Consider the following 112,094-nt stretch of genomic DNA (forward strand, 5'->3'; position numbering starts at 1 on the left):
GTTCTGGGCCGTGCTGGTGGCCGTCGGGCTGGCGGCGATCGTCGAACAGTCCGCGACGGCGTATCGGGTCGTGAAGATCCTCGGCGGGCTGTACCTGTTGTATCTGGGCGTGAAGGCTTTCCGGGCTCGACGGAAGAACAAGGTGGCAGGCGAGCCGCTCGTGCCCGTCGCCGCGTCCGCGTGGTCGGCGTTCGGTGCCGGAGTTCTCTCGTGCGCGCTCAATCCCAAGGTCGGACTGTTCTATCTCGCGGTGGTGCCGCAGTTCCTCACCGTGGTCACGTTCGCCGGTGCCATGACGCTCGGGCTGGTCGAAGTGGTGGTCGCGGCGCTGGTGATGGGGGTGTTCTCCGTTCTCGCCTCACGTGCGGTCGCGCTGCTGCGCAGGCCTGCGGTCACCGACTGGATCGACCGCATCAGCGCAGGAATCCTGGTCGCGCTCGGCGTCGGCACCGTCGCATCCTCGGCCTGAGTCAGGGAATCGGCAGCATCACGTTTCACGACTGACGGGCACTGGGGCGCGGCCTGGATCTCGCACACGCGCGCGCACTTGCCATAGGCACGCAGATTCGTGACGCGAAACCACTCGCGTTCAGCACACGCGCGCGCGTTTGCGAGGACCAGAGGGGCCCAGTCGATCACGGCTCGAGGTCCGGCTCGCCCACGTCCCAGCCGCCGCGTCGGATGCGCAGGATGTAGACCAGTTCGTTGCTGCCGAACGCCTCGACGGTGGTGAAGCGTTTGGGCTCCGTGTTGACTTCGGGATTGCGTGCGTGCGCTTCCTCGTAGAGCTGAGTGGCTCGGAGATCGGCCAACTCCACACGGGTCCAGAAGTCGTCGGACTGCACCGAGTAGACCAGCCTGGGCGCGCCGTCGGTGACGTGTGCGACGTCGATGTCGTCATCGTCGGAATCGGAGTCCTCGAGGTCCAGATCGAGGTCGTCCTCGGAATCGGTGTCCTGCTCGGCGTCGGTTCCGATCAGATAGACACCCGCCTGCAGGTCACCGGCGGCGACCGTCATGTACTCGGCGTAGTCGCCGGTGTCGATTCCGTCCACGTCCATGTATGTACGGTAGCCATGTGCTGCTTCGTTCACTGAACCCACTCGCCGTTGCGCGGGGAGACGACATTCCCGACGCCATCACGATCGACGGAGTCTCGCTCTCTCGTGCCGACATCCTGGGCGCGGCGACGTCCGTGGCCGAGCGCATCTCACGAGCCGACCGCCTCGCGATCTACGCGACGCCGTCGGTGAAGACGGTGCTCGCCGTCGTGGGTGCACTCATCGCCGGTGTCACCGTGGTACCCGTTCCGCCCGATGCCGGGGTGGCCGAACGTGAGCACATCCTCCGCGACTCGGGCGCGCAGGCGTGGCTCGGTGAAGCACCGCCCGCTACCTCCGGCCTCGATGTTCTGCCGGTGCGTCAGCATGCACGGTCGTGGCACAGCTACCCCGAACCGCTACCGTCCTCGGTTGCGTTCGTGCTGTACACCTCCGGTACCACCGGCCCGCCGAAAGGCGTCCTGATCTCTCGCAGCGCCATCGCGGCCGGGCTCGACGCGTTGGCGCAGGCCTGGGCATGGACGTCGAAAGACACTGTGGTGCAGGGGCTTCCGTTGTTCCACGTGCACGGCCTCATTCTCGGTGTCCTCGGCCCACTTCGGGTGGGCAGCCCGCTGATCCACACCGGTAAGCCGACGCCGGAGCTCTACGCGGCCGCACGCGGGTCCCTGTACTTCGGGGTGCCGACCGTATGGTCGCGCATCGCCGCGGACGAGGACTCGGCCCGCGCTCTTGCCGGTGCCCGTCTGCTGGTTTCCGGCAGCGCCCCGCTTCCGGTCCCGGTGTTCGAGAAGCTGCGTGAACTCACCGGCCAGGCTCCGATCGAGCGATACGGCATGAGCGAAACCCTCATCACCATCAGCACCCGCGCCGACGGGGAGCGTCGCGCAGGCTCGGTCGGACTGCCGGTCGCGGGCGTCGAGACACGGTTGCGTGGAGAGAAGGGCGAAATCCTGCCGCACGACGGCGAATCCATCGGAGCGTTGCAGATCCGCTGCCCCATGCTGTTCGACGGCTACCTGAACAACCCGGACGCGACGGCGAAGACCTTCACCGAGGACGGGTGGTTCGACACCGGAGACGTCGCTCTCGTCGAGCCCGACGGCTTCCACCGAATCGTGGGACGAGCCTCGACCGATCTGATCAAGTCCGGCGGATATCGCGTCGGCGCAGGGGAGATCGAGACGGTGTTGCTGGGGCATCCGAGCGTCGACGAGGTGGCCGTGGTCGGTGTGCCCGACGACGACCTCGGCCAGCGCATCGTGGCGTACGTCGTCGGCACCGATGTGGAGGATCGAGTGCTGATCGATCTGGTGGCCACCGAGCTCTCGATTCACAAGCGGCCCCGCGAGATTCGAGTGGTCGACTCTCTCCCACGCAACGCGATGGGCAAGGTCCAGAAGAAGTTGCTCGGCTGATGACCCCTTGACGGCATAGGTTAGGCATGCCTATTGTTTCCGGTCATGACCGCACCTGCGCCTGAATCGGCCGCCGCTTTCGCTCTCGGAGCACACCGATCGGAGGCAACCATCATCGAGGCGGCGACGCGTCGTCAGTTCCTCATCGGCAGCGTTGCCCTCGCTGCGTTGATCGCCGGCTGCGGTAGCGGTGAGGAGCAGGCCACGGGCGATGGGACGGTAGGGGACGGCTATCCCCGCACGATCGTCGACGATGCGGGTGAGTCCGTCGTGATCGACCGTCGGCCACAGCGGGTTGCCTGTGTGGCCAACCTGTGGGATCTCGATACAGTACTTGCGCTCGGGGTCGTCCCCGTGCAGTTCGGGGTGCGCGAGGGCTTCGCCGAGATGATCGGCGCACCGAACAGATCATGGGAGTGGCACGAGAACGCCCTCGCCGAACTCGGTGGGACGAGTGAGCGGATCTCCCTCGGTGAGTCGATCGACACCGAGCGCATCGCAGCCGCCGAACCCGATCTCATCATCGGCGACGACGGGGTGGCCGATTCCCGTTCTCAGCTCGAATCGCTTGCCCCGGTGGTGCAGATCGCGTCGTTCGATTGGCGGGCCAACCTCGAGATGATCGGTGACGCACTCGACCGGCGAGATCGCGCCGACGAGCTCATCGCGGACACCGACGCCAGGATGTCCGCCGCGCTCGAAGGGCTCGACGTCGGCGGTGCCACCGTCGGCTTGATCGCCGCCTACGACACGTCCATGTTCTACGGGCTCGGTCACGAGTCGATCCCCGCCGTCGATCTGTTCCGGCGAGCCGGGTTCACGACGGTCGCCGCACTGTCCGACGGAGCGACAGCCGACGCCCCGCGTCCCGAATTTTCCGCCGAGAACGCCGACGTCCTCGCCGATGCCGATGTGCTCGTCGTGTTCGACTTCGGCTCGGCCGGAATCGTCGAGACCGGACTGTTCACGTCGTTGCCGAGCGTCGCAGCGGGCCGGGTGGTGGTGCTCGAACAAGGTGAAGTGGCTCAGGGCTTCTCGACGTTGAGCCCGCTCAATCTCGACCTCTGCATCGACGTGGTTCGCCGTGCGGCCGAACTGCTGTGAGTACACGCCCCGGGCTACGTCGTTCGGCCGGTCGTCAGCGAGCGTTCGAGTAGGCGGTTAGCCTCGAAATCATGACCTCTCTCGACGGCGCACGCATTCTCGTATTCGGTGCCAGCGGCGGTCTCGGCGGACCGATCGTCGAGCAGCTCGCGAAGGCCGGGGCTCGGTTGACTCTGAGCGGCCGGAGCATCGAGTCGGACCATCACACGGTGAACGCCGATCTGACGCTGCCCGATTCGGCCCGATCGGTGGTCGCGGAGGCCGTCGAACACCACGGCGGATTGGACGGAATCGTCATCGCCGCGGGCGTTGTGGCGTTCGGACCGGTGACCGAGGTGGACGACGACACCGTCGACGAATTGCTGCTGCTGAACTATCTGGCACCGCTACGCGTGCTTCGAGAAGCACTGACCACGCTGGACCAAGGCGGGTTCGTGCTCAACATCAGTGCAGTCGTGGCCGACAAGCCGATGCCGAACATGGGTGCCTATTCGGCGAGCAAGGCAGCGGTGAGCGCGCTGCTGAAAAGTGTTCGTACAGAAGCGCGGAAGTCGAAGATCAGGATCGTCGACGTGCGTCCGCCGCACACCGAGACGGGGCTTGCGACCCGGCCGATCGCCGGGCAGGCACCGAAACTACCGCAGGGTCTGACGCCGGATGCGGTGGCAGCACGTATCGTCGCGGCGATCACCGACGACGAGACCGATGTCGGCGCGGATCAGTTCTCGTAAGCTATTGTCGGCATCGTGACCGAGACACACGTGACCGACGCAGCCAGAAGGCTCGTGCGTCGTCGCACCATCGACTTCGGTCTCGTCTGCACTTCTTCCTGTTCGTAGCTGTCGATCGAACCCATCCCCGACGAGCATTTCGCGCTCCTCGGGTAGTTCCGGCAACCCTCGAATCGAACAGGAATTCTCCATGACCACTTCTGTGTCCCACATCGGCGGCGTCATCGCTGCCTCCGACGATGCCGTGCAGGCCGACGCCAAGAACGCCCACGCGGTGTTCCGTGCCTCCGCCACCGCGCACGATGCCGTCGCCAGCACCGTCACCCTGGGCAAGTTCAGCGTCGAGGTCGACGAGCCGCCCGCCCTCGGCGGTGAGAACAAGGCCGCCAACCCGGTCGAGTACTACCTGGCTTCGCTGCTGTCCTGCCAGGTGGTCACCTACCGCGTCTGGGCCGAGAAGCTCGGTATCGTCGTCGACGACATCAAGGCCAAGGCCGAGGGTGACCTCGACGTTCGCGGATTCTTCGGTTTCGACGACAACGTTCGTCCCGGATTCGGTGAGGTGCGCGTCGTCGTGACCGTCACCGGTCCCGAAACCCGGGAGCGGTACGAGGAGCTGCAGAAGGCCGTCGACGACCACTGCCCCGTGCTGGATCTGACGCGCAATCCCACCCCGATTCACACCGTTCTCGAAACGGCCTGATGTCATGAGCGAACGGACATTCGGCCTGCGTACCAGAGCAATTCACGCCGGAGCGAGACCGGATCCTTCCACCGGTTCGCGTGCTGTGCCCATCTATCAGACGGCCAGCTACGTGTTCGAGAATTCCGCGGACGCAGGCGATCTGTTCGCTCTGCAGAAGTACGGCAACGTCTACAGCCGCATCGGCAACCCCACGGTCGCCGCCTTCGAGGAGCGCATCGCGAGCCTCGAAGGCGGCATCGGGGCGGTGGCGTTCGCCAGTGGGTTGGCGGCCGAGTTCGTAGTGTTCGCTGCGCTTGCCGGCACCGGCGACCACATCGTTGCCGCGGCCGGGCTCTACGGCGGCACGGTGACCCAGCTCGACGTCACGCTGCGTCGCTTCGGCGTCGAGACCACATTCGTTCCCGGTACCGATCCTGCGGATTACGCAGCAGCGGTGACGGATTCGACCAAGCTGATCTACGCGGAGATCATCGGCAATCCGTCGGGGGAGATCGCCGACCTCGAGGGTCTCGCCGCCGTGGCCCACGATCACGGAATTCCGTTGGTGATCGACGCGACGATGGCGACGCCGTGGCTGAGCAGGCCGATCGAATTCGGTGCCGACATCGTGATCCACTCGGCCACCAAGTTCCTCGGTGGTCACGGATCGACGCTCGGGGGAGTGGTGGTCGAATCCGGGCGATTCGATTGGGGCTCGGGCAAATTCCCGCAGATGACGGCCCCGGTGGATTCGTACGGCGGTCTGTCGTGGTGGGGGAACTTCGGCGAATACGGCTTTCTGACCAAGCTGCGCAGCGAGCAGTTGCGCGACATCGGCGGCGCACTCGCACCGCAATCGGCATTCACGTTGATCCAGGGAGTGGAGACGCTGCCGCAACGCATGGACGCGCACGTCGCCAATGCTCGGGTGGTCGCCGAGTGGCTCGAGGCAGATCCCCGGATCGAGTACGTGAGATGGGCCGGGCTGCACAGTCACCCACACCACGACCGAGCAGCGAAGTACCTCCCCACCGGTCCCGGTGCGGTGTTCGCTTTCGGAATCGACGGTGGCCGCGAGGCCGGGCAGGCGTTCGTCGAGAGCGTCCAGGTCGCCAGCCACGTCGCCAACATCGGTGACGTGCGCACGCTGGTTATCCACCCGGGCAGCACCACGCACCGACAACTGACCGACGAGCAACTGCGCGGAGCAGGTGTCGGTCCCGAGCTGATTCGTATCAGCGTCGGCCTCGAAGACGCCGAGGACATTCTGTGGGACCTGGATCAGGCCCTGACGCTGGCAACAGGAAAGGCTCGGTCATGAGCGAACGCACCTGGCAGGGCCCGTCCGCGCCGCAGCGGCAACGCATCCTGCGAGAGACGAAGACCGTCGCGATCGTCGGTGCGTCGAAGAACCCCTCGCGGGCAAGCTACTTCGTCAACCGATACCTCTCGTCGACGAGCAACTACGAGATCTTTCTGGTGAACCCGACGGTCACCGACATCGAAGGAACGACGGTATACCCCACACTCGCCGAACTACCGAAGCCGCCGGATCTGGTCGACGTGTTCCGCAAGTACGACGACCTTCCTGAAGTGCTTTCGGAAACCATTGCAGCGCAGGCGAAGACGATCTGGCTTCAGCTGGGGCTGTGGCACGAGCAGGTGGCCAACGACGGCGAGGCAGCGGGATTGAACGTCGTCATGGATCGGTGCCTCAAGATCGAACACGCCCGATTCCACGGGGGATTGCACCTGGCCGGATTCGATACGGGAGTGATCGATTCGCGTCGGACACGGGGGTAGGCGCGCGTACGCCTCACCACGTGAGGACGGTGTTGTCCTCGAAAACCAGTCCGGTGGGTCCGTCGGCGTCGAGGGTGGCGAGTCGAATCGCCACGGCCGCACCCTCGTCCGGCGATCGCGTTCCGCGGAATCCATTGAAGTCGGTGGCGACGTGCCCAGGAGCTGCTCCGTTGACCTTGATCGGGGTATCGGCAAGGTCTCGGGCGTAGTGGACGGTGAGGGCGTTCAGAGCGGTCTTCGAGCTCGAATACGCCATCGATGGCGTGCCCACCCATGCGCCGTCCTCGCCGATGGAACCGCGCTTGCTGGTGACGTTGACGATCCGACCGGCCGGGGACTCTCTCAGTAGCGGCAGGAATGCGTTGGTCACATCGACGACGGCGAAGACGTTGACGTCGTACACCTTTCGCAGATCCGACGAATTCTCCTCGATAGGGCGGTGATAGCCGACGTTGATGCCTGCGTTGTTGATCAGAGCGTCGAGGTGGCCCACTTCGGTGTCGATGTGTCGGACGGCCTCGTCGATGTCGTCGGCCGAGGTGACATCGAGCCGAATCGGGCGTACGTCTCCGTCGATCCCGGTGGCCGCGGTGACGCCCCCGGCGAGATCTCGCGAGCCCAGATAGACGACAAACCCCTGGGCGGCGAGGCCGCGGACGATGGCAAGGCCGATGCCTCGGTTGGCACCCGTGACCAAAGCAGTGTGTGTTGTCATATCAACACCATGCACCCGGTTGTGTTGTCATGTCAACAGGTCGGTGGATAGGGTGGCGCAATGACGCTGTTGAACGAATCCGAGATGGCCCTGTGGCACGCGTGGAAGCGGGCGCAGGACGCCGTATGGACTCGCGTCACCGCGGAGATCGCGGACAGAACTGGCTTGTCGGATCAGGACTTCGCGGTTCTGACCCGAGTGCACGAAATAGGGCATGGGGTGCTGCGGCAGAGCGCATTGGCGGCGTTGCTCGAGTGGCATCGCAGTCGGCTGTCGCATCATCTGACCCGAATGGCCGACCGCGGACTGATCACTCGTCGTCCGGTCGACGGGGGAGTGGAGGTAGTTCTCACCGAGGTGGGGCGCGACGCCGTCGTGCGCGCGCGGCCCGTTCACGCGGAGGCGGTCAGACGGTATCTGCTCGACGCGATTCCGGCTTCCGAGCGAGTGGTGTTCGAGCGCATCCTTGCCGGCCTCATGCTTTCAGCAGGCGACCACTGATCACGGTGGCCAGTGCACGTGGAGCAAAACGGACACTGCCGGCGCTGATCTTGTTGGACAGGCCGGACACGATACTGGCGGGGGTGCGGCGAGAGTCCAACGCGCGCAGAGCCGTCGCGACCACTTGCTCGGAGGTCTGGAAGTTGCCCACCGCGGCGTCCTCGGATCCGACGACGTCGAAGAACTCGGTGCGGGTAGGGCCGGGGGAGAGCGCGAGAATCTTCAGCAGCGAGGCGCGGTGCTCGAAGGCCAGCGCTTCGGTGAAGTTCAGGACGAATGCCTTCGTTGCGCCGTAGACGGCCATGTTGGGTGTGGGTTGGTACGCGGCGGTACTCGCGACGTTGATCAGTGCGCCGGTCAGGTTCGGCAGGAATGCGTGAGTGAGGTCGACCAGCGCACTGATGTTGAGGGCGATCTCTGCGGCCACGCGCTTCGGATCCTCGTCGGCGAACTTCCCGTTCGTGCCGAAGCCTGCGTTGTTGATCAGTGTGGTGGGTGTGATTCCCCTGTCCGCCAATGTGGTTCGAAGGGTTTCGCCGATGCCGGGGACGCCAAGATCCATGGCTACGACGGTGGCCGTCACCCCGTGATCGGCTTCGATGCGCCGTGCCAGGGCGTTCAGTCGATCGGCGCGTCGCGCCACGAGGACGACGTTCTCGCCGCGTGCGGCGAAGCGGGTGGCGAATTCCTCGCCGAGGCCCGAACTTGCTCCGGTGATGAGCGCTGTGGAAGTCATGGCTGCCAATGTAGGCAGTGTCAGCATTGTTGTCAACGCCAACATCGCCTAGGGTGAGGTCATGGCAACGCAGCGCTACCACCATGGCGACCTGCGCGCGGTGTTGCTCGACGAGGCCGAACGGAGCATCGCGCACGGCGGGGTCGACGCGTTGTCGCTTCGGCAACTGGCCAGAGATGTCGGCGTCAGTCACGGTGCTCCCGCGCGCCACTTCCGCGACAAGCAAGCGCTGTTGGATGCGCTGGCCCTGCACGGTTTCGAGGAACTGAACCGCCGGATGGTCGCCGCGGCAACTGGGCCCGGTGAGCTGATGGCTCGGTTTCGTGCAGTCGCTCGCGCCTACCTCGGATTCGCGGTCGAACATCCGGAGTTGCTGGACGTCATGTACAGCACCAAGCATCATCCCGACGCCAGCGAGAAGCTGAAAATTGTTGCGCACGAAAGCATGACCGCCACCGAGGCATTGCTCAGCGAAGCCATCGCCGCAGGTGTGATCACCGAGGCTCCACCCGAGATCCTCGCGCGGGTTGCTTTCGCGAGCGTGCACGGACTTGCGATGCTGGCCACCGGGGACCTGCTCGACGGCGTCGCGATCGAGGATCTTCTCGACGCGACCGTCGACACGCTGCTGCGTGGGTTCACCTAGGTTGAACGGCATGACCGAATACGACCTGCAACGCTTCGTCGACGCCCAGGACCCCGTCTGGACCTCGGTAACGAAGGAACTGAAGGCGGGACGCAAGCAGACACACTGGATGTGGTTCGTGTTCCCGCAGTTGGCGGGACTGGGGCGTAGCGCGACCGCTCAACACTTCGGCATCGCCGATCTGACCGAGGCGGAGCTCTACCTCTCGCACGAAGTGTTGGGCCCTCGCCTGAAGAAGGCAGCAAGGCTTGTGGCAGCTGTCGAGGGGCGGACGGTCGACGAGATCTTCGGCTATCCCGACAACCTGAAGTTGCATTCGTCCATGACGCTTTTCGCCGAAGCTACCAAGGGTCCGTCCGTATTCGGCGAAGTGTTGCAGAAGTATTTCGCCGGTGAATTCGATAGCCCGACACTCGACTTGCTCGACGAGCGATACCGCTAGCATCGCATCCATGACGACTCCACTCGCCGGATCCATTGCCTTCGTCCACGCCAGCTGGCACTTGGACATCGTCGATCGCGCGAGAGTGGGATTCGCTGCCGAGCTGAAGAATCTCGGAGAAACCGAGACGACTGTCGACGTGTTCGAGGTACCCGGGGCCTTCGAGATCCCACTGCACGCACAGCGGCTCGCCAAGACGGGCAAGTACTCCGCGATCGTCGCCGCTGCACTGGTGGTGGACGGCGGAATCTACCGACACGACTTCGTCGAAACGGCGGTCATCGACGGCCTGATGCGAGTGCAGCTGGACACCGACGTGCCGGTGTTCTCCGTGGTGCTGACGCCACACCACTTCCACGAACACGCCGACCACAACGCCTTCTTCACCGCCCACCTCGAAACCAAAGGCGCAGAAGCCGCACGGGCTGTGGTGAAAACCCTGGCGTCACTGGGGACCATCGGCTGACGCTCGGCGGGCAATCCTGTGTTCGACGAGTATGCGGTGCTCGAGGAGCTCGAACGACGAGAGCCGATTTTCCATCGCCGTGAGTTCGGCATCACGCGTGAGGATTTCGATCGCTTGACGGACGTGGGTTTCTGTGAGGTCGGTGCGTCGGGCAGGCGATACGACCGCGAGCACGTCTGGGCCGTTCTCGAAAAGCGATACGCATCCGACCCCACCGGGCAACTCGATGTCGACTGGACAGCCAGTGAATTCGAGCTCCGAGAAATTGCCTCGAATACGTATTTGCTGACCTACATTCTCGAGCAGGGCGGCCGATCCACCCGCAGGATGACGTTGTGGCAACGCCGCGCGGGTGATTGGAAAATCCTTTATCACCAAGGCACGCACGTATCCGATACCACACCCCACCGACTGGTTTTGGAAGCGCGAATAGTCAAGCAGCACAATAGTTTCCGATTGAACTAAGGTTGCCAGTCGAACGCGCGTTCGATACACTTGCTTCTATGACCACGGAGATTTGGCAACTGAGCGAGAGCGAACTCCTCGCCGACGCCGCCACGGTCTCCCACCAAATACAGCTGCTCGAAGCCCGTCGCATCGCCCTCGTCGTCGAAATCGACACCCGCGTCTCCCGCGAAAAACTCGGCTTCCCCGGACCTGCCGGCTGGCTGACCTCCACCACCCTGCTCTCACCGTCCAAGGCCACCAAGATCGTCGCCCTCGCCCGCGGACTGAAGAACTTCCCCGACATCGCCGACGCTGTGAACGCCGGCGTCATGACCATCGACCATGCCGCCCTGATCCTCACCTTCGCGGAAACCCCACCGAAGAACCTCCCGCAGAAAGGCCAAGACATCGCCCGCAAAGCGATGATCACCGCCGCCACCGGACCCGGAGCCCGCACCGGCCGCATCCGCGAAGCGATCACCAAACTCCACGACACCTACGGCGGCAAAACACCACCCGCCGAGGACACCGACCGCAACGAACTCTTCGCCTCCACAACCCTCAACGGGCGGCTGGTGTTGAAAGGGGATTTCGACGCGATCACCGGCGAGAAACTCCTCACCGCACTCTCCCCGCTGACCGAACCCCGCCCCGACCTCGACGGCACCGAGACACCCAAAACCGGAGACGATCGCAGCCCCGCGAGGCGCAGAGCCGACGCCTTCGGGTACATCCTCGACCAGTACCTCGCTTCGAGCAATCGCCCCACCGAAGGCGGCGAGAGGCCGCACCTGAACCTGCACATCACCCTGCGTGACCTCACCGACCTCCGCGACAGTGCCGACAGTGCTGACGTCGATGACATCGCCGACGACGAAACCACCCGCGCAGCAGCCGAATCCGACACAGACCGAGTCGATCCGGTCGACATCAACACCGGACACCCCATCCACCCCGATGCGGAAGACGGGACGAATCCACCTTGTGCCGCAGATCGTGGCGCGTACAGGGACCTGTTCGGTGACGGCACTTCGGTCGGGTGGCTGCCCTGGATGGGACCGCTCTCGCGCAACACTTCCCGGCAACTCGCCTGCGATTGCGTCCTCACTGCGATCGTCATGGACGAGACGGGTTCCCCGATCAACCTTGCCCGCACCGCACGCACCGTCACCGCCAAACAACGCAAAGCCCTCATCGCGAGAGACCACACCTGCGCTTTCCCCGGCTGCGGCAAACCCGCCGCCTGGACAGAGGCGCATCACATCTGGCACTGGGCCGACGGTGGCCCCACCGACATGAACAACCTCGTCCTCCTGTGCGGATTCCACCACCGACTCCTGCACCACAGTGATTGGGAAGTATTCATCGGCGTCGACAACCACCCGTGGTTCGTGCCACCGGCCACCGTCGACCCGTACCGACAACCCCGACCATCCCACGCCCGAGCAGGCCCCCACATCGCCTGAACCCGCCCAAAGACCACTCCAGCCCCGCACCGAGAACACGGTGCGGGGCTGGAAGAAATTGTCGGACAGACTGATTCGAGTGATGTGGACTCTCAGTCGTTGGCGTGCAGTGCCGCGTTCAGTTCGACGCCGGTGCCCTTCCACGGCACCACCTCGACAGCGCCCGACAGCGAGTTGCGACGGAACAGTAGGTTGGACTTGCCGGACAGTGTCGCCGCCTTCACCACTGTTCCATCCGGGCCACTCACCTTGGTTCCTGCGGTGATGTAGAGCCCGGCCTCGACGACGCAGTCGTCACCGAGTGAGATGCCGAGCCCGGAGTTCGCGCCCAGCAGGCAGCTCTTTCCGACGGAAATGACATTCTTGCCGCCGCCGGAGAGCGTGCCCATGATCGATGCGCCGCCGCCCACGTCGGAACCGTCGCCCACGACGACGCCCGCGGAGATGCGACCCTCGACCATCGAGTTGCCGAGCGTGCCGGCGTTGAAGTTGACGAAGCCCTCGTGCATGACCGTCGTTCCGCTGGCCAGGTGCGCGCCGAGACGAACGCGGTCGGCGTCGGCGATCCGAACACCGGTGGGAACGACGTAGTCGACCAGGCGCGGGAACTTGTCGACTCCGTACACGGTCACCGGACCGCGGGCACGAAGTTTCGCGCGCACCGTCTCGAAACCGTCCACCGCTGCGGGCCCGAAGTTGGTCCACACCACATTGGACAGCAGACCGAACACGCCGTCGAGGTTCTGCCCGTGCGGCTGAATCAACCGGTGCGAAAGCAGGTGCAGTCGCAGATACGCGTCATGGGCGTCGATCGGAGCGTCGTCGAGAGAGGCGATGCTGGTGCGCACTGCGACTACCTCGACGCCGCGCGCCTCGTCCGGTCCGACGAGAGCGGCCAGCTCCTCGGGGACGTCCGAACCCTCGAGCCGGACGGTGCCGGTCTCGAAGCCCGACCCGAGCTCCGGGTTCGGAAACCAGGTGTCGAGAACGACGCCCGACGTCGTGATGTTGGCAATACCTACTGCTGATGCTCCCTGTGCGCTCACGGCTCGAAGAATACGCGGTGGACCCGGAGGGCGGGTTGGCCCGTCATTGCGGGAACGTCGACTGTTCCTGGACGTCGTTCCCGACGCGGCGTCGGTTCGTTATCGGTTCGACCGTCGAGCGTGATCGCATCGGAATGCCGGCGGACGCATCGACGGCGGGGAAGCTGACAGAGTTTCCCGGTGACCACACGTCCCGACTCCCGCATCCGTGGAGTGACCTCGGTGATGGCGGACGGTGTGTCCTTCACAGGGTTGGTGACGACCCTGGCGACGACGATCGTGCTCGGGGTCGCCCTGGGTTTGCATGTCGCAGGCGCGTGGTAGACATCGTCATCGGCTGACAGGGGGTCGCCGAGGTTGGGGGAGTGTCATGGGTTCGAGCAAGTCCGCGCGTATGCGTTCGGTCGTCACGGCGATCGCTGCTGCGACGGTGGTAGCCGGGAGCGTCGTCGTCGGGTCCGGCACCGCAGTCGCTGATCCCTCCTGCGCCGCCGCAGGCGGTCCGTCGGCAGTGGTCGCACGGATCCCGGGTGCAGCTCTGGAAGGCCTGGCGGTCGACGCGTCGGGCCGGGCCTACGTCACCGACATCGTCTCCGGCCGGGTGTTTCGCATCGACGCGCCGGGGCGGGCCGCCTACCCCATCGCGACGGTTCCCAGCGGCGGCGGTGGTGCCCTGGCCTGGATGCCCGACGGCACCCTGCTGGTCGGCTACGGGGCCGACCCTCGCGTCTTCGTCGGAGACATCGTCAAGGCCGCCGGGATCGTGCGGCTCGACGTGAACACCCTGACCGTGACCCCGTTCGCCACCGGTCTGAGCGCAGCCAACGGACTCGCCGTCGCCGCTGACGGAACGGTGTACGCCACCAACGACTTCGGCTCGCTCATCGGCCGGATCGGCCCCGATGGTTCGGTCGACCCGGCGTGGGCGAGCTTCCCCAGTGCCAACGGCGCAGTGCTCGACGCCGCCGATCGGTACCTCTACGTCTCGCGCACCTTCGTGAACCCGGGCGTCAGCCGTATTCCGCTCGCCGACCCCTCGGCACCGGAAAGCGTGCTCGACCTGACGGGACTCGACTCGTTCGCTGCTCCGGACGGACTCACCCTCGACGACGCCGGACGTCCGGTGGTACCGCTGAATGCAGGCGGCTCCGTCGTCCGCATCGATGCGCCGGGGGCGACGTGCGTCATCGGCACCGGAACTCGGTTGACCAGCGTCGTCGCCTACGGTCGCTCCGACCAGGGGTTCTCGAACGGAAGATTGTTCGGGGCAGGCTTCGACGGCGTGGTCCGCGAGATTCCGGGATCCACGGCCTAGAGTTTTCACCCGTGACGCTCGAACTGAATGCAGACCCGATCGACCTCACCGCGGCGCTGGTGGACATCCCCAGTGTCAGCGAGGACGAATCGCGCATTGCGGACGAGGTGGAACGGGCGCTCCGCGACCAGACCACCGGCTTCGAGATCATCCGCAGTGGCAACGCCGTGCTGGCCCGGACCAACCTCGGGCTCGGGTCGCGCGTGATGCTCGCCGGGCACCTCGACACGGTTCCGATCGCAGACAACGTGCCGTCGAGGCGGGAGCACGACAGCGCCGAAGGTGACATCCTGCACGGCTGCGGAACCGTCGACATGAAGTCGGGCGACGCAGTGTTCCTGCATCTCGCCGCGACGATCGACAATCCTGCGCACGATCTCACTCTGGTGTTCTACGACTGCGAGGAGATCGCGGCTGCCCGCAACGGGCTGGGCCGCATCGAACGCGAACTTCCCGAATGGCTGGTCGCCGACGTCGCGATCCTCGGCGAACCGTCCGGCGGGTTCATCGAGGCCGGTTGCCAAGGGACACTGCGGGTTCGGTTGACGGCGTCGGGAACACGGGCTCACAGTGCCCGGTCCTGGTTGGGTGACAATGCAATTCACAAATTCGGAGCGGTCCTGAACCGGCTCGCAGCGTACCGCGCACGCACCGTCGACATCGACGGCTGCGTGTATCGGGAAGGGCTGCAAGCGGTCCGGATCTCCGGTGGGGTCGCGGGCAACGTCGTTCCCGACGCGGCCGAGCTCGATGTCAACTTTCGCTTCGCACCCGATCGCAGCGTCGACGACGCCGTCGAACACGTTCGTGAGGTGGTCGAGGGACTGGATCTCGGCTTCGAGGTCACCGACTCGTCGCCGGGTGCCCTTCCCGGACTGAACCAGCCTGCGGCGGCTGCGCTCATCGAAGCCGCGGGCGGACAATTCCGTGCCAAGTACGGCTGGACGGACGTCTCCCGGTTCTCGGCGCTCGGTATTCCGGCGGTCAACTACGGACCCGGCGACCCCAATCTCGCCCACAAGCGCGACGAACGCGTCCCCGTCGAGCAGATCACCCACGTCACGCAGGTTCTCCGGAGCTACCTCACTGCCGGATAGCCTGAACGCCATGAACAGCGACCAGGACCCAGGTAGTTCCGAGGAACACGGCAGTTCCGAAGAACACAGCAGTTTCGAGTGGCACAGCAGCGAGAAGCCGGCCAAGCACAAGGGATCCGTCGTACTTCGGCGTGGCCGGAACACCGAGACCTCCACCTCGGATCAGCGCCTGCTCGACGAGCGAGGACCGGGGAACTGGATTCACTCCGACACCTGGCGAGTCTTGCGCATCCAGAGCGAATTCGTCGAGGGATTCGGTGCACTCGCCGAGGTCCCCAAGGCCGTGACGGTGTTCGGTTCGGCGCGCACCCCCGTCGACCATCCCGAGTACGCCCGAGCCCGGCAGCTCGGAGCTGCTCTCGCGAAAGAGGGCTTCGCCGTCATCACCGGTGGTGGGCCGGGCGCGATGGAGGGGGCAAACCGAGGTGCGAGCGAGGCCGACGGCTACTCGATCGGGCTCGGGATCGAGCTGCCGTTCGAGCAGGGCCTCAACGAATGGGTCGATCTGGGCGTCAACTTTCGCTACTTCTTCGTTCGCAAGACCATGTTCGTGAAGTACTCGCAGGCGTTCGTGTGCCTTCCCGGCGGCTTCGGTACTCTCGACGAACTCTTCGAGGCGCTGACCCTGGTGCAGACGGCCAAGGTCACCAGGTTCCCGATCGTGTTGCTGGGCAAGGACTTCTGGTCGGGACTGCTCGATTGGATCAAGACGACTCTCGTGAAAGAAGGCAAGGTGTCCGAGAAGGACCTCGAACTGATCCACTGCACCGACAGCGTCGACGAGGCTGTCCGGATCGTCCGCGAGGCCCAGCAGTGAGCGATCGTGGCACGACCGAACGCGCGATCAGTGTCTGCGTCTACTGTGCGTCCGGTCCCGTCGACTCCTCCTTCATCGACCTCGCCGCCGAGGTCGGCACCGAGATCGGCCGACGAGGCTGGCAGCTCGTCTCGGGCGGCGGCAACGTGTCGATGATGGGCGCCGTTGCTGCGGCGACGCGAGCTGCGGGCGGCAACACGGTCGGTGTGATCCCCAAAGCACTCGTGCATCGCGAGGTCGCCGATGTCGATGCCGACGAGTTGATCGTCACCGACACCATGCGCGAGCGGAAGAAGATCATGGAGGACCGCGCCGACGCGTTCATCACCTTGCCGGGTGGCATCGGGACGTTGGAGGAGCTGTTCGAGACGTGGACCGCGGGCTATCTCGGGATGCACAGCAAGCCGATGGTGATGCTCGACCCATTCGGACATTTCGACGGCATGATGCAGTGGATCGACGGGCTGCTGGCCACGGGCTTCGTCCAGCAGCGCGCCGTGGATGCCCTGATCAGAACCGCGTCGGTCGAGGCTGCCCTGGACGCCTGTGCAACGTTGTGACAGGTCACCAACCGTGGCCGACGAGTGCGCTCCTCAAAGTTGTTACTCTCAAGTAGGGTAAGAAATCTCACATCGTCTTCAAAGGGGAGTACATGGCTGTCGATGCCCGTCAGAAAATCGGAGTGACCGACCTCGCGGTCGCGTTGCCGAAAATGGTGACGGAGGTGCCCAGTCTCCTCAAGGGCCTGGCGGGATTCACCCGCAAACCCGACCACAAGGCGTCGATCGGTCAGGTCTTCCAGGATGCCGCCGCGAAGAACAGCGACCGTCCGTTCGTGCGGTTCGAGGGTGAGTCGATCACCTACCGGGACGCGAACGAGCTCGTCAACCAGTACGCCGCGGTGTTCGCAGACCACGGAGTCAAGCGCGGCGACGTCGTCGGCATCCTCAGCAAGAACCGCCCGGAGGCGCTGTTCGCAGCACTTGCCGCCGTCAAACTCGGCGCCACCGCGGGAATGCTGAACTACAACCAGCGCGGCGATGTACTCGAACACAGCCTGGGCATTCTCGAGGCGAAGGTCCTCGTACTGGACGAGAACGCGCAGGAGGCGCTCGATTCGCTCGACGGGGAGCCGAAGGTCGGTGCCGTACTGCCGCTGAAGAAACTCGCCGAACTCGCCGCGACGGCGTCGACAGCCAACCCGAAGGTGACCGCCGAGATCCAGGCCAAGGAGAAGGCGTTCTACATCTTCACCTCGGGCACCACCGGCATGCCGAAGGCGAGCCTGATGAGCCACTTCCGCTGGCTCAAGTCCATGTCCGGTCTCGGCAACATGGGTGTCCGGCTGCGCAGCAACGACGTCATCTACTGCTGCCTGCCGCTCTACCACAACAACGCGCTGACGGTGACGCTGTCCTCGGTGCTCGCGGGCGGCGCGACGATGGCCATCGGCAAGCAGTTCTCGGTGAGCAATTTCTGGGACGACATCCGGGTCAACAAGGCCACCGCGTTCACCTACATCGGCGAGCTGTGCCGCTACCTGCTGACACAGCCGAAGAAGAGCTCCGACCGCGACAACTCGGTGAAACTGATCGTCGGCAACGGACTGCGCCCGGAGATCTGGGAGGAGTTCACCGAACGATTCGGCATCTCCCGCGTCGCCGAGTTCTACGGTGCAAGCGAGTGCAACATCGCGTTCATCAACGCCCTCAACATGAAGAAGACCGCCGGGATCTGCCCGCTCCCGTACGCCGTCGTTCAGTACGACGAGGAGTCCGGCAAGGCCAAGCGCGGTCAGGACGGCAAGCTCCGCAAGGTCGGAAACGGCGAGGTCGGACTGTTGCTGTCCAAGGTGACCGACCGGGCGCCGTTCGACGGCTACTCCGACGACAAGGCCACCGAGAAGAAGTTGGTGCGCGACGGCTTCAAGGACGGCGACGCGTGGTTCGACACCGGCGATCTGGTTCGTAAGCAGGGCTGGATGCACGTCGCATTCGTCGACCGTCTCGGCGACACCTTCCGTTGGAAGGGTGAGAACGTGGCCACCACCCAGGTCGAAGGTGCGCTCGGTGGGCATCCGTCGATCGACGGTGCCGTCGTGTACGGCGTCGACATCGAGGGAACCGACGGCAAGGCAGGCATGGCTGCGGTGACGCTGCGCGAGGGCGAGACCTTCGACGGCAAGTCCACGGCCGCGCACCTCTACGACAAGCTCCCCACGTACGCGGTGCCCCTCTTCGTCAGGGTCGTCGACAGCCTCGAGCAGACGTCGACGTTCAAGAGTCAGAAGGTGGCCCTGCGCAAGCTCGGCTACGAGGAAGACGGCGACAGCGACCTGTACGTGCTGCGCGGCAAGTCCGGTGGCTACGAGAAGGCGTACGACGGCTACGTCGCCGAGGTCGCCGCAGGCAAGGCTCCCAAGGGCTGAGCACTCGAAAGATGCGCTCGTGCCACTATTGATTTCATGAGCACCCTCTGCGGCAAACCGGTCGCCGACGATCGCGCATTGGTCATGGCCATCGTCAATCGCACCCCCGATTCGTTCTACGACGGGGGTGCGAATTTCAGCGACGACGCTGCGATGGCGTCGGTGCACCGGGCTGTCGCAGAGGGTGCCGACATGATCGACATCGGTGGTGTGAAGGCAGGTCCCGGCGACATCGTCGACGCCGAGGAGGAGATCCGCCGTGTCGTTCCGTTCGTCGAGGCCATCCGGGACGCGTATCCGGAGCTGCTGATCAGTGTGGACACCTGGCGCAGCGAGGTAGCTCGACTGGCCTGCGGTGTCGGAGCGGATCTGATCAACGACACGTGGGCCGGGGCCGACCCCGAGCTGGTGCGCGTCGCTGCCGCCGAAGGAGTCGGCATCGTCTGCTCGCACACCGGCGGTGCGGTGCCCCGTACTCGCCCGCATCGGGTTCGGTACGCCGATGTGGTGGCCGACGTGATCACCGAAGTCACCGCCGCCGCGGAGAACGCCGTCGCGGAGGGGGTGAAAAAAGATTCGATTCTGATCGATCCGACGCACGATTTCGGGAAAAACACCTATCACGGGCTCGAGTTGTTGCGTCGCGTGGACGATCTTGTAAACACCGGGTGGCCTGTGCTCATGGCGCTGAGCAACAAGGACTTCGTAGGCGAGACTCTAGGGGTAGAGCTCGCCGACCGGTTGGAGGGAACATTGGCAGCGACAGCATTGGCCGCAGCAGGCGGAGCCCGAATGTTCCGGGTGCACGAAGTTGCGTCGACCAGAAGAGTCGTCGACATGGTGGCAGCGATCCAGGGACTGAGAACCCCGGCGCGGACGGTCAGGGGTCTGGCATGACACTTGCAGATCGAACGGACGTCACCAGGGCGTGGTCCGAGACCAACAGCTGGGACACCCCGGAGTGGACCATTGCCGAGCTCGAGGCCGCCAAAGCGGGCCGAACGGTGTCGGTGGTACTCCCGGCACTGAACGAGGAACAGACGGTCGCCGCTGTCATCGACACCATCCACCCGTTGCTCGGTGGCCTCGTCGACGAGCTGATCGTGTTGGACTCCGGTTCCACCGACGAGACGGCCGTGCGCGCGACAGCGGCCGGCGCACGCGTCATCAGCCGAGAAGAAGCGGTACCCGGCGTGGACCCGGTACCGGGCAAGGGCGAGGTGCTGTGGCGATCGGTCGCCGCGTCGACCGGTGATCTCATCGCGTTCGTCGACTCCGACCTGATCAACCCCGATCCGGCGTTCGTGCCCAAGTTGCTCGGCCCCCTGCTGATGGGCGACGGCATCCACCTCGTCAAGGGCTACTACCGCCGTCCGTTACGGACCAGTGGAACCGAGGACGCCAACGGCGGTGGACGCGTCACCGAGCTCGTGGCAAGGCCGCTGCTCGCTGCCCTTCGGCCCGAGCTGACCGGGGTCATTCAGCCCCTCGGCGGTGAGTATGCCGGTACGCGTGAGCTTCTGTCCGCGGTGCCGTTCGCACCCGGCTACGGAGTGGAGATCGGGCTGCTGCTCGATACCTACGACAGGCTCGGACTGCGGGCGATCGGCCAGGTCAATCTGGGTGTGCGCAAGCACCGCAACCGCCCGCTGGTCGAACTCGGGGCCATGAGCAGACAGATTGTCGGGACGATGCTCAATCGGTGCGGGATGGTCGATTCCGGTGCCGGTCTGATGCAGTTCCGGGTCGACGGCGACTCGTTCGAGCCGTTCTCCACCGAGGTGTCGTTGCTGGACCGACCGGCGATGAACTCGCTGAAGTAGCGTGTCGGGCGGTCGTGACAAGATCGTGGCATGTTGACGCTGCTGATCTACGTCGTCGTCATTGCCGTCGTCGCCGCTGCATTGTTCTTCGTGGCGTCAGCGGTGTTCGGTCGCGGTGAGGAACTGGGCCCGCTGCCCGAGGGAACCACCGCGACCGTTCTGCCGGCCGAAGGCGTCACCGGTGCCGACGTGCACGCGCTGAAATTTCAGCAGAGCCTGCGCGGCTACAAGCCCAGCGAGGTCGACTGGGCGTTGGAGCGACTGGGCGGCGAGATCGACATGCTCCGTTCGCGACTGTCGGCTGCGCAGCAGGCACAGGAGACGGTCGCCCCGTCCCCGGATGAGCCGGACGAGCGATGAGCGTTGTCGCCGGACCGGACGGCCGACTGCGCTGTCCCTGGGGTGCCACCGACGACGACCTGTACCGGAACTACCACGATCTCGAATGGGGACAGCCGCTCCACGGCCGCAACGAGCTCTACGAGCGGCTCTGTCTCGAAGCGTTTCAATCGGGCCTGTCGTGGATCACGATCCTGCGCAAACGCGACAGCTTCCGCACGGCATTCGCCGGATTCGATCCGGAGCTGGTGGCCCGGTTCGGCGACGCCGATGTCGAACGGTTGATGAACGACGCGTCTATCGTGCGCAACAGGCTCAAGATCGACGCTGCGGTGAGCAACGCGCGTGCCATCGTCGATTTCGACGACACCGACCTCGACACCCTGCTCTGGTCGTTCGCTCCGAAACCCAGGCCGGCGCGCCTGACCGAGTTCTCCGATGTGCCCGCCTCGACTCCGGAGTCCACCGCTCTGGCCAAGGAGCTCAAGCGGCGGGGCCTACGGTTCGTCGGTCCGACAACTGCCTACGCCTTGATGCAGGCCACCGGAATGGTCGACGATCACCTGTCGGGGTGTTGGGTGCAGGTCGTCAATACCGACTCCGGTTCCCGGTATCGACGACGATAGGGAAGAATAGGGGACAACACCCGTCGCCCCGCGACGAAATTGTCTTTTTGGCCTAGGCGCCGAGCTGGTGGGCGCAGATCTGGAGGGAGCAGAGGATGGCGGCGATGAAGCCCCGGACCGGGGACGGTCCCCTCGAAGCAACCAAAGAGGGACGAGGAATCGTCATGCGCGTCCCGCTCGAGGGGGGCGGCCGATTGGTCGTCGAATTGACCCCCGACGAGGCCGCGGCGCTCGGTGACGAATTGAAGGGTGTCACCGGCTGACCGTTCTGTCGATCGATCATCGCTCAGCCCCGCTCGCCGTGACGGCAAGCGGGGCTTTGTGTTGTGTTCACGACTGTGCCGTCCGGCAGAGTCGTGACGGAGGAGGTGTCCGATGCTGACCGACGTCGTGGATGTGCTGCTGTGTCCGCAGTGCCGAGCACGCGAGGTCGACTCCGGGCTCGGTGTCGGCGACACGGATCGGGCGCTGTGGTGCGATCGAGGGCACTCGTTCGACGTCGCTCGGCAGGGGTACGTCAGTCTGCTGACCGGTGACGGCGGCAAGTTCACCGGCGACTCGGCCGAGATGATCGCCGCGCGCGATGCGTTCCTGGGGGAGGGGCACTTCGACCCGATCGCCCGAGCAGTGTCTGCGGGGGTCCCGGTGGACAGCGAGGTGGTGCTCGACGTCGGGGTGGGAACCGGTCACTATCTCGCGGCTGTTCTCGACGACCACCCCGAGGCTCGGGGGATGGGCGTCGACGTGTCGAAGTTCGCGGCCAGGCGCGCTGCCCGGTCCCATCCCCGGCTGGGGTCCGTGGTCGCCGACATCTGGAGCGGACTTCCGGTGCGGTCGGGTGCCCTGTCCGCGGTGACGTGCGTCTTCGCTCCGCGCAACGCCGGAGAACTGAATCGGGTACTCGTCGACGACGGCGTGTTGGTGGTCGTCACGCCCACGACGCGGCATCAGCGCGAGCTGCGGGGGCCGCTGGGACTCATCGGCGTCGACGAGGACAAGCCCCGCCGCCTGAGCGAATCGTTGTCCGGTCTGTTCGAACCGGTCACGGAATCTCCGCTGGAGTATCCGATGATGCTCTCGCACAACGACATCGAGGCTCTGATCGGCATGGGCCCGTCGGCGCGTCACGGTGACCCCGAGGCGCGGGCTGCGGCGCTGACGCAGCTACCGGACACCACCGAGGTCACCGCGTCGGTGACGGTGTCGACCTATCGCAAGACGAATCGCTGAGTCGTCCCGATCAGCGGCGGCGCGCCAGAGCGTCGTTGTAGACGGCGAGAGTCTGCTTCGCGATCGACGCCCAGGAGAACTCGGCGACGGCGCGCTCTCGACCCGCCTTGCCCATCGCTGCCGCGAGCGCGGGATCGAGGGCGACCTCGTTGACGGTCTCGGCCAGGTTCCGCTCGAAGGCATCGGGTTCGTAGGAGTTGTAGTGCACCAGGCGTCCGGTGCGGCCCTCGTCGACGACCTCGGGAATGCCGCCGACATCCGATGCCACCACAGCAGTTTCGCAGGCCATCGCCTCGAGGTTGACGATGCCCAGTGGCTCGTACACCGAGGGGCAGACGAAGACGGCTGCTGCAGTGAGGATCTCGCGAATCTTGTCGGTGGGCAGCATGTCCTTGACCCAGAACACACCGCCGCGCTGCTCGGCGAGCAGGGCCACGGCCCGCTCGGTTTCCGCGGCGATCTCCGGAGTGTCGGGGGCACCAGCGCACAGGACGAGCTGGATCGACGGGTCGAAGTGGTGGGCGGCAGCGATCAGGTGGCCCACACCCTTCTGCCTGGTGATGCGGCCGACGAACGCGACGATCGGCTTGCTTCGATCGACGCCGATCTCGTCCAGAGTTGCGGTGCCCCGGTCGGCGAACCACCGCTGCGTGTCGATTCCGTTGCGCACCACATGAACCCGGCTCGGATCGAGCCGCGGGTACGCGTCGAGCACGTCTTTGGCCATGCCCTCGCTGACGGCGATGACCGCGTCTGCGTATTCCACGGCATTGCGCTCGGACCACGACGAGATGCGGTAGCCGCCGCCGAGCTGCTCGGCCTTCCACGGCCGCCGTGGTTCGAGTGAGTGTGCGGTGAGGATGTGCGGAACGTCGTACAACTCGGCGGCGAGATGGCCCGCGAGGCCGGTGTACCAGGTGTGTGAGTGCACCACATCGGCGTCGGCGGCGGCGTTGGCCATCCGCAGCTCGGCCGACAGCGTCGTCAACGCGGCGTTCGCTCCGGCGAGTGCGGGATCGGGGTCGTGTACCTGCGCGGTGTCGCGCGGCGCGCCCATGCAGTGGATGTCCACGTCGCACAGCGATTTCAGCTGCGCGGTCAACTCCGTGACATGGACTCCTGCGCCACCGTAGATCTCCGGGGGATATTCCTTGGTCATCATTGCTACGCGCACGTGAACGAACCTACATTCCCCAGCAGTTGTGCGTGTACTGCTAGCAAGGTTCTCTCGGTGCGGATAGGTTGAGTGGGTGAGGACACAACCGCACGTACTAGGGATTGTGCTTGCCGGCGGTGAGGGTAAGCGCCTTTACCCGATGACCGCGGACCGAGCCAAGCCAGCCGTGCCCTTTGGGGGCGCCTACCGACTCATCGACTTCGTACTGAGCAATCTCGTCAACGCCGGCTACCTCCGGCTCTGCGTGCTCACCCAGTACAAGTCCCATTCACTGGACCGCCACATCTCGCAGACATGGCGACTGTCCGGTTTCGCCGGGGAGTACATCACTCCGGTCCCGGCACAGCAGCGTCTCGGGCCCCGGTGGTACACCGGCAGCGCCGACGCCATCTTCCAGTCGCTGAACCTGGTGTACGACGAGGACCCCGAGTACATCGTGGTCTTCGGAGCCGACCACGTGTACCGGATGGACCCGGAGCAGATGGTGCAGCAGCACATCGACTCCGGTGCCGGCGTCACCGTCGCGGGCATCCGGGTTCCGCGTAGCGAGGCATTCGCGTTCGGATGCATCGACTCGGACGAGAACGGCAAGATCACCCAGTTCCTCGAGAAGCCGGCGCAGCCGCCCGGGACCCCCGACGATCCCGACGTCACGTACGCCTCGATGGGCAACTACGTGTTCACCACCAAGGTGCTCGTCGACGCCATCAAGGCCGACTCCGAGAACGTCGACTCCGACCACGACATGGGTGGCGACATCATTCCGGCACTCGTCGAAGCGGGCGTCGCCTCGGTCTACGACTTCAACGACAACGTCGTTCCAGGTGCCACCGAACGCGACCGCGGATACTGGCGAGACGTCGGCACCATCGACGCGTTCTACGACGCCCACATGGACCTCGTGTCGGTGCATCCCATCTTCAACCTCTACAACCGTCGCTGGCCCATCCGCGGATCGGCCGAGAACCTGCCGCCCGCCAAGTTCGTCCAGGGCGGCCTGGCTCAGGAGTCGGTCGTCGGTGCCGGCTGCATCCTGTCCGCGGCCACCGTCCGCAACTCGGTGCTCAGCTCCAACGTGATGATCGACAGTGGTGCGACCGTCGAGGGCAGCGTCCTGATGCCCGGCGTCCGAATCGGCAAGGGTGCCGTCGTGCGGCACGCGATCCTGGACAAGAACGTCGTCGTCGGTGACGGCGAGATCATCGGTGTCGATCACGAACGCGACCGCGAACGCTTCAACGTCAGCGCCGGGGGAGTCGTCTCCGTCGGCAAGGGCGTCTGGATCTAGAGCCTGCGGCATGTGAGTGGTTCTTCGTAGTCTGCTACGAAGAACCACTCACATGCTTACGCTCGCGACGCGCAGATCAACCCGTCGCCCAGAGGCAGCAGCACCGTCGTCAGACGCTCGTCCTCGGCGATGGCCCGGGCGGCGGATCGAACGGCAACTGCGGTGGCGTCGCGCTGAGTCGGGTCGGCGACTCGCCCACCCAGTAACGCGTTGTGCAGCACCAGAACTCCACCGGGTCGCAGGAGTCGAACACTCTCGGCGACGAAGTGCGGATGGTCGGCCGGACTGGCATCGATGAAGACCAGATCGTAGGTGTCGTCGGCCAACCGGGGGAGCACATCGAGCGCCCAGCCGTTGATCAGCCGGGTGCGCGAGGGCGCAATTCCCCCCGCGCGGAACGCTTCTCGGGCTGCACGCTGGTGCTCCGGCTCGGTGTCGATGGTGGTGAGCACACCGTCCACGCGCATCCCGTCGAGCAACCACAGACCGCTGATTCCAGCGCCGGTACCGATTTCGACGACAGTCTTCGCACCGAGCATCTGGGTGAAGATGGACAGAATCGCTCCGACCGACGGCGGTACCGGTGCGGCACCCAGGTCGACGGCTCGCTCTCTGGCTGCGATCAGAACCTCGTCCTCCTGAGCGGAGTCTTCGGCGTAGGCGAGCATCTTCTCGGCGTTGGTCGGCACGCCCCGAGGCTATCGTGCCCAGGGCACATTCTCACGCACACATTCTCAGGTGCGCCTCAGCTGTTTCATACCGGACCCACACGCGGGTCCGTCAGGCTGTGCAGGAGTCGAAGGTCCATCTCGATTGCGAAGTGTGAGCTGGAACATCCGAGGGTAGTCGTCGGTTGAATCAGAAGGACGTACGCAGTCCTGAGCAGGAGGATCCAACTATTTACAAGATCAACGGCGATCGCGACAGCGCGCGTCTACCCGAGTCCGTACCCGCACCCGACGATCTCAGCGGCACCGCAGTGTTCGATGCGACCGGCGAGAACTCCACCATGCCGTCCTGGGACGAACTGGTTCGCGAACACGGCGACCGCGTCTACCGACTGGCCTACCGCCTGTCCGGCAACGCCCAGGACGCCGAGGACCTGACGCAGGACACCTTCATTCGCGTGTTCCGCTCCCTGTCGAATTACCAGCCGGGCACCTTCGAGGGGTGGCTGCACCGCATCACCACCAACCTGTTCCTGGACATGGTTCGTCGTCGCAGCCGCATCCGTATGGAGGCGCTCCCCGAGGACTACGACCGCGTTCCCTCGGACCGACCCAACCCCGAGCAGATCTACCACGATGCTCGCCTCGACCCCGATCTGCAGTCCGCGCTCGACTCGCTGGCACCGGAGTTCCGTGCCGCAATCGTGCTGTGCGACATCGAAGGACTGTCGTACGAGGAGATCGGTGCGACACTGGGCGTCAAGCTCGGAACTGTTCGCAGTCGCATTCACCGTGGACGCCAGGCGCTACGCGAGTACCTTCGAGTGCACGGGAAGGTCGACTCCGGTCACGCAAGTGTCCACTAGCTACGAGGAGGGTTGGATGACGCAGGCGCGCAAGCCGAAGCGATTCAGCTCCACCGAACATCTGGCCAGTGAGGCCATCGCGGCGTACGTCGATGGCGAATTGCGAATGCCCGCCTATCTCCGCGCAGCAGACCACCTGTCCGAGTGCCCCGAGTGCGCCGCCGAGGTCGAGGCCCAGCAGCAGGCGCGCAAGGCACTGCGTGGAGCAGGGGAGATGTCGATGCCACACTCCTTGCTCGGCCTGCTCAGCCAGATACCGTCCTGCGCGGGCGAGGATCGGCCGACCCACACCAAGAGAACGTTCATGTCCGCCGTCGCCGACGTCCGCCGTCGCCGACGCTGATCGCATCGACATCTGCCCCACGACTTCTCACCTGCATCGAGCCGCGCCGACCGCTCGAGTGATACTGAACTCTCACACCGACGTATGCGAGGGGTAACCGGACGCGTGACATCGAATTCGACCAGCACCGAGGCCGCAGGCACCGACCCATCGGAGATCGAGCCCGACGGCATCGGCTCGGCGGGACCGGAAGGTCCGCGGTTGCCACCTCGTCCGGTGTATCGACCTTCCGTCGATCCGGTGTCGGCTTCGGTGTTCGGACGTCCCGACGACGTGGACGGTTCGTTCTCTCCTCGTAGGCCCGGTGAGGAACTTCCCTCACGTGTGTCGGTGCGTCCACCCGATCCCATCCTCGCCGAGGCGTTCGGACGCCCGGACGATGCCACAGAATCGCTGCAGCGCGACCCGAACGCCGAGGACGACAACGACGCCGCTCCGTCGGCTCCGGCAGATCCGTGGCGCGACCCCACCGCTCGGGTGTCCCTCGGCAGCGCGGCGCTCGACACCCCGCCCCCTCCTGTGCTGCCGCCGGGAACCAAACTCGGTGTGCGCGACGTGCTGTTCGGGCGGTCGGTATCGGCCCGAGCTCTGGTGGTGCTCGGTGTTCTGGCACTCGTCATCGGATTGGTCGGCGGGTTGTTCGGTCGCCTCACCGCCGAGGTGACCGGCGCGTTGACCAGCCAGAAAGTGACTCTGACCCAATCCAGCGGCGACGACATCCCGCGCGGACAGATCAGCAAGGTCGCCGACGCGGTCCTGCCCTCGGTGGTGTCGATCCAGGTGACGCTCGGCGACACCGGCGGTACCGGCTCGGGCGTCGTCATCGCAGGTGAGGGCTACATCGTGACGAACAATCACGTGATCTCACTGGCCGCATCCGACCCGGAGAACTCGACCCTCGAAGTGACCTTCTCCGACGGCACCAAGGTGCCAGCGGACATCGTCGGACGAGACACCAAGACCGACCTCGCCGTCCTCAAGACCGACGTCGGCAACCTCACCGTGGCCGAGCTCGGTCGTTCCGCCGACGTTCGCGTCGGGCAGGACGTGATCGCCGTCGGCTCACCGCTGGGATTGAACAAGACCGTCACCTCCGGCATCGTCAGCGCGCTCGACCGACCCGTTGCCCTGTCGGGTGAAGGCACCGACACCAATGCCGTCATCGATGCCGTGCAGACCGACGCCGCCATCAACCCCGGCAACTCCGGTGGCCCGCTCATCGACTTCGAAGGCCGCGTGATCGGCATCAACTCCGCCATCCGCAGCGAGAGCGGCGGATCGGTCGGCCTCGGCTTCGCGATTCCGGTCGACGAGGTGTTCGAGGTGACACAGGCGCTGATCCGGGACGGCGTGATGCGGCACCCCGACATCGGAATCAATGCCCGCTCGGTCATCAACGACACCTCGGCCGGCGCGGAAGTGGCGAATGTCCGCTCGGGCGGTCCTGCCCAGCAGGCCGGAATCGTCGAAGGAGATGTCATCACCAAGGTCGGTGACCGAGCAGTGGGCGACGCCGACGAACTGGTCGTCGCCGTGCAGGCCACGACGATCGGGGAGCCCGTTCCCGTGCAACTCGTTCGGTCCGGGCGGCTGGTGGACCTGTCCGTCACGCCGGTTTCGGACTGACGACGTAGGCTGGCAGACGTGTTCGGCAACATCGGTTGGGGAGAGCTCGTCATTCTCCTCGTAGCAGCTCTCGTCATCCTCGGCCCCGATCGCCTCCCCGGCGCGATCAGCTGGGTGTCCAAGTCGATCCGCCAGGTCAAGGACTACGCCAACGGCGCGAGCCAGCAGCTCAAGGACGAACTCGGCACCGACTTCGAGGACCTCCGCAAGCCGCTGGCGGATCTCAACCAACTTCGCGGCATGACCCCTCGGGCAGTGATCACCAAACATCTGCTCGACGGAGACGACTCGGTCTTCAAGAACCCACTCGAGGACACCTTCAAGGGCAAGCCCTTCGACGCCAAGCCGAAAAGCTCGGGCGGCCCGACGCCCCAGATCAACACATCACAGGGTGGGGTGTCGATGAGCAAGAACGAGCCGAAGCTGTCCGCAGGCGACACCCCACCCATCGACGCCGACGCCACCTGACGCTGCTTCGCGCATGCCGACCCCGCTGCTGCGTGAATGGACCATTGCACACGTCTGAGCGCGGCAGTGGTCCATTGACGCAACCGGGGAGCGGGGCTAGAGGACCTTGTTCAGGAAGTCCTGGGTGCGAGGGTTCTGCGGGTTACCGAACAATTCGTCGGGGGTTCCCTCCTCGACGATGACGCCCTCGGCCATGAAGATCACGCGATCCGCGACCTCGCGTGCGAAGCCCATTTCGTGGGTCACGACGACCATCGTCATGCCGCCCTGCGCGAGGTCTCGCAACACCTGCAGGACTTCGCCCACCATTTCTGGGTCGAGAGCACTGGTGGCCTCGTCGAACAGCATGATCGACGGGCTCATGGCCAACGCTCGGGCGATGGCGACGCGCTGCTTCTGCCCGCCGGAGAGGTTGGCGGGTTTGTAGTCCGCGCGCTCGGACAGGCCTACTTGTTCGAGCAACTTCGCAGCCGACTCCTTCGCCTGCGACTTCGACATCTTCTTCGTCTCGACGGGCGCGAGCATGACGTTCTCGAGTGCGGTCATGTGTGGGAAGAGGTTGAAGTGCTGGAACACCATGCCGATGTTCTGGCGCACCTTGTCCAGGTCGACGTTCTTCGCGGTCAGGTCGGTGCCGTCGACGACGACCGATCCGGCAGTGATGTCTTCGAGCTTGTTGAGGCAACGCAGGAACGTGCTCTTGCCCGAGCCGGATGGCCCGATCACGCACACCACTTCACCGTTGGCGATCTCGGCGTCGATGCCCTTGAGGACCGTGTTGTCGCCGAACGCCTTCTGCAGGCCCTTGATGGAGATCTTGGTTCCGGAACCGCTGTCGACCGGCAGGTCCTTGGTCAGGTGGGTGCTCATTTGTTGATCCTCTTCTCGAGCCGGTTCGACAGCTTGGTGAGAGCCATGATGATGATGAAGTACAGAACGCCGACGATGAGCCACATGTTGAACGACTCGAAGTTGCGGGCGATGATCAGACGACCGGTCTGTGTCAGTTCGGCGAGACCGATGACCGAGAGCAGTGACGTGTCCTTGAGCGTGATGACGAACTGATTGATGTACGACGGGATCATCGTGCGAATTGCCTGTGGCATCACCACTTTTCGCATCGACTTGAGGTAACTGATGCCGAGACTGCGCGATGCTTCCATCTGGCCCTTGTCGACGGCGAGAATGCCACCGCGGACGATCTCGGCCATGTACGCACCGGCGTTGAGCGAGAGCGTGATGATGCCCGCGGTGAACGCCGACATCTGGAAGTTCAGCGCCGCGGGGACACCGAAGTAGATGAAGAATGCCTGCACCAGAAGCGGTGTGCCACGGAAGATGTCGACGTAGGTGGTGCCGATGCCGCGGAGCACGATGTTGGTCGAGACGCGGAACAGGCCGAAGATCGCGCCGAGTACCAGCGCGATGGCGATGGAGATGACGGTCAGCACGATGGTCAGCCACAGGCCCTTGAGCAGCAACTGCCAGCTGCTGGCGATCAGACCGGGGATGGACGTGTCGGCGGTGGAGGCATCGGCGTTGAGGTAGGTGTCGAGAATCTGGTCGTACTGGCCGTTGGCGCGCAGGTTCTCGAGGCCGGTGTTGAACTGTTCGAGCAGCTGGGCGTTGGTGCCCTTGGCGACGGCGAATCCGTAACTGGCACCGGCTTCTTTCTCGGTGACGGTCTTGAATCCGTTGCCCTGGGTGATGCCGTAGGCGAGCACCGGGTAGTCCTCGAAGGCGGCCGCGGAGTTACCGGTGCGCACTTCCTCGAACATCGTTGCCGAGTCGTCGAAGCTCCGGATGGTGAAGCCGTACTGATCTGCGATCGACGCGGCGAAGGTCGCGCCCTCGGTGCCGTTCTTGACTGCGACGGACTTGCCGCGCAGATCCTCGTAGCCCTTGATCTCGTCGTTGGAATCCAGAATCGCCATCTGGACACCGGAATCGAAGTACGGCTCGGAGAAGTCGAAGGTGGCCTTGCGTTCGTCGGTGATCGACATGCCGGCGATCATTCCGTTGAACTGGCCGCTGGTGACGCCCTGGAGTGCGGTATCGAAACCGACCTGCTCGACGGTGTAGTCGAAGCCCTGATCCACCGAGATCGCGGCGAGTAGGTCCATGTCGATTCCGACGAGTTTGCCGCTCTCGTCCTGGAATTCGAACGGTGCGAACGTGGTGTCGGTCGCGATCGAATAGTTCTGTGCAGGCGGGGCGGGTTGTGCGGATGCCATAGCGGGACCGAGCAGCGATCCCAGCAGGGTGATCAGCAGTGCGATCAGAACCGGAACGACGACCGGCCTGACCCGATGCGGCTTCTTCATGAAGGCCACTCTCTATCGACAATAGGATTGAAGGCAAATCCTAAGGCCCCAACCCTGTTTCCCGCGTCGTTTGTCGGGTATAAGCGCGACTTACAGTTTGCGCGCCGAATCGATGCCGAGTGACATTCCCACCAGACCGCGCTCGCGTACGGCGAGTTTCGCTGCGACGGCCTCGAGTGCCTGTGCCGCAGGCGATTCCGGGTTACTCAGCACGATCGGCGTGCCTGCGTCACCGCCCTCTCGGACGGCGGTGTCGAGCGGAATCTGGCCGAGAAGTGGAACGCTGGCACCCACTGCCTTGGTGAGTCTGTCCGATACGTCCTGTCCGCCACCGGATCCGAAGATGTCCATCCGGGTGCCGTCGGGGAGCTCGAGCCACGACATGTTCTCCACGACGCCTGCCACGCGCTGCCGAGTCTGTAGTGCAATTGCACCCGCGCGCTCGGCGACCTCGGCCGCGGCCTGCTGCGGGGTGGTAACCACGAGGATTTCCGCGCTCGGGATGAGCTGAGCGACAGAGATTGCCACGTCTCCGGTACCGGGAGGAAGGTCGAGCAGCAGTACGTCCAGGTCGCCCCAGAAGACGTCGGCGAGGAACTGCTGCAGCGCACGGTGCAGCATCGGTCCGCGCCAGACGACCGGGGTGTTGCCCTGGGTGAATTGCGCGATCGAGATGAACTTTACGCCGTGCGCCTGCGGCGGCATGATCATCTTCTCGACCTGGGTCGGTCGTGCGTCGTTCCCGAGCATCCGGGGCACGGAGTGGCCGTAGATGTCGGCGTCGAGCACACCCACCGACAGCCCACGAGCGGTCAGCGATGCAGCGAGGTTGACCGTCACACTCGATTTGCCGACGCCACCCTTGCCCGACGCCACCGCGTACACGCGCGTCAGGGATCCGGGTTGCGCGAAGGGAATGATCGGCTCTGCGGAATCGCCGCGCAGTGACTTGCGGAGTTCGGTGCGCTGCTCGTCGTTCATCACGTCGAGTTCGACCGAGACGGTGCCGACGCCTGCGACGTCGGCGACTGCGTTCTTGACGCGGTCGCTGATCTCGGTCTTCATCGGGCACCCGGAGGTGGTGAGGTAGATGCCGACGCCGACGGCTCCGTCGTCGGAGATGTCGATGCTCTTGACCATCCCCAGATCGGTGATGGGTTTGCGGATCTCGGGGTCGATCACCTTCGAGAGCGCGGTCCGAACGTCGGATTCGGTCAGTACAGCCATTGCCTCATGCTAGGCGGTGGGCTGTGCGCCGATGGACAGCAGGGCAGGCGCGGACGGCCGATCAGTGGATGCGCGGGAGCTGGTCCGAGGTCGGGACGATGCCGGTGGCGTATCCGGCCGACCACGCGAGCACGTTCGCCACGTAGGCCATCGAGTTGTTGTAACGCAGGATCGCTTTGGTGGTCGATCCCAGGTCACGCATGTTGGTGCCGTCGTCGCACAGGTACATGCCGGTGGCCAGGGCCGCGTCGAACAGATTCTGTGGGTCGGAGACTCCGTCGCCGTTGCCGTCGGCGTGATAGAGGTTCCACGTCGAGGGTAGGAACTGCATGGGTCCGACGGCACGGTCGTATTCGGTGTCACCGTCGAGCGCGCCGCCGTCGGTGTCACGAATCACCTGATTGCCCGCGAGGGTGCCGTTCAGTCGTGGCCCGAGGATGGGCTCGTGCAGCTCGCCCGAGTCGTCGACCTTGCCGTTGTTGGCATGGGTGGATTCGACACGGCCGATGCCGGCGATGACGGTCCAGCTGATGCCGCAGCCGGGTTGCTGCTGGGCGAGGATGCGCTCGGCATTCTTGTACGCCGAGACGTTGACGACCGGAATCGCGATGGGACTGACCGCGAGGTTGGTGGGCAGCTCAGGTGTGGGCGGGATCTCGGGAACCGGCGCGGGTGCGGGGACCGCAGCGGGCACGGGAAGCTCGGCCTGGGCGACCGGCTGCGCCTGTCCGTCCTGGGCGATCGGCTGCGGAGTTTCGACGACGGAGTTCGATTCCTGCGCGGCGGGGGACGTCTTCGCGCTGACGAACGGGATGTATTCCGTGGCTCCGGCGCTGGTGGCGGCGGTGACGAGTCCTGCGGGGACGAGACCTGCCAGAGCAATCACCGAATTCCGTCTGACCTTGGAATTCGATGCTTTTCTGTGACGACCCACGCGTGCTGTACCTCCTGATTTCCCCGGATGACAACCGGGGCCCGACCTGATGACCGGGATCGAGGGTACCTGATTCGAGACTGTTCCGTTATCGGGCTGTTACAGAGCGGACCTAGTGCGTATCGGGGTCCGACGCGTCCGGCATGCCCATGTCGTCGTGCACCCGCGCGGCCGCCTTCTTTCGTGCCTTCTTGGGAGAGACCGTCGGTTGACCCGTCGCCTGCTCGAGGAGTGCCTTGATCTCGTCCAGTTCGCGGCGCAGGTAGTCGCGGGTGGCGACCTCGCCGACGGCGATGCGCAGCGCAGCGAGTTCACGAGCGAGGAACTCGGTGTCGGCCTTGGTCTGTTGGGCGCGAGAACGGTCCTCCTCGAGGGAGACGCGGTCGCGGTCGTCCTGCCGATTCTGGGCCAGAAGAATCAACGGAGCTGCGTACGCGGCCTGGGTCGAGAACGCGAGGTTGAGCAGGATGAAGGGGTAGGGGTCCCACTGGAGGTTGACCGCCACGACGTTGAGGAAGATCCAGACGATCACGATTCCGGTCTGGATGGCCAGGTAGCGGCCGGTGCCGAGGAATCGTGCGGCCTTCTCGCCCGACTTGCCGAGGTCGAAGTCGAGGTTCACATTGAACATCCGCGACCCGCGCGGCGTGTCCATTCTCTGGCGTGCTGTTTCTTTCACTGTCCCGCCACTTCCTGATCTCGCCAGTCCTCGGGCAGCAGGTGATCGAGGACGTCGTCCACGGTCACGGCCCCGACCAGGTGGTCCTCGTCGTCGACCACCGGGCCGCAGACGAGGTTGTACGTCGCGAAGTACCGCGTCACGGCGGTGAGACTGTCCTCGGGGGACAATCGCGGCAGAGCGCTGTCCACCACACCGCCGACCAGGCTCGCCGGGGGTTCTCGAAGCAATTGCTGCAGATGCACGCAGCCGAGATACGGGCCGGTCGGTGTCGCGGTCGGGGGCCGCACGACGAACACCAGGGAGGCCAGCGCAGGCGTCAGGTCGGGATTACGTACCCGGGCGAGCGCCTCGGCCACCGTCGTCGACGCGGTGAGAACCACCGGCTCGGGGGTCATCAGACCACCGGCGGTATCGGGGGAGTGTTCGAGCAGACGACGGACAGGCGCGGAGTCCTCTGGATCCATCAGGCGCAGAAGCGATTCCGCCTCTGTCTCGGGCAGCTCGCCCAGCAGGTCGGCGGCGTCGTCCGGGTCCATGGCCTCGAGCACGTCGGCACCACGGTCGACACCGAGGTAGTGCATCAACTCCACCTGATCGTCGTCGGGCAGTTCCTGGACGACGTCCGCGAGCCGCTCGTCGTCGAGAGCGCGCGCCACCTCCATCCGGCGCTTGACGGGCAGCTCGCGCATCGCGTTCGCCACGTCGGCCGCGCGAAGATCCTCGAACTGCATCAGCAGCTGCGCCACACCCTGATCGGGCATGGACAGCTCGTTCTGTGTCAGCCCCTGCACGTGCTGCCAATCGACGACGTGGATGGCACCACGCCGCGCGAGCCGTTGCCGTTGCTTGCGGACCGCCACCCGCGCGACCACCCAGTCGCGAGTTCGGGTGAGTTCGATGCCGAGGTCGACGACGATGGAATCGACGTCGTGCAGCTCGTCGAGCTCGGGGTCGTCGACGCGCACCTTGGAGTCGAGGATCTGCGCGAAGACCAGGATCTCGTTGGCGCGCTGGGTGAATCGACGAAGACTGACGTTTCCGGTCGTGAGTTGAACGGAATTGGGCTCGATGCTCGTCACTCGTAGCATCGGCACGAAAATTCTTCGGCGAGTTGCCAATTCGACCACAAGGCCGAGGACTCTCGGCTGCGCTCTGCCGACACGCATCGAGACGACCACGTCACGAACCCGGCCGATCGATTCGCCGTCGGGGCCCAGGACACCCAGGCCGGCGAGCCTGGCCGCGAATACCTTGCTCAGTGCTGCCATGATGGCAAGGTTAGAGGCTCGGCAGTACAGAGGGTGAATCAGACAGGGGTTGTGCTTTCGTGAGAGCTTCGGGCATGCGGCGGTCGGTACTGGCCGTTCCGGGCAGTTCGGACAAGATGATCGACAAGGCGAAGGGACTGCCCGCCGACGCGGTCTTTCTCGATCTCGAGGACGCCGTCGCGCCGCTGGCGAAAGTGGCGGCCCGAGCGCGCATCGTGGACGCACTCAACTCCGACGGTTGGGGCGATCAGATCAAGGTCGTGCGCGTCAACGACTGGACGACGCAGTGGACGTACGGCGACGTCATCGACGTCGTGTCGGGTGCCGGACGCAATCTCGACGCCATCCTGCTGCCGAAGGTGGAATGCGCCGCGCACGTGCAGGCGCTGGATCTGCTGCTCACTCAGCTCGAGAAGGAGCACGGTCTCGAGGTCGGTGCCATCGGGATCGAGCCGCAGATCGAGAGCGCACGCAGTCTGCGCAACATCGACGAGATCGCGACGGCGAGCCCGCGCGTGCAGACCCTGGTGTTCGGCCCTGCGGATCTGATGGCGAGCGTCAACATGCGCACTCTGGTCGTCGGCGAGCAACCGGTCGGATACGACACGGGCGACGCCTATCACCACATTCTGATGACCATTCTGCTCGCTGCCCGGACCCACGGTCTGCAGGCGATCGATGGCCCCTACCTGCAGATTCGAGATCTCGACGCCTTTCGTCGGGCGGCCGGGCGCACGGCCGGCCTCGGTTTCGACGGCAAGTGGGTGCTGCATCCGACGCAGATCGAGGCCGCCAACGAGATCTTCGCGCCGCGTCAGGCCGATTACGACAAGGCCGAGATGATTCTCGACGCCTACGAGTTCCACACGTCCGCGGCGGGTGGCGGTCGCGGTGCGGTGATGTTGGGCGACGAGATGATCGACGAGGCGAGCCGCAAGATGGCGCTCGTCGTCTCGGCGAAGGGCCGCGCCGCAGGAATGACGCGCACGACCGCTTTCGTGCCGCCCACAACCTGACCGACCACGTCCTGACCAACCGTCAACCTGCTGTGAACCGCTACAACGGGTGTGCCGGGTGTCCGTTTCGGGGCACAATGGAGTCATGACTAATCCCCTCTCGCAGTCGGGCCGCCCAGGGCAGGGACTGCCGACGCCGCCTTCCGGTTGGCCGATCGGTTCCTACCCCACCTACGCCGAGGCGCAGCGCGCCGTCGACTACCTGTCCGACGAGGAGTTCTCGGTACAGGACGTGACGATCGTCGGCGTCGACCTGATGCAGGTCGAGCGCGTCCTGGGCCGGCTCACGTGGCCCAAAGTGATTGGTGGAGGCATTGTTTCGGGTGCATGGCTGGGCGTCTTCCTCGGCTTGGTCCTCGGTATCTTCAGCGAGAACATCCTCGGAGCTCTGCTCATCGGCGTCGGCGGCGGCATCATCTTCGGCCTGATCTCGGCGTCCATTCCGTACGCGGCCACCAAGGGGCAGCGAGATTTCGCGTCGAGCATGCAGTTGGTCGCCGGTCGTTACGACGTCCTCTGCGAACCCCGTACCGCGGAGAAAGCGCGCGACCTGCTCGCGAAACTGTCGATCTGATCACACCTGGTGGACGACCAGGCAACCGACAGGTAACGGAATAGCCCCAATCTCCCCTCAATGCCAGTGAGTTCGGTTACGTTTCTTTCGTGCACGGCAGTCCCACACAGTGTGCTGCGCGAGTAACTGAACGTACGGAGGCGGAAAGTGCCGAGACATCGTGGTCGTAGGCGTGGAAAAGCAACGAGGATAGGGGTGTTGGCGGCAGCGGCTCTGGTGACGAGTCCGTTGCTCGCAGCGTGTGGTTCGTCCGACAGTTCGGTTCCGGTTCTGAGTTTCTACACTGCCGCAGACGGCGCAGAGCAGTACGCCGCTGCGGCACAGGTGTGTTCGGACGCCTCGAACGGTCGCTACCGCGTGGAGCAGCGAACGCTGCCCAAGAGCGCAAATGATCAGCGTCTCCAGCTCGCGCGGCGCCTCGCAGGCAACGACCGGACGCTCGATCTGATGACACTCGACGTGGTGTGGACGGCCGAATTCGCCGAAGCCGGATGGGCATTGCCCGTCCCCGACGACCTGTCCGAAAAGCTACGCGACGGCTCCACCCTCGAAGGTCCGCTCGCCACGGCCGAATGGCAGGACCAGCTCTACGCGGTTCCGCTGAACTCCAACACCCAGTTGCTCTGGTACCGGCCCGACGAGGTGCCGGATGGGGTGCCGCCGCAGACGTGGGATCAGCTGATCGACGTGGCCGAGGCCAATGCGGCCGCCGGTAGGCCCTCGGAGATCGGCGTCCAGGCCAAGCAGTACGAGGGCTTCATGGTCTGGTTCAACTCGCTGCTCGAGAGCGCAGGAGGATCGGTCGTCGGCGAAGACGGAACGACGGTGACACTGAACGACACTCCCGAGCACCGCGCCGCCACCGAGAAGGCCCTCGAGATCATCAAGCGGGTCGCCACCGCCGATGGCCGCGACCCGTCGGTCTCGCAGAGCGACGAGGGAACCTCCCGGCTCGGGATGGAAGCAGGACGGATGGCCTTCCAGGTCAACTACCCGTTCGTGCTGCCCGGTCTGAAGGAGAACGCCGTCGCCGGTGCCGTCTCGTTCCTCGACCTGTCGAACGTGCCTGCCGACCAGCAGGACGCGCGGATCGCCGAGGTCTTCCGCAGCGCCCCGTATCCGGAGGTCGATGCGGGCGAGCCCGCCAAGGTCACCATCGGTGGGTTCAACATCGGCGTCGCCAAGACCACCCAGCACGAGGACCTCGCGTGGGAGGCCGTCGAGTGCCTCACCAACGAGGAGAACCAGCGCAACAACGCCGTCAACGGTGGTGTGCCGCCGGTGCTTGCACGCCTGTACGACGATCCGGAGTTCCAGGCCGTCTATCCCGCATGGGAAGGGGTGCTCGGTTCCATCGAGTCGGCGGCCGTCCGGCCCGTTTCGCCTGCGTACCAGAGCATCTCGATTCTGTTGACCGATGCGCTCAACCCGCCGCAGAACATCGATCCGGTGGCCGACGTGGACAAGCTCGCTGATCTGGTCACCAAGGCCGTCAATTCCGAAGGGTTGATTCCATGAGCGCCACCACCGAGTCACAGCCCGCATCGCAGCCTGTCGACAAGCAGGCGGCTCTGAAGAACGTCTCCGACGGCAAGAAGGCCGAACGACGGTTGGGTCTGCTGCTCATCGCACCCGCAGCCCTGCTGATGATCGCGGTCACCGGGTACCCGATCATCTACGCGTTCTGGCTCAGCCTGCAGAAGTACAACCTCGCATTTCCCGAAGATCGTGAATTCGTCGGCATCTCCAACTACGTGACCGTGCTCTCCGACGGCTACTGGTGGACGGCGTTCGGCGTGACAGCGGGCATCACGATCATCTCGGTGATCATCGAGTTCATCCTCGGCCTGGCGGTGGCTCTGGTCATGCACCGCACCATCTTCGGCCGTGGACTGGTGCGCACCGTGGTGCTCATTCCGTACGGCATCGTGACCGTCGCCGCCGCGTACAGCTGGTACTACGCGTGGACCCCCGGCACGGGCTACCTCGCCAATCTGCTGCCCGACGGCAGTGCCCCGCTCACCGAGCAGTTCCCGTCCCTGGCGATCGTCGTGTTGGCCGAAGTGTGGAAGACGACGCCGTTCATGGCGCTGCTGCTGCTCGCAGGCCTGGCGCTGGTCCCCGACGACCTGCTCAAGGCCGCCGAGGTCGACGGGGCGGGTGGCTGGACCAGGCTGATGCGGATCACCATCCCGTTGATGAAGCCGGCGATCCTCGTCGCGGTGCTCTTCCGCACCCTCGACGCGTTCCGCATCTTCGACAACATCTACGTCCTGACCCGAGGCAGCAACGAAACCGGATCGGTCTCGATTCTGGGTTACAACAACCTCTTCGGTGCGTTCAACCTCGGACTCGGGTCGGCGATCAGCATCCTGATCTTCTTCTGCGTCGCGATCATCGCGTTCGTGTTCATCAAGTTGTTCGGTGCATCGGCACCGGGATCCGACGACGGAGGCCGCAAGTAATGACCACTGTTACGCCTCGCAAGAAGGTCGGTTGGACGGTCGTCAACGTCCTCGTCCTGCTCTACGCACTCGTTCCGCTGCTGTGGATCATCAGCCTGTCGTTCAAGTCGACGGCGACCATCGCGGACGGCAGGTTCATTCCGCAGTCGTTCACCCTGGAGAACTACAAGGGCATCTTCCAGACGAACCAGTTCACCTCGGCATTGGTGAACTCGATCGGCATCGGATTGATCACCACGGTGATCGCCGTGGTGATCGGCACGATGGCCGCGTATGCGGTTGCTCGCCTTGACTTTCCGGGCAAGAAGGCGCTCGTGGGTGCGGCACTGCTGATCGCGATGTTCCCGCAGATCTCGCTGGTGACACCGCTGTTCGACATCTCCCGCTCGCTGGGACTGTTCGACACCTGGCCGGGACTGATCATCCCGTACATCACCTTCGCGTTGCCGTTGGCGATCTACACCCTGTCGGCGTTCTTCCGCGAGATTCCGTGGGAGCTCGAAAAGGCAGCGAAGATGGACGGCGCGACGCCCGCACAGGCATTCCGCAAGGTCATCGCTCCGCTGGCCGCCCCCGGCATCGTCACCGCCGCAATTCTGGTGTTCATCTTCGCCTGGAACGACCTTCTGCTCGCCATCTCGTTGACGGCGACGGAACGTTCGGTCACCGTCCCGGCGGCCATCTCGCAGTTCACCGGTAGCTCTCAGTTCGAGGAGCCCACGGGTTCGATCGCGGCGGCAGCAGTCGTCATCACGATCCCGATCATCATTTTCGTGCTCTTCTTCCAACGACGTATCGTGGCGGGCTTGACGTCCGGCGCAGTGAAGGGATAACCGTCATGGCCGAAATCGTTCTCGACAAAGTCACCAAGCTCTACCCCGACGGCGCCGCCGCGGTCAGCGACGTCGACATCACCATCGCCGACGGCGAATTCATCATTCTCGTCGGACCGTCCGGGTGCGGAAAGTCCACCACACTCAACATGATCGCCGGTCTGGAGGACATCTCGTCCGGCGAGCTGCGCATCGCGGGGGAGCGCGTCAACGAGAAGGCACCGAAGGATCGCGACATCGCGATGGTGTTCCAGTCGTACGCGCTGTACCCGCACATGACGGTGCGTCAGAACATCGCCTTCCCGCTGACGCTCGCGAAGCTGTCGAAGTCGGAGATCAACACCAAGGTCGAGGAGGCAGCCAAGATCCTCGACCTCAGTCAGCACCTCGACCGCAAGCCGGCGAACCTCTCCGGTGGTCAGCGTCAGCGAGTTGCCATGGGCCGCGCCATCGTTCGTACCCCCAAGGCCTTCCTGATGGACGAGCCGCTGTCCAACCTCGACGCGAAGCTGCGCGTGCAGACGCGCGCCGAGATCTCGCGCCTGCAGAAGCGGCTCGGCACCACCACGGTGTACGTCACGCACGACCAGACCGAGGCCATGACCCTCGGCGATCGCGTCGTGGTGCTGCGCGGCGGGTTGGTGCAGCAGATCGGTTCTCCGCAGGAGCTCTACGACAAGCCGCGAAACCTGTTCGTGGGCGGCTTCATCGGATCGCCCTCGATGAACTTCGTTCCCGGACAGCTCACCTCGAACGGCGTGTCCACCGCGCTCGGTGAGATCGACATCCCACTCGAGCGGATGGATGCGATCAAGGCCAAGAACCCGGGCCGCGAGGTGGTCGTCGGCATCCGTCCCGAGCACTTCGAGGACGCAGCCCTGATCGATGGCTACCAGAAGATGAGCGGCGCGACGTTCACCGCCACCGTCGACGTGCTCGAGTCCATGGGCAGCGACAAGTACGTCTACTTCACGCTGAAGGGTGCCAAGGTCGAGTCCAGCGAGCTGCAGGAGCTCGCCGCCGATGCGGGCATCGCCGATCTCGGTGGCGCACAGGTGGTTGCGCGTCTGGCCGCCGAATCCAAGGCCGCCGAGGGTGGTCAGGTGGAACTGTGGTTCGACCCGGGCAAGATCTCGGTGTTCGACCAGGCCTCGGGTGCCAACCTGACGCTGTAGAGCGCTGCGCGCATGTGCACGGAACTTCGTAGTGGGCTACGAAGTTCCGCGCACATGGGTCAGAAGGCAGAGCCCGTGCTCGGCAGCTGGTAGCCCTGGAAGAAGTCGAACGGCACCACGTTCGGTGCCGGGTTCTGCAGCTGCGGCGCCGGTGCCTGTGGGAACAGTTCGGGTAGGCGGAACTGATCGGGCTGCTGGTTCTGCTGATACTGCGGCGCGCTGTGGTCACGATCGTCGCGGTCGGACCACAGCGGATCGGCCGACGCGGTGCCGGTGACCGCCACCAGAGGGATGGCCACCAATGCTCCGGTGACTGCTGCGCGGGTGAGAATCTTTCGGGTGTTCATGTGTTCCCTTTCGTCGTGGTTCGTACTTCCACGACACTAGGTATTCGTGAGTTCGCCCGAAAGGCAGATTCGTTGACTCCCAGTAGATTACGAGTTTCCTGCCAGGGTTCCCCACCAGCGAACGGACGGTCTTCGTCCTGGTCGGACGAGGGTGTCGGCTGTCAGGTCGCTGTGAAGCGGTCGGCAGTGCGTCACGCCGCCATGTTCGACGTGCTGGTCGGTTCGGACCCCGCCACTCGCACCGATTCCCGCGCGGCGGGGGTACTCCTGATGGCCAGGGCCGCGAGTACGACGACGAGGCAGGCCACCGCACCTGCGACGAACGCTGCGGTGTACACGCTCTCGCGCGCGACGGCTGTCCCGTCGATGGTGAACATGGCGAGGACGGTGGACAGCGTGGCACTGGCGATCGAGGTGCCGACTGTCCGGACGATCGAATTGACGCTGTTCGCCACCCCGGTGTCCGCTGCGCTGACCTCGGCCATGAGCAGGTTCGGCAGGGCAGCGAACGCAAGACTGACGAACATGTTGATGACGATGCCTGCGGTGATCAGCTGCCAGGTGTGATCGTGGGCGAGTGCGACGAAGACGAATCCGACCATCCCGATCACGGCTCCTGCGATCAGTACTCGGCGCGGCCCGAACGACCGGATGAGGCGGCCACTGACGACGGCCGCGACCACTCCGACCGCTGCGCCGGGCAGCAGATAGACGACACTCGCCTCGAGAACGTTCGCGGTGAAACCGTAGCCGGCCACAGCTCGTGGTGTCTGCACGAAGTACGAGCAGGCGAGGAAATTGACGAACATCCCGATACCGACGAAGAGGGTGGCGACGTTGGTGGCGAGCAACGGTCCGTGGGTGAGCATTCGGGGTGCGACCAATGGCTCGTCGGCGCGCTTCTCGAAGGTCCACCAGATGGCCCCCGCGACCACACCGCCGACCGCGCAGCCGATGGTGGCAAGCGAACCCCACCCCCAGGTGCGGCCCTGGGTCAGGGCGAGGAACAGCAGCAGCAGAGTCACCGCGAGCAGTGCAGCTCCCCACCAGTCGACGGTGCCGCGGCTGGATCTCGGGCGCGCCGGTACGCCGAACCAGGCGATTGCGAGCGCGAGCACCACGAACGCAACAGTGAGCCAGAACACGCGGTGGTAGTCGGCACCGTTGGCCGTCAGTAGCCCGGTCAACACCAGTCCGAAGCCGCCGCCCACGCCGAGTGTGCCGGACAGGACGGCCATCGAGCCGACGAGCTTACGAGGAGGCATCTCGTCACGGAGGACGGCAAGGGCGATGGGGAACAGTGCGTAGGACACTCCCTGCAGGACGCGGCCGACGATCAGCCACAGCAACGAGTGGGTCAGGGCAGCGAGGAGAGATCCGGCGAGGACGACGGTGAGCACACCGATCAGCACCGGACGCTTGCCGTGCAGGTCGGCGAGCCTACCGATGACCGGGGTGGCGATCACCGCCGCGAGGAGGTTGGCCGTCAGTACCCATCCGGCGGCGGTGGTGCCGACCCCGAGTTGGGTGCCGATGGTCAAGACGATGGGGACCACCATCGTTTGCAGAACGGCGAGAGTCATGACGATGAAACAGAGTCCGGGCAGCAGTATGCGGCGGGAGGACATGAAGGAACTACCTCGTTACGTATCGACCAAGCGATGGAACCGAAAAAATTAGAATGATGAACGCATCTAAGTAACTATCAGAGATCGGTGCACCAGGGAAGTGAGCCGGGGCCGTTACCACGGCCGAGCATCGACGCAGGCCTACTGATGCTTCCCCAGAGCTTTCTGACGCAGTTCGCTGACGATCTCGTCGTTCCAGACGTGTTCGCGCACCAGGCGGTAGCGCTCCCGGCTCATCCAGAGGTACGCCTCGGCGTCGGTGCGGTCCTCGAGGATCTCCGCTGCGCGCACCATGCGCACCACCGGTAGGTACTCCTCACCGAACCAACGCCGCGCGACGGTACCGCGGTCGACGAATTCACCGACCTCCTGCATCAACCGGAATCCCCACGCTTCCACCGATTCGCTCAGCTGCGCGTAGTCGAAGGGATCGGTGACCTGGACGGCCTCGCGGGCCCGGCCCACCAACGGAACTCGACTGAGGAAGATGCGTCGGTGATCCTTGATCAGCAGGTCGCCGCGTCGGGTGATGCCCTCGGGGGAGATGCGCGTGATGATCTCGGTGACCACGGCGTCGATCGTCGTTCGGTGCATGGCGAAGGCGATCGACACTCGATGATGGCCGTCGACGACGAAGTGCATGCCACCGATGCGGTACACCTGGATCGGGGGCATCGCCTCGCCGCGGCGTTGGGCGGCTGCAAGTCGCTGCCAGCGTTCGCGGATGCGCGCCGACGTCGGGCGGAAGAAGCGGTCGAAATCGCGAGTGCGGTCGACGCTTCCGACGATGGTCTCGACGCGGATGACCTGCAGACCCAGGTGTCGCTCGCCCACCTTGCCGAGGGCGGCGACCACCTCGTCGAACGGCAGGATGGTGTTGACGTCGTCGGGTTGGCGACGCAGCCACCCGACCAGACGTGCGACGTCGGCGCGTCGGCGCTGGCGGGTGAAGTCGTTCTCCGCGTCGGCGGCCGGGAATCCGGTGTCACGTGCCATGTCTGCGCCTCACGATCTTCGGTGTCTCGAAATCCGTTCTCTCGCTGCCCGGTTCGATCTCGAGAAGGGTGTATCCGACGGTGTTGATCACCGTCGCGCCGTGCAGGGTCAGGTCATCCGGGGTGTGACCGTGTGGATGAATATGCCCGTGCAACAACAACTGTGGCGACAGTCGACGCGTCACCTCGTCCAGGCAGTCGAAGCCGATGTGCGCGGGGTCGGTGTCGTCACCGACGCCGAGCGGGGGACTGTGGGTGAGCAGAATGTCGACGGGGCGAGGATCCTTGCGCACGTTGCGATGCCACGCGAACGTTCGAGTCAGGGTGCGCGATCGCCGTCGTTGCTGCCGTTGGGTCCACTGATTGGGGCCACCGTTGTAGCGGATGGACCCACCGAGGCCGGCTATCCGTAGGCCTGCGGCGGAGACTATTCGACGGTCGACGTTGACGGCACCGACCGGTCCGGGCCAGGTGGCGGGCAACCCGGCGCGCATCCACCCTGCGCGTCCGGCCGAGTATCCGGTGAGGTCCGCGTCGTGATTGCCTGGAACGAACACACACGGAGCGTTCAACGCGTCGGTGAGGTACTCGAGGTAGTCGAACGGGAGGTCGCCCGCGCCGAGAATCAGGTCGACTCCGAGCGTCTTCACCTGCGGACTCCACAGGGATTCGATCGTTTCGTCGGCAACTGCGAGAACGGAGACCACGGGTACGACGGTACCCACCTCCGGTGCGGTGATACCTCCGAACGGACTTCTCGGGCATCGGTGGTGTTGGATGGGTCAGGTGAGCGACAGTGTCATTGCAGCGGTACGCGCACATCTGGTGACCGAGATCGGCGACGAGAATCCGTCGTCGGCGTCGGTGACGTTCCTCGGCCTCGAGTCGCTGGACGTGCTGAGATTCGGCGCGGACTCCGACGTGGTCCGGTACGTCAGTCTCGGCTGTTCTCGTCACCCCATGGCCGATCCCAACGAACTCGTCGCCGATCCCTCGCGCGGCCCCCGAGCAGAACTGGTGCTGACTCTTCGCGGTGGGGCAGGCGTGGCGTCGGGCGTGCACAAGTCACTGGCCGTGCTCGCTGCCTCGCCCGCGGTGGAGGGGGTCGTGCTCGTCGAGGACGCGCTGCTCGATCTGGGCGAGCCGCTCTGGACCAACGCGCCGTTCACCGCGGTGCTGCTCGGCGACAGCGACATCGCCGATCTGACGCTGCCCGAGCCCTACGATCCGGTTCGCTTTCTCGCTGCCGTGCCGTTGACCGGTACCGAGGCCGCCTGGGTGCGTCTGCGCGGTGCCGCGGCCCTGCGTGAGGCCTGGGCCGAGGCCGGGATCGACGTGCGCGATCCGAATCGGTCCGCGGCCAGTCTCTGACCCGGAGTCACCGAGCGTAGGACGCCAATTCCGGTTCTGCGGTGACGGAGTCGTCGATCAGGTGCCGAGGTACCTGGGCCAGGTACTTCAGGCCGGTGATCGCGGCATGCGCGTCGTAGCGCAGGTTCGGCATGCTGGTGGTGAAACACAGATGGTCCGGAATCCGCTCGCGGACAGCAGGTCCGTCGTGTTCGAGTGCATCGAGGACGATACGGAAGGCGACGTTGTCGCCGATGATGTTGAAGTGTTCGACGGGCCGCAGCGGGCAGACGTCCTGAACGGCGATGTTCGCGGCTCCGGCAAGAGTGCTGGCGTGCGGTTGCGGATAGATCAGCTCGTCGAAATTGGTGTAGATCGAGGTGTAACCGGGTCCCTCCGGCAACGGACGCGCCGCCAGCGCGGTGAGGAACTTCGATCCGGTGGCGATCTGCCAGTTCGCAGGCGGGCACTCCTGCGAGTCGTCGCATCCCGAACGCGCCGAGTCGGTGCCGTTGTACGGGGTGGCGAGCGAGATGAGATCCGACACCAGAGCAGGCAGATCCGGCCAGAACGTCAACGCCCACAGCTCGTCGAGCGGGCCGTGCTGGTGGCCCATCATGACGACCTGGCGACCGCTGTCGGCGGCCATCGTCCGAACCGCGTGCACCACGTACTGGGCGGCGATCTGCAGGTCGCCGTACCCCTCGTCCGGCAGGGAGAGGCTGCACACCGGTATTCCGGCGGCGGGCAGCGACTGCAGATAGTTCCACCCGAACGACTGCTGGTCGGTGGCGAAAGCCGGGGTGAGCAGGACCGGATCGCGGGTGGCGTCGTGCAGATCGGGGGTGCACGTCAGAGCGTGGTCGAGGGCGGCCGGATCGACGGTCAGTGCGGGACCCGGATCGAGGTTCGACCCTGCCGTTGCGGTTCCCGGTACCACCGTGGACAGCAACGCGACGGTCGACGCCAGTACGAGTGAGCGGATTCTCATCGATCCCTTCCGGACGACAATGCAGGGCTTCTGCAGTCTCATCCGGCCCGAACCGGTGGGCTCGTCACCGGTCGGCAGTCGGGGCAATCACCAACGATCGGACGATTCGGTTGGGCATCGTCCAATCGAATCGTCGGCCCCTAGAGCCAGTTGTTCTTGTGGAACGTCCTCCACAGTCCGATGCACACGCACAACACCACTGCGACCATCAGGTGGTAGCCGTACGTCCAGTGCAACTCGGGCATGTTGTCGAAATTCATCCCGTAGATCCCCGCGACCATCGTCGGCACGGCGGCGATCGCCACCCACGACGAGATCTTGCGCATGTCCAGGTTCTGCTGCATCGTCACTCGCGCCAGCGCAGCGTCGACGAGTGAGCTGAGCACCTCGTCGTACTCGGAGATGCGTTCGGCGACCGTCGTGTGATGGTCCTGCACGTCGCGCAGGTAGCGTCGCACCGCTTTGGGGACGCTCGGCTCCTGCACCAGACGCGCCAACGGCGTCGACAGTGGTGTCACCGACCGCCGAAGTTCGACGACCTCCCGCTTGAGGAGATAGATGTTCTCGATGGGTACGTGGTGGTGCGGCGAGAACACTTCCTCCTCCATACCGTCGACGTCCCGCTCGATCGAGTCGGTCACCGCGAGATACTCGTCGACCACGTGGTCGGCCACCGCATGGAGAACTGCCGACGGGCCGAGCGCGAGCTGTTCGGGGTTGCCCTCGAGGCGTTGACGCACGCCGGCCAGTCCCGAATGCTCCCCGTGCCGGACGGTGATGACGAAGTCACGGCCGACCATCACCATGATCTCGCCGCTCTCGACGATCTCGTTGGCGGTCGTCACCGACTCGTGCTCGACGTACTTCACCGTGCGCAGTACCAGGAACGCGACGTCGTCGTAGCGCTCGAGTTTGGGTCTCTGGTGGGCGTGCACGGTGTCCTCGACCATCAGCTCGTGCAGGCCGTAACACTGGGCGATGGCGTTCATCTGTTGGTCGTCGGGTGCGTGCAGACCCACCCACACGAATCCTTCGCCGCGTGCACGCACCTCCGCGATGGCCGAGGTGTGAGTGAATCTGCCGGGCAGTCGAGCGCCCTCGACGTAGACCGCGCAGTCGACGATTGCGCGAGCCGTGGGCACCGGAATTCGCGGTGCGTGCACGGGACCGGCCTTGGCCGATCGTCGGTGCAGGGACGGCAGCGACGGGCGTGGTGGAAGGGACGGCATGGCGGGCAATCGTACGCCAGCAAAACGACGAGAGAGTGGGCCTGGAACACTGTGCAGGTGCTCATCGACCTCCACACCCACTCGACGGCGTCCGACGGCACCGACAGCCCGGCCGAGCTGGTCCGGGCCGCAGCCGAGGCGGGACTGTCGGTGGTGGCTCTGACCGACCACGACACCACCTCGGGATGGGACGAGGCGGCCTCCGCACTGCCGTCCGGTCTCACGCTCGTGCGCGGCATGGAACTTTCCTGCACCGGGCGAGGCGAGGACGGCCGGCCGGTTCCCGTGCACCTACTGGCGTACCTGTTCGACCCCGCGAACGAGGTATTCGCAACCGAGCGCGCGCGGTTGCGCAGCGAGCGGGTCACGAGATTGCGTGCCATCGCCGAGAAGATGGCGGCGGACGGTCTGCCCATCGACCCCGACGCGGTGCTGGCCTCGGCCGGTGCGGCGGCCGGGCGACCCCATCTGGGTCGCGCCCTGATCGACGCCGGGTACGTCCCGGACATGAACGCCGCGTTCGCCGGTCCGTTGGCGACCGACGGCAAGTACTACGTCGAGAAGGTCGACACTCCCCTCGAAGTAGCGGTGGACATGATCGCTGCGGCAGGCGGTGTCAGTGTGCTCGCGCACGCCAGAGCTCGTACCCGCGGCCGCATCCTCGACCTCGATCACATTCGCGAACTCGCAGCGCGCGGTCTCGGTGGTGTGGAGGTTGATCACATGGATCACTCGCCGGCGGACACCGCGGTGATGGCCGACCTCGCCGCGGAACTGGACCTGATCGTCACGGGATCCTCGGATTACCACGGCACCAACAAGACGGTGAAGCTGGGCGAATACTCCACTGCCCCAGAGCAGTACGACCGTCTGGTTGCGGCGGCGCGGCCATGACATTCGATGTGACGCTCTACTTGACGGTGTTGATCACCCTGTTCGTCATCATGGACCCGCCGGGCGCGATCCCGGTGTTCCTGTCTCTGGTCGGGCGCAAGAGCAAAGAAGCCCGCAACAAGGCCGCATGGCAGGCCCCCGCGGTTTCGCTGACCGTCATCTCGGTGTTCGCGATCGGCGGCCAGGCGATCCTGAGTTACCTGCACATCGGCATTCCGGCATTGCAGGGTGCGGGCGGGTTGCTGTTGCTGCTCATCGCGTTGTCGCTGCTCACCGGAAAGGGTGCGGGCGGGGACACCGCCGCGGAGGACGTCAACGTGGCACTCGTGCCGCTCGGGACTCCGCTTATGGCGGGCCCCGGTGCCATTGCCGCGGTGATCGTCTACGTCAGCCAGGCGGACGGTGACGCCGGTTCGTTCTTGGCAATTGCGTTGGGCATCATCACCATTCACATTCTGTTCTTCCTGGTGCTTCGATTCTCGACCGCGCTGATCCGGCTCCTCGGGGAGGGCGGTATCTCGCTGTTGGCACGCATCGCCGGTCTGTTGCTGGCCGCTATCGCGGTGCAGTTGATCGCGGACTCGGTTCGCGGATTCGTGGCAGGCGGATGACCGGGGCAGGTGCCGGGCTCCGATTCCTGCGCGGGCTCAGCGGTATCGTCACCGGGGGACTGGTGGTGCTGGCCCTCGGCGTCGCCGTCACGCAGTATCTGGGCCACTCCCGCGGCTTTCCCGGTCCTGGCGCTCTCTCGGTTGCCGCCCATATCGTCGCCGCGATCGTTGCCGTGGTCGCGCAGCGCATCACCGATCACCGTCGCGGATTCTCGGCCGTTCTCGGCGCTCTCGTGGTCTTCGTCGCCGCAGGACTCGTCCTGTGGACACAATGGTGGCAGTGAGAACCGGTGCCGGTGGTTCCTGACGCTGTGGTCAGGTGGGGCGGCGATGTGGCACACTGGGGCACCGACAGGGCTACAGCCCATCGCTGATCGTGCAGGCGTACCCGCCTCACATGCGAGACACGCTCTCGGCAGTTTGCAGCCAGCACTGGCGCACTCCGACGGGCCCTCATTTCCACCACTCACTTCGTTGACACTTCGTCGCCTTGCTGGTCGAGGTCGACAGTGCGAGGAGCTTTCACCGTGACGGCAGTCGAAGACACCGCAGCAACACACACCGCACCGGCAGGACCGGCGGCGATCACCGACGAGGAGATCTTCGCCGGGCATCTCGGCGGCAAGCTGTCGGTCGAGTTGGCAGCGCCGCTCGACACGCAGCGCGATCTCTCGATCGCCTACACCCCCGGAGTGGCGCAGGTCAGCCGCGCCATCGCCGCCGACGCCTCGCTGGCCAAGCGATACACCTGGACCGATCGCCTCGTGGCCGTCATCTCCGACGGTTCCGCAGTGCTCGGCCTGGGCGACATCGGTCCGCGCGCGTCGTTGCCGGTGATGGAGGGCAAGGCCGCGCTGTTCAAGAAGTTCGCGGGCCTCGACTCCATTCCGATCGTGCTCGACACCAACGACGTCGACGAGATCGTCGAGACCATCGTGCGGATGCGGCACAGCTTCGGTGCCGTCAACCTCGAAGACATCTCGGCACCGCGCTGTTTCGAGATCGAGAAGCGCGTCATCGAGGCGCTCGAATGCCCCGTCATGCACGACGACCAACACGGCACCGCCATCGTCGTACTCGCTGCTCTCAACGGGGCTGCGAAGGTTCAGGGCCGCAGTACGTCCGAGCTGAAGGTCGTCGTATCCGGAGCCGGGGCAGCGGGAGTCGCGTGCGCGAACATGCTGCTTCTGGCCGGCATCGGGGACGTGGTGGTGCTGGACTCGAAGGGCATCGTGTCCGCCGACCGCTCGGACCTCAACGGCGTCAAGACCGATCTCGCCGCGCGTACCAACCCCCGTGCACTGTCGGGCGGTGTGGTCGACGCCCTCGCCGGAGCCGACGTGTTCCTCGGTCTGTCCGCAGGCAAGGTCGACGAGAGCTACATCGCGTCGATGGCCCCGGACTCCATCGTGTTCGCACTGTCCAATCCGGATCCGGAGATCCATCCGGAGGTGGCGAGGAAGTACGCCGCCATCGTCGCCACCGGACGAAGCGACTTCCCGAACCAGATCAACAACGTTCTCGCCTTTCCCGGTGTGTTCAAGGGCGCACTCGACGCCGGTGCCCGCCGTATCACCGAAGGCATGAAGCTCGCCGCTGCCGAGGCAATCCTCTCGGTTCTCGGCGACGAGTTGGCTGCGGACAAGATCGTGCCCAGCCCACTCGATCCTCGTGTCGCCCCGGCCGTTGCGGACGCAGTTGCGGCAGCAGCGCGAGCCGAGGGCGTCGCGTAGGAAAACGGAAGAAACACCGGCGAACCCGGCCCCACCCGGGCCAGCGGTTCGCCGGTGTCTTTCGTCTGTGTCTTTCGTCGTGGGACGAGTCAGACTTTCGCGAGTCCGGTCGGCATCCGCCGCAGGCGACCGGTTCCCGGAACGGACGTCCACACCGCGAGGGCGAGAAGGCCGTCGACGATCAGGGTCAGCAGAGCCACCAGGATCGCGCCGACGAGAACGCGGCCGTAGTCGTAGAGCGCGAGCCCGTCGAAGATGTAGCGGCCGAGCCCACCGAGGTTGACGTAGGCCGCGATGGTCGCGGTGGCGATGATCTGCAGTGTGGTGTTACGCAATCCACCGAGGATCAGAGGCAGCGCGTTGGGGATCTCGACCCGAAACAGCACTTGCGTTTCGGTCATCCCCATCGCGCGGGCGGCGTCGACCACGTTGGCGTCCACGTTGGCGATGCCGGAGTACGTGCCTGCCAACAGCGGAGGAATACCGAGCAGCACCAACGCGATGATCGGCGGAACCAGTCCGAGTCCGATCACCAGAACCAGAAACACGAGAATGCCGAGGGTCGGCAGCGACCGCAGCGCGTTGACGAGGCCGACGACGACGGCCTCACCGCGGCGCAGGTGACCGATGAGCAGACCCACCGGAACCGCGACGGCGGCCGAGAGCAACACTGCCAGCAGGCTGTACCACATGTGCTCGATCAGTCGTGCGCCGATTCCCGTCGGCCCGGCCCAGTTTCCGCCGTCGAGAATGTACGAGAACGCCTCGGAGAAGAGATTCATGCGCGTGCCTTCTTCTTCGACGAGCCCGTGTTCAGTCGCGTCCACGGAGTGAGTCGACGCCCCAGCAGGAACAGGGCCGCGTCGAAGATCAACGCCAGGAACACGATCGAGATGATGCCTGCGAAGATCTGGTCGGGATAGTCGCGCTGGTAGCCCTGGGTGAAGAGCTGGCCGAGACCGCCGATGCCGATCACCGAGCCCACCGAGACCAGTGAGATGTTGGTGACCGCAACGACTCTGATGTTCGCGATCAGCACCGGAAGCGCCAGGGGCAGTTCGACGGTCACCGCTCGCCGCAGCGACGAGTAGCCCATCGCCTCGGCAGAATCGACCACGGCGAACGGCACCGAGTCGAGGGCCTCGGGCACCGCGCGCACCAGCAGTGCGGTCGAGTACACCGACAGGGCGATCACCACGTTCAGTGGATCGAGTACCGGTAGGCCGACCACCGCGGGGATGGTGACGAACAGGGCGAGCGAGGGCAGGGTGAACGCGATACTGGCCACCGTCAACGTGATTCGACGAACCCAGCGAGTGTTGCGAATGACGGTGCCCAGCGGGATGGCGATGAGCAACCCGACGAACAGCGGGACGAGCGAGAGGTACAGGTGCGTCTTCGTGTAGCCGAGGACCACACCGAAGTTGTCCAGCAGCCAGGTCACTGTTCGGTGTCCCCGCTGGCGAGGAAGTGATGCCGGTTGCGTTCCGAGTCCTCCGACTTACGTTGCGCAGCAAGGTGTTCGAGGATCTCCGCACCGTCGACGCTGCCCACGGCAGCCCCGGCACCATCGACCGCGACGCCGATTCCCGACGGCGAGGAGATCGCGGCGTCGAGTGCCTGACGCAGATCGCCGCCCTCGAGGAACAGCGAGCCGCCCGCTGCCGTGCTCTCGTCGATGCTGCTGCCGCCCCGCACCTTCTCGACCCCGGTCGCGTCGATCCACCCGAGCGGTCGGCGCTCTTCGTCGACGACGAGCACCCACTGCCCCTGGTCCAGTCGGAGGCCCTCGATCTCGTCCTGCGTCGCCGTGTGGATCGGGTGCATGGTCACAGCCTGCGCCGATCTGAACGACAGCCCGCGGTAGCCGCGATCGCGGCCGACGAACGACGCCACGAAAGACGTTGCCGGTGCGGCGAGTACGGTCTCGGGCTTGTCGTACTGCTGCAGTCGGCCCTGCGGCCCGAAGACCGCGATGCGATCGCCGAGCCGGACGGCCTCGTCGATGTCGTGGGTGACGAAGACGATCGTCTTCTTCAGGTCGGCCTGCAGGCGCAGCATCTCGATCTGCAGTTCTTCACGAACCACGGGATCCACCGCGCTGAAGGGCTCGTCCATCAGCAGGATCGGTGGGTCGGCGGCCAGCGCCCGGGCCACGCCCACCCGCTGTTGCTGCCCGCCGGACAGTTGCGCCGGGTAGCGCGAGGCGAACGCCGGGTCCAGGCCGACGCGCTCGAGGACGTCGAGTGCAGCCTTGCGTGCGGCGCGACGCGATTCGCCGTTCAGTACCGGCACCGTGGCGACGTTGTCGACGACGGTACGGTGCGGCAACAAGCCGGCACTCTGAATCACGTAACCGATGCCGCGGCGCAGCTTGACCGCGTCGATGTCGGCGATGTTGCGACCGTCGACCGTGATCACACCCGAGGTGGGAGTGATCATGCGATTGATCATTCGCATCGAGGTGGTCTTGCCGCAGCCGGACGGCCCCACGAACACGGTGAACGAGTGTGGCTCGATCACCAGGTCCAAGGAGTCGACCGCTGTGGTGCCATCCGGATAGGTCTTGTTGACGCGCTCGAAGGTGATCATCAGCTGACCGGCTGGTCCAGGCCCTTGTCCTTGACCCACGCCGCTGCTGCTGCCGCCGGCTCGACCTTTTCGTCACCGGAGACCGAGGTGTTCAGTGCGATCAGCTCTTCGGTGGTGATCTGCGCCGACACGGCGTCGAGCACCTGAGTGAGCTTGTCGGACTGCTTGGCCGTACGCAGCACCGGAATGATGTTCTGGGCCGCGAAATTGTTCTCCGGGTCTTCGAGGACCACGAGATCGTTCTGTGCGATCGAGGGCGCGGTGGTGAAGATGTCCGCCGCGACGACCTGCCCGGAGACGAGTGCCTCGACCGTGGCCGGGCCGCCGCCGTCGGAGATCGGGATGTAGTTGCCGGGCGAGATGTCCAGGCCGTACTTGTCTCGCAGACCGGGCAGGCCGCCGACGCGCTCCTGGAACTCCGGGGTACCGGCGAAGGTCACCTCGGAGGAGAACGGTGCGAGGTCGCCGATGGTGGTGAGGTTGCGTTCGGTGGCGGTCTGGCGAGTGACGACGACGGCGTCCTTGTCCTCGCCCGGTGCCTGCGCCGTCACGGTGAGATCGTCGCCCAGGGCGGCAGGAAGTGCGGCCAGGACGTCCTCGGACGAGGTGGCGGTCGCGGATTCGTCCAAGTACTGCAGCAGGTTTCCGGTGTAGTCGGGGATCAGGTCGATCGACCCGTCTCGCACTGCGGGAATGTAGGCCTCACGGCTGCCGATGTTGAGCTTGGTGCTCACCTCGAAACCATTGGCGCGCAACGCCTCGGCGTAGATGTTCGCCACGGTCTCGGACTCGGGGAAGTTGGCGGAGCCGATGATGATGGAGTTCGTGTCGCTGTTGGTCTCGCCGCCACCGCTCGAGAGTGGATCCGAATTGCCGCCGCAGGCGGTCAGAGCGGTGACCGAGAGAGCGAGTGCGGCAACAGCTGCCACTGCCCTCGGAGCGGAGAACGCACGCGTGATGCGGGAGGTGGTCATGGTGTCCTTCCATCGGTTCGGGCACAGTCCTACCCATTTCCGCCGATCTGCCCCCCGGGGGGCAACGGAAGAACCAGGACTCGGGCTGCTCGGGATGGTAGTCGAATTCGGCGTGCCCATAAGGTTGGTTCGACTACCGTCTCGTTCGCACTAGTGCCCCGCGGTCGGGATCGGTAAACCACATGGGCAGTGAACAGGAGAAAATGACAGTGCGATCGTCGGTTCTGGCAGCAGCCCTGGTGATGTCGATCGCCGGTCTGGTCGGCGGTTGCAGCGCGAGTGCATCGACCGACCCTGCTGCGGTGCCCGTCGTCGTCGGAGCGGGCAATTCGGATCTGTCGCGTCTGCTCGCGCAGATCTACGCCGGGGGACTGCGGTCGACAGGAGCGGAGGTCGAGGTGAAGGAGGAGCTGGGCGATCGGGCCGACTACCTCGCGGCGCTGGACCGCGGTGAGGTGACGATGGTTCCCGACCTCACGGGCGAGCTTCTGCGCACCTTCGACGGTCTTTCCGAGGCAACCGAGGCCGAGGACGTGTACACGGAACTGAACCGATCACTGCCGGCCGGATTGTCGGTGGGGGATTACGCCACCGCCGAGGATCGACTGGCCATCGCGGTGGCGTCGGGCAGTGAATCGGGCGACGAGACGGTGACGGATTTCCTGGGTCGTGAGGAAAGATCGGTGGGAATCGTCGACGGCCAGGTCGATCCGATGGACGTCCTTGCGCAGGGTACGAGGAGTCCCACGTTCACGGGGGCGTCGCTCACCGATGTCACCCCGTATGCCGATGCGCAGTCCGCCGTCGACGGCTTGAACGCCGGAGAAGTCGACGTGCTGGCGATTCGCACCGCGTCGTTCGGCCCGCTGGCGAAGGACCTGACAACGCTGCCCGACGACGACCACGTGTATCCGGCGCAGAACGTGGTGCCGCTCTATGCCGACGGAGTGCTCGACGAGAGTGCTGTGAGGTCGTTCTCGGTGGTGGCGGGTGAGCTGACGACTGCGGACCTCGCCGAGATGATCGGCGAGGTCCGCAACGGAGTTCCGTCAGGCGATGTCGCCGGCCGTTGGCTCGGCGAGCGCAACCTCTGACGGTCCGGTCGGCTGCGCGGCTCGGAGCTTGCGGCCGAGGTACGAGCCCATGTGCTGGACGGCCTGGGCCGCCTCACGCAGAATCGACGCCTGCAGATGGGCCACGTGCCAGAGCTTCTTGTACTCCACGTGTTCGAGCTCGACACCCGACAGGCGCAGCTTGTCCGCGAACGCAGTGATCTGCGCGTACAGCACCTCGTCGGTACCGACGTGCATGACGATCGGCGGCAAACCGTCCAGGTTGCCCAGCAGTGGGGCGAAACCCTGGTCCAGCGGATCGCCCGCACCCAGATACGCATCGGCCGAGCTGTAGGACCACCCGGTGTTGACCACCATGTCGCGGTCCTTGGCGGCGTCGCGAGCTCCGGGATCGACCCAGGGCGAGATCAGGCCGAGGGCAGCCGGGCTGGTGCCGTCGTCCACCAGGCGCCGGGCAGCGGCGACCGAGAGACCGCCACCGGCCGAATCGCCGGCAATCGCGATGCGGTCCGCAGTGAATCCGTGGACACGAACCAGCTCGCGGAACGCCGCCACGGCGTCGTCCAGACCTGCCGGGTACGGGTTCTCCGGTGCCAACCGGTAATCGAGCACGTAGACAGCACTGGCCGATTCCCGGGCCAGATGTGCGGCCAGTGACCGGTGCGTATTGATGGATCCGATCGTGTACGCGCCGCCGTGCAGGTACAGGATCGCGGTGTCGCGTTCGGTTGCCCCGACGGTGACGCGCTCGGCTCGACGGCCCGCGAGTGTCATCTTCTGCGAGACCGTTCCGTGCGGAAGCGTTTGCACGGGAGCTGCGGCCTCGAGGATCAGCCGCTGCGTCCGAAACGAGAATCGCGCATTCAGCGCGAGGCGATAGAACGGCTTCAGCGCAGCCGCGACGATCGGCAGGGGAACGTAGAAGGACTTCACGACGCGACCCGCCTACTTCTTCGTGCGCGGCAGCGCGCGCTTGGACACTGCGGCGATCAGGCCCTGGTAACGCGATCCGGTGATGCGCTGGAGCAGGTCGAGTGCAATGGCGTCGGAACCGATGAGGACGCGTCCCTTGCCCTTCTCGACACCCTTCAGGATGGTCTTGGCCGCGTCGATCGGGGTGGTCTTGGCGAGCTTGGTGTCGAAGAACTTCGCGAAGTCGGCCTGGTCGTAGTTCTCGGCCACGGTGGCGTTGCGAGCGATGGCGGTCTTGATGCCACCGGGGTGAACCACGGTCACCTTCACCGGAGCCTTCGAGATCAACATCTCGATGCGGAGCGATTCGCTGAACCCGCGTACGGCGAACTTGGCCGCGTTGTACGCGGACTGCGACGGAATCGCCAACAGTCCGAAGAGGCTGGAGATGTTGATGATGTGGCCGTCACCGGAGGCCTGGATGTGCGGCAGAAAAGCCTTGGTGCCGTTGACGACTCCCCAGAAATCAACGTCGACGATGCGCTCGATGTCCTTGAACGAGGACTTGTCGACGTCACCGTGGTAGGCGATGCCTGCGTTGTTGTAGATCTGGTTGACCTTGCCGAAATGCGCGACGACGGCCTCGGCGTAATCCAGGACGGTCTCGCGCTGGGAGACGTCGAGGAAATCCGACTTCACCTCAGCACCGAGTGCTTCGACTCTTCGGACCGTCTCGTCGAGTCCGGCGGTGTCGACGTCGGACAACGCCAGTTTCGCTCCACGGCCGGCCAGCTCGAGGGCCAGTGCGCGGCCGATTCCCGAACCCGCGCCGGTGACGACGGCCACCTTGCCTGTGAATGTGCTCATCGTGCGGACACCTTGTCTGTGTTGTTGCCGGCGGAGTTGTTCGCCGACGATCCGGAGGGCAGGTCTGCGGTAGCGACGCTACGGTACGCATCGAGATCGAACTGCTTGGTGATTCTGCGGAACTCGAACGTGAAGCCCGGCCACAGCGTGGTGTTGTTGCCGTGCTTGTCGAGGTACCAGCTGGCGCATCCGCCGTTCATCCACACGCTCTTGGCGAGCTGATCCTGCAACGTCACGTTGTACTCGTCCTGCACGTCCTTGCGCACCTCGATGGTGCCGATGTCGTGCTTGTCGATGGTGTCCAACGCGTCGACGAGGTAGTTGATCTGCGATTCGATCATGAAGACCATCGAGGTGTGGCCGAGGCCCGTATTGGGTCCCACCAGGAAGAACATGTTGGGGAAGTTCGCGACCGCTGCCCCCTTGTAGCCCTGCTGGCCGCCGTCGTCGAAGGTTTCGGCCAACGTGCGGCCGTCCTTGCCGATGATGCCCTGGTAGGCGGGGGAGTCGGTGACGTGGAAGCCGGTGGCGACGACGAGCGCATCGATCGGGCGCTCGGTGCCGTCCTTGGTGACGATCGATCCTTTGCGGATCTCGGCGATGCCGTCGGTCACGAGGTCGACGTTGCTCTGTGCGAGAGCCGGGTAGTACGCGTTGGAGATCAACATGCGCTTGCAGCCGATGCGGAAGTTCGGCGTCACCTTGGCGCGCAGTGCCTTGTCCTTGATCTGGGTGCGCAGGTGGTTCTCCGACGCCCACTGCAGCGGCTTCATGAAGGCCGGAGCCTTGGCCAGACCGACGACCTGGGTCTCGCGCATCGCGTAGATGCCGGCCCGCGACAGGCGCTGGAACCCGGGAACGTGCTTGAAGGCGAAGCGCTCGAGCTTGGTGTATGGGCGATCGGCGCGGGGAAGGATCCACGGCGCGGTGCGCTGGTACACGTCCAGATGTTCCACCTGGCCTGCGATGGCGGGCACGATCTGGATGGCGGAGGCACCGGTGCCGATGACGGCGACGCGCTTGCCCGCCAACGAGACGTCGTGGTTCCACTGAGCGGAGTGGAAGACGTCGCCCTCGAAGTCGTGAATGCCCTTGATGTCGGGCAGATTCGGCTCACACAGTGCACCGACGGCCGAGACGACGATCTTCGCGGTGTAGTTGCCGGAGGTGGTCTGGACATCCCAGCGGTTGGTCTCGGCGTTCCAGCGGGCCGAGGTCACATCCGTGCCGAACACGTGCTTGTCCATGACGCCGTACTTGCGCGCCACCCCGGCGATGTACTTCTGGATCTCCGGCTGTGTGGAGAACGACCGAGTCCAGTTCGGGTTCAGGGCGAACGAGTACGAGTACAGGTGCGACGGCACGTCGCAGGCAGCACCGGGGTAGGTGTTGTCGCGCCAGGTGCCGCCGACGTCGTGGCCACGTTCGATGACGACGAAGTCCTTCTTGCCTGCCTTCGTCAGCTTGATCGCGGCACCGAGGCCGGCGAACCCGCTGCCGATGATCAGCGTATCGACGTGACGCGGCGTCGTTGCACGGTCCGAAGTATCTGTTACGGGAAGACTCATGTAGGGGAGCGTAGAAGCTTATTGAGTGTGAGTCAATAGTTATTGACTAACATTCAGTAGGGTGGTTGCATGGCGTTCGTGAACAGTCCCGGCGCACCGACCACGAAGAGGACAAGACTCAGTCCGCAACAACGACGAGCCCAACTGATCGAGCTCGGTACCGAAATGCTCGCCGACCGCCCCCTCGAGCAGATCTCAGTCGAGGACATCGCCGATCAAGCCGGCGTCTCCCGAGGTCTGCTGTTCCACTACTTCGCCTCCAAGCAGGACTTCCACCTCGAAATCGTGCGTGAATCCTCGCGCGTCATGCTCGAGCGCACCGCACCCGATCCGTCGCTGCCACCGTACGAGATTCTGCGCGACTCCATCGCCAACTACGTCGATTACGTCACCGACAAGCGACAGATGTACGTCTCACTCCTGCGCGGCACCCCCAGTGGCGATCCGCAGATGCGCGCGGTGTTCGAGGAGACTCGCTCCGCCATGGCCGAGCGAACCCTCGCGCAACTCGGGGGACTCGACATCGAGGTGACCCCCACCATCGTGCTGGCCGTTCGCGGCTGGATCGCATTCGTCGAGGAAACGACCATCAACTGGCTCACCGCACCGGAGCTCGGCCGAGACGAACTGATCGACCTCAACGTCAATGCTCTGCCTGCCGTCGCGCTGGCACCGGACATGATCTCCGCACTCCTGGGTGCCGACCGAGACGCCGCCGCAGACGCCTGATCCCGCCGCGCCGCCCGCCCCCGCACGCGTCAATGGACCCTTGCACTCCTCAGACGTATGCAGGGGTCCATTCACTCGTGTCCGGGGGTCGCGTGAATGGACCGTCGTACTGCGCAGACGTATGTAGTGGTCCATTGACGCCGAACGGGGGAGCCCAGAAACGACGACAGCGGCCCACCCCCGAAGGAGTGGGCCGCTGTCGCGAGTGTTTCTAGTCTTCGCCGACTGCCTTGAAGGCCTCGTCGATGATTTCGAGTTGCTCGACGGCGTGCACCTTGCTCGATCCCGACGACGGAGCGGACATGGCGCGACGGGAGATGCGCTTGATGCCGACCAGCTTCTCGGGCATGAGCTCGGGCAGTGCGAGACCGAAGAAAGGCCACGCACCCTGGTTCGCAGGCTCTTCCTGAACCCAACGGAATTCCGTTGCATTCGGGTAGCTTTCGAGAGCTTCCCTGATGCGGCGAACCGGCACGGGGTAGAGCTGCTCGACGCGAACGATCGCGACGTCGTCGCGGTTGTCCTTCTGCTTACGGGCGAGGAGCTCGTAGTAGAGCTTGCCGCTGACCATCAGCACTCGCTTGACCGCGCTGCGGTCGCCGGTGCCGGTGTCGTAGGTGGGCTCATCGAACACCGAGTGGAACTTGCCGTCGGTGAAGTCCTCGATGTTGCTCACCGCTGCCTTGTTGCGCAGCATCGACTTCGGGGTGAAGACGATCAGCGGGCGACGAATGCCGTCCCGCGCGTGCCTGCGCAGCAGATGGAAGTAGTTCGCGGGGGTCGAGGGGAGTGCGACGGTCATCGAGCCCTCGGCGCACAGTGTCAGGAAGCGCTCGATGCGTCCGGACGTGTGGTCGGGTCCCTGACCTTCGTGGCCGTGCGGCAGCAGCAGCACGACGTCGGAGAGCTGACCCCACTTTGCTTCACCGGACGAGATGAACTCGTCGATGATGGACTGTGCGCCGTTGACGAAGTCGCCGAACTGCGCTTCCCACATCACCAGTGCGTCCGGGTTGCCCACGGAGTAGCCGTACTCGAAGCCTACGGCTGCGAACTCGCTCAAAGCGGAGTCGTAGACCATGAACTTGCCAGGGTTGTCGCTGCCGATGTTCTGCAGCGGCGTGTACTCGGCACCGGTCTTGCGGTCGATGATCACCGAGTGGCGCTGGGTGAACGTGCCGCGGCGGGTGTCCTGGCCGGAGAAGCGGATGTTGCGTCCCTCGTCCACCAGCGATCCGAGTGCCAGCAGCTCGCCGAAGGCCCAGTCGACCTTGCCCTCGTACGCCATTTCCCGGCGCTTCTCGAGAACCGGCTTGACGCGCGGGTGCACGTTGAAGCCGTCGGGAACGGCGAGGTGCGCGTCACCGATACGGTGCAGCACGGCCTTGTCGACCGCGGTGGTCAGCTTGGCGGGCAGCTGCTGATCGAGCTCGACCGACTCACTGGGCTCAGGGGTGTACTTCTCGAGTTCGCGTACCTCGTTGAAGACGCGTTCGAGCTGGCCCTGGTAGTCGCGGAGTGCGTCCTCGGCTTCCTTGAGCGAGATGTCTCCACGACCGATGAGCGATTCGGTGTAGCTCTTGCGGACGCTGCGCTTGGTGTCGATCACGTCGTACATCGCCGGCTGCGTCATCGAGGGGTCGTCGCCCTCGTTGTGACCGCGACGGCGGTAGCAGATCATGTCGATGACGACGTCCTTGTGGAACTTCTGACGGAAGTCCACTGCCAGCTGAGCGACCCAGGCACAGGCCTCGGGATCGTCGCCGTTGACGTGGAAGATCGGCGCGGCGATCATCTTCGCCACATCGGTGCAGTACTCGGACGAACGCGAGAACTCCGGCGAGGTGGTGAAGCCGACCTGGTTGTTGACGACGATGTGCACGGTGCCGCCGGTGCGGTAGCCCCGCAGATCGGACAGGTTCAACGTCTCGGCGACGACGCCCTGGCCTGCGAATGCCGCGTCTCCGTGCAGCATCAGCGGCAGAACGGAGTAACCGCCCTGGCCGGTGCCCTTGTCCAGCAGGTCCTGCTTGGCGCGAACGAGGCCTTCGAGAACCGGGTCGACGGCTTCGAGGTGCGACGGGTTCGCGGTGAGCGAGACCTTGATGTCGTTGTCACCGAACATCTGGATGTACGTGCCCTCGGCACCGAGGTGGTACTTCACGTCGCCGGAGCCGTGCGCAGCGGCCGGGTTCATGTTGCCCTCGAACTCGGTGAAGATCTTCGAGTAGGGCTTGCCGACGATGTTGGCGAGCACGTTCAGGCGGCCGCGGTGCGGCATACCGATGACGACCTCGTCGAGGGCGTACTCGGCGCTCTGGTCGATGACGGAGTCCATCATCGGGATGACCGACTCGGCACCTTCGAGCGAGAACCGCTTCTGCCCGACGTACTTGGTCTGCAGGAACGTCTCGAACGCCTCGGCGGCGTTGAGCTTGCTCAGGATGTACTTCTGTTGCGCCACAGTCGGTTTGACGTGCTTGGCCTCGACGCGTTCCTGCAGCCAGGAGACCTGCTCGGTCTCGAGGATGTGGGTGTACTCGACGCCGACGTGGCGGCAGTACGAGTCGCGCAGAACGCTGAGCACGTCCCGCAGCTTCATCTTGTCCTTGCCGTGGAATCCGCCGACCTTGAACTCGCGGTCGAGGTCCCACAGCGTGAGGTCGTGGCTGATCACGTCGAGGTCCGGGTGCATCCGGAACTTGTCCTTGGTGAACTGCAACGGATCGGTGTCGGCCATCAGGTGACCGCGGTTGCGGTACGCAGCGATGAGCTCGAGCACGCGGGTGTTCTTGTCGACCGTGCCCTCGGGCAGATCCTTGCGCCAGCGAATGGGCTCGTAGGGGATCTTCAGCGAGTGGAACAGCTCGTCGTAGAACTCGTCGCTGATCAGCAGGTTGTGGATCGTCTTGAGGAAATCGCCCGACTCCGCACCCTGAATGATGCGGTGGTCGTACGTCGAGGTCAGCGTCATGAGCTTGCCGACGCCGAACTCGGCGAGACGCTCGTCGCTGGCTCCCTGGAACTCTGCCGGGTACTCCATCGCACCTGCGCCGATGATCGCTCCCTGGCCGTTCATCAGACGCGGCACCGAGTGCACGGTTCCGATTCCGCCGGGGTTGGTCAGCGAGATGGTGACGCCTTGGAAGTCCTCACCGGTGAGCTTGCCGTCGCGCGCACGACGCACGATGTCCTCGTACGCGTTGTAGAACTGCGTGAACGTGAAGTCCTGCGTGTTCTTGATGGCGGCGACGACGAGGGAACGGTTGCCGTCCTTGCCGGGCAGGTCGATCGCGAGACCGAGGTTGATCGCTGCCGGAGTCACTGCGTTCGGCTTGCCGTCGACCTCGGCGAAGTGGCGGTTCATGTTCGGGAACGCCTTGACGGCCTGCACGATGGCGTAGCCGAGCAGGTGCGTGAACGAGATCTTGCCGCCGCGGGTGCGAGCGAGATGGTTGTTGATCACGAGACGGTTGTCGACCATGAGCTTGGCCGGGATCGCACGGACGCTGGTCGCGGTCGGAATCTGCAACGAGGCGGACATGTTCTTCGCCACCGCTGCAGCAGCGCCGCGCAGAACCTTGCTCGACTCCTCGCCGAACTCGGCTGCGGCGGGCTTTGCGGGAGCGGACTTCGCCGGTGCTGCCTTCTTCTCGGCAGGCTTGGCGGCGGCAGGCTTCGAGGCTTCGGCCTTGGGAGCGGCGGTTTTCGGAGCTGCCTTGGGTGCTGCGGCCTTCGGCGCGTCGGTCTTGTCGGAAGCAGAAGCGGCCGTCTGGGCTGGTGGCGCGGGCGCTGCGGGAGGCGCGGACTTGGTCGAGCTGCCGTTCGAGGATGCGCCGTTACCGGCAGCACCGTTGGATCCGGCGGTCTCGTCGGTCGCTGCATCGGGGTCGTAACCGGTCAGAAACTCGTGCCAGCTCGCGTCGACGGATGAAGGGTCCTTCTTGAATCGCTGGTACATCTCGTCGACCAGCCATTGATTTTGTCCGAATTGGGTAGTAGAGCTGCTGCTCACGGCAGTAGTTCGCCTCGTTTCTGTCTTCGTTCCCGTTCAGCGCGCGTACGTGTCCAGGCTAGACCTTTGGTCCAGCTCACGTGCGTCCGGGACGTAGCTGTGATATGTACTCACCGGTAACCATCGGCCTCGTTGTCGATGACACCTTGGACTATCGAATTATTCCCTCGGTTCGTTTCGGCTGCAGTCCACAACTGCGCGTAGAACCCGCCCTGCGTGCGCAGCTCCGAATGTCGACCCACTTCCACGATACGGCCGCCGTCGACGACCACGATCAGATCCGCTCGTGCGGCGGTCGCCAAGCGGTGCGCGACGACCACCGCGGTGCGGGTGCGTGCGACGGCACTGCTGGCTGCGAGCACGGTGCGCTCGGTCGCGGGATCGAGCGTGGCGGTGGCCTCGTCGAGCAGGAGAAGGTCGGGGTCGACCAGCTCGGCCCTGGCCAGTGCGATCAGCTGTCGTTGACCCGCGGACAGCCCTTGACCGCGCTCGCCGACAGGTTGGTGCATACCGCCGCGAAGTGCGGCGATGGTGCTCAGAGCTCCCACGGATCGGGCCGCGTTCTCGATGTCGGCACGGGTGGCGTCGGGCCTGCCGTAGGCGATGTTCGACGCGACGGTCCCGGTGAACAGGTGCGCTTCCTGCGGTACTACGCCGAGTCGGTGCCGGTAGTCCGAGAGGCGATAGTCGCGTAGATCGTGGCCGCCGACGCGCACCGATCCGGAGGTGGGATCGTAGAAGCGGGCCAGCAGTTTCACGACCGTGGATTTGCCCGCGCCGGTGCGCCCGACCAACGCGACGGTGGTGCCGGCGGGGATGGTGAGATTTACCTCACTCAGGGCGTCGGACTGTGCTCCGGCATACCGAAAACCGACGTCGACGAGTTGTATGTCGGCGTGCAGGCGTCCGCCGGGGAGTGCGGTGGTGTCTGATTTGGTGGACGTTTCAATCGAACTCGTGGTGCGGAGGAGATCACCGATGCGGCCGACACCGACACGTGCTTGCTGGTAACCGTCGAACACCTGCGATAGCTGCTGGATCGGACCGAAGAGCAGCCCGAGATATAGCACGAACGCCACGAGAGTGCCCGCAGTGGTGGTGCCGGTGGCGATCTGATGCGCGCCGACGAAAACGACGACGGCGAGGGCGATGTCGGAGAGCAACGTGATGAGGGGGAAGAACACCGAGATCGCGGTCTGCGACCGCATCCGACTCACCCGGTAGCGGTCGGAGCGTTCGGCGAACCGGGATGCGGCGTACTCCTCGCGTCGGTACGCCTGCGCGGCGCGCAGTCCCGTGACGTTCTCCTGGAAGTCGGCGTTGACGATCGAGATGCGCTCGCGAGATGTCGAGTACGCCGCCGACGAGATGCGCCGGAAGATCACGGTGGCCACGGCGAGGGGCGGCACCACCGCCAGCGCCACCAGTCCCAGTGCCGGGTCGGTGACGAGCAGTGCGGCGGCGATGCCGACGACGGTCAGCACGCTGACCACTGCGGTTGAGGCTCCGGTCTGGATGAAGGAAGACAGCGCATCGACGTCGGTGGTCATTCGCGTCATGATGCGACCCGACAGTTCGCGTTCGTAGTAGTCCAGGCCGAGCCGTTGGATGTGCGCGTAGCTGCGCACCCGGAGTCCGAAGAGCACTCGCTCGCCTGCTCGCGCCGTGATGACCGTCGTCCAGCAGACGACGAACCAACTCGCCGCAGCCAACACGACACCGATCGAGGTGGCGATCCACAGGGTGTTCGAGTCTCCGCCGGCCACTCCGCTGTCCACCGCGTAGCGAACGAGCGAAGGGAACGCGATCGAGGCCAGTGAGTCCAGCGCGAGGAGCACCACCACCGCTGCCAGCAACAACCGCACCGGGCTCAGCAGTCTCGACAGCCGGAACTCCGGGTCGGGTCGACGAAGTTCGACTCCCGATGCAGCCGGATCCTCCGTCGCGGGCGGCAGCGCCGCGACCGCCCGGGAGATCGCCGGAGTCGGCGCGAGTGAGCCGAAGGCCCCCGCCATCGCAGTTCCGTGACCACCTCCGCCTCCGGGCGCGGGCGTTGACACCGCGCCGGGCTCGACGGTCGCCTCCGCCGCGGACTCGGGCCAGAGCGTGTCGGCGGACGGTTCCGCTGTCGGTTCCCGGTCGGTGTCGTCGTTCGCGTCGCCGTCCCCTCCTGCGAGGAGGGCCCGGAACAACGGACAGCGCCGATCCAGTTCGTCGACCGTTCCGGTGTCGATGATGCGGCCGTTGTCGAGGACGGCGACGCGATCGGCCAGTGTCAGGGTCGAACGGCGATGTGCGAGAACGAGAGTCGCGCGAGTACGGACGCCGCGCAACGCGTCGAAGACGGCGGCCTCGGTCTCGGCGTCCACGGCGGAGGTGGCGTCGTCGAGGATGAGAATTCGCGGTTCGACCAGAAGAGCGCGGGCCAGTGCGATGCGTTGGCGCTGACCGCCCGAGAGAGTGAGGCCGCGTTCGCCGACGAGGCTGTCGTATCCCTCGGGAAGCGCCTCGACGAACGTCGAGGCCTGCGCGAGCCGCGCCGCATGCCTGATGTCCTCCGCGGTGGCGTCGGGCCTGCCGAGGGCGATGTTGGCGGCGATGGTGTCGGAGAAGAGGAACGGCTCGTCGAACACCAGCGAGACCGCCTCGCGGAGCGACGTCGAGTCGAGGTCGTCGATGTCGATCGACGTTCCGTCGGACGTCAGCGCAATCTGCCCCCGAGTCGGGCGGTAGAAGCGGGGGAGCAGGAGTGCGAGTGCGGTCTTTCCCGAGCCCGCGTGACCGACGACGGCCACCGTCTCACCGGGCGAGATGGTCAGGTCCAGGCCGGTGAGCACGTCGCGTTCGGGTTCGAATCCGAAGGTCACCTCGGAGATATGGACTCCGAGCGGGCCGTCGGGCAACGCGACGGGTTCGGCCGGTTCCGGGTCGGACGGCTCGGTGTCGACCACCTCGTAGACGCGCTCGACGGCCGCGCGGGAGAGTTGGGCCATGATCACCACCGACGAGACGGTGCGGGTCACGGCGGACAGAGTCGCGACATAGGTGGCGAAGGCCAGGAAGGTGCCGATCGTGATGTGGCCTTCCAGGGCCAGATAGCCGCCGAGGGCGATGACTCCGACCAGTCCGAGTTGAGGAATGGTGGCCATCGACGGTGCGAACCGTGAGTTGATCTTCGCCGACCGCATGCGCTCGGCGAACAACCTGCGACCCAGTGTCTCGATGCGATCGACCGCGCGGGCTTCCTGCCCGAAGCCCTTGACCACCCGAACGCCGGTGACCGTCTCCTCGACGTGCTGTGCCAGATCGGCGGCGCGTTGCTGCGCCGACCAGGTGGCCGCGAAGAGAGTGGGCCGAATTCGGTAGACCACGATGCCGACCGCAGGAACGATGAGTACCGCGACAACGGTGAGCAGCGGCGACAGATACGCCATCACAGCCAGCGCCAGCACGAACTGCAGGACGGCTCCCGCCGACAACGGCACCATGGCCAGCAGCCCCTGCACCAGTTGGAGGTCGGTGATCGATCTCGAGACGACCTGCCCGGTACGGATCTCGTCCTGCTTGCGCCCGTCGAGCCGCTGCAGTGACGCGAGCAGGTCGAGGCGTAGATCGTGCTGGACGTCGATCGAGAGCCGGCCGGCGAGCATGCGTCGACCGAATTGGCACGCGAAACGCACCAGGCCCAACAGTGCGATGGCGGCGGCGACGGCGGCGATCTTCTCGCCTCTGCCGGCCGTCGCGTCGTCGATGGCGACCCTGGTGAGGAGCGGGAACGAGATGTCGATGACCGCGGCGATCATCGTCACGCCCAGTGCTCCGAGTGCGGTGCGTCGATGCAGCATGCACTGCGCGATCAGACGTCTGATCCACCCACGCCGGGGCCTCGACGCGGGTTCTGCGCTGTCGAGTGTCGACGAGCTGCGTCCGGGTGCCGCTGCACGGTCTTTCACCGCATTACTGTGTGCCATCGCCTCACCACGGTAGACCCGAGTACCGACAGGGTCGGCCCGCGAACGAAGCGACGTCAGTCGATGTCGCGGGTGCGGGCCAGGAACCAGCCGACGCCGGTGAGGACCGCGGCCCACAGCGCGAGTCCGAGCGGTGCCCACGGCCACGACGCCAGGTCGCCGGCGTCGTCGAGTTGAGTCGCCGCCATGGTCGGCAGAGTCAGGTTCGACGGCAGCGCTACGGCGACCGATCCGAGCCCGAGTCCGAACAGGATCAGCGAGAGCAGACCCTCGCCGAACGGCAGCCAGGCGACGAGCACGATCGCGGCCCACGTCGGAGATTTGAGCAGCAGACCCAGGCCGGCACCGATCATCGACCACAGCACGACTGCGAGGAGGCACGACAACACCACGCCGACGAACGCGCCGTCCAGCAGCACGGTCCGCTCGTTGAATATCAGCAGGCAGATCAAGCTGGCCAGCAGCACCACCAGGCCGTATCCGAGGCCGAACAGCGCAGTGACGACGAGTTTGGCGGCAATCACCCCGTCGCGGCCGCGAGCGGTCAGGAAGCTGGTGGTGATGGTCTTGTGGCGAAATTCGGTTCCGGCGTTGACGGCACCGAATATCCCGGCGAACAGAATCGCGGCACCGGCGGCGACGTACAGGCCGATCGAGGCGACGCCACCCGAGATGTCCAGGTCCTCCTCGAATTCACCCAGCTGATTCGCGATCACCGACGTGATGACGGACGCGAACACTCCGACGACGATCGGGGCGATCGCCAGCGCCCACCAGAATTTCAGTGTGGTGACCTTACGGATCTCCGACGTCAGCAGTGCGTTCATCGCTGACCCCCGTTCCAGTTCTGTGGCGGACCGTAGTTCTGCGGCGGAGCGCCGTACCCCGGCGGTGGGCCGTAACCCTGCGCAGGACCCGGCGGGCCGTAACCGTGGGGACTCTGCTGAACGGGTGCGGCGTTGTACTGACCCGTGGTCATCGACAGGAACACCTGCTCGAGGTCGACGTGTTCGCCGGTGGTCCCGAAGATCGTCACCTGGGCGGCGGCCGCGATGCGGGCGATCGTCGCCGCGTCGGGACCGGCGACACCGATGCGTCCGTCGGGAAGCAGTTGGCTGTCGTTGAACCCATTCGAGGCCAACGCCAAGGCCAAAGCTGCGGGGTCCGATGCGGCCACCAGTACGCGGCTCGGACGTGTCGATCGCAAATGCGCGATGGAACCCTGGTACACGAGTGCGCCGGCGCTGACGATCACCAGATTGTCGACGGTCTGCTCGATCTCGCGCAGGATGTGGCTCGATACGAGCACGGTGCGACCCGACGCGGCGAATGCCTTGAAGAAGTCGCGCAGCCAGGCGATTCCTTCGGGGTCGAGACCGTTCGCGGGTTCGTCGAGCACGAGGATTTCCGGATCCCCCAGCAGGGCTGTCGCCAACGTCAGGCGCTGACGCATGCCGAGCGAGAAACCGCCTGCGGCGCGGTCGGCGACGTCACCGAGCCCCACGAGGTGCAGGACGTCGAGCGCGCGGCTGTCGGGTATGCCGATCGCAGCGGTGTAGATCTTCAGGTGGTGTGCGGCGCTGCGCTTGGGGTGCAGGCTCAGCGAGTCGAGGACGGCACCCACCGTGCGGGCGGGGTGGGCCGCCGCGCGGAACGGCATGCCGTTGACGAGGCCGACACCCGAGGTGGGAGCGACGAGTCCGAGGAGCATGCGCAGCGTCGTCGTCTTGCCCGATCCGTTGGGGCCGAGGAATCCGGTGACCGTTCCGCGCGGAACGACGAAGCTCAGGTCCGAGACCGCGCGAACTGTGCCGAATTGCTTGGTCAGTGCTTGCGCTTCGAGCGCCGCTCCCGGATAGCTGGACATCTGTGCGCAATCCCCCTGGCCGTAGGTCACCTCGAGTACCGGCTGCGCGCGGCAACCGGTACTCGAGGCTACGGGGTGCGACCGACATCCGGTGCGGCCCCACGTGCGCGAGCCGTCCCGCTTCAGTGATGCAGCGCGGCGGCGATCTCTCGGTAGGTCTCGAGCGGATCGGCCATGTCGGGCAGCGAGTGCAGTGTCACGTGCGAAGCACCTGCATCGATGTGCTCGTTCAACCGTGCTGCGATCGCGTCGGCGGTACCGTGCGCCACCAACGCGTCGATCAGTCGGTCGCTGCCGCCGTCGCCGATCTCCTCGTCGGAGTAGCCGAGTCGGTTCAGATTGTTGGTGTAGTTGCGCAGGTGCAGGTACGGGTTGTTGACCGGTGGTCGGCCGATCGAGCGTGCCTGCTCCGGATCCGACTCGAGGACCACCTTGTGTTCGGGTGCCAGAATCTTGTTCGGTCCGAGCGCCTGGCGTGCTTCACGGGTGTGCTCGGGGGTGGTCAGGTACGGATGCGCACCTGCGGTGCGGTCGGCCGCAAGCGCGAGCACCTTCGGTCCGAGCGCAGCGAGGACGCGTCGCTCCACCGGGACTCCGGCCTCGTCGAGAGCGTCGAGGTAGGCGACAAGAGCGTCGTACGGCTTGGTGTATTCCTGCGTCGCCTCCGGATGGCCTGCGCCGATTCCGAGGACGAATCGGCCCGGGTGCTTGCTCTCCAACCGGTGATACGACGCGGCGACGTCGGCCGCTGCGTCCGACCAGATGTTGACGATGCCGGTGGCGACGACGACCGTCTCGGTGGCGTCGAGGATCTCCTCGCTGGTGGTCAGGTCCGCGGGCGGCGAGCCGCCGAGCCAGATCGTCCCGTAGCCGAAGGATTCGATCGCCCGGGACAGTTCGGGTGTGAACGCCGAGTGCAGTCGCCAGACGCCGTACTTGCCGAGTTCAGGTGTGGAAGTCATGTTCGAAGTCAACGCGGCAGAGTCACGAAGATTCCGCTGCCGGTCACTCGTCCGGTTCGATGATCCGATTCTCCGGGAACCGAGCAGGCGGCGGGCCGAAGGCATCGCGGGCATTCTTGATGACACCTTTGCCGACTGCGCGGTTGCCTGCGCCGCCGATCGCCGCACCGATGCCTGCGGGAAGCATCTTGCCGACCAGAAGCGCGCTGCGCTTGGCCAGGTATTTGGTGATGAACTTCTTCACCAGCGACTTGTTCATGCTGGTCATCGAGCCGCCCGGGATGCGGGAGGTGATCAGCGGCCCCCAGTTCTTCGCCGTCTTGCCGACCGTCCGTTGCACGATCTGCATACCCGACTCGCCCAGCGCAACCGAGAGCACCAGGGCGCGTCGTTGCTGGTGGTTCTCGACGGGGATGCCGTGTACGGCGGCCACCGACAGTGTCAGCAGTGCGGAGGACTCGATGAAGAAGGCAGTTTCGGCACCCACCGCTGCGAGCGAGGCGACGGTCCCGACGCCGGGGATCGCCGCGGCACCGCCCACCGCGGAACCACTGCCGGTGACCGCGAGCAGAAACCGCTTCTCCAGCCGTTCGATGATCTGCGCGGGGGTGTCGTACGGGTGTGCTCGACGCACGTGCGCGACGTACTTGTCGACGGCGGGTCCCTGGAGGCGGCTGGCGTTGTCGAGGATGTTGACCAGCGCGCGTTCGAGCTTGCCTCCACCCCCGACCTCGACCTGTGCGTCGTCCTTCTTACCTGCCATGGGTCCTCTTCTCGCCGTCCGCGGTGGTGCCCACCCGGAGACCACTGTAGATATCGACTTCTGTTACCCCGCTTCGCGCTGTTCTACGCTGAGCCGTATGACGGTGGGCGCAGTCTCCGAGGGTTTGCGCTGGTTGCCTTCTGCGCGGCTGCGTTCGTCGGTGCGTCCGTACGACGGGTATTGCCTGCGGGGACACGCCCCCGGGGAGCACGTCGGGATGCCCAGTCCGTATCTGACTCTGATCGTGGCAATCGAGCCCGAGGTGGTAGTTCGCGGTGTGCCGCATCGCGGTGACGGCTCGTTCGAAACCCTCGTCGGTGGGATCTCCTCGACGCCGGTGACGATCGTGCACGACGGCAATCAGTACGGGATTCAGCTTTCGCTCACCCCGCAGGGATCTCGGACGTTGCTCGGTGTTCCGTCCGCCGACTTGGGTGACTGGATCGTACGGCTGGACGACCTGCTGGGGTCCGACGCTGTCGAGATGCGTGAGCGGGTCTGCGCCGCGGCGACGTGGTCCGCACGCTTCGATGTCGTCGATGAGATCCTGGTGCGTAGGTTGATCGGCCAAGAGATCGATCCGCGGTTGGGCTGGGCGTGGGATACGCTCACGGGCGAACCCGCCTCGCGGGTTGCCGACGTCGCACGCGAAATCGGCTGGAGCACAAGACACTTGATCTCGAAATTCACTGCGGAGTATGGCGTGTCGCCGAAAGTGGCCGCCAGAATCGCCAGGTTTCATCGCTCCCATCAGCTACTACGCCGGCCGATCGTGCAGAGTATGGCGGTCGTCGCCGCCGACTGCGGGTACTACGACCAATCGCACATGAACCGCGACTGGCGCGCGATGGCAGGTATGGCACCTTCGGTGTGGCGCGAGAGAGAAGTGTTCGCATTCGTACAAGACCACGTCATCGAGCGCGGGCACGATGACAGTCATGACTGAAACGCGAACTACCGTGTGGCCGTGCCTGCGTTACGACGATGCTCGTACCGCCATTCGCTTCCTCGTCGATGTTGTCGGGTTCACCGAAGCTGCCGTCCACGGCGAAGGTGACCGTGTCGATCATGCAGAACTGCGCTGGCCGGAAGGCGGGGGCGTCATGCTCGGCAGTGTCCGTGCCGACGGTGCGCTCACCGGTCTGCCGGCCGGCGTCGGTTGTGCCTACGTCGTCACCGATCGCCCCGACGAGATCCATGCACGTGTCGTGGCGGCCGGCGTCACGATTACGCAGCCCTTGCGGGACGAGGACTACGGGAGTCGCGGCTTCACGTGTCGCGACGCCGAAGGCGTCCACTGGTCGTTCGGAACCTACGCGGGGACCCAGTGATCGGCCGGAACGAGCTCGTCAGGCTTGGGCGGCGGGGGAGCGGTTCCGTCGCCGAACGGTGATCCTCCCAGGGATTCGCGGCCGTGGGGTTCGAGCCACCCTGCCAGGTCCGGGCCCTTGGGCACGATCCCCGTCGGGTTGATGTCGGTGTGCACCTCGTAGTAGTGCCGCTTGATGTGGTCGAAGTCGACCGTGTCGCCGAATCCGGGCGTCTGGAACAGATCGCGTGCGTAGTTCCACAGCACCGGCATTTCGCTGAGCTTGCTGCGATTGCACTTGAAGTGGCCGTGGTAGACGGGATCGAAGCGTACGAGGGTGGTGAACAGGCGCACGTCGGCTTCGGTGATGTGCTCGCCGACGAGGTAGCGCTGGGTGGACAGGCGTTCGACGAGCCAGTCGAGGCGCGTGAACAAGCGGTCGTAGGCCTTTTCGTACGCCTCCTGCGAGCCGGCGAATCCACAGCGGTAGACGCCGTTGTTGACGTCTCGGAACACCAGATCGGCGACCTCGTCGATCTCGGCGCGCAGCGCTTCCGGGTACAGATCGGGGGCACCGTCGCGGTGGTACTGCGTCCATTCGGTCGACAGGTCCAGGGTGATCTGCGGGTAGTCGTTGGTGACGACCTCGCCGGTGGGAACGTCGACGATGGCGGGGACGGTGATGCCGCGCTCGTAGTCCGGGAAGCGAGCGAAGTAGGCGTCCTGCAACCTCGGGATCTGCAGAACGGAGTCGACGCCGCCTGGCTCTTCCTGGAAGTTCCAGCTGCGCGGGTCGTGGGTCGGCCCCGGAATGCCAAGGGACAGCACGTCTTCCAGCCCGAGGAGGCGACGCACGATGATGGACCGATGCGCCCACGGGCAGGCGCGTGCGGCGATCAGTCGATACCGACCGGGTTCCACCGGATAGCCGTCTCGGCCGTCCGCGGTGATTCGCGTCGGAATGTAATTGGTGTCGCGCGTGAATTCCTTGCCCGGTTCCACGTAGGCGGCATCGTCTGCCATTGTGTTCACTCCTCGCATCGATCGGTCCCCGACGACGCTACCCAGTCCGGAGGTACCTCAACCGTGATCGCCGCGAAGCACCGCGGTGTGACGGACGCCGATCTCCACGTAGCCCAGCCGCGCGGCGAGGCGTCGAGCACTGGCGTTCTCCGGTCGCGATCGCCATTGCGGAATCAGGCCGTCGTCGATGGCGTCGTTGGTCGCCAGCCTGCCGACCACCTGGGCGTGGCCTCGTCGGCGATGGTTCGCGTCCGTCAGGACACGCATGTCGGCCAGGATCAGCTGCTGCTCCGAGTAGCCGGCCGACGCGAGGGAGTGCGCCGAGTCCGCAGGCCTGTCGTCGCCGAGCAGAGTGAACCAGTGCCGTGAGACCGGCTCGTCGAACGCCTCGGCGACGTCGGCTTCACTGCAGTGCGCAGCCAGGTTGCGCGCATGCTCCGCTTCGTGGGAGATCAGCGGGTCGTGTACGTCGATGGTGTGGCCGATGTCCGACCCGTAGGCCACGGTGTGTGTGCCGATGTCATAGCGCTCGGATCGGTCACCCAACAGCGCCGAGATCCAGGTGCGGTCGGTACCGGCATGGCCGGTGAGTGTGCGCGAGGCGTCCACCGCCCAGGACGGACCGGAGATCAGGGTGGTCTCGGCCAGTCGCAGGACGGTGATGTCCTCGGTGGCACCGACATGTTCGACGCGGTCGGAGTCGGTGTCGAGGGCTCGATCGTCCATCTGCAGCTGTCGACACCACGCCAACCGGACGATGTCGAGTCGGTGGCGATCGAACGGACCCGCGTCGGGCAGAGGGGAATTCACGCTCGAAACATTAGCCACAGGGCCGCAGGGCTCCATTTCGGTTTCACCGTCCCAAAGCAATCTTTCGAACTTTTTCGCCCCCGGTGTTTCGCTCAGCGCCGATAGATGGCAGACTCGGATTTGAGATTAGAGCTTCGACGTGAAGATCTAGCTCGCTTACAGAAGGTTTACAGAATGACGCAGGGCAGTGTGAAGTGGTTCAACGGCGAAAAGGGCTTCGGCTTCATCGAGCAGGATGGTGGCGGACCGGACGTTTTCGTTCATTACTCGGAGATTCAGGGTAGCGGCTTCAAGTCGCTCGACGAGGGCCAGCGCGTGGAGTTCGAGGTGGGCCAGGGTCAGAAGGGCCCCCAGGCTACCGGCGTCCGCGCCATCTGATTCAAGCTTCGTAACCCGACTTCTCCTGGTGGAGTGAGCTTCTCGAAGTAAATCCCACCAGAAATTCGGTGACAAGGCCGGATACACGGAAGAGATTCCGAGTATCCGGCCTTCGTCTGTCGAAAGGGACATCGACCTCGGTCGATGTCCCTTCTGCATTTCCAGGACATCAAGTGCCGTATGTCCGATTGATCCCCAGGTCGGAGCATTGTCCTGGTTGCAGTCGGCCTTCCCGCGAGCTTATATTCCAGTTGGAATAATTCGACTGGGGTATCGGGAGGGAGTGCGATGCGAGGGGCGGCAGTGAACCCGCTGGGCGTATCGGTCCTGGCACTGCTCTCGGAAGGTGCCATGCATCCCTACGAGATGTACCAACTGCTGCTGGAGCGTAAGGAAGATCGAATCGTCAAGGTTCGACCGGGGTCGCTGTACCACGCCGTTGCGCGACTCCACGGGCAGGAACTGGTCGCCGAGGTCGGAACGGACCGCGGCGGCAACCGACCCGAGCGCACCACCTACGAGATCACGCCCGCCGGCCGACGCGTTCTCCTGGACAGGCTCACCGAGATCCTCCGCACCCCGGTGCGTGAGTATCCGCAGTTCACCCTCGGTCTGTCCGAGATGCACAACCTACCGGCGTCCCAGGCGATCGCCCTGCTCCGTGCACGAATCGAAGACCTGTCGCTCGAGATCGAGGAACTGTCCGGTTACCAGCGCCTGGCAGCAGAACGCAAGGTGTCCGAAATCTACTGGGCCGGAATCGATTACACGTACCACATGTTGTCCGCCGAAGTGAATTGGTTGACGAGCTACATCGATCGCGTCGACAGCGGCGCGTTGCCGTGGCCGCACGAGATTTCCGCACACCACACGACCCTGACGGATCGGGACTAGGAGAACAGTATGAACGCCGTCGAGACCGCTCCGCCGCAGAAGGCGATCGAACCCTGGCCCGCCCTGTGGGCACTGTGCCTCGGCTTCTTCATGATTCTGGTCGACACCACCATCGTGGCAGTCGCTCAGCCGGCCATCCTCGCGGGCCTGAACACCGACATCAACAACGTCATCTGGGTCACCAGCGCGTATCTGCTGGCCTACGCCGTGCCGTTGCTCGTCACCGGACGACTCGGTGACAAGTTCGGTCCCAGAAACCTCTACATCGCCGGTCTGGTCGTGTTCACCCTCGCGTCGGCGTGGTGCGGGCTGTCCGGATCTATCGAGATGCTCATCGCTGCGCGTGCCGTGCAGGGTCTCGGCGCTGCGATGATCACCCCGCAGACGATGGCCGTGATCACCCGGGTGTTCCCCGCCGAGAAGCGCGGAACGGCCATGGGAGCGTGGGGTGCCGTCGCGGGGGTGGCGACACTCGTCGGTCCGATCCTCGGCGGCGTCCTGGTCGACTCACTCGGCTGGGAGTGGATCTTCTTCATCAATCTGCCGGTCGGTGTAGTTGCAATTGCGTTGGCGCTCAAGTTCGTTCCGGTGTTGCCCACCAACGACCACAAGTTCGATCTGCTCGGTGTCGCACTCAGTGCCGTCGGACTGTTCTGCATCGTCTTCGGTATTCAGGAAGGGCAGAAGTACGACTGGGGGACAGGTATCTGGATCCTGATCGGTGTCGGATTACTCGTCTTCGCCGGGTTCGTCTACTGGCAGTCGGTGAACAAGAGCGAACCGCTGGTCCCGTTGGCGCTCTTCCGTGATCGTAACTTCTCGCTCTCCAATATCGGCATCGCCGCAATGGGTTTCGCGATGTCCGGCATGATGTTGCCGATCATGTTCTACGCACAGAGCGTCACCGGGCTCACCCCGACCCGATCGGCACTACTGTTCGTGCCGATGGCACTGCTGACCGGCATTCTGGCACCCAACGTCGGCAAGCTCGTCGACAGGACACATCCGCGCTACATCGCCGGTTCGGGATTGTTCATCCTGGCCGCATCACTGCTGTGGTTCGCGTACGAGATGACACCCACCACGGCGATCTGGAAGCTGCTGCTCCCCGTCGCCGCAATGGGCGTGGCCAACGCGTTGATCTGGTCTCCGCTGGCGGCCACGGCAACTCGTAATCTTCCGATGAGTCAGGCCGGCGCAGGCTCGGGCATCTACAACACCACCCGCATGATCGGCTCCGTGCTCGGTAGTGCGGGCATCGGCGCGCTCATCCAGTCTCGCCTGGCCGCCGAACTGCCCACCGGTGGATCTGCCTCGGGGGCGAACGAATTCGCCGGCCGAGTGCCCGAGATGCTGCGTGACGGTTTCACGACCGCCATGGCCCAGTCTCTGATCCTGCCCGCCGCGGTGTTGATCGTCGGCATGATCGCGGTCTGCTTCTACGCTCGGCCGGCGTTCAAGTAAGTGCTTGCGGCAGTGGTGCGTTTGGGTCCCCCATGCGGCACTTATCCGCACCGCTGCGCGAAGCGCACTACAGGCCCAGATCGCGGCCGATCAGTTCCTTCATGATTTCGTTCGATCCGGCCCAGATCTTCGTCACGCGAGCGTCTTTCCATGCGCGGGCGGCGCGGTACTCGTTCATGAAGCCGTAGCCACCGTGCAACTGGACGCAGTGGTCGAGAATCTCGTTCTGTACCTGCGAGCTCCACCACTTCGCCTTGGCGGCGTCGATCGCCGTCAGCTCACCGATGCCGTGCGCGGCGATGCAGTTGTCGATATAGGCCTGTGCCACATCCAGTTTGGTGACGAGCTCGGCGAGCAGGAACTTGTTCCACTGGAGCGAACCTATCTGCTGGCCGAAGGCCTTGCGGTCCTTGGCGTACTGCAGCGTCTCCTCGAGGATCGGGCGCACGTGTCCGAGGTTGGCGACCGAGCAGCTGATGCGTTCCTGGGGGAGCAGCTGCATCATGTGGATGAAGCCGCCGTCGAACTCGCCGATCATGTTCGAGCTCGGGACCCGAACGTTCTCGAAGAACAGCTCGGCCGTATCGGACTCGGGCTGACCGACCTTGTCGAGCTTGCGGCCACGGGAGAATCCTTCGGTGCCGTTCTCGACGGCGAAGAGCGTGATGCCCTTGGCCTTCTTCTCCGGCGTGGTGCGGGTGGCGACGATGACGAGGTCCGCGGAGTTGCCGTTGGTGATGAAGGTCTTCGAACCGTTGATGATGAAGTCGTCGCCGTCCTTGACGGCGGTGGTCTTGAGCGCAGCGAGATCCGAGCCGCCGGACGGCTCGGTCATCGCGATCGCGGTGAGGATCTCGCCGCTGCAGAAGCCGGGCAGCCAGCGCTTCTTCTGCTCCTCGGTGGTGAGCTTGACCAGGTAGGGAGCGACGATGTCCACGTGAATTCCGAAGCACGACGCCACCGCGGCACTCGAGCGGGCGAGTTCCTCGGCGAGGACGGCGTTGAATCGGTAGTCCTCGGCTCCGCTGCCGCCGTATTCCTCGGGCACTTCGAGGCCCAGGAATCCGTTGCGACCTGCTTCGAGCCAGATCTCGCGGTCGATGTATCGCTGTTCGACGAGCTTTTCCTCGACCGGTGTGATGGTGCGGGTGACGAACTCGCGCACCGACGCACGGAAGTCCTCGTGATCGGCCTCGAACAGGCTGCGCTTCATCTATCTGTTCCTCTCGGTAACGGTGAGTTACCTGCGCACAATACTCGTTGGTAACAACCGTCCGAGACCGGTGTGGCACTATGCGAACCATGGCTGACGCACCCACTTCGCTCGTTCGATCCACCACCGCGGCAGGCGCCGAGGTCGCCGTCCTCACCTTCGACCACGGCCCGCTCAATCTGTTCGATCAGGCCATGTTCGACGCGGTGGCAGCGAACGTTGCCGACCTCGTCGCGCGGCCCCCTCGTGCGGTGCTGCTTCGCGCCGAGGGCAAGGTCAACTCCGCAGGTGTCGACGTCCATGTGTTCGAGGGCCTGTCCGCCGCACAGGGTGCCGATCTGTGGCGGGGTCTGTTCGCACAGATTGCTCATCCGCTCGAGGCGCTGCCCTGCCCGGTGATCTACGCCGCGCACGGTTTGACGCTCACCGCCGCGTTCGAGATCTCGCTGGCCTGCGACATCATTCTCGCCGGTCCCAAGGCCAAGTTCGGTCTGGTCGAGACCGTCGTCGGGTTGACGCCGTCGATGGGTGGCCCGCAGCGCCTCGCCGAGCGGGCCGGTTCGGGTCGGGCTCGTGAGCTCGTCATGACCGGTGACCTGTACGACGCGCAGACGCTGAAGGAGTGGGGCGTGGTCAATCAGGTTCACGACGACGTCGATGCCGCGGCGCTCGCGCTGACGCATCGACTGGCGGACGGCCCCACGGTCGCCCATGCGGCGACGAAACAGATTGTGGCAGCGTGGCGTTCGGGCGGTGTGGCCCATGCGGACGAGGTCACCTCGGAGGTCTCCGGTGCCCTGTTCGAAACAGAGGATCTGCGGGGTGCGGTGAAGAGCTTCCTCGAGGTCGGTCCGGGTAAGGCGACGTACACGGGCAAGTAGCATCGGGTGAGTGAGTACTGATCAGCTGGCCGAACTGCACCTGCACATCGAGGGGTCACTCGAACCTCCGTTGATATTCGAGCTGGCGGAGCGTAACGGATTGTCGTTGCCGTACAGCGACATCGACGAACTGCGGGCGAAGTACGAGTTCACCGACCTGCAGTCGTTCCTGGATCTGTACTACGCCAACATGGCCGTGTTGCGCACTGCCGAGGATTTTGCCGATCTGGCTCGGGCCTACTTTCGCCGCACGGCGCAGGCCGGGGTGACACACGCGGAGATCTTCTTCGATCCGCAGGCGCACACCGAGCGCGGCGTCCCCCTCGAGGCCGTCGTCGACGGATTGGCGGACGCGTGCGCCTCCAGCGAGCGCGAGTTCGGCGTCACCAGTGGGCTGATTGCGTCGATCCTGCGGGACAAGCCGGTGCTGCACGCCAACCAGCTACTCGACGATCTGTTGGCGATGCAGGCCCCCATCATCGGGCTCGGTCTCGATTCCGCCGAGGTGGGCTATCCGCCGTCACTGTTCGTCGACGTGTTCGCCAAGGCGCGCGCCGAGGGACTGCACGTCGTCGCGCATGCGGGCGAAGAAGGGCCGCCGGATTACATCTGGCAGGCACTGGATCTGCTGAAGGTCGAGCGCATCGACCACGGAGTGCGATGCCTCGAAGACGAAGCACTGGTCGATCGTCTTGTCGAGGAACAGATTCCGCTCACCGTCTGCCCGCTCTCCAACGTTCGGCTCAAGGTGATCGACACCGTCGACCAGCTGCCGTTGCGGCAGATGCTCGAGCGCGGCCTGTCGGTGTCGATCAACTCCGACGACCCCGCCTACTTCGGCGGCTACGTCGACGACAACTTCGCAGCCCTCGAAGCGGGAATGGGTCTCACCACGGCCGAGCGAAAGCAGCTGGCCGAGAACTCGATTCGCGCGAGCTTCGCGACTGTCTAGATCAGCGCGACTGTCCGGATCAGGTCGCCGTCACCGAGATCCGCGGGTAGCCGGTGGCACCATCGGGAACGGTGTCGGCGGTCTGGTTGGTCTGCAGCTCGCCCGCGGAGTTGGTGGCGCGGGCTCGGATCGCGTGTTGGCCCGAGGGCAGGTCCAGCTCGACGGTCCATTGCCGCCAGGTGTCCTTGGAGTACTCCTCGGACAACGTGGCCGGCACCCAGTTGCCCTCGTCCACTTGCACTTCGACGGCGTCGATACCGGTGTGCTGATCCCAGGCGACGCCGGCGATGACCGTCTTCCCCGTGGGCACGGAACTGCCCGATCGCGGGGTGTCGATCCGGGAGGCGGTCTTGATCGGCCCGAGCGCGCCCCAACCGCGGTCGGTCCAGTATGCCGTCGCGCGGTCGAAGCGGGTGATCTCGATGTCGGTGACCCACTTGGTCGCCGAGACGTAGCCGTACAGACCGGGTACGACGAGCCTCGCCGGGTAGCCGTGTTCGACGGGCAGCGGTGCGCCGTTCATTCCGACGGCCAGCAGCGCGTCGCGGCCGTCGAGCAGCACTTCGAGGGGAGTGCCCGCGGTGAAGGCGTCACTGCTCGACGACAGTGCCATGTCGGCGTCGGGGGAGATGCCTGCTTCTTCGAGAATGTCCTTGAGCGGGTAGCCGATCCACGTCGCGTTGCCCACGAGGTCGCCGCCGACGATGTTGGAGACACAGGTCAGGGTGACCGTCTTCTCCACGGCCTGACGCTGCGCCAGGTCGGCGAACGTCAGCTCGATCTCGCGGTCCACCATGCCGTGGATCCGCAACGACCACGTATCCGACGCCACCCGCGGCACGACCAGCGCGGTGTCGATGCGGTAGAAGTCGTCGTTCGGGGTGATGTACGACGCGAGGCCGTCGATCTTCAGGTCCGCCCCGGCCGGGATCGGTGGTTGCGGAGTGGGCGTGGGCAGCATGAAGCCGAGTCGATCCGCGGTGACGGCGCGGGCGGAGGTCAGCATCCGGCCGGCTGTCCCGGCAACGACGCCGAGTACCGCGGCACCGGCGGCGAGGGTCAGGAAACTACGTCGGTTCATGCCTTCGGTCGCAGGGGCGGCGGCACCGATGAGGGCGTGCAGCACGACGATGCCCACGATGACGCCGCCGATGGTCGGGACTGCGTAGAGCGCGGTGGCGTCGGGTCGAGTCACTGCCGCGAGTACGCCCACAACGCCCAGTGCGGCGAACACCACGGCACCGATCGGCTTGCGGGCGATTCCTGCCGCCGCGGCGATCGCGCCGATCACCACGGCCATGCCGACGAACAGGGCGAGCTTGTCGGAGGTGCCGAAGGTGTCGATGGCCCATTCACGGATCGGGGCCGGACTGTTGTCGACGGCCGAGGACCCGACGGCGGTCAGTGGTGACGAGTTGGGTCCGATGGGCACGGCGATCAATTCGCCGACACCGAGGACGACTCCGGCGGCGACGATGCCGGACAGCGCGCGTTTTCCTGTGCTCACTCGCTCCAATGTAAGCGAATTCGTGGTGAGCGGTACTTCGTAGCCTGCTACGAATTACCGCTCACGACAGCAGACGCTCGAGGTACTCGCTGCCGAACAACTTCTTCGGGTCCATCGAATCGCGAACACGCAGGAAATCGTCGAAGTGTTCGTAGCAATCGCGCAGCTCGTCGCTACCGAGGGAGTGCAGTTTGCCCCAGTGCGGCCTGCCACCGACGCTGCGGCAGATGGCTTCGACGGCGTCGAAGTACTCGCGGTGATCGCGGCGGTGGTACTGGTGGACGGCGATGTAGGCCGTCGGGCGTCCGGATGCGGTGGAGAGCCAGATGTCGTCGCCCGCGGCGAAGCGCACTTCGACCGGGAACGCGATGGACACCGACGACCGTTCGAGCCATCGATCCACCTCGCGCAGCACCCAACCGATCTCGGATGCGGGTACCGCATATTCCATCTCGACGAACTTGACGGTCCGCGACGACGCGAACACCCGGTAAGAGCGGTCGATGTACTCGCGAGCCGACAGTGCCCGAGCCGAGACCGCATTGACCCGAGGAATCAGTGCGGGTACGCGGGTCACCACCCGGTTGAGGCCCTCGAAGACCTTGTTGGACAGCAATTCGTCGTCGATGTAGGAGCGCACCTTCCCCAGCGGCTTCAACACCGCGTCACCGGGCAGGCGGGTGTTGCGTTTGGTCAGCACGCGGTCGGTGTGCGGAAACCAGTAGAACTCGAAGTGGTCGACGGCGGCGACGGTCGCGTCGAGTTCGGCGAGCGTTGCCCGCAACGTCGACGGCTCCTCGACGGCCCGCAGGGCGAAGGCCGGAACGCACTCGAGCGTGACTCGGGTGATGACGCCGAGCGCACCGAGCCCGACGCGGGCCGCGTCGAACAGTTCCGCGTTCTCCTCGCGAGAGCACTGCACGAGTTCGCCGTCCGCGGTCATCAGTTCCACCGCGCACACCTGGGTGGCGATGCCGCCGAAGCGTCCTCCCGTTCCGTGGGTACCCGTGGAGATGGCTCCCGCGATGGACTGTTCGTCGATGTCGCCGAGGTTGGTCATGGCCAGCCCGAGATCCCACAACCGCGCGGTCAGCTCGCGCAGCCGGGTGCCTGCGAGCACTGTCACCCGGGCCGACCCGTCGTCGTCGTGCACCACGGATTCGATGCCGCGCAGCGAATCGAGGCCGATCTGGACGCCGTCGGTCACCGCGATCGGAGTGAAGGAATGGCCGGCCCCGACGCATCGCACCGTGCGAGATCGTTCGACGGCACCGGCCAGCACGATGCGCAACTCGTCCACCGACGTGGGCTCGGCGCGGTCCGACGGGAACGCGTGTTGATTGCCTGCCCAGTTCTGCCACGACCCCGCGTTCATTCGATCACTATTGCATTGCTCGTACCGCGCGGAGGCGCGCCTGGATCAATCCGAGGCACAGAACTCGGCCGCGCCCTAGGATCGGGTCATGCAATCGAGGCTGCCCGCTGATGTGCGACGCGCGCAACTGGTGCAGTCTGCGATCGAGGTCGCCGAGCGCGTGGGAATCGAGTCCCTGACCGTACGTGCTCTGTCGGAGCATGCCGAGGTCACCAAGGGCATCGTGCAGTACCACTTCGAGACCAAGCAGGATCTGGTGATCGCGATGGGCGAGCACCTCATCGTCGACGTCACCGAGATTCTGCACGCCGCGTTGGACAGTGCCGTGGGTACGCGCGAACTCCCGGGCGTCCGCGGTCTGCGAGAGCTGGTGCACGGCGGTCTGAGCGCGGTGTGGTTGCTGATCGAGAAGTCCCCGGATCGGCAGTTGCTCGCCTACGAGATCAAGACCTATCTGTTGCGTCATCGCGCGCTCGGGTCCGCAACGGCCGCCGAGATCGCCACTGGGCAGTACCGAATCCGAGACTCCGAGGCCCGGTTGTTCTTCGAGAAGTGTTCCGCTCACACCGGTACGCGATGGCTCGAGCCGGTGGCGTCGATCGCGCGTTTCGGAATGGCCACCCTCGACGGGCTGGTGCTGCGGTGGTTGGTCGACGGCGACGATCTCGAGGTGCTGGCGCAGATCGACGACCTGTCGGGGCTGATCGCGGGCAAGGCCGTGGACTGCTGAGACTCGGCGTGGTCGATGCTCGCTGGGACTTCTGGGCTGCGGAGTGTTTGACTGTGTAGGCCTGGCAACGACGACGAAGGAATACGCCGCATGAGCTCGATCGCCGGTGTCGCAACCACCGACACGACACCACTGTCCCGTATCGCCGCTGCCACCGAGGGGATCGAATCACCTTTGGCTGCAGTCGATTCGGCTGCCCTCGATGCCAATGCTGCGGCCCTGCGAGCGCGGGCGAATTCGGTGCCGATCAGGATCGCGAGCAAGTCGGTCAGGTGCCGGGCGGTACTGGATCGGGTGCTCGCGGCCGACGGTGTGAACGGGGTCATGGCCTACTCCCTGCGTGAGGCGATCTGGTTGGCACGCCACGGCGTGGAGGACATCCTGATGGGGTACCCGTCGGTCGATCGCACCGCCCTCGCCGAGGTCGTCAACGATCGTGTGCTGTCGGGACGCATCACGCTGATGGTCGACGACGTCGCACAGCTCGACATCGTGCGCGACGCCACCGACAGCGATCTTCTCAAGCCGCGGATCTGTATCGACGTCGATGCCTCGCTGCGCATCGGGCCGCTGCACATCGGTGTCCGACGTTCGCCGCTGCGCGAACCCGAGCAGGTCGCCGCCTTCGCGCGGGCGGCGCAGGCGCGTGGGTTCCGGGTGGTCGGTCTGATGTTCTACGAGGCGCAGATCGCCGGTGTGCCCGATGCCAATCGTGCGGTGGAATGGATGAAGTCGCTCTCGTCCCGTGAGATCTCCACGCGCAGAACGGCGGTCGTCGAGGCCGTGACTGCGGCAGTCGGTCGGATCGAGATCGTCAACAGTGGCGGTACCGGGTCGATCGACTTCTCGGCGGCCGATCCGGTCGTCACCGAGGTGACCGCCGGGTCGGGCTTGTTCGCGCCGACGCTCTTCGATCGGTATCGCGCGTTCTCGGCCGAGCCCTCGCTGTTCTTCGCACTGCCCGCGGTGCGCAAGCCGACTCCGCAGATCGCGACGCTGTTCGGTGGTGGCTACATCGCGTCGGGTCCGGCGTCGGCGTCGAGGTCGCCGCGGCCGGTCGCGTGGTCGAGAAGGGCCAGAGGAGTGGTGACGTCCGGTCTGAGGTTGCTGCGCAACGAGGGTGCCGGCGAGGTGCAGACTCCCGTGAGCGGAGCAGGGGAGATCCGGATCGGTGATCGCGTCTGGTTCCGCCATGCCAAGGCGGGCGAGCTGTGCGAGCGGTTCGACACCCTGCATCTGGTGCACGCCGACGGGTCCGTCGAGGTAGTCCCCACTTATCGTGGTGAGGGTATGGCGTTCGGCTGAATCCCGTTCTCGCACAGGCCCATGAACGTTCCGAGAGTGACCAGTCCGGCCGGGGTCGACGGCAGGTACCGGGTCAGTGCCCGCGATCGGATCAGTATCGCGGCCCATTGGCCCCGCGAGACCGCGACGTTGAGTCTGTTGCGCGACAACAGGAATCCCATGCCTCGCGGAACGTCCTCGATCGCCGACGCGGCCATCGAGATCAGCACCACCGGTGCCTGGCGTCCCTGGAACTTGTCGACGGTGCCCACCGCGACCTCGTCGAGTCCGGCGGCCGCGAGTCTCTCGATGATGACGGCTACCTGCGCGTTGTAGGCCGCGACGACCAGGAAGTCGCCCTGGTGCATGGGCCGCGCACCCTCGAAGGACTGCGGGTCGCGCCATTGCCGGCCGAGCAGAGTCTGCACACGGGTGACGATCTCGTCGGCTTCCTCCACCGAATCGGTGGAATTGCCGTGGTGGTCGAGGTACACGGTGTGCAGTCCAGGTGCAAGCGACTCCAGCGAACGGGCCTGTGTCACAGCACTGTTGGACTCCAGTTTGCCCTCGTAGGACAGCGCCGACACCGGGGCACACAGATCGGGATGCATCCGCCATGTCGTGGCCAGGAAGTAACCGCGGTCGACGGGCAGCGTCGGGTGACCGCTGGTGATCCAACCCAGAGCCGACTCGTCGACGGGTTCGGGGTGGGTGCCCTGGCTGACCTGTGGCAGTTGCGCCGGGTCGCCGAGCAGCAGAAGATTACGTGCAGACACCGAGACGGCGATGGTGTTGGCCAGCGAGAACTGCCCGGCCTCGTCGATGACCAGGAGGTCGAGCGATTCGGGCGGGATGCGGCCGGGGTTGGAGAAGTCCCAGGCGGTACCGCCGATCACGCAGCCGTCCTCGGCGTCGGTGACGAAGCGGGAGTACTCCGCCGGGTCGACGACGGTGTGGGCTGTCGGTGCCTTCTTGCCCACCCGGCCCGGGTCGACGCCGGCCGCCACGATGGTGTCCAGCACATTGTTGACCACGTGATGCGACTGGCCCACCACGCCGATGCGCCAGCGATGGACGTCGACCAATTCGGCGATCACCCGGGCAGCGGTGTACGTCTTCCCGGTCCCGGGTGGCCCCTGCACGGCAACGTAGGAGTGATCGAGATCGAGCAGGGCCGCCGTGACCGCCGTCGCGTAATCCCCGGCGCGGACCTCGGGAAGGCCTGTGCCGGAGCGGGTTCGGGGTGGGGACAGGGTCAGCAGATCGGCGACGGCCGTGCGCGGAAGGTGCGGCAGTGCCGCACCGACCTCGGCGGCGGCGGCAACGATCGCCTGCTCCAGATACTTGGTCGCCGGAGGCGGCTCGGGTGCGGTGGCGATGGGGAAGTCGGGGTACTCGTCCACTCCCTTGCGGAGGTTCTCCTGCACCACCACCATGTCGAGGGTGCCCTCGTAGCCTGCCTGCACGATCTCGACCGTCGTGGTCGCGCGATGGGTCGGCTGCTGCTTCGGCAGCCCCTCCGGCGCCGGGTCGTCGTAGAGCAGCTTGACCTTCGAGCTCGACAGGACTCCGTTGCTCAGGTGCCCCAGTAGCTTGAGCTGCCGTCGCAGGACGCGTTGATTCGGTGCGGTTTTCATCCAGTCGTGCACCAGTTCGGCGCGCTCGACCTTCAGCACGTCGGCGGCGTCGGCCCACTCGTCCAACGGGTGCGTCAGGCGGTCGAAGTGCGCCCACCAGAACGGCTTTCGTTCGCGTCGGTGATACCCGATGGAACCGGCGAACAGTGCGACGGCCTGTTGCGTCGAGGTGCGCTCCCACGGCAGACCGGCGTACTCGGCGAGTTCGAGCTCGAGCGGGCTGGCGGTGTCCACGGCAGCGTCTTCGAGCTCGAGGTGTTGCGTCGTCCGCGGGTGCACCCCGGCATCCGACGCGCGCGCCAGCAACCAATCCCGCAGTCGCTGTGTCGATTCGCAGTCGGTGCGGTTGTACTCGGCGATCTCGGAGAGCAGTGCCGCGGCCTCGGCGTCCTTGCCCTGATCTCGCAGATCGCACCAGTTCGCGTATTCGACGATCGACGCGGCCGCGTCGGTGACGTCTCCGTCGCGGGCGGCGGGCATGTACAGGGGTTCGAGCTTCTTGATGCTGTAGGACCTGGCTCCGATGCGTACCGCAGATCGCACGATCGGATAGAGGTCGACCAGAACATCGTCCCGCAATAGGTCGTCGACCGCGTCCTCACCGACGCCGTAGCGTCCGGCGAGGCGCAGCAGCGCGGTCTTCTCGTACGGCGCGTAGTGGTAGACGTGCATGTTCGGGAAGGCCGCGCGACGGGTGGTCACGTAGTCGAGGAAGTCGATCAGGGCGCGTCGTTCCTGCGCGCGATCGTGCGCCCAGAACGGCAGGAAGTCGCCGTCGGCGGTGTGGACACCGAACAGGTACTCGAGTCCCCACTCGGAACTGCCTGCCTCTGCCCACAGGGGATCGCCCTCGAAGTCGAAGAAGATGTCGCCCGGATCGGGCTCGGGAATCACACCGAGGGCGTCGGCGTCGAAGATCTCGAACTCGGCGTCGCCGCTGTGCTCCTGGCGCACCTGGAGCTCGGCTTGAGCTCGCAGGTTGGTCAGTGTGCGCGACGACATGCCCTCTACGGTCCCGGTCGACGCAGCCAGCTCGTCCACCGTGGCGATTCCCGCGTCGAGCAGTCTCTCCCGGGTACTCGCGCGCATCCCGGCGACGAGAACCAGGTCGCGGTGCTGTTCCACCTCGATCGTGCAGGCCTCGCACTGCCCGCAGCCGGAGTAGCGCGGGTCGAACCAGTCGACGACGGTGCCCTCGGCGTGGTGTTCGTCGAGGATGTGTTGCAGGTGTTCCCTGGACTGCCGGTAGACCGGAAGGATCTCGGCGAGCGAGTGGACGGAGTCGCTGCCGTCGCCGAGCATCAGGTGCACCTCGTCGCTCGGAGTGATCCCGCCGGACCGCAGCGCGTCCGCGTAGGCCGCCAACTGCAGCAGTGCCGGAACCTTGGCGTGCCGCGAGAGCTTCGTGTCGGACACCGCGTACCGATCGCCCTCGGCCACCAGAAAGTCGCAGAAACCGAGGAATCGTCCGTCGAAGAAGGTCGCCTGGTAGACCACCGGTGTGCGCGCAGTCAGAGCGGTGAAGGTTGCCCACGCGGCGTCGGCAAGTTCCTGGTCGGTACGCCCCGGTCGATCCATCGTCAGGACGCCGCCGGGGAACCGCCGCTGGAATGTCTCGAGCTGGCGGCGTTCGTGCTCGAATCCGAGTGCGGAGGTGCGGTCGAGCATCGGATCGGGGGTGGCCGTTGCCCGCGGGATCAGTCCGCTCAGCCCGTCGAGTCGGCGCAGCAGTCCGAATTCGCACGACGCTGCCGTGGCGAGGTCGCTGGCGCTGTAGATGACGCGATCGCCGATGAGGAACACGCGCCCACCCTAGTCACCGCCGGGAGCGGCACCGGTCACGTTGCGCGCGGATGCCGTCGCGAGGAGGCAAAATGATCGAATGCCTTTTTTCGACGGAGCCACCGGTGCTGTCCATTACCGAAACTGGACTGTTCCCGATGCTCGTTTCGGTCTCGTTTTTCTGCACGGTCTCGGCCAGAACAGCGGCCACTATCACCGCTTCGCTCGGGTCCTCAACGGACGCGGGGTCGACGTGTGGGCGGTCGATCACGTGGGCCACGGCCTCACCGAAGGTGAGTTGACCGACGCCGCTCAGATTCCCGGCCTCGCGCAGAATGCGCTGCAGTTGCTCGACATCGCCGAAGCCGAGCACCCCGAGTTGTCGTTCGCCCTGATGGGTCATTCCCTCGGCGCGGCCACGGCCATCGCGGCCCTCGGAGCGCATCCCGAGGCGGTTCGGTGCGCGGTGCTGTGCGGCACCCCCAAGTCCGTGACCGGCTCGGCCAACGATCTCGCCGACAACGTGATTCCGATCCTCGCGGTACACGGAGTCGACGATCGCCTGGCTCCGATCGATGCGGTGCGCGAGTGGATCGGCAGTGTTCCCGACTCGGCACTGCGTGAATTCGAGGACGGGGGCCACGACCTGCTGCACGAGAAGATCCATCTGCAGGTGACCTCGGTGGTGGCGGAGTTCCTCGACGATCACATGTCCTGACCCGACGACGAGGGCCCGGTGCGCATCGCACCGGGCCCTCGTCGTCGGATGGTCGATCTACGAGTAGATCGCCTCGATGTCGCTGCCGCGCTCGGCGTGGATGATGTTGCGCTTGAGCTTCATCGTGGGGGTGAGCTCACCGGTTTCGACGGTGAAATCGTTCTCGAGGATCGTGTACTTCTTGATCTGCTCGGGGTTGGAGACCTTCTTGTTGGCCTCGGCGACGGCCTTGTCGATCTCGGCGACGAGGTCGGCGTTCTTCGACAGCTCCGAGAACGGGATGTCGGCCGAGAGGCCGTGTCGCTCGAGCCAGCCCGGCAATGCCTCGGGGTCGAGGGTGATGAGCGCACCGATGAACGGCTTCGCGTCGCCGACGACGAGGCACTGGCTGATGATCGCGTTCGCGCGGAGGGCGTCCTCGAGCACTGCGGGGGCGACGTTCTTGCCGCCCGCGGTCACGATGATCTCCTTCTTGCGGCCGGTGATCGAGACGTAGCCTTCCTGGTCGATGGTGCCGAGGTCGCCGGTGTGGAACCAGCCGTCGACGATGGCCTCTGCCGTCGCCTTCTCGTTGTGCCAGTAGCCGCTGAACACGACCGGTCCCTTGAGCAGCAGTTCGCCGTCCTCGGCGACCTTCACCGAGTGGCCGTCGATGGGCTTGCCGACGGTGCCGACGCGCTGGTCCTTGGTGGTGTTGACGGTGATCGCCGCGCTTGTCTCGGTCAGTCCGTAGCCCTCGTAGACCGGAACGCCTGCACCGCGGAAGAAGTGGCCGAGGCGGGCACCGAGAGGTCCGCCGCCGGACACCGCGCGGGTGCAGTTGCCGCCGAGTGCGGCGCGCAGCTTGGAGTACACGAGCTTGTCGAACACCGTGTGCTTGAGGTTCAGGACGAGCCCGGCTCCGCCCTTCTCCTGGGCCTCGCTCCACTCGATGGCCGTCGCGGCGGCCTTGTCGAAGATGGAACCCTTGCCGCCGTCGTGCGCCTTCTGCTTGGCAGAGTTGTAGACCTTCTCGAACACGCGCGGCACCGACAGGATGAAGTCCGGCTTGAACACCGCGAACTGATCCACCAGCGTCGTCACGTCCGAGGTGTGCCCGACGGTCACCTTGGACTCGAACGAGCCGAACGACACGGCGCGGGCGAACACGTGCGCCATCGGGAGGAACATCAGTGTGCGATTGCCCTCCTTCATCGAGTCGTGCAGCGCGATCTGGGTGGCCTGAACCTCGGCGTAGAAGTTGGCGTGTGTGAGCTGAACGCCCTTGGGGCGACCGGTGGTGCCCGAGGTGTAGATCAGGGTGGCGGGCGATGCCGCGCTGACCTGATGGCGTCGCGCGTGCAGATCCTCGTCGCTGACCCCGGCACCACGGGTGGTCAGTTCCTCGATGGCTCCGGCGTCGATCTGCAGAACCTCACGCAGATCCTTGGCGCCCTCGGTGACCTCTTTGAGGTTCGAGGCGTGCGCTGCGGTCTCGACGACGAGCAGCTTCGTGGCGGAGTCCTCGAGGATCCATTGCGCCTGATCGGCGGAGGATGTCTCGTAGATCGCGACGGTGCAGCCGCCTGCCGACCAGATGGCGTAGTCGAGGACGACCCACTCGTAACGCGTCGCGCTGAGGATGGCGACTCGGTCGCCGAGTTCGATTCCGGACGCGATCAGTCCCTTGGCCGCTGCGGCGACCTCTTTCGCGAATCGAGCTGCGGTGACGTCGGTCCAGTTGCCGTTCTCCAGTCGCTGGAAGGGTACGAAGTTCGGCGATTCCTTCTCGTACCTGTAGACGGTGTCGGCCATGGATGCGTCGTCAGGAATGGTGAACGACGCCGGCACAGAATATTCGCGCACTGCTGGACCCCTTACGGAAAAATAGCGTGGTAGTTGTGCATTTCATCACATTCGAGGCCGTGGCGCACCATCCGGGGTGTCCGGTTTGTCGACTTTGCCGCGAGTCCGAGGGAGTTGAGTGTGACTCGGGGTACAACTTAACTGCCTGCAGTCGGGTCCGGGCGTCGGGTTGCCGGTGTGAGGCCGCTCGCACCGCATGCCGTCGTGACCGGTTTCATCACCTGATCAGCGTAGAAGGGGTCGCGGTGCCCGAGCAGGTACTAAACTCGTGCAACATATGAGCACTTCAGAAACTGAACAGGATGCCGCCGTGACGTCGGACGAGACGAATTCGCCCCCTCAGGAGTCCGCCTCCGATCCGGTCCGCGCGAGCGAGTCGTCCTCGGCGACGGGTGACGACATCACTTTTGCCGATCTCGGCATCGACGAGCGGGTCCTGAAGGCCCTGCGTGACGTGGGGTACGAGACGCCGTCGCCCATCCAGGCGGCCACCATTCCGCCGCTGATGGCCGGCAACGATGTCGTCGGCCTCGCTCAGACCGGAACCGGCAAGACCGCCGCGTTCGCAGTGCCGATCCTGTCGCGGCTCGACGTCTCGCGTCGAGTACCGCAGGCCCTGGTGCTGGCCCCGACCCGGGAGCTCGCGCTCCAGGTCGCCGAGGCGTTCGGCAAGTACGCCACGCACATTCCGGGTCTGCACATCCTGCCGATCTACGGCGGTCAGGCGTACGGCATACAGCTCTCGGGCCTGCGTAAGGGCGCGCAGATCATCGTAGGTACCCCCGGTCGCGTCATCGACCACCTCGAGAAGGGCACACTCGACCTGTCCGGCCTCGAGTACCTGGTGCTCGACGAGGCCGACGAGATGCTCAAGATGGGCTTCCAGGAGGACGTCGAGCGCATCCTCTCCGATACCCCGGAGTACAAGCAGGTCGCGTTGTTCTCGGCCACCATGCCTGCCGCGATTCGCAAGATCTCCAAGCAGTATCTGCACGACCCGGTGGAGATCACCGTCAAGACCAAGACGTCGACGGCACCGAACATCACCCAGCGCTACGTGCAGGTGGCCCATCAGCGCAAGCTCGAGGCACTGACTCGAATCTTCGAGGTAGAAGAGTTCGAGGCCATGATCATGTTCGTCCGCACCAAGCAGGCCACCGAGGAGCTCGCCGAGAAGCTGCGCGCACGGGGCTTCTCGGCCGCGGCGATCAACGGCGACATCGTGCAGGCCCAGCGTGAGCGCACCATCGGTCAACTGAAGAACGGTCAGGTCGACATCCTGGTGGCCACCGATGTCGCGGCTCGCGGTCTCGACGTCGACCGCATCTCGCACGTCATCAACTACGACATCCCGCACGACACCGAGTCCTACGTGCACCGCATCGGTCGTACCGGTCGCGCGGGCCGGGCCGGTCAGGCTCTGTTGTTCGTCGCACCGCGCGAGCGGCACCTGCTCAAGGCCATCGAGCGTGCGACGCGTCAGCCGATCACCGAGATGCAGCTCCCCAGCGTCGACGACGTCAATGCGCAGCGCGTGACGAAGTTCAAGGACTCCATCACCGACAGCCTCGGCAACGAGAATCTGGCCTTGTTCCGCCGGCTCATCGAGGACTACGAGCGCGAGCACGATGTGCCGTTGGTCGACATCGCCGCCGCGCTGGCGATCCAGTCGCGCGACGGCGAAGCGTTCCTGTTGAAGCCGGAGCCGCCTGCCCCACCGCGGGCACCCCGTGAGCCGCGTGAGCCGCGGCCGCCGCGCACGTTCGACGAGGATGCCGCCAGCTCGCATCACCGCAAGACGGGCCAGGAGATGGCGACGTACCGCATCAGCGTCGGCAAGCGTCATCATGTCGCTCCCGGTGCCATCGTCGGTGCCATCGCCAACGAGGGCGGGCTGCGTCGAAGCGACTTCGGGCACATCAGTATTCGTCCCGACCACTCGCTGGTGGAGCTGCCCGCAGATCTTGCCGACGAGACGGTCGAGGCGTTGCGCCGCACCCGTATCAGTGGCGTGCTGATTCAGCTGCAACCCGATTCCGGCCCTCCCGGACGTAGCGGTGGGCCACGCGGTGGCGGAAAGTTCAAGGGGAAGCGCTAGCGCGCACGCACGACCCCAGCGCGAGCGTTTGGTGGATCCGGCCTCGGGTATCCGCCCGTGCATGACCAACGTCACCCTCCGTGTCAACGGCATCGATCGCGAGATCGACTGCGACACCCGATCCACCCTGCTCGACGCTCTTCGGGAGAACCTCGATCTGATCGGTGCCAAGAAGGGGTGTGACCACGGGCAGTGCGGTGCCTGCACGGTGTTGGTCGACGGACGGCGGATCAACAGCTGCCTGACGTTCGCGGTTGCACAACAGAATCGCGACATCACGACGATCGAGGGATTGTCCGACGGCGACACACTGCATCCCGTGCAGCAGGCGTTCGTCGATCGCGACGCGTTCCAGTGCGGGTACTGCACCTCCGGGCAGATCTGTTCGGCGGTCGCGGTGATCGAAGAGGCGAAGCAGGGTTGGCCGAGCGCGGTCACCGAGGACATCGAGGCCGCCGACATCGAACTCGACTCCGATGAAGTGCGAGAACGTATGAGCGGCAACCTCTGTCGTTGTGGTGCCTACTGCAATATCGTCTCGGCCGTACGGGACGCATCGTGAAGACCTTCGAGTACGACGCAGCCACCGCGGTCGACGACGCGGTGGCCCGCCTCGCCGAGAACGAGAACGCGATGGTGCTCGGCGGGGGAACCAACCTCGTCGACCTGATGAAGCTCGGTGTCGTGGGTCCGACGACGCTGATCGACGTCACGCGACTTCCGTTGCACGACATAGACGTATCCGACGACGGATCGCTTCGTGTCGGTTCGGGTGTGACCAACAGTGATCTCGCGGTGCATCCGGTGGTGCGTCAGCGTTATCCGGTGCTCTCACGGGCCGTGCTCTCCGGTGCGTCGGGCCAGTTGCGCAACATGGCGACCACGGGCGGAAACCTGTTCCAGCGCACCCGGTGTGTGTACTTCATGGATGCATCGAAGCCGTGCAACAAACGCGAACCCGGTTCGGGCTGCCCGGCCCGGACGGGTGAACACCGAAACCTGGCCATTCTCGGAGCTTCGCAGGCCTGCGTGGCGACGCATCCCTCCGACATGGCGGTCGCGCTGACCGCCCTCGACGCACGCATCGTCGTCCAGGGGGTCGACGGTGAGCGTGTGGTCGATATCGACGACTTCTACCGGTTGCCCGGTGACGCGCCCGAGCGCGACAACACCGTCGCCCGAGACGAAATCGTCACGGCCATCGAGATTCCGGCACCGGCGGCCGGTACCGTCTCGACCTACCGCAAGGTGCGCGACCGGCAGTCCTATGCCTTCGCGATCGCCTCGGTCGCCGCCACTCTCGACGTCGAGGACGGGATCGTGCGCGGGTTGTCGATCGCGCTGGGCGGTGTCGCGCACAAACCGTGGCGGGCCCGCACGGCCGAGCACGCGCTGCTCGGCGCGGCCGCCGACGAGGCGTCGTTCCGGCGCGCGATCGCACTGGAACTCGACGCGGCAGAGCCGTTGCGTGACAACGCATTCAAGGTCCCGCTCGTGACCAACCTGGTCGCTCGCACGTTGGTCGAACTCACGGAGTCGGGAGATCGGTCATGACCGCATCGATCGGACAACCGATCCAGCGCACCGAATCGATCGCGAAGGTCACCGGTCGAGCCCGTTATGCCGCCGAGCAGCCGCCGGCCGTCGGGCAGCTGTACGCCTGGTACGTGCCCGCGACTGTTCCTGCCGGCACGGTCGAACGTGTCGAACTGGACGCCGACGCTACGGTTCACGCAGTTCTGTGGCACGACAACGCCGAGCAACTGGGTGATATCGAGGACGCCGAACTGCATGTGCTTCAGTCGAACACCGTCGCCTATCGAGGTCAGATCGTGGCCGTCGTCGTGGCAGACACCCTCCAGGATGCCCGCGCCGCCGCAGCCCGAGTGCACGTGCGCTACGCCGACGTGCGTTCTCCCGACAACACTCTGACCGCAGACCACGGTTCGCTGTATGCGCCGGAATCGGTCAACGCGGGGTTTCCCACCGACGTCACCGTCGGCGATCCCGATGCGGCGCTCGCATCGGCCGAGCATCTGATCGACAACTGGTACTCCACCGCGCCGATGCACAACAGTCCGATGGAGCCGCACGCCACCACGTCGCAGTGGTCCGACGGCGTGCTGACGGTCTGGGATTCGACGCAGGCACCGTCGGGTGTTCAGGGCGACCTCGCCACGGCCTTCGACCTCGAGCCCGAGAACGTTCGAGTGATCGCTGAGAACGTCGGCGGCGGTTTCGGAGCCAAGGGCAGTACGCGGCCCAACGTGATCCTCGCGGCGATGGCCGCACGAGCCACCGGCCGCACCGTCAAGTTGGTGTTGCCGAGGCAAGCTCTTTTCGACGTCGTCGGCTATCGCACCCCGACGCTCAATCGCGTCCGGCTGGGCGCTGATTCGACAGGAACCCTGCAGGCCATCACGCACGACTCGTTTCAGCAGACCAGCACGATCTTCGAGTTCTGCGAGCAGACGTCGGAATCGACTCGGCACATCTACGCGGCGCCCAATCGTCGCACCACTCACCGACTCGCGCAGCTGGACGTCGGAACGCCGCGGTGGATGCGGGCTCCCGGTGAAGCGCCCGGCATGTTCGCCGTCGAGACGGCCATCGACGAACTGGCTGTGGCCACCGGCATCGATCCGATCGAGTTGCGCATTCGCAACGAGCCCGACGTCGACCCCGCGAGTGGGAACCCGTTCAGCTCACGCAGCGTGGTCCAGTGCCTGCGCGAGGGTGCCGAGAAGTTCGGCTGGGACCGCCGCGAGTCCGCGCCCGGTCGCCGCCGAGAAGGCAACACCCTGATCGGCATGGGAGTCGCGACGGCCAGCTACCCGGTGTTGATCTCACCGAGTACCGCGTCGGCGCGCGTGGAGCAGGACGGCACGATCACGGTGTCCGTCGCTGCGTCGGACATCGGGACCGGAGCGCGCACCGTGCTGCGCCAAATCGCAGCCGATGCCCTCGAGGTGGACGCAGATGCCGTCGTACTCGAACTCGGCGACAGCGCTCTGCCGAAAGCTCCCGGAGCCGGTGGGTCCTCGGGTACCTCGTCCTGGGGGTGGGCCGTCACCAAGGTCTGCCACTCGCTGAAGGCACAGGGTTCGTACGAGCCGGGCAACTCTGCCGATGCCGACACCACCGACGACGTCGAGGGCCAGAAGGAGTTGGCGCGCATGGCGTTCGGCGCTCAGTTCGCCGAGGTCGCGGTCGACATCGACACCGGCGAGGTGCGGGTGCGACGGATGCTCGGGGTGTTCGGCATCGGCGCGGTGATGAATCCGCGGCTGGCCAGGTCTCAGCTCATCGGCGGCATGACGTTCGGACTCGGAATGGCACTGATGGAGAACGGCATCACCGATCACGAGTTCGGAGGGTTCGCCAATCACGATCTCGCCGAGTATCACATCCCGGCGTGTGCGGACGTCACCGACCTCGAGGCGGTGTGGATCGAGGAGGTCGATACCGAACTCGCGCCGATGGGCGGCAAGGGAATCGGCGAGATCGGCGCAGTCGGATCCTCGGCGGCCATCGGCAACGCGGTCTACAACGCCACCGGCGTTCGCGTCCGCGACCTGCCGATCACCCTGGACAAGGTGCTGACGCAGTGGAGTGGTCAAGTGCCCCAGGCGGCACTTGACCACCCCACTGGCAGCTAGGCCAATATCCGCTGCAGGAATTGGCGGGTGCGGGGCTCGGTGGGGTTCACCAGCACCTGCTCCGGGGTGCCGCGTTCGAGGACGACGCCGTTCTCGATGAACAGCACCTGATCGGCGACTTGCTGCGCGAAGCGGATTTCGTGGGTGACGATCACCATGGTCCAGCCCTGCGCGGCAAGGCCTTTGATGACGGCCAGAACCTCGCCGACGAGCTCGGGATCGAGGGCCGAGGTGGGCTCGTCGAACAGCATCAGCTTGGGTCGAAGGGCGAGAGCTCGCGCAATTCCGACGCGTTGTTGCTGGCCTCCGGAGAGCTGGAACGGGTACTGGTCGGACTTGGCGTCGAGACCGATCTGATCGAGGATGGCGTGCGCGTCGTGGATGGCGTCGTCCTTGGCGCGCTTCTGCACGATCACCGGTCCCTCGATGATGTTCTGTAGCACCGTCTTGTGCGGAAACAGGTTGTGGCTCTGGAACACCATGCCGCTCTGGGCGCGGAAATGTCGGAGCTGCGGCGCTCCGACGGGCTCGGAGAAATCCACCGACACGTCCCCGATACGGATGATGCCTGCGTCGGCCTGATCGAGTGCGTTCAGTGTGCGCAGCACCGTGGTCTTGCCGGATCCGGACGGTCCGATGATGACGGTGACGGTGCCGGACGGCACGCCGAACGAGATGTCCTTCAACACCTCGAGTGGTCCGAACGATTTCTTCAGTGCGGATACTTCCAGCAGGTCTGTCATTTGGCCACGTACCTGTCGAGTCGGACTTCGAGTTTGCCTTGGAAGAACGAGAGAACGATGCAGATCGCCCAGTAGTACAGCGCCGCAACGGAGTACAGGGTGAAGAAGTCGAAGGTCGGTGCCGCCGCGAGTTGCGCGACGCGCAGCAGCTCCGTCACCAGGATGGTCGAGGCGAGCGAGGTGTCCTTGACGAGCGAGATCAGCGTGTTCGACAACGGTGGCACCGCGGTGCGCAGTGCCTGTGGAAGCACGATGCGCTGCAACGTGGTTCGGTAGCCCATCCCGATGGTCTGCGCCGCCTCCCACTGGCCCTTGGGCACGCTCAGTATCGCGGCACGGATGACCTCGGCCGCGTAGCCACCGACATTCAACGAGAATGCGACCACCGCGGCCGGGAACGGCGAGATCACGATGCCGAACTGCGGCAGCCCGTAGAAGATGATGAACAGCTGCAGCAGCAGGGGAGTGCCGCGGATGATCGAGACGTAGAACCGGGCGACGGCGGCGAGCGGCTTGTTCGACGAGATGCGTGCCAGCGCCACGGCGAGGGCGATGACGAGTCCGACGACGAAGCTGATGGCGGTCAGCGGAATCGTCATGGTCACAGTGGCTTTGAGCATCGGCCACAGGTTGTCGAACACCAACTGCATTTTCGACGGTGCAGTGGTTCCCGCGTCCTCGCTCTCCGGAGCCACGGTGTCCGCGGTCGGTGCGGCGACGTCGCTGCCGAAGTACTTGTTCGAGATCTCGGCGATGGTGCCGTTCTCACGCAGTGTGTCGATGGCCGTGTCGACCTCGTCCATCAACCCACTGTCCTTGCGGGCCACGAAGGATTGCAGGGTCGTGTCTCCGGTCTCGCCTGCGATCTTCACGCCGGTGTCGCCGGTCTGCTGCAGGTACTCGGCGATGGCGAGGGAGTCGTTGACGGTGGCGTCGACGCGGCCGTCCTTGACGAGTGTTACCGCCTGGACGAATCCCTCGACGGCTTCGACGTTCGCGCCTGCGTTCGCCGCGACCTCCGCCCAGTTGCTCGTCGAGGATTGGGCGGTGGTCTTGCCGGCCAGGTCGGCGAGAGAGGTGATGGTGGAGTCGTCTGCGGCGGTGAGGATCTGGCCTTCCGACACCGTGTAGGGCGTGGACAGGTCGTAGGCCGACTGGCGCGCAGGAGTGATCGAGACCTGGTTGGCGATGAGGTCGAACCGTTGGGACTGCAGGCCGGCGAAGATCGAGTCGAACGGGGTCTGCACGAAGTCGACGCGTACGCCCAGTTCGGCACCGACCGCGTTGATGACGTCGATGTCGTAACCGGTGAGTTGTCCGTCGTCGCCCTGATAGCTGAACGGACTGTAGGTGCCCTCGGTACCGACGACCAGTACGCCCTCGTCCTTCACCCGGTCCAGTAGCGACTGCGAGGACGAGCTGCAGCCGGACAACCCCAGGATGGCGATCAGAATCGCGACCAGAGCAAGAATCGATCTGCGCACCATCTGCGCCCGCTTTCGCCGTATGTACGAGTGGAGCAAACCTACCCGTCGATCTCCAGTTCCGCTGACACCACGACGGTGTTGTTCATCGGCAAAGCGGCCACCCCGAGTGCGGTGCGGGCATGGGCACCGATCTCGGGACCGAAGATGGCGAGAACCAGATCGGAGAAGCCGTTGACGACCGTGGTGGTCTGAGTGAAACCGTGGTCGGCGTTGACCGATCCGGTGACGGTCAGCCACGCGCTGATTCGATCGAGGTCGCCGATCGCACGGGCGAGGCTGCCCAGCACGGCGAGAGCCGCATCGCGCGCGGCATCGGTGGCGGCGTCGAGACTCACCTGCGATGGCACCGCGCCGAACGGGCCTGCCAGGGCACCGTCCTGCTCGAGCGGCGAATGGCCCGAGGCGAAGACTCGGTTGCCGCGCACGCGAACCCACTCGAACGAGTACTCGAAACCGGGTGGGGCGGTCGGTTCGCCGGGCAGGGTGAAGCCCAGTTCGGTGATGCGACGTTCGATCTCCATGAAGGAAAACTCTGTCAGACCGGGATGCCGTTGATGGTGCGAACGGTCCAGCGAGAACCGTCGTGTTCGAGGGTCGAGACGCCCGCGTTGAGGATGCGTGGGGAGTGGCGTCGCCGGATCGCGTCGAAGATCGCCCGGATGACGCCGCCGTGCGCCACGGCGATCACCGCGGAGTCCGGATAGCGCGAGGCGATCTCGTCCACGCCGCGCACGCCACGCACGATCAGGTTCGAGCGTGGCTCCAGGCCCGGATACCGGCCGTCCGGCCAGTGCGAGTACGCGTCCCAGTCGGTGAATCCTTCGGCGTCACCGAAATGCCGTTCGGCCAGGTCGGGGAACTCGGCGGTGCGGGTAAGGCCCAGGTGCGCGCCGATGATGTCCGCGGTTTCCGCTGCTCTGATCAGCGGGGAGCTGACCAGGTGGTCCCACGTTCGGTACTCGAGTTCGTGGCCGGCCTCGCGGGCCTGGGCACGGCCGGTGTCGTTGAGAGGAATGTCCGATGAGCCCTGCAGACGCCCGTGCAGATTCCAGTTCGTTTCACCGTGCCGAACCAGTGCCAGAAGAGTCATAGTGAGCGGAGAATATCCCAGAGTTACCAGGGAGTACGGTCGATACGAAGATACGCGAACGAGCTTGGAGGATTGTCGATGAATCTTGCCCTCACAGAAGAAGAGGCCGCGTTCCGTGACGAGATGCGGACGTTCTTCACCACGAAGGTCCCGGCCGAGATTCGCGAGAAGAGCGCGACGGGTCAGGAGTTGAGCAAGGACGAGGTGGTCACGACCATGCGAATCCTCAACGAGAACGGCTTGGCCGTGCCGCATTGGCCGGCCGAGTTCGGTGGCCGCGACTGGACCGCTGTGCAGCGCCACATCTGGCTCGACGAGATGCAGTTGGCGTCGGTGCCCGAGCCGCTGGCGTTCAACGCCTCGATGGTCGGCCCGGTCATCGCGACGTTCGGCTCTCAGGAGCTCAAGGAGAAGTTCCTGCCCAAGACGGCGAACCTCGACATCTGGTGGTGCCAGGGCTTCTCCGAGCCCGAGGCCGGATCGGACCTGGCGTCGTTGCGCACCACCGCGATCCGCGACGGTGACGACTACATCGTCAACGGACAGAAGACGTGGACCACGCTCGGCCAGTACGCCGACTGGATCTTCGCGCTCGTGCGCACCAACCCGGACGCGCCGAAGAAGCAGGCAGGAATCTCGTTCCTGCTCATCGATCTGAACACTCCCGGCATCGAGATGCGCCCCATCAAGCTGATCGACGGCAGCGTCGAGGTCAACGAGGTCTTCTTCGACAACGTCCGCGTTCCGGCGGAGAATCTCGTCGGCGAGGAGAACCAGGGCTGGAGCTACGCCAAGTTCCTGCTCGGCAACGAGCGCACCGGCGTCGCCCGGGCCGGACACACCAAAGTGCATCTGGGACAGGCGAAGAAGCACGCAGCGCAGACGAAGGTCGGCAGCGGCACATTGCTCGACGACCCCTTGTTCGCGGCCAAGATGGCCGAGGTCGAGAACGAACTGCTCGCCCTGGAGCTGACTCAGCTGCGCCTGGTGTCGAGCTCGGACGACGGTAAGCCGAATCCGGCGTCGTCCATCCTCAAGCTGCGGGGATCGGAATTGCAGCAAGCGACGACCGAACTGCTGATGGACGTCGCCGGGCCGGACTCACTGCCCTACGAGGCGGGCGAGGACATCGAGAGCGAGGGCTGGGCGCAGCGCTCGGTACCGGGGTACCTCAACTACCGCAAGGTGTCCATCTACGGCGGCTCGAACGAGGTTCAGCGCACCATCATCGCCTCTGCGATTCTCGGACTGTAAGGGAGCATCTGAAAGACATGGATTTCGAACTCAACGAAGAGCAGAAGCTGCTGCGCGACACCACTCGTGAGGTGCTCACGCGGGCCTACGACACCGAGAAGCGCAACAAGATCGTTTCCGGTGAACTGGGCTGGAGCACCGACGTCTGGAAGCAGCTGGCCGAGGTCGGGCTGCTGGGTCTGACGTTCGGCGAGGAAGACGGCGGCATGGACGCCGGTCCCGTGGAGATCATGGCCGTGATGACCGAGGTCGGTCGACGCCTCGCGCCGGAGCCGATTCTCGACGCCGTCCTCGTCCCCGGCGGGTTGATCTCCGAGCTCGGCAGCGCCGAGCAGCGCGCGCGGCTCCTGCCGCCGGTGGCCGAGGGGTCGTCGATGTTGGCGTTCGCGCACAACGAGTCCGGCAGCCGCTGGCCCGACATCGAGGTCGCCACCACCGCCACCGAGGACGGTGGATCGTGGGCGATCAACGGCGTCAAGAACCCGGTTCCGCACGGCGGTAGCGCAGACGTCATCGTTGTCAGTGCCGCGCTGCCCACCGGTGGCACGGGACTGTTCGTCGTCGATGCCGATGCGACCGGCCTCACGCGCAAGTCCTACGCCACCCACGACGGTCAGCGCGCCGCGCAGATCGAATTCGTCGATGTCGCAGCAGAACCGCTCGGTACCGCCGAGAACGCGGCAGCGGCCATCACCGGCGCCGAGGTGCGGGCTCAGGCTGCGCTGTGCGCCGAGGCTATCGGTGCCATGGAGGAGGCGCTGCGACTGACCACCGATTACTTGAAGGCGCGCAAGCAGTTCGGGGTTCCGCTGGCCAAGTTCCAGGCACTCACCTTCCGTGCGGCGGACATGTACGTGCTGCTCGAACTCGCCCGCAGCATGAGTCTGTACGCCACGATGTCGTTGGCGGATGGCAACGTCGACCCGACCATCGCCTCGCGCGCCAAGCTGCAGATCTCCCGCTCCGGTCGCAAGATCGGCCAGGAGGCCATTCAGTTGCACGGCGGAATCGGCGTCACCGCCGAATATCCGGTCGGGCACTACACCAGTCGGCTCGTGGCCATCGAGCACACTCTCGGTGGTGCCGACGAGCACCTGCGCATCCTGGCGTCGAAGGTAGCCGATCACGATCTCATCGGGATCTGACTCTCGTCGTAAGACGCCTCGGGCCCGGCCACCTGTCGAAGGTGGCCGGGCCCGAGGTCGTTTCGGGAGGTGTCAGCTGCCCGCATCCGCCGCGGCGACGAGGTCGGCCACGGCCGTGGGGTTCGAGACCAGGATCGCGTGCGAACCCGGCACCTCGGTCACCTGAGCGCCCGCCCGCTGCGCCATGAACCGCTCGGCGGAGGTCGGGATGATCTGATCCTGCTGGGGGATCAGAGCCCACGACGGCGTGTGCGCCCAGGACGGTGGGCCGCTCGGCTCGAGCAGGGCGCCTGCGGCGATCGTCTTCTGGTGTGCGGCCATGCGAGCGGCCTGCTCCTCGCTGACATCCGGGGCGAAGAACGGACGGAACAGGGCGGGAGTGATGTACGAGTCGACGTTGCGGCCGATGATGTTCGACGCGTCGTCGACGACCGTCAGCCCGATCACCGGCGGTACCAGCGCGGTCACCGGAAATCGGATGGGATCGAGTTCGAGGGCGACGGGTTCGCCTTCGACGGGCATGAACGCGGCGACGTAGACCAGAGCCTCCACGTTGTCGGCGTGCACGTTGCTGATCACCGTGCCGCCGTACGAATGGCCTACCAGGATCACCGGCCCGTCGATGCTCTCGACCACGTCGGTGACCGAGGCCGCGTCGATCGCGGGCCCGCGCAGCGAGTTGTCCGCCGCCACCACGGGGTAGCCGCGGCCGCGTAGATCCTCGGCGACGCCGTCCCAGCTGGTGTTGTCCGCGAAGGCTCCGTGCACCAGCACCACGGTCGGCAGCTCCTGCGCGGAAGCGGGGGCGACGCCGATGCCGACCATCGCTCCCACCGTCAGTCCTGCAGTTTCCAGAAGAGTCGTCAGCGTCGGTTTCGTCATGCCCACAACCTGTCACACGCCGGAAGTTCGTGCGGTGTTCACCGCCGAGATCCGACCAGCTTCCTCTCAGCGAACGCTCGTATGCTTGGCTTGCAGCAGTGGCGTTCGTCCGACCCGGGCGATCGCAAAACCGTAGGTGATGATCGTGAGCGAGAGTTCGATGAAGTCTCGGATGGCCGAGTACCCACGTCCCCATCACAGCTTGTTGCATATCAGCGACACGCATCTCGTCGACGGTGGCGGTCGGTTGTACGGCGGCGTGGACAGTGAGTTGCGGCTCGAACAGGTGATGGCCGACGTACGCAACTCGGGTGTGCGCCCCGACGCATTGGTGTTCACCGGAGACCTGACGGACAAGGGTGAGGCCGGTGCCTACGAGAAGCTGCGGGCGTTGGTCGAGCCCGTGGCCGAGGAACTCGGTGCGCAGATCGTCTGGGCGATGGGCAATCACGACGACCGTGCGATGTTCCGCCAGAAGCTTCTCGACGCCGAACCGACCGTGCAGTCCATCGATCGCGTCCACGACGTCGACGGTCTGCGTGTCGTCACGCTCGACACGACGGTTCCCGGTCGCCATCACGGAGAGCTCGGCGACGAGCAATTGGCCTGGCTGACAGATACTCTCGCCACGCCCGCCGAGTTCGGCACGATCCTGGCGATGCATCATCCGCCGGTGCCGACCGTGCTCGATCTCGCGGTTCTGGTCGAGCTGATCGATCAGCCGCGCCTGGCCGATGTGTTGCGCGGAACCGACGTGCGATCCATTCTCGCTGGGCACCTGCACTATTCGACGACGGCCACGTTCGCGGGTATTCCCGTCTCGGTGGCGTCGGCCACGTGTTACACCCAGGATCTGAACGTGCCCGCCGGTGGATTGCGCGGTCGCGACGGTGCCCAGGGCTACAACCTGGTCCACGTCTACGAGGACACCGTTGTGCATTCGGTGGTGCCGACGGGCTCGTACGACACTGTGGGAGAACCGGTCTCGGCTCAGGAGACCGCACGCAGGCTGAGCGCAGCGGGAGTCACCATCGCGGACAGTGCGAGGCGGAAGACGTTCAGCGACGCCTAGCGCTGCTCTCGTTCCCACGGCGCGACGATGGGGAAGTACTTGTCCAGGAACTGCGTCACCGTCCGGGTGCGCAGGTCGAGGTCGACCTCCGGGAAGCTGCCGTCGTTGAGGCAGAAGAAGTCCACCGACCGTTTGGGGAGCAACTTCTCCATGGCGTCGAGGCCCGCGACCGTCGTGGTATCGATGTACCGAACCTTGGCGTCCTTCTGGACCACGGCGCGTCCACTCATCAGCGCGTAGTAGTGGTACAGCGAGTTCGTCACCGAGATGTTGGTGCTGGCGCGGAACGCGCTCGCGGCGGTGGACGCGAACTCGTCCGGAAACTCGTTCTCCATTTCCTGCATCACACTGCGCCGCAACGGTGTTGCCGCGTGTTCGAGATGCCGGGTCGTGGTCATACCGAATCTGTCCTGCAGGATTCGACGGTTCACCCGTGCCGCATTCTCGAACCCGCTGCGGTCGGCGTCGCTGTAACCCAACCCGATTCGCGTCGTCGCCTCGATGAACATGCTGATCCCGCCGGGGGAGAAGAACATCGACGGGCTGACCGGTCGGCCGAAGAACATGTCGTCGTTCGAGTACAGGAAGTGCTCGGACAAGCCGGGTATGTGGTGCAGCTGGCTTTCGACGGCCTGCGAATTGTGGGTCGGCAGCACGGAGGTGTCGACGAAGAACGCCTCGCTCGGCACGAACGTCACCTTGGGATGGTCGGCGAGCCACGCCGGCCTCGGGGAGTCGGTGGCCACGAAGATCCGCCTGATCCACGGCGCGTACATGTGCACCGACCGCAGGGCGTACTTCAATTCGTCGATCTGCCGGTAACGGGCCGCCGAGTCGTCGCCCTCACCGACGACGTAATTCGCCATCCGCCGCGCCCGCTGGGCCTGGAATTCGGCCGAGGAGCCATCGACCCAGGAGAAGACGATGTCGATCTCGAAATTGATGTCCGACGCGTGGTCGGCGAACATGTTCTCGATGGTCGGCCAGGTTCTGCCGAAGCGTTCGACGGTACCGCGGACGGCCTCGTCGGGCCGGATGTTGCGCCTGGTCAGCGAATTCTCGATCGGCAGCACGATCTCGGACGGGGAGAACGACCACAGTTCGATCTGCACGGCCGTCGACGCGCCGTAGTACAACCCACTGAACGGCTCGACGCGCGGCCGGTACAGGCGGACGATGCGTGCGTTCGCGGACGGCGAGAGTGTGCCGTCGGCCACCAGCACTGCTTTCCCGCGGGCATCGACGGTCTTGGAGTAGAACGGCTCGGCGCGGCAGGCGTGCACCAGTGCCGTGGTCAACGCTTCGCGTGCGGCCAGCTCGATGGCGATGACGGGCCGTTCGTCGTTGCCGCGAACGAGCAGGTACTTGATGTGTGCGGCGTCGAGTACGGCGCGCACGAACAGCAGATCCTCGACCATCGCCTGGTGCGGGGTGGTGGAGGTGATGGTCAATGCGTAGCGGCCGTCGTGGCTGACGACGTCGGATCGTTCGCTCAGTCGCGCTGCGGATGCGGCAGATTCTCGGGTGACGGCATCGTTGGTCTCGTGCTCCGGTGGAACGAGGTAGATATCGTGCGGGGCAGAAGACGAGGTGATGACGTTCCTTCCGGAGTCGCGCGCTGGCCGAGGGACCCCGGTGCAGGGTCAGTCTAGTGCAGGTCCGGGGCGCGTTCGACGCGCTGCGGTAGAACCCGACTCGCTGCGAGCAGGCCCACAGCAACTCCGGCGGCGTCGGCGAGGGCGTCGGCGAGCGATCCGGAGCGTCCCAGAGGCAGGATCGCTTGCAGGACCTCCGAGATCGCCGCGAACGTCAGTACCCACAGTGCGGTTCGGATCCAGTCGATTCCGGCCAGGCGTGAGGTGTACGCCAGCGCAGCGAACAGTACGAAGTGGATGATCTTGTCGCTGTGCTGAAATCCCGAGGGAACCCCGGATGCGGGGGTGAAGAGCACGATCAGCGCGACGACGAAGGTGACGACCAGGGGAATTCGTAACGTCGACTGCGTGAACACCGCCCGAGCCTACCGACGTTGCAGCACCACGACCGTGTCGATTCGCTCGTCGCCGTCCGGCGTCGTGCGGGTGCGGTGTTCGGCGTGGATCACCTCGAACCCGTCGCCTGCCGCAGCGACGACCGGTTCCGGTGCGAAGAGTCTGTGCTTGGCCGGATGCTGCGAGGCGTGGCTGTCGCTGGGACTGTGGCCGACGATCAGCAGACGTCCCTTCGGCGAGACCGCTGCGGCGAACCTGCGGGTGGTCAATTCGAGCTCGTCCGGTGGCACCTGGAGGAAGTGCACCGACACGAGATCGAATGCCTCTGTCGGAGGAGTCCAGTCCAGAACGTCGTGCTGCTGCCAGTTCACCGCGAGTGTGTGCGGCTCGAGTGCCTGTTGTGCCGCACGGGCGCGGCCGAGGGCGACATCGGAGATGTCGACGCCGGTCACGTGCCAGCCTTCACCGGCCAACCACAGGGAGTCGGCGCCTTCCCCGCAGCCGATGTCCAGGGCGCGGCCCGGAGTCAGCTCGGACGCTTCCTGTACCAACACCGCATTGGGATGTCCGCTCCAGATGGTGGTGCGCTGGTTGTAGAGGTCGTCCCAGAATGCTTCATCGAAGGCACCGTTCTCGAAGTCAGGCTCTGCGGGGGTCCGGTCGGCGGCATGAGTGTGAGCGTGCGTGTGGTCGGCCATGGTTCGAGAATGCCCGCTTACAACCATGGGCGCAAACAAAATTGCTCGATTGGCAAAACGCGGTCTGGGTAGAGTGATCGTTCATGACCGAACAGGAACGTGAAGTACTGACGTGGGCGACGTTCGGGGACGCCTCGCGTGAACTCACCGAGTAGATCGTCGACGACGGGTTCGTCCCGGACATCGTCATCGCGATCGCTCGAGGCGGTCTCATTCCTGCGGGTGCGATTGCCTACGCCATGGGCGTCAAGGCAGCGGGCACCCTCAACGTCGAGTTCTACTCCGACATCGAGGAGACCCTGCCCGATCCGGTTGTCCTCGAGCCCCTTCTGGACACCGACGCGATCGTCGGTAAGAAGTTGCTCGTCGTCGACGACGTCGCCGATTCCGGCCGCACGCTGGCGCTGGTGATCGACCTGTTGAAGGCGCACACGCCCGAGGTGCGGTCGGCCGTGATCTACACCAAGCCGAGAACCATTGTGCAGCCGGACTATTCGTGGCGTGAAACCGACAAGTGGATCAATTTTCCATGGTCAACGTTGCCGGTCATCACCTGAATCAGTCGCTGGAGACGTCGATCAGCACCTTGCCGACGGTTCCGTTCTCGACGGCGTCGTGAGCCGCAGCGGTTTCGCTCAGCGGGAAGCGGTGCAGTGGTAGGCCGGTGGCTTCGCCCACCTCGAGAACACCGGCTGCCGCCGCCGCGCTGACGTCCGCCTCGGCGTTCCGCAAAGCCTCGTCGCCCACGGTGTAGAGGAGTACGAACTGGTAGCGGGTGTTGAGCACCATGTTCGGCCGGACGTCGAGGGTCACGGTGTCGCCGCCGTTGTTGGCGTAGACGGCAACCGATGCGCGGTTGGCTCCCACGGCAGCGTTGAGCGCGGCATTCTGGGCGGGAGCCACCTCGACGACGAGATCGATTCCGGCGGGGATCAATTCGCGGATCTCGGCGGCGGCGTCGCCGGTCTTGTAGTTCACCACGTGGTGCGCGCCCGCGGCGGTCGCCAGTGCGCCCTTCTCCGGTCCGCTGACCGTTGTCACCACGGTCGCGCCCGCCCAGCGAGCCAATTGGATCGCGGCATGGCCGACGGCACCGGCACCACCGGCGACGAGTACCGACTTACCGTCCAGTGCGCCCGGGTGCAGCCGGGTGGGTCCGTCCTCGGAGACGGTCAGTGCGCGGTGTGCCGTCATCGCAGGCACTCCGAGGCTCGCGCCCACGTCGAATCCGACGCCGTCGGGTAGAGGAACCACCCGGGAGGCGGGTAGGACTGCGAAAGACTGCGCTGTTCCGGTCGGACGCTGATGCTGGGCGAGGTAGACCCAGACGCGATCGCCGACGGCCACGCCGTCGACCTCGGGTCCGACGGCGTCGATCACTCCGGCACCGTCCTGGTTGGGTACCACCTCGTCGAACGCGAGTTCCTCGCCCGGTCCGGAGCCGGTTCGGTTCTTCCAGTCCGTCGGGTTGACGCCCGAGACCACGATGCGGACACGCACTTCGCCTGCGGCGGGCTCGGACACCTCGCGATCCTTCAGCTCGAGGACGGACGAATCGCCGGTGCGGGTGTACACAATTGCTGGAGCAGTCATATTCGGTCCAACGCGCTCGGACCGCACCGATGTTCCCTGCGAGCACATCGGGGTATGCACGAGTGGTCAGCAGTCCCGTCAGAGGAGAAACGAATTTTCATGAATCACAACGAAGTGCTCACCGACGCGTTCGGTCGAATCAAGGAGCTCGTCCACTCCGTCCTGGACGACATCCCCGCGGCTGCGTTGACGTATCGTCCGGACGCCGATGCCAACAGCATCGCCTGGTTGTTGTGGCACCTGACGCGGGTGCAGGACGACCACATTGCGGACGTGGCCGGGAGCGAACAGGTCTGGACGTCGGACTCGTGGTTCGAGCGTTTCGGGCTGCCGTTCGACAAGTCCGACATCGGGTACGGCCAGTCATCCGCCGACGTCGCTCAGGTCACCTCGAGCGCCGAGTTGCTGCGTGAATACCACGATGCCGTGCACTCGAAAACCGTTGCCTACGTAAGCAGCGTTTCGACCGACGATCTCGATCGGATCGTCGACGAGAACTGGGATCCGCCGGTCACCCTGGGTGCGCGGCTGGTGTCGGTGGTCTCCGACGACCTGCAGCATGCCGGGCAGGCCTCGTACGTTCTCGGCCTCTACACCCGGCAGGCATAGCAATCAGGCGTAGAGCTTCTGCAGGTTCTCCAGCGTCTCACGGATGTTGCGACGCTGGAACTGCGGGAACGTCTTGCCGCTGGTGACGATCTTGTCGAACACGAGGGCCAGCGCGTCGGGCCACTTCGTCCGGTCGTCGGTCCAGGTCTCGGTGACTTTCGTGCCGCCCTCGACCGGCTCGAAGTCGTAACGCCAGGTTGCGTTCGCGCCCTTGATCTTCGGAGCGCTCTTGCCGATGGCATGGACGCGGAACTCGAAGGTCTTCCCCGGGTCGGCCGCCGTGACGGTGCAGCGAGTGACCCATTTCGCTCGGCCGCGCTTGTTGGTTCCGTCGAACACCATTCCCACGTAGGCACTCTCGCGGGGTTCGTGGACGGTGGCACCGGTGTTCTCGGGGCTCCACCGACCCATCTCGGTGGGGTCGCTGATCGCGGCGTAGAGCGTAGCGGCGTCGGCATTAACGACGATGCTGTCGGAAACGGTGAGTTCGCGCTTCACGACGATGCACCCTTCTTCAGGCCGGGATGGACACGAGTGAGCATCGGGACCAACAGTGTTCGCGGGGTGATCTGCGCGAATATCGATCCGATGCGGTTGGCGGGCCCGGGGATCGACACCATGCGTCCCTTGGTCATGTCGTCGACGGCAGTCCTGGCCACTGTCTCGGCAGAGACCCACATGATCGACGGAAGTGCCTTCTCTGCATCGTCTTTGGCGAAGCCTGCGGCTTCGCCGAACCCGGTCTGGACCGGTCCGGGGCACAGTGCGGTTGCGGTCACGCCGGTTCCGCGCAGTTCGCCGGTCAGAGACTGGGTGTAGGAGAGTACGAACGCCTTGCACGCACCGTATCCGGCCTGTCCGGGCAGAGGCTGGAACGCAGCGGTCGAGGCCACGTTGAGCAGCGCGCCGCGTCCTCGTTCGATCATGCCGGGGAGGAACCGGGTGCACAGGTCTGCGACAGCGACGACATCCACCTCGATCATGTGCATCTCGGCGTCGGGATCGGATTCTGCGACCGGTCCGAGTGTGGAAAGGCCGGCGTTGTTGATCAAGATGTCGGGGATCAGGCCGAGTTCGGTGATGCGGCCGATCAATTCGGCTCGCGCCGTGCGGTCGGAGAGGTCCGCTGCGAGCACTTCGGCTCGGACTCCCCGTGCCCGAATCTCCTGTGCCAACTCTTCGAGCTTGTCGGCGCGCCGGGCGACGAGGGTGACGCCATGGCCACGGGATGCGAGCACGCGGGCGATCGCGGCTCCGATTCCCGAGGACGCTCCGGTCACGACGGCTGTCCGATCAGGGGCGGGACGAGGAAGGCTCATGGCTCCCACCGTAGCGAATATGCGCTGCGCAGCGCATTTGAATCCTCATTGAAGGTTAGCCTACTCTTACTTCAATGCTTCTTTGCTTGTCGAAAGGGTAACCATGTTCTCTGCTTCGTCGGCCGGTCGTCGGACTGCCCGCCGTGTGTCCCTGCTGTCTGCACTCGCTGTGTCGGCCCTGGTGGTCGGTGCGTGCTCGTCTTCCGACACTGCGGGGCCCGAGCAGTCGGGAGGCGGTGATTTCGCGGCCGTCACCATCGATTCGGCACTGGGGCAGGCGGTCATCACCGAGAAGCCGGAGCGCATCGTGACTCTCGGTCAGGGTTCGGCGGAGACGGCGATCGCGCTGGGTACCGTCCCGGTCGGCGTCGAGGAGTATTCGTGGGGTGCCGACGACACCGGTTACCTGCCGTGGGTACACGACGCGGTCACCGAATTGGGGGCCGAGCTTCCCGAACAATTCACCGGCGGAACCGAACTGAACATCGAGGCCATTGCCGCCCTCGAGCCGGATCTCGTTCTGGCTCCGTGGTCCGGCATCACCCAGGACCAGTTCGACAAGCTCAGTGCCTTCGCTCCGGTGGTCGCCTACGAGGAGCAGCCGTGGACGATCACCTGGGAAGATCAGATCACCGTGATCGGCAAGGCCATGGGTGAGGAACAGAAGGCAGCCGAGGAGATCGACAAGATCAAGGCGCGCTTCGC

General features: G+C 65.3%; 112 protein-coding genes (2 of these 112 cut by a window edge). 62 read left to right on the top strand and 50 right to left on the bottom strand.

Translation table 11 applies throughout. The features are described 5' to 3' along the window. Positions 1-469, top strand: partial view of a LysE family translocator gene (locus tag CH306_RS14960; protein WP_032394073.1) — the 3' portion only. Its footprint begins 149 nt before the window's first position; the window shows 469 of its 618 coding nt (coding positions 150-618); the start codon falls outside the window, past its left edge; its stop codon occupies positions 467-469. Positions 470-635: 166 nt separating this feature from the next. Here CH306_RS14960 and CH306_RS14965 read toward each other — a convergent pair whose 3' ends face one another. Continuing rightward, on the bottom strand, positions 636-1,061 hold the full coding sequence (locus tag CH306_RS14965) for a hypothetical protein (RefSeq protein ID WP_045199197.1): 426 nt from the start codon (positions 1,059-1,061) through the stop codon (positions 636-638). A gap of 2 nt (positions 1,062-1,063) precedes the next feature. Between CH306_RS14965 and CH306_RS14970 the strand changes: the two genes are divergently transcribed. From CH306_RS14970 to CH306_RS14995, 6 genes are all read left to right on the top strand, one after another. Beyond that, entirely contained in the window at positions 1,064-2,479 is a 1,416-nt protein-coding gene (locus CH306_RS14970) for an acyl-CoA synthetase (protein ID WP_094646993.1), read from the top strand. Positions 2,480-2,524: 45 nt separating this feature from the next. Next, on the top strand, positions 2,525-3,583 hold the full coding sequence (locus CH306_RS14975; protein WP_094646994.1) for an ABC transporter substrate-binding protein: 1,059 nt from the start codon (positions 2,525-2,527) through the stop codon (positions 3,581-3,583). Between the two features lie 71 nt (positions 3,584-3,654). Continuing rightward, the gene (locus tag CH306_RS14980; RefSeq protein WP_094646995.1) at positions 3,655-4,314 is read left to right on the top strand and encodes an SDR family NAD(P)-dependent oxidoreductase; all 660 of its coding nucleotides are present in this window, start codon (positions 3,655-3,657) and stop codon (positions 4,312-4,314) included. 190 nt (positions 4,315-4,504) lie between these two features. Further along, positions 4,505-5,017 (top strand): OsmC family protein, encoded by a 513-nt coding sequence (locus CH306_RS14985; RefSeq protein WP_068053031.1) that lies wholly within the window; start codon positions 4,505-4,507, stop codon positions 5,015-5,017. Between the two features lie 4 nt (positions 5,018-5,021). Beyond that, the gene (locus tag CH306_RS14990) at positions 5,022-6,320 is read left to right on the top strand and encodes an O-acetylhomoserine aminocarboxypropyltransferase/cysteine synthase family protein (protein ID WP_094646996.1); all 1,299 of its coding nucleotides are present in this window, start codon (positions 5,022-5,024) and stop codon (positions 6,318-6,320) included. Then, on the top strand, positions 6,317-6,802 hold the full coding sequence (locus CH306_RS14995; protein WP_094629585.1) for a CoA-binding protein: 486 nt from the start codon (positions 6,317-6,319) through the stop codon (positions 6,800-6,802). The genes CH306_RS14990 and CH306_RS14995 overlap by 4 nt, the downstream gene beginning before the upstream one ends. A 13-nt stretch (positions 6,803-6,815) precedes the next feature. Here CH306_RS14995 and CH306_RS15000 read toward each other — a convergent pair whose 3' ends face one another. Further along, positions 6,816-7,517, bottom strand: coding sequence for an SDR family oxidoreductase (locus tag CH306_RS15000; RefSeq protein WP_068053041.1), 702 nt, complete (start codon positions 7,515-7,517; stop codon positions 6,816-6,818). Positions 7,518-7,577: 60 nt separating this feature from the next. Here CH306_RS15000 and CH306_RS15005 point away from each other — a divergent pair, with 60 nt between their 5' ends. After that, positions 7,578-8,018, top strand: coding sequence for a MarR family winged helix-turn-helix transcriptional regulator (locus CH306_RS15005; RefSeq protein ID WP_094629587.1), 441 nt, complete (start codon positions 7,578-7,580; stop codon positions 8,016-8,018). On the opposite strand, the gene CH306_RS15010 is transcribed toward CH306_RS15005, so the two are convergent. Further along, complete coding sequence (locus CH306_RS15010; protein ID WP_256981173.1) at positions 7,993-8,754, bottom strand: SDR family NAD(P)-dependent oxidoreductase; 762 nt, start codon at positions 8,752-8,754, stop codon at positions 7,993-7,995. The genes CH306_RS15005 and CH306_RS15010 overlap by 26 nt on opposite strands. 61 nt (positions 8,755-8,815) lie before the next feature. Here CH306_RS15010 and CH306_RS15015 point away from each other — a divergent pair, with 61 nt between their 5' ends. The 3 genes from CH306_RS15015 to CH306_RS15025 are packed head-to-tail and all read left to right on the top strand — an operon-like array spanning position 8,816 to position 10,308. Then, complete coding sequence (locus CH306_RS15015) at positions 8,816-9,400, top strand: TetR/AcrR family transcriptional regulator (RefSeq protein ID WP_094646998.1); 585 nt, start codon at positions 8,816-8,818, stop codon at positions 9,398-9,400. Positions 9,401-9,410: 10 nt separating this feature from the next. After that, complete coding sequence (locus CH306_RS15020; protein ID WP_094647054.1) at positions 9,411-9,842, top strand: DUF1810 domain-containing protein; 432 nt, start codon at positions 9,411-9,413, stop codon at positions 9,840-9,842. A gap of 10 nt (positions 9,843-9,852) precedes the next feature. Beyond that, entirely contained in the window at positions 9,853-10,308 is a 456-nt protein-coding gene (locus CH306_RS15025; protein WP_094646999.1) for a 6,7-dimethyl-8-ribityllumazine synthase, read from the top strand. On the opposite strand, the gene CH306_RS29100 is transcribed toward CH306_RS15025, so the two are convergent. Next, on the bottom strand, positions 10,288-10,752 hold the full coding sequence (locus tag CH306_RS29100; RefSeq protein ID WP_179272884.1) for a hypothetical protein: 465 nt from the start codon (positions 10,750-10,752) through the stop codon (positions 10,288-10,290). The genes CH306_RS15025 and CH306_RS29100 overlap by 21 nt on opposite strands. A gap of 59 nt (positions 10,753-10,811) precedes the next feature. Here CH306_RS29100 and CH306_RS15035 point away from each other — a divergent pair, with 59 nt between their 5' ends. Beyond that, positions 10,812-12,221 carry an HNH endonuclease signature motif containing protein gene (locus tag CH306_RS15035; protein ID WP_094647001.1) on the top strand — a complete coding sequence of 470 codons (1,410 nt, stop codon included), beginning with the start codon at positions 10,812-10,814 and terminating at the stop codon, positions 12,219-12,221. A 92-nt stretch (positions 12,222-12,313) separates the two neighbouring features. Here CH306_RS15035 and dapD read toward each other — a convergent pair whose 3' ends face one another. After that, positions 12,314-13,267, bottom strand: coding sequence for a 2,3,4,5-tetrahydropyridine-2,6-dicarboxylate N-succinyltransferase (dapD, locus tag CH306_RS15040; RefSeq protein ID WP_032394083.1), 954 nt, complete (start codon positions 13,265-13,267; stop codon positions 12,314-12,316). A 180-nt stretch (positions 13,268-13,447) separates the two neighbouring features. On the opposite strand from dapD, the gene CH306_RS29105 reads away from it, so the two are divergent. The 12 genes from CH306_RS29105 to CH306_RS15095 all read left to right on the top strand — a co-directional run bounded on the left by CH306_RS29105 (position 13,448) and on the right by CH306_RS15095 (position 22,942). Then, positions 13,448-13,591: a hypothetical protein gene (locus CH306_RS29105; protein ID WP_158462611.1), complete on the top strand. Its 144-nt coding sequence runs from the start codon at positions 13,448-13,450 to the stop codon at positions 13,589-13,591. Positions 13,592-13,637: 46 nt separating this feature from the next. Further along, positions 13,638-14,582: an SMP-30/gluconolactonase/LRE family protein gene (locus tag CH306_RS15045; protein ID WP_094647002.1), complete on the top strand. Its 945-nt coding sequence runs from the start codon at positions 13,638-13,640 to the stop codon at positions 14,580-14,582. 11 nt (positions 14,583-14,593) lie between these two features. Beyond that, the gene (gene dapE, locus CH306_RS15050; protein WP_094629592.1) at positions 14,594-15,679 is read left to right on the top strand and encodes a succinyl-diaminopimelate desuccinylase; all 1,086 of its coding nucleotides are present in this window, start codon (positions 14,594-14,596) and stop codon (positions 15,677-15,679) included. A 10-nt stretch (positions 15,680-15,689) separates the two neighbouring features. Next, complete coding sequence (locus CH306_RS15055; RefSeq protein ID WP_032394086.1) at positions 15,690-16,496, top strand: TIGR00730 family Rossman fold protein; 807 nt, start codon at positions 15,690-15,692, stop codon at positions 16,494-16,496. Next, complete coding sequence (locus CH306_RS15060) at positions 16,493-17,056, top strand: TIGR00730 family Rossman fold protein (RefSeq protein ID WP_032394087.1); 564 nt, start codon at positions 16,493-16,495, stop codon at positions 17,054-17,056. The genes CH306_RS15055 and CH306_RS15060 overlap by 4 nt, the downstream gene beginning before the upstream one ends. Before the next feature lie 92 nt (positions 17,057-17,148). Further along, the gene (locus CH306_RS15065; protein ID WP_032394088.1) at positions 17,149-18,924 is read left to right on the top strand and encodes a long-chain-acyl-CoA synthetase; all 1,776 of its coding nucleotides are present in this window, start codon (positions 17,149-17,151) and stop codon (positions 18,922-18,924) included. Positions 18,925-18,960: 36 nt separating this feature from the next. Continuing rightward, positions 18,961-19,821 (top strand): dihydropteroate synthase, encoded by an 861-nt coding sequence (folP, locus tag CH306_RS15070; protein WP_032394089.1) that lies wholly within the window; start codon positions 18,961-18,963, stop codon positions 19,819-19,821. Beyond that, entirely contained in the window at positions 19,818-20,747 is a 930-nt protein-coding gene (locus tag CH306_RS15075) for a glucosyl-3-phosphoglycerate synthase (RefSeq protein ID WP_032394090.1), read from the top strand. Before folP ends, CH306_RS15075 begins: the two co-directional genes overlap by 4 nt. Positions 20,748-20,777: 30 nt before the next feature. After that, complete coding sequence (locus CH306_RS15080) at positions 20,778-21,107, top strand: DivIVA domain-containing protein (RefSeq protein ID WP_032394091.1); 330 nt, start codon at positions 20,778-20,780, stop codon at positions 21,105-21,107. Continuing rightward, positions 21,104-21,712: a DNA-3-methyladenine glycosylase I gene (locus tag CH306_RS15085; protein WP_094647003.1), complete on the top strand. Its 609-nt coding sequence runs from the start codon at positions 21,104-21,106 to the stop codon at positions 21,710-21,712. The genes CH306_RS15080 and CH306_RS15085 overlap by 4 nt, the downstream gene beginning before the upstream one ends. 95 nt (positions 21,713-21,807) lie before the next feature. Then, positions 21,808-21,975, top strand: a complete 168-nt coding sequence (locus CH306_RS15090; protein WP_008714277.1) for a DUF3117 domain-containing protein — start codon at positions 21,808-21,810, stop codon at positions 21,973-21,975. A 112-nt stretch (positions 21,976-22,087) separates the two neighbouring features. Further along, positions 22,088-22,942, top strand: coding sequence for a methyltransferase domain-containing protein (locus CH306_RS15095; protein WP_094647004.1), 855 nt, complete (start codon positions 22,088-22,090; stop codon positions 22,940-22,942). Between the two features lie 10 nt (positions 22,943-22,952). On the opposite strand, the gene glgA is transcribed toward CH306_RS15095, so the two are convergent. Next, positions 22,953-24,116, bottom strand: coding sequence for a glycogen synthase (gene glgA, locus CH306_RS15100; RefSeq protein ID WP_094647005.1), 1,164 nt, complete (start codon positions 24,114-24,116; stop codon positions 22,953-22,955). Between the two features lie 76 nt (positions 24,117-24,192). On the opposite strand from glgA, the gene glgC reads away from it, so the two are divergent. Beyond that, positions 24,193-25,407 carry a glucose-1-phosphate adenylyltransferase gene (gene glgC, locus CH306_RS15105; protein WP_032394095.1) on the top strand — a complete coding sequence of 405 codons (1,215 nt, stop codon included), beginning with the start codon at positions 24,193-24,195 and terminating at the stop codon, positions 25,405-25,407. 56 nt (positions 25,408-25,463) lie between these two features. Here glgC and CH306_RS15110 read toward each other — a convergent pair whose 3' ends face one another. Continuing rightward, on the bottom strand, positions 25,464-26,075 hold the full coding sequence (locus CH306_RS15110; protein WP_032394230.1) for an O-methyltransferase: 612 nt from the start codon (positions 26,073-26,075) through the stop codon (positions 25,464-25,466). A gap of 239 nt (positions 26,076-26,314) precedes the next feature. Here CH306_RS15110 and sigE point away from each other — a divergent pair, with 239 nt between their 5' ends. From sigE to tatB, 4 genes are all read left to right on the top strand, one after another. Further along, on the top strand, positions 26,315-26,941 hold the full coding sequence (sigE, locus tag CH306_RS15115) for an RNA polymerase sigma factor SigE (RefSeq protein ID WP_045201066.1): 627 nt from the start codon (positions 26,315-26,317) through the stop codon (positions 26,939-26,941). 16 nt (positions 26,942-26,957) lie between these two features. After that, a complete protein-coding gene (locus tag CH306_RS15120; RefSeq protein ID WP_032394231.1) occupies positions 26,958-27,284 on the top strand; it encodes an anti-sigma factor family protein in 327 nt (108 codons plus the stop codon). Between the two features lie 84 nt (positions 27,285-27,368). Next, positions 27,369-28,910: a S1C family serine protease gene (locus CH306_RS15125; protein WP_373453973.1), complete on the top strand. Its 1,542-nt coding sequence runs from the start codon at positions 27,369-27,371 to the stop codon at positions 28,908-28,910. A gap of 18 nt (positions 28,911-28,928) precedes the next feature. Continuing rightward, positions 28,929-29,378 (top strand): Sec-independent protein translocase protein TatB, encoded by a 450-nt coding sequence (gene tatB, locus CH306_RS15130; protein ID WP_032394097.1) that lies wholly within the window; start codon positions 28,929-28,931, stop codon positions 29,376-29,378. Positions 29,379-29,474: 96 nt separating this feature from the next. Here the strand turns inward: tatB and CH306_RS15135 are convergent, their stop codons facing one another. The 6 genes from CH306_RS15135 to CH306_RS15160 all read right to left on the bottom strand — a co-directional run bounded on the left by CH306_RS15135 (position 29,475) and on the right by CH306_RS15160 (position 35,813). Then, positions 29,475-30,248: an amino acid ABC transporter ATP-binding protein gene (locus CH306_RS15135; protein WP_094647006.1), complete on the bottom strand. Its 774-nt coding sequence runs from the start codon at positions 30,246-30,248 to the stop codon at positions 29,475-29,477. Then, positions 30,245-31,702: an amino acid ABC transporter substrate-binding protein/permease gene (locus CH306_RS15140; protein ID WP_032394098.1), complete on the bottom strand. Its 1,458-nt coding sequence runs from the start codon at positions 31,700-31,702 to the stop codon at positions 30,245-30,247. The genes CH306_RS15135 and CH306_RS15140 overlap by 4 nt, the downstream gene beginning before the upstream one ends. 90 nt (positions 31,703-31,792) lie before the next feature. Then, positions 31,793-32,929 (bottom strand): Mrp/NBP35 family ATP-binding protein, encoded by a 1,137-nt coding sequence (locus tag CH306_RS15145; RefSeq protein WP_032394099.1) that lies wholly within the window; start codon positions 32,927-32,929, stop codon positions 31,793-31,795. A 61-nt stretch (positions 32,930-32,990) separates the two neighbouring features. After that, complete coding sequence (locus CH306_RS15150) at positions 32,991-33,863, bottom strand: lytic transglycosylase domain-containing protein (protein WP_032394100.1); 873 nt, start codon at positions 33,861-33,863, stop codon at positions 32,991-32,993. Between the two features lie 112 nt (positions 33,864-33,975). Next, positions 33,976-34,518: a DUF1003 domain-containing protein gene (locus CH306_RS15155; RefSeq protein WP_045199222.1), complete on the bottom strand. Its 543-nt coding sequence runs from the start codon at positions 34,516-34,518 to the stop codon at positions 33,976-33,978. Between the two features lie 20 nt (positions 34,519-34,538). Then, complete coding sequence (locus tag CH306_RS15160) at positions 34,539-35,813, bottom strand: magnesium transporter MgtE N-terminal domain-containing protein (RefSeq protein WP_032394102.1); 1,275 nt, start codon at positions 35,811-35,813, stop codon at positions 34,539-34,541. Positions 35,814-35,887: 74 nt separating this feature from the next. Between CH306_RS15160 and CH306_RS15165 the strand changes: the two genes are divergently transcribed. The 6 genes from CH306_RS15165 (at position 35,888) to CH306_RS15190 (ending at position 41,876) form a co-directional block, all read left to right on the top strand. Next, positions 35,888-36,829 (top strand): HpcH/HpaI aldolase/citrate lyase family protein, encoded by a 942-nt coding sequence (locus CH306_RS15165; RefSeq protein WP_045199224.1) that lies wholly within the window; start codon positions 35,888-35,890, stop codon positions 36,827-36,829. Between the two features lie 85 nt (positions 36,830-36,914). After that, on the top strand, positions 36,915-37,403 hold the full coding sequence (locus tag CH306_RS15170) for a general stress protein (protein WP_032394104.1): 489 nt from the start codon (positions 36,915-36,917) through the stop codon (positions 37,401-37,403). Between the two features lie 195 nt (positions 37,404-37,598). After that, on the top strand, positions 37,599-38,921 hold the full coding sequence (locus tag CH306_RS15175; RefSeq protein WP_032394105.1) for an ABC transporter substrate-binding protein: 1,323 nt from the start codon (positions 37,599-37,601) through the stop codon (positions 38,919-38,921). Beyond that, the gene (locus CH306_RS15180) at positions 38,918-39,868 is read left to right on the top strand and encodes a carbohydrate ABC transporter permease (RefSeq protein ID WP_032394106.1); all 951 of its coding nucleotides are present in this window, start codon (positions 38,918-38,920) and stop codon (positions 39,866-39,868) included. Before CH306_RS15175 ends, CH306_RS15180 begins: the two co-directional genes overlap by 4 nt. After that, a complete protein-coding gene (locus tag CH306_RS15185; RefSeq protein WP_032394107.1) occupies positions 39,868-40,701 on the top strand; it encodes a carbohydrate ABC transporter permease in 834 nt (277 codons plus the stop codon). The genes CH306_RS15180 and CH306_RS15185 overlap by 1 nt, the downstream gene beginning before the upstream one ends. 5 nt (positions 40,702-40,706) lie before the next feature. Next, positions 40,707-41,876 carry an ABC transporter ATP-binding protein gene (locus tag CH306_RS15190; RefSeq protein ID WP_094647007.1) on the top strand — a complete coding sequence of 390 codons (1,170 nt, stop codon included), beginning with the start codon at positions 40,707-40,709 and terminating at the stop codon, positions 41,874-41,876. Between the two features lie 59 nt (positions 41,877-41,935). Here CH306_RS15190 and CH306_RS15195 read toward each other — a convergent pair whose 3' ends face one another. From CH306_RS15195 to CH306_RS15210, 4 genes are all read right to left on the bottom strand, one after another. Further along, positions 41,936-42,223 carry a hypothetical protein gene (locus tag CH306_RS15195; RefSeq protein WP_045199227.1) on the bottom strand — a complete coding sequence of 96 codons (288 nt, stop codon included), beginning with the start codon at positions 42,221-42,223 and terminating at the stop codon, positions 41,936-41,938. 191 nt (positions 42,224-42,414) lie between these two features. Then, positions 42,415-43,851: an MFS transporter gene (locus CH306_RS15200; protein WP_094647008.1), complete on the bottom strand. Its 1,437-nt coding sequence runs from the start codon at positions 43,849-43,851 to the stop codon at positions 42,415-42,417. Positions 43,852-43,992: 141 nt separating this feature from the next. Next, complete coding sequence (locus tag CH306_RS15205) at positions 43,993-44,847, bottom strand: chromosome partitioning protein ParB (RefSeq protein ID WP_094647009.1); 855 nt, start codon at positions 44,845-44,847, stop codon at positions 43,993-43,995. Further along, on the bottom strand, positions 44,837-45,553 hold the full coding sequence (locus CH306_RS15210) for a metallophosphoesterase family protein (RefSeq protein ID WP_094647056.1): 717 nt from the start codon (positions 45,551-45,553) through the stop codon (positions 44,837-44,839). The genes CH306_RS15205 and CH306_RS15210 overlap by 11 nt, the downstream gene beginning before the upstream one ends. Positions 45,554-45,623: 70 nt before the next feature. Between CH306_RS15210 and CH306_RS15215 the strand changes: the two genes are divergently transcribed. Further along, positions 45,624-46,217, top strand: a complete 594-nt coding sequence (locus tag CH306_RS15215; protein ID WP_082073932.1) for a suppressor of fused domain protein — start codon at positions 45,624-45,626, stop codon at positions 46,215-46,217. Positions 46,218-46,224: 7 nt separating this feature from the next. On the opposite strand, the gene CH306_RS15220 is transcribed toward CH306_RS15215, so the two are convergent. Together CH306_RS15220 and CH306_RS15225 are read right to left on the bottom strand one after the other, a co-directional pair. Then, entirely contained in the window at positions 46,225-47,187 is a 963-nt protein-coding gene (locus CH306_RS15220; RefSeq protein WP_094647057.1) for a lipase, read from the bottom strand. A 140-nt stretch (positions 47,188-47,327) separates the two neighbouring features. Next, positions 47,328-48,416, bottom strand: coding sequence for a magnesium and cobalt transport protein CorA (locus CH306_RS15225; RefSeq protein ID WP_032394111.1), 1,089 nt, complete (start codon positions 48,414-48,416; stop codon positions 47,328-47,330). Positions 48,417-48,473: 57 nt separating this feature from the next. Here CH306_RS15225 and CH306_RS15230 point away from each other — a divergent pair, with 57 nt between their 5' ends. The 4 genes from CH306_RS15230 to CH306_RS15245 all read left to right on the top strand — a co-directional run bounded on the left by CH306_RS15230 (position 48,474) and on the right by CH306_RS15245 (position 51,654). Beyond that, positions 48,474-49,310 carry a PHP domain-containing protein gene (locus CH306_RS15230; RefSeq protein ID WP_094647058.1) on the top strand — a complete coding sequence of 279 codons (837 nt, stop codon included), beginning with the start codon at positions 48,474-48,476 and terminating at the stop codon, positions 49,308-49,310. Next, positions 49,307-49,921, top strand: coding sequence for a MarC family protein (locus CH306_RS15235; RefSeq protein ID WP_032394112.1), 615 nt, complete (start codon positions 49,307-49,309; stop codon positions 49,919-49,921). Before CH306_RS15230 ends, CH306_RS15235 begins: the two co-directional genes overlap by 4 nt. Further along, positions 49,918-50,205, top strand: coding sequence for a hypothetical protein (locus CH306_RS15240; RefSeq protein WP_094629606.1), 288 nt, complete (start codon positions 49,918-49,920; stop codon positions 50,203-50,205). Before CH306_RS15235 ends, CH306_RS15240 begins: the two co-directional genes overlap by 4 nt. A gap of 243 nt (positions 50,206-50,448) precedes the next feature. Continuing rightward, entirely contained in the window at positions 50,449-51,654 is a 1,206-nt protein-coding gene (locus CH306_RS15245; protein ID WP_094647059.1) for an NAD(P)-dependent malic enzyme, read from the top strand. Between the two features lie 89 nt (positions 51,655-51,743). Here the strand turns inward: CH306_RS15245 and CH306_RS15250 are convergent, their stop codons facing one another. From CH306_RS15250 to CH306_RS15265, 4 genes are read right to left on the bottom strand one after another with little or no spacing between them, the layout of a single operon-like run. Continuing rightward, positions 51,744-52,436 carry an ABC transporter permease gene (locus CH306_RS15250; RefSeq protein WP_032394114.1) on the bottom strand — a complete coding sequence of 231 codons (693 nt, stop codon included), beginning with the start codon at positions 52,434-52,436 and terminating at the stop codon, positions 51,744-51,746. Beyond that, positions 52,433-53,098, bottom strand: coding sequence for an ABC transporter permease (locus tag CH306_RS15255; protein ID WP_032394115.1), 666 nt, complete (start codon positions 53,096-53,098; stop codon positions 52,433-52,435). Before CH306_RS15255 ends, CH306_RS15250 begins: the two co-directional genes overlap by 4 nt. Next, positions 53,095-54,246: an ABC transporter ATP-binding protein gene (locus CH306_RS15260; RefSeq protein WP_094647010.1), complete on the bottom strand. Its 1,152-nt coding sequence runs from the start codon at positions 54,244-54,246 to the stop codon at positions 53,095-53,097. Before CH306_RS15260 ends, CH306_RS15255 begins: the two co-directional genes overlap by 4 nt. After that, positions 54,246-55,220 carry an ABC transporter substrate-binding protein gene (locus CH306_RS15265; RefSeq protein WP_045199238.1) on the bottom strand — a complete coding sequence of 325 codons (975 nt, stop codon included), beginning with the start codon at positions 55,218-55,220 and terminating at the stop codon, positions 54,246-54,248. The genes CH306_RS15260 and CH306_RS15265 overlap by 1 nt, the downstream gene beginning before the upstream one ends. A gap of 203 nt (positions 55,221-55,423) precedes the next feature. On the opposite strand from CH306_RS15265, the gene CH306_RS15270 reads away from it, so the two are divergent. Beyond that, positions 55,424-56,314 carry a glycine betaine ABC transporter substrate-binding protein gene (locus tag CH306_RS15270; protein WP_094647060.1) on the top strand — a complete coding sequence of 297 codons (891 nt, stop codon included), beginning with the start codon at positions 55,424-55,426 and terminating at the stop codon, positions 56,312-56,314. On the opposite strand, the gene CH306_RS15275 is transcribed toward CH306_RS15270, so the two are convergent. Genes CH306_RS15275 through CH306_RS15285 form a run of 3 tightly spaced genes read right to left on the bottom strand, consistent with a single transcriptional unit; the run spans position 56,270 to position 59,640 of the window. Further along, the gene (locus tag CH306_RS15275; protein WP_032394118.1) at positions 56,270-57,226 is read right to left on the bottom strand and encodes an alpha/beta hydrolase; all 957 of its coding nucleotides are present in this window, start codon (positions 57,224-57,226) and stop codon (positions 56,270-56,272) included. The two genes, CH306_RS15270 and CH306_RS15275, sit on opposite strands and share 45 nt — an antisense overlap. A 12-nt stretch (positions 57,227-57,238) precedes the next feature. Then, entirely contained in the window at positions 57,239-58,072 is an 834-nt protein-coding gene (locus CH306_RS15280) for an SDR family NAD(P)-dependent oxidoreductase (RefSeq protein ID WP_032394119.1), read from the bottom strand. After that, entirely contained in the window at positions 58,069-59,640 is a 1,572-nt protein-coding gene (locus CH306_RS15285; protein WP_045199242.1) for a flavin-containing monooxygenase, read from the bottom strand. Before CH306_RS15285 ends, CH306_RS15280 begins: the two co-directional genes overlap by 4 nt. A 69-nt stretch (positions 59,641-59,709) precedes the next feature. Between CH306_RS15285 and CH306_RS15290 the strand changes: the two genes are divergently transcribed. After that, on the top strand, positions 59,710-60,369 hold the full coding sequence (locus CH306_RS15290) for a TetR/AcrR family transcriptional regulator (RefSeq protein ID WP_094629608.1): 660 nt from the start codon (positions 59,710-59,712) through the stop codon (positions 60,367-60,369). A gap of 211 nt (positions 60,370-60,580) precedes the next feature. Here CH306_RS15290 and CH306_RS15295 read toward each other — a convergent pair whose 3' ends face one another. From CH306_RS15295 to CH306_RS15320, 6 genes are all read right to left on the bottom strand, one after another. Further along, the gene (locus CH306_RS15295) at positions 60,581-64,384 is read right to left on the bottom strand and encodes a multifunctional oxoglutarate decarboxylase/oxoglutarate dehydrogenase thiamine pyrophosphate-binding subunit/dihydrolipoyllysine-residue succinyltransferase subunit (protein ID WP_094629609.1); all 3,804 of its coding nucleotides are present in this window, start codon (positions 64,382-64,384) and stop codon (positions 60,581-60,583) included. Positions 64,385-64,494: 110 nt separating this feature from the next. After that, positions 64,495-68,229 carry an ABC transporter ATP-binding protein gene (locus tag CH306_RS15300; protein WP_094629704.1) on the bottom strand — a complete coding sequence of 1,245 codons (3,735 nt, stop codon included), beginning with the start codon at positions 68,227-68,229 and terminating at the stop codon, positions 64,495-64,497. Positions 68,230-68,411: 182 nt separating this feature from the next. Further along, positions 68,412-69,182, bottom strand: a complete 771-nt coding sequence (locus CH306_RS15305) for an ABC transporter permease (RefSeq protein WP_094629610.1) — start codon at positions 69,180-69,182, stop codon at positions 68,412-68,414. Next, the gene (locus CH306_RS15310; RefSeq protein WP_094647011.1) at positions 69,179-70,222 is read right to left on the bottom strand and encodes an ABC transporter ATP-binding protein; all 1,044 of its coding nucleotides are present in this window, start codon (positions 70,220-70,222) and stop codon (positions 69,179-69,181) included. The genes CH306_RS15305 and CH306_RS15310 overlap by 4 nt, the downstream gene beginning before the upstream one ends. 122 nt (positions 70,223-70,344) lie before the next feature. Continuing rightward, on the bottom strand, positions 70,345-71,184 hold the full coding sequence (locus tag CH306_RS15315) for an LLM class F420-dependent oxidoreductase (protein ID WP_094647012.1): 840 nt from the start codon (positions 71,182-71,184) through the stop codon (positions 70,345-70,347). Between the two features lie 43 nt (positions 71,185-71,227). After that, a complete protein-coding gene (locus CH306_RS15320; protein ID WP_094629613.1) occupies positions 71,228-71,947 on the bottom strand; it encodes a hypothetical protein in 720 nt (239 codons plus the stop codon). A gap of 97 nt (positions 71,948-72,044) precedes the next feature. Between CH306_RS15320 and CH306_RS15325 the strand changes: the two genes are divergently transcribed. Next, positions 72,045-72,893 carry a helix-turn-helix domain-containing protein gene (locus CH306_RS15325; protein ID WP_176459376.1) on the top strand — a complete coding sequence of 283 codons (849 nt, stop codon included), beginning with the start codon at positions 72,045-72,047 and terminating at the stop codon, positions 72,891-72,893. Further along, the gene (locus tag CH306_RS15330) at positions 72,877-73,278 is read left to right on the top strand and encodes a VOC family protein (protein ID WP_176459377.1); all 402 of its coding nucleotides are present in this window, start codon (positions 72,877-72,879) and stop codon (positions 73,276-73,278) included. The genes CH306_RS15325 and CH306_RS15330 overlap by 17 nt, the downstream gene beginning before the upstream one ends. Here the strand turns inward: CH306_RS15330 and CH306_RS15335 are convergent. Continuing rightward, positions 73,260-74,279 (bottom strand): glutathione S-transferase family protein, encoded by a 1,020-nt coding sequence (locus CH306_RS15335; RefSeq protein WP_094629616.1) that lies wholly within the window; start codon positions 74,277-74,279, stop codon positions 73,260-73,262. The two genes, CH306_RS15330 and CH306_RS15335, sit on opposite strands and share 19 nt — an antisense overlap. Positions 74,280-74,336: 57 nt before the next feature. Next, positions 74,337-75,089, bottom strand: coding sequence for a GNAT family N-acetyltransferase (locus CH306_RS15340; protein WP_094629617.1), 753 nt, complete (start codon positions 75,087-75,089; stop codon positions 74,337-74,339). A 174-nt stretch (positions 75,090-75,263) separates the two neighbouring features. On the opposite strand from CH306_RS15340, the gene CH306_RS15345 reads away from it, so the two are divergent. From CH306_RS15345 to CH306_RS15355, 3 genes are all read left to right on the top strand, one after another. Continuing rightward, positions 75,264-75,467: a cold-shock protein gene (locus CH306_RS15345; RefSeq protein WP_008714360.1), complete on the top strand. Its 204-nt coding sequence runs from the start codon at positions 75,264-75,266 to the stop codon at positions 75,465-75,467. A gap of 288 nt (positions 75,468-75,755) precedes the next feature. Then, complete coding sequence (locus CH306_RS15350; RefSeq protein ID WP_032396495.1) at positions 75,756-76,361, top strand: PadR family transcriptional regulator; 606 nt, start codon at positions 75,756-75,758, stop codon at positions 76,359-76,361. Positions 76,362-76,370: 9 nt separating this feature from the next. After that, positions 76,371-77,825: a DHA2 family efflux MFS transporter permease subunit gene (locus tag CH306_RS15355; protein WP_094629618.1), complete on the top strand. Its 1,455-nt coding sequence runs from the start codon at positions 76,371-76,373 to the stop codon at positions 77,823-77,825. 67 nt (positions 77,826-77,892) lie between these two features. Here the strand turns inward: CH306_RS15355 and CH306_RS15360 are convergent, their stop codons facing one another. Further along, positions 77,893-79,038 (bottom strand): acyl-CoA dehydrogenase family protein, encoded by a 1,146-nt coding sequence (locus CH306_RS15360; protein WP_032396497.1) that lies wholly within the window; start codon positions 79,036-79,038, stop codon positions 77,893-77,895. A gap of 89 nt (positions 79,039-79,127) precedes the next feature. On the opposite strand from CH306_RS15360, the gene CH306_RS15365 reads away from it, so the two are divergent. Further along, positions 79,128-79,919 (top strand): enoyl-CoA hydratase/isomerase family protein, encoded by a 792-nt coding sequence (locus CH306_RS15365; RefSeq protein WP_045201077.1) that lies wholly within the window; start codon positions 79,128-79,130, stop codon positions 79,917-79,919. Positions 79,920-79,929: 10 nt separating this feature from the next. Beyond that, on the top strand, positions 79,930-80,871 hold the full coding sequence (locus tag CH306_RS15370) for an adenosine deaminase (RefSeq protein WP_094629619.1): 942 nt from the start codon (positions 79,930-79,932) through the stop codon (positions 80,869-80,871). A 19-nt stretch (positions 80,872-80,890) separates the two neighbouring features. On the opposite strand, the gene CH306_RS15375 is transcribed toward CH306_RS15370, so the two are convergent. After that, a complete protein-coding gene (locus CH306_RS15375; RefSeq protein ID WP_094647013.1) occupies positions 80,891-82,378 on the bottom strand; it encodes a molybdopterin-dependent oxidoreductase in 1,488 nt (495 codons plus the stop codon). 61 nt (positions 82,379-82,439) lie between these two features. Further along, positions 82,440-83,753 (bottom strand): D-arabinono-1,4-lactone oxidase, encoded by a 1,314-nt coding sequence (locus tag CH306_RS15380; protein WP_094647014.1) that lies wholly within the window; start codon positions 83,751-83,753, stop codon positions 82,440-82,442. A gap of 88 nt (positions 83,754-83,841) precedes the next feature. On the opposite strand from CH306_RS15380, the gene CH306_RS15385 reads away from it, so the two are divergent. Together CH306_RS15385 and CH306_RS15390 are read left to right on the top strand one after the other, a co-directional pair. After that, a complete protein-coding gene (locus CH306_RS15385) occupies positions 83,842-84,483 on the top strand; it encodes a TetR/AcrR family transcriptional regulator (protein WP_032396501.1) in 642 nt (213 codons plus the stop codon). Positions 84,484-84,573: 90 nt separating this feature from the next. Beyond that, positions 84,574-85,788: an alanine racemase gene (locus CH306_RS15390; RefSeq protein ID WP_094647015.1), complete on the top strand. Its 1,215-nt coding sequence runs from the start codon at positions 84,574-84,576 to the stop codon at positions 85,786-85,788. Here the strand turns inward: CH306_RS15390 and CH306_RS15395 are convergent. Continuing rightward, on the bottom strand, positions 85,758-89,207 hold the full coding sequence (locus CH306_RS15395; RefSeq protein ID WP_094647016.1) for a TM0106 family RecB-like putative nuclease: 3,450 nt from the start codon (positions 89,205-89,207) through the stop codon (positions 85,758-85,760). The two genes, CH306_RS15390 and CH306_RS15395, sit on opposite strands and share 31 nt — an antisense overlap. 79 nt (positions 89,208-89,286) lie before the next feature. Here CH306_RS15395 and CH306_RS15400 point away from each other — a divergent pair, with 79 nt between their 5' ends. After that, complete coding sequence (locus CH306_RS15400; RefSeq protein ID WP_032396504.1) at positions 89,287-89,904, top strand: alpha/beta hydrolase; 618 nt, start codon at positions 89,287-89,289, stop codon at positions 89,902-89,904. Positions 89,905-89,961: 57 nt separating this feature from the next. Here the strand turns inward: CH306_RS15400 and CH306_RS15405 are convergent, their stop codons facing one another. Next, entirely contained in the window at positions 89,962-91,749 is a 1,788-nt protein-coding gene (locus CH306_RS15405) for an AMP-dependent synthetase/ligase (protein ID WP_032396505.1), read from the bottom strand. Between the two features lie 277 nt (positions 91,750-92,026). Here CH306_RS15405 and CH306_RS15410 point away from each other — a divergent pair, with 277 nt between their 5' ends. The 4 genes from CH306_RS15410 (at position 92,027) to CH306_RS15425 (ending at position 97,506) form a co-directional block, all read left to right on the top strand. After that, complete coding sequence (locus CH306_RS15410) at positions 92,027-93,847, top strand: DEAD/DEAH box helicase (RefSeq protein ID WP_256986309.1); 1,821 nt, start codon at positions 92,027-92,029, stop codon at positions 93,845-93,847. A 61-nt stretch (positions 93,848-93,908) separates the two neighbouring features. Continuing rightward, positions 93,909-94,409, top strand: a complete 501-nt coding sequence (locus CH306_RS15415; RefSeq protein ID WP_045201081.1) for a 2Fe-2S iron-sulfur cluster-binding protein — start codon at positions 93,909-93,911, stop codon at positions 94,407-94,409. After that, positions 94,406-95,401: an FAD binding domain-containing protein gene (locus CH306_RS15420; protein WP_094647017.1), complete on the top strand. Its 996-nt coding sequence runs from the start codon at positions 94,406-94,408 to the stop codon at positions 95,399-95,401. The genes CH306_RS15415 and CH306_RS15420 overlap by 4 nt, the downstream gene beginning before the upstream one ends. After that, a complete protein-coding gene (locus tag CH306_RS15425; protein ID WP_094647018.1) occupies positions 95,398-97,506 on the top strand; it encodes a xanthine dehydrogenase family protein molybdopterin-binding subunit in 2,109 nt (702 codons plus the stop codon). The genes CH306_RS15420 and CH306_RS15425 overlap by 4 nt, the downstream gene beginning before the upstream one ends. Here the strand turns inward: CH306_RS15425 and CH306_RS15430 are convergent. Genes CH306_RS15430 through CH306_RS15445 form a run of 4 tightly spaced genes read right to left on the bottom strand, consistent with a single transcriptional unit; the run spans position 97,503 to position 100,826 of the window. Beyond that, complete coding sequence (locus CH306_RS15430) at positions 97,503-98,249, bottom strand: amino acid ABC transporter ATP-binding protein (RefSeq protein ID WP_094647019.1); 747 nt, start codon at positions 98,247-98,249, stop codon at positions 97,503-97,505. The two genes, CH306_RS15425 and CH306_RS15430, sit on opposite strands and share 4 nt — an antisense overlap. Beyond that, positions 98,246-99,736: an ABC transporter permease subunit gene (locus tag CH306_RS15435; RefSeq protein WP_094647061.1), complete on the bottom strand. Its 1,491-nt coding sequence runs from the start codon at positions 99,734-99,736 to the stop codon at positions 98,246-98,248. The genes CH306_RS15430 and CH306_RS15435 overlap by 4 nt, the downstream gene beginning before the upstream one ends. A 38-nt stretch (positions 99,737-99,774) precedes the next feature. Continuing rightward, positions 99,775-100,257: a RidA family protein gene (locus CH306_RS15440; RefSeq protein WP_032396509.1), complete on the bottom strand. Its 483-nt coding sequence runs from the start codon at positions 100,255-100,257 to the stop codon at positions 99,775-99,777. 14 nt (positions 100,258-100,271) lie between these two features. Then, entirely contained in the window at positions 100,272-100,826 is a 555-nt protein-coding gene (locus CH306_RS15445; RefSeq protein WP_032396510.1) for a histidine phosphatase family protein, read from the bottom strand. Between the two features lie 78 nt (positions 100,827-100,904). Between CH306_RS15445 and CH306_RS15450 the strand changes: the two genes are divergently transcribed. After that, positions 100,905-102,080: an acyl-CoA dehydrogenase family protein gene (locus CH306_RS15450; RefSeq protein ID WP_032396511.1), complete on the top strand. Its 1,176-nt coding sequence runs from the start codon at positions 100,905-100,907 to the stop codon at positions 102,078-102,080. 17 nt (positions 102,081-102,097) lie between these two features. Beyond that, positions 102,098-103,225 (top strand): acyl-CoA dehydrogenase family protein, encoded by a 1,128-nt coding sequence (locus CH306_RS15455; protein WP_094647020.1) that lies wholly within the window; start codon positions 102,098-102,100, stop codon positions 103,223-103,225. Between the two features lie 72 nt (positions 103,226-103,297). On the opposite strand, the gene CH306_RS15460 is transcribed toward CH306_RS15455, so the two are convergent. Further along, positions 103,298-104,107: an alpha/beta hydrolase gene (locus CH306_RS15460; RefSeq protein ID WP_094647021.1), complete on the bottom strand. Its 810-nt coding sequence runs from the start codon at positions 104,105-104,107 to the stop codon at positions 103,298-103,300. A gap of 160 nt (positions 104,108-104,267) precedes the next feature. Here CH306_RS15460 and CH306_RS15465 point away from each other — a divergent pair, with 160 nt between their 5' ends. Beyond that, the gene (locus CH306_RS15465) at positions 104,268-105,179 is read left to right on the top strand and encodes a phosphodiesterase (RefSeq protein ID WP_094647062.1); all 912 of its coding nucleotides are present in this window, start codon (positions 104,268-104,270) and stop codon (positions 105,177-105,179) included. Here CH306_RS15465 and CH306_RS15470 read toward each other — a convergent pair. The 3 genes from CH306_RS15470 to CH306_RS15480 all read right to left on the bottom strand — a co-directional run bounded on the left by CH306_RS15470 (position 105,176) and on the right by CH306_RS15480 (position 107,868). Further along, entirely contained in the window at positions 105,176-106,675 is a 1,500-nt protein-coding gene (locus CH306_RS15470; RefSeq protein ID WP_176459397.1) for a stealth family protein, read from the bottom strand. The two genes, CH306_RS15465 and CH306_RS15470, sit on opposite strands and share 4 nt — an antisense overlap. Positions 106,676-106,827: 152 nt before the next feature. Beyond that, complete coding sequence (locus tag CH306_RS15475) at positions 106,828-107,190, bottom strand: VanZ family protein (RefSeq protein ID WP_032396514.1); 363 nt, start codon at positions 107,188-107,190, stop codon at positions 106,828-106,830. A gap of 9 nt (positions 107,191-107,199) precedes the next feature. After that, positions 107,200-107,868, bottom strand: a complete 669-nt coding sequence (locus tag CH306_RS15480) for a class I SAM-dependent methyltransferase (protein WP_052683931.1) — start codon at positions 107,866-107,868, stop codon at positions 107,200-107,202. 155 nt (positions 107,869-108,023) lie between these two features. Between CH306_RS15480 and CH306_RS15485 the strand changes: the two genes are divergently transcribed. Beyond that, on the top strand, positions 108,024-108,425 hold the full coding sequence (locus CH306_RS15485; RefSeq protein WP_256981175.1) for a phosphoribosyltransferase: 402 nt from the start codon (positions 108,024-108,026) through the stop codon (positions 108,423-108,425). Position 108,426: 1 nt separating this feature from the next. Here CH306_RS15485 and CH306_RS15490 read toward each other — a convergent pair whose 3' ends face one another. Then, positions 108,427-109,461, bottom strand: coding sequence for an NADPH:quinone reductase (locus CH306_RS15490; RefSeq protein WP_179272883.1), 1,035 nt, complete (start codon positions 109,459-109,461; stop codon positions 108,427-108,429). 99 nt (positions 109,462-109,560) lie between these two features. Here CH306_RS15490 and CH306_RS15495 point away from each other — a divergent pair, with 99 nt between their 5' ends. Continuing rightward, positions 109,561-110,070 carry a mycothiol transferase gene (locus tag CH306_RS15495; RefSeq protein ID WP_094631622.1) on the top strand — a complete coding sequence of 170 codons (510 nt, stop codon included), beginning with the start codon at positions 109,561-109,563 and terminating at the stop codon, positions 110,068-110,070. Positions 110,071-110,073: 3 nt separating this feature from the next. On the opposite strand, the gene CH306_RS15500 is transcribed toward CH306_RS15495, so the two are convergent. Together CH306_RS15500 and CH306_RS15505 are read right to left on the bottom strand one after the other, a co-directional pair. Next, a complete protein-coding gene (locus CH306_RS15500) occupies positions 110,074-110,568 on the bottom strand; it encodes an SRPBCC family protein (protein WP_094647022.1) in 495 nt (164 codons plus the stop codon). Then, a complete protein-coding gene (locus CH306_RS15505) occupies positions 110,565-111,389 on the bottom strand; it encodes an SDR family NAD(P)-dependent oxidoreductase (RefSeq protein ID WP_094647023.1) in 825 nt (274 codons plus the stop codon). Before CH306_RS15505 ends, CH306_RS15500 begins: the two co-directional genes overlap by 4 nt. A 103-nt stretch (positions 111,390-111,492) precedes the next feature. On the opposite strand from CH306_RS15505, the gene CH306_RS15510 reads away from it, so the two are divergent. Next, a protein-coding gene (locus tag CH306_RS15510; RefSeq protein WP_094647024.1) for an iron-siderophore ABC transporter substrate-binding protein crosses the window boundary here: on the top strand, positions 111,493-112,094 show its 5' portion. The gene runs 454 nt beyond the window's last position; only the first 602 of its 1,056 coding nucleotides appear in the window; it begins with the start codon at positions 111,493-111,495; the stop codon falls past the right edge of the window.

The organism is Rhodococcus sp. 15-725-2-2b (assembly GCF_002259075.1).
Classification (GTDB): Bacteria; Actinomycetota; Actinomycetes; order Mycobacteriales; family Mycobacteriaceae; genus Rhodococcoides.

Excerpts from the sequence above, each read along its gene's own strand:
- CH306_RS14965 (WP_045199197.1), bottom strand. The coding sequence starts at position 1,061 with ATGGACGTGGACGGAATCGACACCGGCGACTACGCCGAGTACATGACG.
- CH306_RS14970 (WP_094646993.1), top strand. The coding sequence starts at position 1,064 with ATGTACGGTAGCCATGTGCTGCTTCGTTCACTGAACCCACTCGCCGTT.
- CH306_RS14975 (WP_094646994.1), top strand. The coding sequence starts at position 2,525 with ATGACCGCACCTGCGCCTGAATCGGCCGCCGCTTTCGCTCTCGGAGCA.
- CH306_RS14980 (WP_094646995.1), top strand. The coding sequence starts at position 3,655 with ATGACCTCTCTCGACGGCGCACGCATTCTCGTATTCGGTGCCAGCGGC.
- CH306_RS14985 (WP_068053031.1), top strand. The coding sequence starts at position 4,505 with ATGACCACTTCTGTGTCCCACATCGGCGGCGTCATCGCTGCCTCCGAC.
- CH306_RS14990 (WP_094646996.1), top strand. The coding sequence starts at position 5,022 with ATGAGCGAACGGACATTCGGCCTGCGTACCAGAGCAATTCACGCCGGA.
- CH306_RS14995 (WP_094629585.1), top strand. The coding sequence starts at position 6,317 with ATGAGCGAACGCACCTGGCAGGGCCCGTCCGCGCCGCAGCGGCAACGC.
- CH306_RS15000 (WP_068053041.1), bottom strand. The coding sequence starts at position 7,517 with ATGACAACACACACTGCTTTGGTCACGGGTGCCAACCGAGGCATCGGC.
- CH306_RS15005 (WP_094629587.1), top strand. The coding sequence starts at position 7,578 with ATGACGCTGTTGAACGAATCCGAGATGGCCCTGTGGCACGCGTGGAAG.
- CH306_RS15010 (WP_256981173.1), bottom strand. The coding sequence starts at position 8,754 with ATGACTTCCACAGCGCTCATCACCGGAGCAAGTTCGGGCCTCGGCGAG.
- CH306_RS15015 (WP_094646998.1), top strand. The coding sequence starts at position 8,816 with ATGGCAACGCAGCGCTACCACCATGGCGACCTGCGCGCGGTGTTGCTC.
- CH306_RS15020 (WP_094647054.1), top strand. The coding sequence starts at position 9,411 with ATGACCGAATACGACCTGCAACGCTTCGTCGACGCCCAGGACCCCGTC.
- CH306_RS15025 (WP_094646999.1), top strand. The coding sequence starts at position 9,853 with ATGACGACTCCACTCGCCGGATCCATTGCCTTCGTCCACGCCAGCTGG.
- CH306_RS15035 (WP_094647001.1), top strand. The coding sequence starts at position 10,812 with ATGACCACGGAGATTTGGCAACTGAGCGAGAGCGAACTCCTCGCCGAC.
- CH306_RS15045 (WP_094647002.1), top strand. The coding sequence starts at position 13,638 with ATGGGTTCGAGCAAGTCCGCGCGTATGCGTTCGGTCGTCACGGCGATC.
- CH306_RS15055 (WP_032394086.1), top strand. The coding sequence starts at position 15,690 with ATGAACAGCGACCAGGACCCAGGTAGTTCCGAGGAACACGGCAGTTCC.
- CH306_RS15065 (WP_032394088.1), top strand. The coding sequence starts at position 17,149 with ATGGCTGTCGATGCCCGTCAGAAAATCGGAGTGACCGACCTCGCGGTC.
- folP (WP_032394089.1), top strand. The coding sequence starts at position 18,961 with ATGAGCACCCTCTGCGGCAAACCGGTCGCCGACGATCGCGCATTGGTC.
- CH306_RS15075 (WP_032394090.1), top strand. The coding sequence starts at position 19,818 with ATGACACTTGCAGATCGAACGGACGTCACCAGGGCGTGGTCCGAGACC.
- CH306_RS15080 (WP_032394091.1), top strand. The coding sequence starts at position 20,778 with ATGTTGACGCTGCTGATCTACGTCGTCGTCATTGCCGTCGTCGCCGCT.
- CH306_RS15085 (WP_094647003.1), top strand. The coding sequence starts at position 21,104 with ATGAGCGTTGTCGCCGGACCGGACGGCCGACTGCGCTGTCCCTGGGGT.
- CH306_RS15090 (WP_008714277.1), top strand. The coding sequence starts at position 21,808 with ATGGCGGCGATGAAGCCCCGGACCGGGGACGGTCCCCTCGAAGCAACC.
- CH306_RS15095 (WP_094647004.1), top strand. The coding sequence starts at position 22,088 with ATGCTGACCGACGTCGTGGATGTGCTGCTGTGTCCGCAGTGCCGAGCA.
- CH306_RS15110 (WP_032394230.1), bottom strand. The coding sequence starts at position 26,075 with ATGCTCGCCTACGCCGAAGACTCCGCTCAGGAGGACGAGGTTCTGATC.
- CH306_RS15120 (WP_032394231.1), top strand. The coding sequence starts at position 26,958 with ATGACGCAGGCGCGCAAGCCGAAGCGATTCAGCTCCACCGAACATCTG.
- CH306_RS15125 (WP_373453973.1), top strand. The coding sequence starts at position 27,369 with ATGCGAGGGGTAACCGGACGCGTGACATCGAATTCGACCAGCACCGAG.
- CH306_RS15135 (WP_094647006.1), bottom strand. The coding sequence starts at position 30,248 with ATGAGCACCCACCTGACCAAGGACCTGCCGGTCGACAGCGGTTCCGGA.
- CH306_RS15140 (WP_032394098.1), bottom strand. The coding sequence starts at position 31,702 with ATGAAGAAGCCGCATCGGGTCAGGCCGGTCGTCGTTCCGGTTCTGATC.
- CH306_RS15145 (WP_032394099.1), bottom strand. The coding sequence starts at position 32,929 with ATGGCTGTACTGACCGAATCCGACGTTCGGACCGCGCTCTCGAAGGTG.
- CH306_RS15155 (WP_045199222.1), bottom strand. The coding sequence starts at position 34,518 with ATGGACACGCCGCGCGGGTCGCGGATGTTCAATGTGAACCTCGACTTC.
- CH306_RS15160 (WP_032394102.1), bottom strand. The coding sequence starts at position 35,813 with ATGGCAGCACTGAGCAAGGTATTCGCGGCCAGGCTCGCCGGCCTGGGT.
- CH306_RS15165 (WP_045199224.1), top strand. The coding sequence starts at position 35,888 with ATGCGGCGGTCGGTACTGGCCGTTCCGGGCAGTTCGGACAAGATGATC.
- CH306_RS15170 (WP_032394104.1), top strand. The coding sequence starts at position 36,915 with ATGACTAATCCCCTCTCGCAGTCGGGCCGCCCAGGGCAGGGACTGCCG.
- CH306_RS15180 (WP_032394106.1), top strand. The coding sequence starts at position 38,918 with ATGAGCGCCACCACCGAGTCACAGCCCGCATCGCAGCCTGTCGACAAG.
- CH306_RS15185 (WP_032394107.1), top strand. The coding sequence starts at position 39,868 with ATGACCACTGTTACGCCTCGCAAGAAGGTCGGTTGGACGGTCGTCAAC.
- CH306_RS15190 (WP_094647007.1), top strand. The coding sequence starts at position 40,707 with ATGGCCGAAATCGTTCTCGACAAAGTCACCAAGCTCTACCCCGACGGC.
- CH306_RS15195 (WP_045199227.1), bottom strand. The coding sequence starts at position 42,223 with ATGAACACCCGAAAGATTCTCACCCGCGCAGCAGTCACCGGAGCATTG.
- CH306_RS15200 (WP_094647008.1), bottom strand. The coding sequence starts at position 43,851 with ATGTCCTCCCGCCGCATACTGCTGCCCGGACTCTGTTTCATCGTCATG.
- CH306_RS15205 (WP_094647009.1), bottom strand. The coding sequence starts at position 44,847 with ATGGCACGTGACACCGGATTCCCGGCCGCCGACGCGGAGAACGACTTC.
- CH306_RS15215 (WP_082073932.1), top strand. The coding sequence starts at position 45,624 with ATGGGTCAGGTGAGCGACAGTGTCATTGCAGCGGTACGCGCACATCTG.
- CH306_RS15220 (WP_094647057.1), bottom strand. The coding sequence starts at position 47,187 with ATGAGAATCCGCTCACTCGTACTGGCGTCGACCGTCGCGTTGCTGTCC.
- CH306_RS15225 (WP_032394111.1), bottom strand. The coding sequence starts at position 48,416 with ATGCCGTCCCTTCCACCACGCCCGTCGCTGCCGTCCCTGCACCGACGA.
- CH306_RS15235 (WP_032394112.1), top strand. The coding sequence starts at position 49,307 with ATGACATTCGATGTGACGCTCTACTTGACGGTGTTGATCACCCTGTTC.
- CH306_RS15240 (WP_094629606.1), top strand. The coding sequence starts at position 49,918 with ATGACCGGGGCAGGTGCCGGGCTCCGATTCCTGCGCGGGCTCAGCGGT.
- CH306_RS15250 (WP_032394114.1), bottom strand. The coding sequence starts at position 52,436 with ATGAATCTCTTCTCCGAGGCGTTCTCGTACATTCTCGACGGCGGAAAC.
- CH306_RS15260 (WP_094647010.1), bottom strand. The coding sequence starts at position 54,246 with ATGATCACCTTCGAGCGCGTCAACAAGACCTATCCGGATGGCACCACA.
- CH306_RS15265 (WP_045199238.1), bottom strand. The coding sequence starts at position 55,220 with ATGACCACCTCCCGCATCACGCGTGCGTTCTCCGCTCCGAGGGCAGTG.
- CH306_RS15270 (WP_094647060.1), top strand. The coding sequence starts at position 55,424 with ATGACAGTGCGATCGTCGGTTCTGGCAGCAGCCCTGGTGATGTCGATC.
- CH306_RS15280 (WP_032394119.1), bottom strand. The coding sequence starts at position 58,072 with ATGAGCACATTCACAGGCAAGGTGGCCGTCGTCACCGGCGCGGGTTCG.
- CH306_RS15285 (WP_045199242.1), bottom strand. The coding sequence starts at position 59,640 with ATGAGTCTTCCCGTAACAGATACTTCGGACCGTGCAACGACGCCGCGT.
- CH306_RS15290 (WP_094629608.1), top strand. The coding sequence starts at position 59,710 with ATGGCGTTCGTGAACAGTCCCGGCGCACCGACCACGAAGAGGACAAGA.
- CH306_RS15300 (WP_094629704.1), bottom strand. The coding sequence starts at position 68,229 with ATGCTGCATCGACGCACCGCACTCGGAGCACTGGGCGTGACGATGATC.
- CH306_RS15305 (WP_094629610.1), bottom strand. The coding sequence starts at position 69,182 with ATGAACGCACTGCTGACGTCGGAGATCCGTAAGGTCACCACACTGAAA.
- CH306_RS15310 (WP_094647011.1), bottom strand. The coding sequence starts at position 70,222 with ATGTCCAGCTATCCGGGAGCGGCGCTCGAAGCGCAAGCACTGACCAAG.
- CH306_RS15315 (WP_094647012.1), bottom strand. The coding sequence starts at position 71,184 with ATGACTTCCACACCTGAACTCGGCAAGTACGGCGTCTGGCGACTGCAC.
- CH306_RS15320 (WP_094629613.1), bottom strand. The coding sequence starts at position 71,947 with ATGGCAGGTAAGAAGGACGACGCACAGGTCGAGGTCGGGGGTGGAGGC.
- CH306_RS15325 (WP_176459376.1), top strand. The coding sequence starts at position 72,045 with ATGACGGTGGGCGCAGTCTCCGAGGGTTTGCGCTGGTTGCCTTCTGCG.
- CH306_RS15330 (WP_176459377.1), top strand. The coding sequence starts at position 72,877 with ATGACAGTCATGACTGAAACGCGAACTACCGTGTGGCCGTGCCTGCGT.
- CH306_RS15335 (WP_094629616.1), bottom strand. The coding sequence starts at position 74,279 with ATGGCAGACGATGCCGCCTACGTGGAACCGGGCAAGGAATTCACGCGC.
- CH306_RS15345 (WP_008714360.1), top strand. The coding sequence starts at position 75,264 with ATGACGCAGGGCAGTGTGAAGTGGTTCAACGGCGAAAAGGGCTTCGGC.
- CH306_RS15350 (WP_032396495.1), top strand. The coding sequence starts at position 75,756 with ATGCGAGGGGCGGCAGTGAACCCGCTGGGCGTATCGGTCCTGGCACTG.
- CH306_RS15355 (WP_094629618.1), top strand. The coding sequence starts at position 76,371 with ATGAACGCCGTCGAGACCGCTCCGCCGCAGAAGGCGATCGAACCCTGG.
- CH306_RS15360 (WP_032396497.1), bottom strand. The coding sequence starts at position 79,038 with ATGAAGCGCAGCCTGTTCGAGGCCGATCACGAGGACTTCCGTGCGTCG.
- CH306_RS15365 (WP_045201077.1), top strand. The coding sequence starts at position 79,128 with ATGGCTGACGCACCCACTTCGCTCGTTCGATCCACCACCGCGGCAGGC.
- CH306_RS15380 (WP_094647014.1), bottom strand. The coding sequence starts at position 83,753 with ATGAACGCGGGGTCGTGGCAGAACTGGGCAGGCAATCAACACGCGTTC.
- CH306_RS15385 (WP_032396501.1), top strand. The coding sequence starts at position 83,842 with ATGCAATCGAGGCTGCCCGCTGATGTGCGACGCGCGCAACTGGTGCAG.
- CH306_RS15390 (WP_094647015.1), top strand. The coding sequence starts at position 84,574 with ATGAGCTCGATCGCCGGTGTCGCAACCACCGACACGACACCACTGTCC.
- CH306_RS15400 (WP_032396504.1), top strand. The coding sequence starts at position 89,287 with ATGCCTTTTTTCGACGGAGCCACCGGTGCTGTCCATTACCGAAACTGG.
- CH306_RS15410 (WP_256986309.1), top strand. The coding sequence starts at position 92,027 with ATGAGCACTTCAGAAACTGAACAGGATGCCGCCGTGACGTCGGACGAG.
- CH306_RS15415 (WP_045201081.1), top strand. The coding sequence starts at position 93,909 with ATGACCAACGTCACCCTCCGTGTCAACGGCATCGATCGCGAGATCGAC.
- CH306_RS15425 (WP_094647018.1), top strand. The coding sequence starts at position 95,398 with ATGACCGCATCGATCGGACAACCGATCCAGCGCACCGAATCGATCGCG.
- CH306_RS15430 (WP_094647019.1), bottom strand. The coding sequence starts at position 98,249 with ATGACAGACCTGCTGGAAGTATCCGCACTGAAGAAATCGTTCGGACCA.
- CH306_RS15435 (WP_094647061.1), bottom strand. The coding sequence starts at position 99,736 with ATGGTGCGCAGATCGATTCTTGCTCTGGTCGCGATTCTGATCGCCATC.
- CH306_RS15440 (WP_032396509.1), bottom strand. The coding sequence starts at position 100,257 with ATGGAGATCGAACGTCGCATCACCGAACTGGGCTTCACCCTGCCCGGC.
- CH306_RS15445 (WP_032396510.1), bottom strand. The coding sequence starts at position 100,826 with ATGACTCTTCTGGCACTGGTTCGGCACGGTGAAACGAACTGGAATCTG.
- CH306_RS15450 (WP_032396511.1), top strand. The coding sequence starts at position 100,905 with ATGAATCTTGCCCTCACAGAAGAAGAGGCCGCGTTCCGTGACGAGATG.
- CH306_RS15455 (WP_094647020.1), top strand. The coding sequence starts at position 102,098 with ATGGATTTCGAACTCAACGAAGAGCAGAAGCTGCTGCGCGACACCACT.
- CH306_RS15460 (WP_094647021.1), bottom strand. The coding sequence starts at position 104,107 with ATGACGAAACCGACGCTGACGACTCTTCTGGAAACTGCAGGACTGACG.
- CH306_RS15465 (WP_094647062.1), top strand. The coding sequence starts at position 104,268 with ATGAAGTCTCGGATGGCCGAGTACCCACGTCCCCATCACAGCTTGTTG.
- CH306_RS15480 (WP_052683931.1), bottom strand. The coding sequence starts at position 107,868 with ATGGCCGACCACACGCACGCTCACACTCATGCCGCCGACCGGACCCCC.
- CH306_RS15490 (WP_179272883.1), bottom strand. The coding sequence starts at position 109,461 with ATGACTGCTCCAGCAATTGTGTACACCCGCACCGGCGATTCGTCCGTC.
- CH306_RS15495 (WP_094631622.1), top strand. The coding sequence starts at position 109,561 with ATGAATCACAACGAAGTGCTCACCGACGCGTTCGGTCGAATCAAGGAG.
- CH306_RS15505 (WP_094647023.1), bottom strand. The coding sequence starts at position 111,389 with ATGAGCCTTCCTCGTCCCGCCCCTGATCGGACAGCCGTCGTGACCGGA.